Annotated in this window: 93 protein-coding genes and 1 pseudogene (1 of these 94 cut by a window edge); 41 read left to right on the forward strand and 53 right to left on the reverse strand. The window is 65.0% G+C overall.

The genetic code is table 11. From position 1 onward, the window contains the following. The 5 genes from hydA to G9C89_RS18090 all read left to right on the forward strand — a co-directional run. Nucleotides 1-1,142, forward strand: partial view of a dihydropyrimidinase gene (gene hydA / locus G9C89_RS18070; protein WP_172150596.1) — the 3' portion only. 298 nt of this gene lie to the left of the window's left edge; the window shows 1,142 of its 1,440 coding nt (coding positions 299-1,440); the start codon falls outside the window, past its left edge; it ends in the stop codon at nucleotides 1,140-1,142. 159 nt (nucleotides 1,143-1,301) lie between these two features. Then, nucleotides 1,302-2,669: an NAD(P)-dependent oxidoreductase gene (locus G9C89_RS18075; RefSeq protein ID WP_172150795.1), complete on the forward strand. Its 1,368-nt coding sequence runs from the start codon at nucleotides 1,302-1,304 to the stop codon at nucleotides 2,667-2,669. Next, complete coding sequence (gene preA, locus G9C89_RS18080; RefSeq protein ID WP_172150598.1) at nucleotides 2,670-3,944, forward strand: NAD-dependent dihydropyrimidine dehydrogenase subunit PreA; 1,275 nt, start codon at nucleotides 2,670-2,672, stop codon at nucleotides 3,942-3,944. A gap of 80 nt (nucleotides 3,945-4,024) precedes the next feature. Continuing rightward, nucleotides 4,025-4,696 (forward strand): ribose-5-phosphate isomerase RpiA, encoded by a 672-nt coding sequence (rpiA, locus tag G9C89_RS18085; RefSeq protein WP_172150600.1) that lies wholly within the window; start codon nucleotides 4,025-4,027, stop codon nucleotides 4,694-4,696. Between the two features lie 65 nt (nucleotides 4,697-4,761). Then, on the forward strand, nucleotides 4,762-5,094 hold the full coding sequence (locus tag G9C89_RS18090) for a YegP family protein (RefSeq protein WP_172150602.1): 333 nt from the start codon (nucleotides 4,762-4,764) through the stop codon (nucleotides 5,092-5,094). Nucleotides 5,095-5,120: 26 nt separating this feature from the next. Here G9C89_RS18090 and G9C89_RS18095 read toward each other — a convergent pair whose 3' ends face one another. From G9C89_RS18095 to G9C89_RS18115, 5 genes are all read right to left on the reverse strand, one after another. Beyond that, on the reverse strand, nucleotides 5,121-6,041 hold the full coding sequence (locus tag G9C89_RS18095; protein ID WP_172150604.1) for an SdiA-regulated domain-containing protein: 921 nt from the start codon (nucleotides 6,039-6,041) through the stop codon (nucleotides 5,121-5,123). Nucleotides 6,042-6,145: 104 nt separating this feature from the next. Then, nucleotides 6,146-6,493: a NirD/YgiW/YdeI family stress tolerance protein gene (locus tag G9C89_RS18100; RefSeq protein WP_172150606.1), complete on the reverse strand. Its 348-nt coding sequence runs from the start codon at nucleotides 6,491-6,493 to the stop codon at nucleotides 6,146-6,148. 251 nt (nucleotides 6,494-6,744) lie between these two features. Continuing rightward, on the reverse strand, nucleotides 6,745-7,677 hold the full coding sequence (locus G9C89_RS18105; RefSeq protein WP_172150608.1) for an SdiA-regulated domain-containing protein: 933 nt from the start codon (nucleotides 7,675-7,677) through the stop codon (nucleotides 6,745-6,747). Nucleotides 7,678-7,780: 103 nt separating this feature from the next. After that, nucleotides 7,781-8,446, reverse strand: a complete 666-nt coding sequence (locus G9C89_RS18110; RefSeq protein WP_172150610.1) for a fumarylacetoacetate hydrolase family protein — start codon at nucleotides 8,444-8,446, stop codon at nucleotides 7,781-7,783. A 158-nt stretch (nucleotides 8,447-8,604) separates the two neighbouring features. After that, a complete protein-coding gene (locus tag G9C89_RS18115) occupies nucleotides 8,605-9,999 on the reverse strand; it encodes an FAD-binding oxidoreductase (RefSeq protein WP_172150612.1) in 1,395 nt (464 codons plus the stop codon). Nucleotides 10,000-10,188: 189 nt separating this feature from the next. Between G9C89_RS18115 and serA the strand changes: the two genes are divergently transcribed. Then, the gene (gene serA, locus G9C89_RS18120) at nucleotides 10,189-11,418 is read left to right on the forward strand and encodes a phosphoglycerate dehydrogenase (RefSeq protein ID WP_172150614.1); all 1,230 of its coding nucleotides are present in this window, start codon (nucleotides 10,189-10,191) and stop codon (nucleotides 11,416-11,418) included. A 132-nt stretch (nucleotides 11,419-11,550) separates the two neighbouring features. On the opposite strand, the gene G9C89_RS18125 is transcribed toward serA, so the two are convergent. Next, nucleotides 11,551-12,039 (reverse strand): DUF523 domain-containing protein, encoded by a 489-nt coding sequence (locus G9C89_RS18125; RefSeq protein WP_172150616.1) that lies wholly within the window; start codon nucleotides 12,037-12,039, stop codon nucleotides 11,551-11,553. Nucleotides 12,040-12,090: 51 nt separating this feature from the next. After that, nucleotides 12,091-12,714, reverse strand: a complete 624-nt coding sequence (locus G9C89_RS18130; RefSeq protein ID WP_172150618.1) for a 2OG-Fe(II) oxygenase — start codon at nucleotides 12,712-12,714, stop codon at nucleotides 12,091-12,093. Nucleotides 12,715-12,800: 86 nt separating this feature from the next. On the opposite strand from G9C89_RS18130, the gene G9C89_RS18135 reads away from it, so the two are divergent. Further along, the gene (locus tag G9C89_RS18135) at nucleotides 12,801-13,568 is read left to right on the forward strand and encodes a hypothetical protein (RefSeq protein ID WP_172150620.1); all 768 of its coding nucleotides are present in this window, start codon (nucleotides 12,801-12,803) and stop codon (nucleotides 13,566-13,568) included. Between the two features lie 22 nt (nucleotides 13,569-13,590). Here the strand turns inward: G9C89_RS18135 and G9C89_RS18140 are convergent, their stop codons facing one another. Next, nucleotides 13,591-14,523 (reverse strand): alpha/beta hydrolase, encoded by a 933-nt coding sequence (locus G9C89_RS18140; RefSeq protein WP_172150622.1) that lies wholly within the window; start codon nucleotides 14,521-14,523, stop codon nucleotides 13,591-13,593. A gap of 124 nt (nucleotides 14,524-14,647) precedes the next feature. Between G9C89_RS18140 and G9C89_RS18145 the strand changes: the two genes are divergently transcribed. Further along, nucleotides 14,648-15,229, forward strand: coding sequence for a DUF6436 domain-containing protein (locus G9C89_RS18145; protein WP_172150624.1), 582 nt, complete (start codon nucleotides 14,648-14,650; stop codon nucleotides 15,227-15,229). 264 nt (nucleotides 15,230-15,493) lie between these two features. On the opposite strand, the gene G9C89_RS18150 is transcribed toward G9C89_RS18145, so the two are convergent. Then, a complete protein-coding gene (locus G9C89_RS18150) occupies nucleotides 15,494-16,153 on the reverse strand; it encodes a TIGR04211 family SH3 domain-containing protein (RefSeq protein ID WP_172150626.1) in 660 nt (219 codons plus the stop codon). A gap of 555 nt (nucleotides 16,154-16,708) precedes the next feature. Next, on the reverse strand, nucleotides 16,709-17,986 hold the full coding sequence (locus G9C89_RS18155; RefSeq protein ID WP_172150628.1) for a tetratricopeptide repeat protein: 1,278 nt from the start codon (nucleotides 17,984-17,986) through the stop codon (nucleotides 16,709-16,711). Between the two features lie 96 nt (nucleotides 17,987-18,082). Here G9C89_RS18155 and G9C89_RS18160 point away from each other — a divergent pair, with 96 nt between their 5' ends. Both G9C89_RS18160 and G9C89_RS18165 read left to right on the forward strand, forming a co-directional pair. Further along, nucleotides 18,083-19,156 carry a GlxA family transcriptional regulator gene (locus G9C89_RS18160; RefSeq protein WP_172150630.1) on the forward strand — a complete coding sequence of 358 codons (1,074 nt, stop codon included), beginning with the start codon at nucleotides 18,083-18,085 and terminating at the stop codon, nucleotides 19,154-19,156. Between the two features lie 244 nt (nucleotides 19,157-19,400). After that, nucleotides 19,401-19,721, forward strand: a complete 321-nt coding sequence (locus G9C89_RS18165) for a hypothetical protein (protein ID WP_172150632.1) — start codon at nucleotides 19,401-19,403, stop codon at nucleotides 19,719-19,721. 146 nt (nucleotides 19,722-19,867) lie between these two features. Here G9C89_RS18165 and G9C89_RS18170 read toward each other — a convergent pair whose 3' ends face one another. The 7 genes from G9C89_RS18170 to G9C89_RS18200 all read right to left on the reverse strand — a co-directional run bounded on the left by G9C89_RS18170 (nucleotide 19,868) and on the right by G9C89_RS18200 (nucleotide 25,737). Further along, the gene (locus tag G9C89_RS18170; RefSeq protein ID WP_172150634.1) at nucleotides 19,868-20,152 is read right to left on the reverse strand and encodes a hypothetical protein; all 285 of its coding nucleotides are present in this window, start codon (nucleotides 20,150-20,152) and stop codon (nucleotides 19,868-19,870) included. A gap of 516 nt (nucleotides 20,153-20,668) precedes the next feature. Continuing rightward, nucleotides 20,669-21,220: a YdeI/OmpD-associated family protein gene (locus G9C89_RS18175; RefSeq protein WP_172150636.1), complete on the reverse strand. Its 552-nt coding sequence runs from the start codon at nucleotides 21,218-21,220 to the stop codon at nucleotides 20,669-20,671. A gap of 313 nt (nucleotides 21,221-21,533) precedes the next feature. Continuing rightward, a complete protein-coding gene (locus G9C89_RS18180; RefSeq protein WP_172150797.1) occupies nucleotides 21,534-23,474 on the reverse strand; it encodes a DNA topoisomerase III in 1,941 nt (646 codons plus the stop codon). Between the two features lie 238 nt (nucleotides 23,475-23,712). Then, nucleotides 23,713-24,201 carry a hypothetical protein gene (locus tag G9C89_RS18185; protein WP_172150638.1) on the reverse strand — a complete coding sequence of 163 codons (489 nt, stop codon included), beginning with the start codon at nucleotides 24,199-24,201 and terminating at the stop codon, nucleotides 23,713-23,715. A 78-nt stretch (nucleotides 24,202-24,279) separates the two neighbouring features. Next, nucleotides 24,280-24,744 carry a Spy/CpxP family protein refolding chaperone gene (locus tag G9C89_RS18190; RefSeq protein WP_172150640.1) on the reverse strand — a complete coding sequence of 155 codons (465 nt, stop codon included), beginning with the start codon at nucleotides 24,742-24,744 and terminating at the stop codon, nucleotides 24,280-24,282. Further along, nucleotides 24,741-25,184, reverse strand: a complete 444-nt coding sequence (locus G9C89_RS18195; RefSeq protein ID WP_172150642.1) for an anti-sigma factor family protein — start codon at nucleotides 25,182-25,184, stop codon at nucleotides 24,741-24,743. The genes G9C89_RS18190 and G9C89_RS18195 overlap by 4 nt, the downstream gene beginning before the upstream one ends. Next, nucleotides 25,177-25,737: an RNA polymerase sigma factor gene (locus G9C89_RS18200; protein ID WP_172150644.1), complete on the reverse strand. Its 561-nt coding sequence runs from the start codon at nucleotides 25,735-25,737 to the stop codon at nucleotides 25,177-25,179. Before G9C89_RS18200 ends, G9C89_RS18195 begins: the two co-directional genes overlap by 8 nt. Before the next feature lie 380 nt (nucleotides 25,738-26,117). On the opposite strand from G9C89_RS18200, the gene G9C89_RS18205 reads away from it, so the two are divergent. The 4 genes from G9C89_RS18205 to G9C89_RS18220 are packed head-to-tail and all read left to right on the forward strand — an operon-like array spanning nucleotide 26,118 to nucleotide 29,773. Continuing rightward, nucleotides 26,118-26,729 carry a TetR/AcrR family transcriptional regulator gene (locus tag G9C89_RS18205; RefSeq protein WP_172150646.1) on the forward strand — a complete coding sequence of 204 codons (612 nt, stop codon included), beginning with the start codon at nucleotides 26,118-26,120 and terminating at the stop codon, nucleotides 26,727-26,729. Next, nucleotides 26,726-27,862 (forward strand): efflux RND transporter periplasmic adaptor subunit, encoded by a 1,137-nt coding sequence (locus tag G9C89_RS18210; RefSeq protein ID WP_172150648.1) that lies wholly within the window; start codon nucleotides 26,726-26,728, stop codon nucleotides 27,860-27,862. Before G9C89_RS18205 ends, G9C89_RS18210 begins: the two co-directional genes overlap by 4 nt. Continuing rightward, a complete protein-coding gene (locus G9C89_RS18215) occupies nucleotides 27,859-29,061 on the forward strand; it encodes an ABC transporter permease (RefSeq protein WP_172150650.1) in 1,203 nt (400 codons plus the stop codon). The genes G9C89_RS18210 and G9C89_RS18215 overlap by 4 nt, the downstream gene beginning before the upstream one ends. A 1-nt stretch (nucleotide 29,062) precedes the next feature. Then, entirely contained in the window at nucleotides 29,063-29,773 is a 711-nt protein-coding gene (locus G9C89_RS18220) for an ABC transporter ATP-binding protein (RefSeq protein WP_172150652.1), read from the forward strand. Nucleotides 29,774-29,895: 122 nt separating this feature from the next. Here G9C89_RS18220 and G9C89_RS18225 read toward each other — a convergent pair whose 3' ends face one another. The 8 genes and pseudogenes from G9C89_RS18225 to G9C89_RS18255 form a co-directional block, all read right to left on the reverse strand. Then, nucleotides 29,896-30,795 carry an ABC transporter permease subunit gene (locus G9C89_RS18225; protein ID WP_172150654.1) on the reverse strand — a complete coding sequence of 300 codons (900 nt, stop codon included), beginning with the start codon at nucleotides 30,793-30,795 and terminating at the stop codon, nucleotides 29,896-29,898. Further along, nucleotides 30,792-31,673, reverse strand: a complete 882-nt coding sequence (locus G9C89_RS18230; protein WP_172150799.1) for an ABC transporter permease subunit — start codon at nucleotides 31,671-31,673, stop codon at nucleotides 30,792-30,794. Before G9C89_RS18230 ends, G9C89_RS18225 begins: the two co-directional genes overlap by 4 nt. 26 nt (nucleotides 31,674-31,699) lie before the next feature. Further along, nucleotides 31,700-32,842 carry an ABC transporter ATP-binding protein gene (locus G9C89_RS18235; RefSeq protein WP_172150656.1) on the reverse strand — a complete coding sequence of 381 codons (1,143 nt, stop codon included), beginning with the start codon at nucleotides 32,840-32,842 and terminating at the stop codon, nucleotides 31,700-31,702. 53 nt (nucleotides 32,843-32,895) lie between these two features. Continuing rightward, a pseudogene (locus G9C89_RS25575) lies at nucleotides 32,896-33,018 on the reverse strand (spermidine/putrescine ABC transporter substrate-binding protein PotF); the annotation flags it as partial. Between the two features lie 529 nt (nucleotides 33,019-33,547). Then, nucleotides 33,548-34,642 (reverse strand): polyamine ABC transporter substrate-binding protein, encoded by a 1,095-nt coding sequence (locus tag G9C89_RS18240; RefSeq protein ID WP_172150658.1) that lies wholly within the window; start codon nucleotides 34,640-34,642, stop codon nucleotides 33,548-33,550. A 162-nt stretch (nucleotides 34,643-34,804) separates the two neighbouring features. Further along, a complete protein-coding gene (locus G9C89_RS18245; protein WP_172150659.1) occupies nucleotides 34,805-36,178 on the reverse strand; it encodes an aspartate aminotransferase family protein in 1,374 nt (457 codons plus the stop codon). A 64-nt stretch (nucleotides 36,179-36,242) separates the two neighbouring features. Further along, nucleotides 36,243-37,601: a glutamine synthetase family protein gene (locus tag G9C89_RS18250; RefSeq protein WP_172150661.1), complete on the reverse strand. Its 1,359-nt coding sequence runs from the start codon at nucleotides 37,599-37,601 to the stop codon at nucleotides 36,243-36,245. A 43-nt stretch (nucleotides 37,602-37,644) separates the two neighbouring features. Then, on the reverse strand, nucleotides 37,645-38,397 hold the full coding sequence (locus G9C89_RS18255) for a gamma-glutamyl-gamma-aminobutyrate hydrolase family protein (RefSeq protein WP_172150663.1): 753 nt from the start codon (nucleotides 38,395-38,397) through the stop codon (nucleotides 37,645-37,647). Between the two features lie 277 nt (nucleotides 38,398-38,674). Here G9C89_RS18255 and G9C89_RS18260 point away from each other — a divergent pair, with 277 nt between their 5' ends. From G9C89_RS18260 to mgtE, 5 genes are all read left to right on the forward strand, one after another. Beyond that, nucleotides 38,675-40,051 carry a glutamine synthetase family protein gene (locus G9C89_RS18260; protein WP_172150665.1) on the forward strand — a complete coding sequence of 459 codons (1,377 nt, stop codon included), beginning with the start codon at nucleotides 38,675-38,677 and terminating at the stop codon, nucleotides 40,049-40,051. A gap of 251 nt (nucleotides 40,052-40,302) precedes the next feature. Next, nucleotides 40,303-40,941 carry a TetR/AcrR family transcriptional regulator gene (locus G9C89_RS18265; protein ID WP_172150667.1) on the forward strand — a complete coding sequence of 213 codons (639 nt, stop codon included), beginning with the start codon at nucleotides 40,303-40,305 and terminating at the stop codon, nucleotides 40,939-40,941. A 296-nt stretch (nucleotides 40,942-41,237) separates the two neighbouring features. Beyond that, a complete protein-coding gene (gene aguB / locus G9C89_RS18270; RefSeq protein WP_172150669.1) occupies nucleotides 41,238-42,116 on the forward strand; it encodes an N-carbamoylputrescine amidase in 879 nt (292 codons plus the stop codon). 92 nt (nucleotides 42,117-42,208) lie between these two features. Next, on the forward strand, nucleotides 42,209-43,315 hold the full coding sequence (gene aguA / locus G9C89_RS18275; RefSeq protein ID WP_172150671.1) for an agmatine deiminase: 1,107 nt from the start codon (nucleotides 42,209-42,211) through the stop codon (nucleotides 43,313-43,315). Nucleotides 43,316-43,503: 188 nt separating this feature from the next. Next, nucleotides 43,504-45,048: a magnesium transporter gene (mgtE, locus tag G9C89_RS18280; protein WP_218575948.1), complete on the forward strand. Its 1,545-nt coding sequence runs from the start codon at nucleotides 43,504-43,506 to the stop codon at nucleotides 45,046-45,048. A gap of 16 nt (nucleotides 45,049-45,064) precedes the next feature. Here mgtE and G9C89_RS18285 read toward each other — a convergent pair whose 3' ends face one another. From G9C89_RS18285 to desA, 10 genes are all read right to left on the reverse strand, one after another. Continuing rightward, on the reverse strand, nucleotides 45,065-46,801 hold the full coding sequence (locus G9C89_RS18285; protein WP_172150673.1) for a SulP family inorganic anion transporter: 1,737 nt from the start codon (nucleotides 46,799-46,801) through the stop codon (nucleotides 45,065-45,067). Next, complete coding sequence (locus G9C89_RS18290; RefSeq protein ID WP_172150684.1) at nucleotides 46,798-48,543, reverse strand: bifunctional protein tyrosine phosphatase family protein/NAD(P)/FAD-dependent oxidoreductase; 1,746 nt, start codon at nucleotides 48,541-48,543, stop codon at nucleotides 46,798-46,800. Before G9C89_RS18290 ends, G9C89_RS18285 begins: the two co-directional genes overlap by 4 nt. Nucleotides 48,544-48,553: 10 nt before the next feature. Then, nucleotides 48,554-49,417, reverse strand: a complete 864-nt coding sequence (locus tag G9C89_RS18295; RefSeq protein ID WP_172150685.1) for an MBL fold metallo-hydrolase — start codon at nucleotides 49,415-49,417, stop codon at nucleotides 48,554-48,556. Between the two features lie 218 nt (nucleotides 49,418-49,635). Beyond that, nucleotides 49,636-49,824 (reverse strand): YgaP family membrane protein, encoded by a 189-nt coding sequence (locus G9C89_RS18300; RefSeq protein WP_172150687.1) that lies wholly within the window; start codon nucleotides 49,822-49,824, stop codon nucleotides 49,636-49,638. A gap of 14 nt (nucleotides 49,825-49,838) precedes the next feature. Continuing rightward, nucleotides 49,839-50,258, reverse strand: a complete 420-nt coding sequence (locus G9C89_RS18305; protein ID WP_172150689.1) for a YeeE/YedE family protein — start codon at nucleotides 50,256-50,258, stop codon at nucleotides 49,839-49,841. A 2-nt stretch (nucleotides 50,259-50,260) separates the two neighbouring features. Next, entirely contained in the window at nucleotides 50,261-50,707 is a 447-nt protein-coding gene (locus tag G9C89_RS18310) for a YeeE/YedE family protein (RefSeq protein ID WP_172150691.1), read from the reverse strand. Continuing rightward, complete coding sequence (locus G9C89_RS18315) at nucleotides 50,704-51,030, reverse strand: ArsR/SmtB family transcription factor (RefSeq protein WP_172150693.1); 327 nt, start codon at nucleotides 51,028-51,030, stop codon at nucleotides 50,704-50,706. The genes G9C89_RS18310 and G9C89_RS18315 overlap by 4 nt, the downstream gene beginning before the upstream one ends. A 348-nt stretch (nucleotides 51,031-51,378) precedes the next feature. Beyond that, nucleotides 51,379-52,632 carry an OprD family porin gene (locus G9C89_RS18320; RefSeq protein WP_172150695.1) on the reverse strand — a complete coding sequence of 418 codons (1,254 nt, stop codon included), beginning with the start codon at nucleotides 52,630-52,632 and terminating at the stop codon, nucleotides 51,379-51,381. A gap of 473 nt (nucleotides 52,633-53,105) precedes the next feature. Continuing rightward, nucleotides 53,106-54,077: a GGDEF domain-containing protein gene (locus G9C89_RS18325; protein ID WP_172150697.1), complete on the reverse strand. Its 972-nt coding sequence runs from the start codon at nucleotides 54,075-54,077 to the stop codon at nucleotides 53,106-53,108. Between the two features lie 113 nt (nucleotides 54,078-54,190). Continuing rightward, a complete protein-coding gene (gene desA, locus G9C89_RS18330; protein ID WP_172150699.1) occupies nucleotides 54,191-55,378 on the reverse strand; it encodes a delta-9 fatty acid desaturase DesA in 1,188 nt (395 codons plus the stop codon). A 167-nt stretch (nucleotides 55,379-55,545) separates the two neighbouring features. Here desA and G9C89_RS18335 point away from each other — a divergent pair, with 167 nt between their 5' ends. The 9 genes from G9C89_RS18335 (at nucleotide 55,546) to G9C89_RS18375 (ending at nucleotide 69,707) form a co-directional block, all read left to right on the forward strand. After that, the gene (locus G9C89_RS18335; RefSeq protein ID WP_172150701.1) at nucleotides 55,546-57,819 is read left to right on the forward strand and encodes a putative bifunctional diguanylate cyclase/phosphodiesterase; all 2,274 of its coding nucleotides are present in this window, start codon (nucleotides 55,546-55,548) and stop codon (nucleotides 57,817-57,819) included. 46 nt (nucleotides 57,820-57,865) lie between these two features. Then, a complete protein-coding gene (locus G9C89_RS18340) occupies nucleotides 57,866-59,029 on the forward strand; it encodes an HDOD domain-containing protein (RefSeq protein ID WP_172150702.1) in 1,164 nt (387 codons plus the stop codon). A gap of 29 nt (nucleotides 59,030-59,058) precedes the next feature. Further along, on the forward strand, nucleotides 59,059-63,885 hold the full coding sequence (locus G9C89_RS18345; protein ID WP_172150704.1) for a PAS domain S-box protein: 4,827 nt from the start codon (nucleotides 59,059-59,061) through the stop codon (nucleotides 63,883-63,885). Nucleotides 63,886-63,929: 44 nt separating this feature from the next. Beyond that, on the forward strand, nucleotides 63,930-64,142 hold the full coding sequence (locus tag G9C89_RS18350) for a hypothetical protein (RefSeq protein ID WP_172150706.1): 213 nt from the start codon (nucleotides 63,930-63,932) through the stop codon (nucleotides 64,140-64,142). Beyond that, nucleotides 64,135-64,521, forward strand: a complete 387-nt coding sequence (locus G9C89_RS18355; RefSeq protein ID WP_172150708.1) for a response regulator — start codon at nucleotides 64,135-64,137, stop codon at nucleotides 64,519-64,521. Before G9C89_RS18350 ends, G9C89_RS18355 begins: the two co-directional genes overlap by 8 nt. Beyond that, nucleotides 64,514-66,169 carry a diguanylate cyclase gene (locus tag G9C89_RS18360; RefSeq protein WP_172150719.1) on the forward strand — a complete coding sequence of 552 codons (1,656 nt, stop codon included), beginning with the start codon at nucleotides 64,514-64,516 and terminating at the stop codon, nucleotides 66,167-66,169. Before G9C89_RS18355 ends, G9C89_RS18360 begins: the two co-directional genes overlap by 8 nt. 193 nt (nucleotides 66,170-66,362) lie before the next feature. After that, nucleotides 66,363-67,652: an NAD(P)/FAD-dependent oxidoreductase gene (locus G9C89_RS18365; protein ID WP_172150721.1), complete on the forward strand. Its 1,290-nt coding sequence runs from the start codon at nucleotides 66,363-66,365 to the stop codon at nucleotides 67,650-67,652. Between the two features lie 95 nt (nucleotides 67,653-67,747). Continuing rightward, on the forward strand, nucleotides 67,748-68,305 hold the full coding sequence (locus tag G9C89_RS18370; protein ID WP_172150723.1) for a helix-turn-helix domain-containing protein: 558 nt from the start codon (nucleotides 67,748-67,750) through the stop codon (nucleotides 68,303-68,305). A 49-nt stretch (nucleotides 68,306-68,354) separates the two neighbouring features. Then, a complete protein-coding gene (locus G9C89_RS18375) occupies nucleotides 68,355-69,707 on the forward strand; it encodes a glutamine synthetase family protein (RefSeq protein ID WP_172150725.1) in 1,353 nt (450 codons plus the stop codon). A 96-nt stretch (nucleotides 69,708-69,803) separates the two neighbouring features. Here the strand turns inward: G9C89_RS18375 and G9C89_RS18380 are convergent, their stop codons facing one another. The 4 genes from G9C89_RS18380 to G9C89_RS18395 form a co-directional block, all read right to left on the reverse strand. Then, nucleotides 69,804-70,256, reverse strand: a complete 453-nt coding sequence (locus G9C89_RS18380) for a chromate resistance protein ChrB domain-containing protein (protein WP_172150727.1) — start codon at nucleotides 70,254-70,256, stop codon at nucleotides 69,804-69,806. Continuing rightward, the gene (locus G9C89_RS18385) at nucleotides 70,253-70,597 is read right to left on the reverse strand and encodes a rhodanese-like domain-containing protein (RefSeq protein WP_172150729.1); all 345 of its coding nucleotides are present in this window, start codon (nucleotides 70,595-70,597) and stop codon (nucleotides 70,253-70,255) included. The genes G9C89_RS18380 and G9C89_RS18385 overlap by 4 nt, the downstream gene beginning before the upstream one ends. A gap of 192 nt (nucleotides 70,598-70,789) precedes the next feature. After that, complete coding sequence (gene chrA / locus G9C89_RS18390) at nucleotides 70,790-72,154, reverse strand: chromate efflux transporter (RefSeq protein WP_172150731.1); 1,365 nt, start codon at nucleotides 72,152-72,154, stop codon at nucleotides 70,790-70,792. Beyond that, a complete protein-coding gene (locus G9C89_RS18395) occupies nucleotides 72,147-73,091 on the reverse strand; it encodes a chromate resistance protein ChrB domain-containing protein (protein ID WP_172150733.1) in 945 nt (314 codons plus the stop codon). The genes chrA and G9C89_RS18395 overlap by 8 nt, the downstream gene beginning before the upstream one ends. Nucleotides 73,092-73,368: 277 nt before the next feature. Between G9C89_RS18395 and G9C89_RS18400 the strand changes: the two genes are divergently transcribed. The 4 genes from G9C89_RS18400 (at nucleotide 73,369) to modC (ending at nucleotide 76,818) form a co-directional block, all read left to right on the forward strand. Next, nucleotides 73,369-73,995 (forward strand): class I SAM-dependent methyltransferase, encoded by a 627-nt coding sequence (locus G9C89_RS18400; RefSeq protein WP_172150735.1) that lies wholly within the window; start codon nucleotides 73,369-73,371, stop codon nucleotides 73,993-73,995. Nucleotides 73,996-74,224: 229 nt separating this feature from the next. Further along, nucleotides 74,225-74,983 (forward strand): molybdate ABC transporter substrate-binding protein, encoded by a 759-nt coding sequence (gene modA / locus G9C89_RS18405; protein WP_172150737.1) that lies wholly within the window; start codon nucleotides 74,225-74,227, stop codon nucleotides 74,981-74,983. A 6-nt stretch (nucleotides 74,984-74,989) separates the two neighbouring features. Next, on the forward strand, nucleotides 74,990-75,673 hold the full coding sequence (gene modB, locus G9C89_RS18410; protein WP_172150812.1) for a molybdate ABC transporter permease subunit: 684 nt from the start codon (nucleotides 74,990-74,992) through the stop codon (nucleotides 75,671-75,673). Further along, the gene (gene modC / locus G9C89_RS18415; RefSeq protein WP_172150739.1) at nucleotides 75,673-76,818 is read left to right on the forward strand and encodes a molybdenum ABC transporter ATP-binding protein; all 1,146 of its coding nucleotides are present in this window, start codon (nucleotides 75,673-75,675) and stop codon (nucleotides 76,816-76,818) included. The genes modB and modC overlap by 1 nt, the downstream gene beginning before the upstream one ends. Before the next feature lie 60 nt (nucleotides 76,819-76,878). Here the strand turns inward: modC and G9C89_RS18420 are convergent, their stop codons facing one another. Together G9C89_RS18420 and G9C89_RS18425 are read right to left on the reverse strand one after the other, a co-directional pair. Then, nucleotides 76,879-77,829, reverse strand: coding sequence for a sigma 54-interacting transcriptional regulator (locus G9C89_RS18420; RefSeq protein ID WP_172150741.1), 951 nt, complete (start codon nucleotides 77,827-77,829; stop codon nucleotides 76,879-76,881). A 71-nt stretch (nucleotides 77,830-77,900) separates the two neighbouring features. Next, nucleotides 77,901-78,482, reverse strand: coding sequence for an alpha/beta hydrolase (locus G9C89_RS18425; protein ID WP_172150743.1), 582 nt, complete (start codon nucleotides 78,480-78,482; stop codon nucleotides 77,901-77,903). A gap of 259 nt (nucleotides 78,483-78,741) precedes the next feature. Between G9C89_RS18425 and oscA the strand changes: the two genes are divergently transcribed. From oscA to G9C89_RS18455, 6 genes are all read left to right on the forward strand, one after another. Next, entirely contained in the window at nucleotides 78,742-78,924 is a 183-nt protein-coding gene (oscA, locus tag G9C89_RS18430) for a sulfur starvation response protein OscA (protein WP_172150745.1), read from the forward strand. Between the two features lie 183 nt (nucleotides 78,925-79,107). Continuing rightward, nucleotides 79,108-80,106, forward strand: coding sequence for a sulfate ABC transporter substrate-binding protein (locus G9C89_RS18435; RefSeq protein WP_172150747.1), 999 nt, complete (start codon nucleotides 79,108-79,110; stop codon nucleotides 80,104-80,106). Between the two features lie 144 nt (nucleotides 80,107-80,250). Then, nucleotides 80,251-81,069, forward strand: a complete 819-nt coding sequence (gene cysT, locus G9C89_RS18440; RefSeq protein ID WP_172150749.1) for a sulfate ABC transporter permease subunit CysT — start codon at nucleotides 80,251-80,253, stop codon at nucleotides 81,067-81,069. 10 nt (nucleotides 81,070-81,079) lie between these two features. After that, the gene (gene cysW / locus G9C89_RS18445) at nucleotides 81,080-81,952 is read left to right on the forward strand and encodes a sulfate ABC transporter permease subunit CysW (RefSeq protein ID WP_172150751.1); all 873 of its coding nucleotides are present in this window, start codon (nucleotides 81,080-81,082) and stop codon (nucleotides 81,950-81,952) included. A 3-nt stretch (nucleotides 81,953-81,955) separates the two neighbouring features. Beyond that, nucleotides 81,956-82,939 carry a sulfate/molybdate ABC transporter ATP-binding protein gene (locus G9C89_RS18450; protein WP_172150753.1) on the forward strand — a complete coding sequence of 328 codons (984 nt, stop codon included), beginning with the start codon at nucleotides 81,956-81,958 and terminating at the stop codon, nucleotides 82,937-82,939. Between the two features lie 252 nt (nucleotides 82,940-83,191). Then, nucleotides 83,192-83,926, forward strand: coding sequence for a hypothetical protein (locus G9C89_RS18455; protein ID WP_390623844.1), 735 nt, complete (start codon nucleotides 83,192-83,194; stop codon nucleotides 83,924-83,926). A 313-nt stretch (nucleotides 83,927-84,239) separates the two neighbouring features. Here the strand turns inward: G9C89_RS18455 and G9C89_RS18460 are convergent, their stop codons facing one another. Beyond that, nucleotides 84,240-84,764, reverse strand: a complete 525-nt coding sequence (locus G9C89_RS18460) for an Mpo1 family 2-hydroxy fatty acid dioxygenase (RefSeq protein ID WP_172150814.1) — start codon at nucleotides 84,762-84,764, stop codon at nucleotides 84,240-84,242. A 92-nt stretch (nucleotides 84,765-84,856) separates the two neighbouring features. On the opposite strand from G9C89_RS18460, the gene G9C89_RS18465 reads away from it, so the two are divergent. After that, nucleotides 84,857-85,543 carry a Crp/Fnr family transcriptional regulator gene (locus G9C89_RS18465; protein WP_172150757.1) on the forward strand — a complete coding sequence of 229 codons (687 nt, stop codon included), beginning with the start codon at nucleotides 84,857-84,859 and terminating at the stop codon, nucleotides 85,541-85,543. Nucleotides 85,544-85,640: 97 nt separating this feature from the next. Here G9C89_RS18465 and G9C89_RS18470 read toward each other — a convergent pair whose 3' ends face one another. From G9C89_RS18470 to G9C89_RS18485, 4 genes are all read right to left on the reverse strand, one after another. After that, nucleotides 85,641-86,942 (reverse strand): NAD(P)/FAD-dependent oxidoreductase, encoded by a 1,302-nt coding sequence (locus tag G9C89_RS18470; protein ID WP_390623848.1) that lies wholly within the window; start codon nucleotides 86,940-86,942, stop codon nucleotides 85,641-85,643. Nucleotides 86,943-87,087: 145 nt separating this feature from the next. Continuing rightward, nucleotides 87,088-88,452, reverse strand: a complete 1,365-nt coding sequence (locus G9C89_RS18475) for a glutamine synthetase family protein (protein ID WP_172150761.1) — start codon at nucleotides 88,450-88,452, stop codon at nucleotides 87,088-87,090. Between the two features lie 355 nt (nucleotides 88,453-88,807). Continuing rightward, nucleotides 88,808-89,893, reverse strand: coding sequence for a hypothetical protein (locus G9C89_RS18480; protein ID WP_256674320.1), 1,086 nt, complete (start codon nucleotides 89,891-89,893; stop codon nucleotides 88,808-88,810). A gap of 435 nt (nucleotides 89,894-90,328) precedes the next feature. Beyond that, nucleotides 90,329-91,912 (reverse strand): methyl-accepting chemotaxis protein, encoded by a 1,584-nt coding sequence (locus G9C89_RS18485; RefSeq protein ID WP_390623845.1) that lies wholly within the window; start codon nucleotides 91,910-91,912, stop codon nucleotides 90,329-90,331. Here G9C89_RS18485 and G9C89_RS18490 point away from each other — a divergent pair. Beyond that, nucleotides 91,899-92,105 (forward strand): hypothetical protein, encoded by a 207-nt coding sequence (locus G9C89_RS18490; RefSeq protein ID WP_172150765.1) that lies wholly within the window; start codon nucleotides 91,899-91,901, stop codon nucleotides 92,103-92,105. The two genes, G9C89_RS18485 and G9C89_RS18490, sit on opposite strands and share 14 nt — an antisense overlap. A 49-nt stretch (nucleotides 92,106-92,154) precedes the next feature. On the opposite strand, the gene G9C89_RS18495 is transcribed toward G9C89_RS18490, so the two are convergent. The 6 genes from G9C89_RS18495 to arsS all read right to left on the reverse strand — a co-directional run bounded on the left by G9C89_RS18495 (nucleotide 92,155) and on the right by arsS (nucleotide 99,663). Next, on the reverse strand, nucleotides 92,155-93,231 hold the full coding sequence (locus tag G9C89_RS18495) for an FAD-dependent oxidoreductase (protein WP_172150767.1): 1,077 nt from the start codon (nucleotides 93,229-93,231) through the stop codon (nucleotides 92,155-92,157). Between the two features lie 148 nt (nucleotides 93,232-93,379). Next, a complete protein-coding gene (locus G9C89_RS18500; protein ID WP_172150769.1) occupies nucleotides 93,380-94,090 on the reverse strand; it encodes a DUF3047 domain-containing protein in 711 nt (236 codons plus the stop codon). After that, nucleotides 94,090-96,231: an FAD-dependent oxidoreductase gene (locus G9C89_RS18505; RefSeq protein ID WP_172150771.1), complete on the reverse strand. Its 2,142-nt coding sequence runs from the start codon at nucleotides 96,229-96,231 to the stop codon at nucleotides 94,090-94,092. Before G9C89_RS18505 ends, G9C89_RS18500 begins: the two co-directional genes overlap by 1 nt. Beyond that, nucleotides 96,228-97,193, reverse strand: coding sequence for a hypothetical protein (locus G9C89_RS18510; RefSeq protein WP_172150773.1), 966 nt, complete (start codon nucleotides 97,191-97,193; stop codon nucleotides 96,228-96,230). Before G9C89_RS18510 ends, G9C89_RS18505 begins: the two co-directional genes overlap by 4 nt. Beyond that, a complete protein-coding gene (locus G9C89_RS18515; RefSeq protein ID WP_172150775.1) occupies nucleotides 97,193-98,572 on the reverse strand; it encodes a sodium:solute symporter in 1,380 nt (459 codons plus the stop codon). Before G9C89_RS18515 ends, G9C89_RS18510 begins: the two co-directional genes overlap by 1 nt. A 122-nt stretch (nucleotides 98,573-98,694) precedes the next feature. Beyond that, nucleotides 98,695-99,663: an arsenosugar biosynthesis radical SAM (seleno)protein ArsS gene (gene arsS / locus G9C89_RS18520; RefSeq protein ID WP_178115616.1), complete on the reverse strand. Its 969-nt coding sequence runs from the start codon at nucleotides 99,661-99,663 to the stop codon at nucleotides 98,695-98,697. Between the two features lie 230 nt (nucleotides 99,664-99,893). On the opposite strand from arsS, the gene G9C89_RS18525 reads away from it, so the two are divergent. Beyond that, on the forward strand, nucleotides 99,894-100,310 hold the full coding sequence (locus G9C89_RS18525; protein WP_172150779.1) for a hypothetical protein: 417 nt from the start codon (nucleotides 99,894-99,896) through the stop codon (nucleotides 100,308-100,310). A 106-nt stretch (nucleotides 100,311-100,416) separates the two neighbouring features. Here the strand turns inward: G9C89_RS18525 and G9C89_RS18530 are convergent. After that, a partial coding sequence (locus G9C89_RS18530) for an aminotransferase class III-fold pyridoxal phosphate-dependent enzyme (protein WP_172150781.1) occupies nucleotides 100,417-101,010 on the reverse strand: 594 nt, incomplete at its 5' end.

The following is a 101,010-nucleotide window of genomic DNA, read 5'->3' on the forward strand; positions in this document are numbered from 1 at the left end:
AGTCGCTGCTCGAAGCCTTCCACTGCTGGCGCGGCTGGGCGGAGAAGTCCGCGTCCGACTACGGCTTCCATGTCGCCATCACCTGGTGGAGCGAGCAGGTCGCCGCCGAGATGGGCGAGCTGGTGGGCAAGCATGGGGTCAACAGTTTCAAGCACTTCATGGCCTACAAGAACGCCATCATGGCCGCCGACGACACCCTGGTGGCCAGCTTCGAGCGCTGCCTGCAGCTGGGCGCGGTGCCTACCGTGCACGCGGAGAATGGCGAGCTGGTCTACCACCTGCAGAACAAGCTGCTGGCCCAGGGCATGACCGGGCCGGAGGCGCACCCGCTGTCGCGGCCGGCGCAGGTCGAGGGCGAGGCCGCCAGCCGCGCCATACGCATCGCCGAGACCCTGGGCACGCCGCTGTATCTGGTGCACGTCTCGACCCGGGAAGCCCTGGACGAGATCAGCTACGCCCGGGCCAAGGGCCAGCCGGTGTACGGCGAAGTCCTGGCCGGCCACCTGCTGCTCGACGACAGCGTCTACCGCCACCCGGACTGGCAGACCGCCGCCGGCTACGTGATGAGCCCGCCGTTCCGCCCGCGCGGCCATCAGGAGGCACTGTGGCGCGGCCTGCAATCGGGCAACCTGCACACCACCGCCACCGACCACTGCTGCTTCTGCGCCGACCAGAAAGCCGCCGGCCGCGACGACTTCAGCAAGATCCCCAATGGCACCGCCGGCATCGAAGACCGCATGGCCGTGCTCTGGGACGAGGGGGTCAACAGCGGCAAGCTGTCGATCCACGATTTCGTCGCCCTGACCAGCACCAACGCCGCGAAGATCTTCAACCTGTTCCCGCGCAAGGGCGCGCTGCGCGTCGGCGCCGATGCCGACCTGGTGCTCTGGGATCCGCAGGGCAGCCGGACCATCTCGGCCAAGACCCACCACCAGCAGGTCGACTTCAACATCTTCGAGGGCAAGACCGTGCGCGGCGTGCCCAGCCACACCATCAGCCAGGGCAAGCTGGTCTGGGCCGACGGCGAGCTGCGCGCCGAGCGCGGTGCCGGCCGCTACGTCGAGCGCCCGGCCTACCCGGCGGTGTTCGACCTGCTGAGCAAGCGCGCCGAGCTGAATCGGCCGCGGCCGGTCAAGCGCTGAACCTCAGGGCCTGCGGCCCTTATCGCGAGCAAGCTCGCTCCTACAAAGACCTGCGCAGCCACTGTAGGAGCGAGCTTGCTCGCGATCGAGCGCGCAGCGCTCACCATGAAAACAACGCCCGTCAGAGGCCATCCGCCACAAGACCGTGAGGCAATTACCGTGATAGACACCCTCAGCCATTTGCCGCGACCGCCTGCCGGCGCGGCCGAACTGGCCGATCGCTTCGGCGATCTGGCCCCGCCTCTCACTGCCCGCCAGGCCGCCCTGGAAAGCGCGCGCTGCCTGTATTGCTACGACGCGCCCTGCGTCAACGCCTGCCCCAGCGAGATCGACATTCCCGCGTTTATCCGCAGCATCCAGCAGGAGAATGTCCAGGGCGCGGCGCAGACCATCCTCTCGGCGAATATCCTCGGCGGCAGCTGCGCCCGCGTCTGCCCCACCGAAATCCTCTGCCAGCAGGCCTGCGTGCGTAACAACGCGCAGGAATGCGCGCCGGTGCTGATCGGCCTGCTGCAGCGCCATGCCCTCGACCACGCGCAGTTCAGCGAACACCCGTTCCAGCGCGCCCCGGCCAGCGGCAAGCGCATCGCCGTGATCGGTGCCGGCCCGGCGGGTTTGTCCTGCGCCCATCGCCTGGCCCTGCACGGCCATGAGGTGGTGGTGTTCGAGGCCCGCGAGAAGGCCGGCGGCCTCAACGAGTACGGCATCGCCAAGTACAAGCTGGTGGAGGACTTCGCCCAGCGCGAGCTGGACTTCCTCCTGCAGATCGGCGGCATCGAGATCCGCCACGGCCACCGGCTGGGCGACGACCTCAGCCTGAGTGAACTGCACCAGCAGTTCGACGCGCTGTTCCTCGGCATCGGTCTGGCCGCCAGCAAGCGCCTCGGCCTGGCCGGCGAAGACGCGCCGGGCCTGCTCGCCGCCACCGACTACATCCGCGAACTGCGCCAGAGCGACGACCTGAGCCAGCTGCCGCTGGCCGAGCGCTGCACCGTCCTCGGCGCCGGCAATACCGCCATCGACATGGCGGTGCAGATGAGCAAGCTCGGCGCCCGCGACGTCAACCTGGTCTACCGCCGTGGCTTCGCGGAGATGGGCGCTACCGGCCACGAGCAGGATATCGCCAAGGCCAACCAGGTGCGCCTGCTGACCTGGGCCCAGCCGCAAGAGGTACTGCTGAACGATCAGGGTCAGGTGCGCGGCATGCGCTTCGCCCGCACCCGCCTGGACAGCGGCCGCCTGCAGAGCACCGGGGAGAGCTTCGAGCTGGCCGCCGACGCCATCTTCAGCGCCATCGGCCAGGCCTTCGACGGCCAAGCCCTGGTTGATCCGCTGGCCGGCGAACTCAAGCGCGAGGGCGAACGCATCTGGGTCGACCAGAACCTGCAGACCAGCGTGCCCGGCATCTATGCCGGCGGCGACTGCACCGCCCTGGGCCAGGACCTCACCGTGCAGGCCGTGCAGCACGGCAAGCTGGCCGCCGAGGCCATCCACACCCACCTGATGCGCAACGCGGAGGCCGCATAAATGGCTGATCTATCCATCGAATTCGCCGGCATCAAGGCACCCAACCCGTTCTGGCTGGCCAGCGCACCGCCCACCGACAAGGCCTACAACGTGATCCGCGCCTTCGAGGCCGGCTGGGGCGGCGTGGTCTGGAAGACCCTCGGCGAGGACCCGGCGGCGGTCAACGTGTCGTCGCGCTACTCGGCGCACTTCGGCGCCAACCGCGAGGTGCTCGGCTTCAACAATATCGAGCTGATCACCGACCGCTCCCTGGAGATCAACCTGCGCGAGATCACCCAGGTGAAGAAGGCCTGGCCGGACCGCGCGCTGATCGTCTCCTTGATGGTGCCCTGCATCGAGGAATCCTGGAAAGCCATACTGCCACTGGTGGAAGCTACCGGCTGCGACGGCATCGAGCTGAACTTCGGCTGCCCCCACGGCATGCCCGAGCGCGGCATGGGCGCGGCGGTCGGCCAGGTGCCGGAGTACGTCGAGCGGGTCACCCGCTGGTGCAAGAGCTACTGCGCGCTGCCGGTGATCGTCAAGCTCACCCCCAACATCACCGACATCCGCACCGCCGCCCGCGCCGCCTATCGCGGCGGCGCCGATGCGGTGTCGCTGATCAACACCATCAACTCGATCACCAGCGTCGACCTTGAGCGCATGGTCGCCAACCCGATCGTCGGCAGCCAGAGCACCCACGGCGGCTACTGCGGCTCGGCGGTCAAACCGATCGCCCTGAACATGGTCGCCGAGATCGCCCGCGACCCCGAGACCCGCGGCCTGCCGATCTGCGGCATCGGCGGCATCGGCAGCTGGCGCGATGCGGCGGAGTTCGTCGCCCTGGGTTGCGGCGCGGTGCAGGTGTGCACTGCGGCCATGCTGCATGGTTTCCGCATCGTCGAGCAGATGCAGGACGGCCTGTCGCGCTGGATGGACAGCCAGGGCTACGCCAGCCTGGCCGACTTCTCCGGCAAGGCAGTGGGCAACACCACCGACTGGAAGTACCTGGACATCAACTACCAGGTGATCGCCCGGATCGACCAGGACGCCTGCATCGGCTGCGGGCGCTGCCACATCGCCTGCGAAGACACTGCGCACCAGGCCATCGCCAGCCTCGCCCAGGCCGACGGCACGCATAAGTACGAGGTGATCGACGCCGAATGCGTGGGCTGCAACCTGTGCCAGATCACCTGCCCGGTGCAGGATTGCATCGAGATGGTGGCGCAGGACACCGGCAAGCCGTTCCTCGACTGGCAGCACGATCCGCGCAATCCGTACCGCGTGGCCTCGTAGTGGTCGTGCAGGGGGCGAGGATTTCAGCCACATGCGGCTATAATTCACGCCCTCCGATTCCACCAGGCGCAGAGACCGCGATGAACCAGGATCAACTCAAGCAAGCAGTCGCTCAGGCTGCCGTCGACTTCATCCTCCCCAAGCTCGACGCCAAGAGCGTCGTCGGGGTCGGCACCGGCTCCACGGCCAACTGTTTTATCGATGCCCTGGCCCAGCACAAGGCCGAGTTCGACGGCGCCGTGGCCAGCTCCGAAGCCACTGCCGCGCGCCTCAAGGGCCACGGTATTCCGGTTTATGAGCTGAATACCGTCAGCGACCTGGAGTTCTATGTCGATGGCGCCGATGAAAGCGACGAGCACCTCAACCTGATCAAGGGCGGCGGCGCCGCCCTGACCCGCGAGAAGATTGTCGCCGCCGTGGCCAAGACCTTCATCTGCATCGCCGACGCCAGCAAGCTGGTGCCGGTGCTCGGCAGCTACCCGCTGCCGGTGGAAGTGATTCCGATGGCGCGCAGCCATGTCGCCCGCGAACTGGTCAGGCTCGGTGGCGACCCGGTATACCGCGAGGGCGTGACCACCGACAACGGCAACCAGATCCTCGACGTCTACAACCTGTCGATAGTCAACCCGCGCGAACTGGAAGCGCAGATCAACAATATCGTCGGCGTGGTCACCAATGGCCTGTTCGCCGCACGCCCGGCGGACCTGCTGCTGCTCGGCACCGCCGACGGGGTGAAAACCCTTACCCGCTGAGCGCTGGCCGGATACGCAATCGGAGCTAGGCTTGCTGGGGTATCCCCCAGGTTCAGGAGCTCAGCATGGCCAGCAAATTTCACCTGAAGACAGCCAAGGACGGTCAGTTTCACTTCAACCTGCTCGCCGGCAACGGCGAGATCATTCTCACCAGCGAGCTGTACAAGAGCAAACCCTCGGCCCTCAACGGCATCGAGTCGGTGCAGAAAAACGCGCAGCGCGAGGGTGCCTTCGAGGTCAAACCTGCCGCCGGCGGCAAGTTTCACTTCGTGCTCAAGGCCACCAATGGCCAGGTGGTCGGCCAGAGCCAGCTATATGCCAGCGAAGCCAGCTGCCAGAACGGCGTCGAGTCGGTGAAGAAAAATGCGCCGGCGGCGACCCTGCACGACGAAAGCTGACGTCCCGGCAGGCGAAGGCCGGGTAATCACTCGGCCTTTTTCTTGAACAGATAGAACAGATTCGGCTCGCTGATCAGGTACAGGTTGCCATCGTTGTCCATGGCCACCCCTTCCGCCTGCGGCACCGTGGCCTTGAGTCCCTGCTGCCCGGCCAACAGCGACAGGCTGCTGATCGGCTTGCCGGCGACATTCAGTTCCAGCACCAGGCGCGACTCATCGGACAAGGCCAGCAGATGCCCGGTGCGCTGGTCGTACTGCAAACTGGACAGGTCGCGCACGAACAGCCCGGCATCGCGCGCCAGGTCATCCACCACATGCACGGCAAACGGCTGACCCGGATCGCTGTGCGGAAAGCCATGAATCTCGTAGATGCGCAGCGGATCGCGCTCCTTGGCGACGAACAGGCGCTGGCCGACCGAGTCGTAAGCCAAGCCCTCGAAGCCCTTGTTGTCGCTCAGCTCGATGCCCAGCGACAGTTGCTGGGCACTGGTCGCGTCGACCTCGCGGGTGTCCTCGTCCAGGCGCACCTTGATCAGGCGCTGGCGACGCTCGTCGCTGATCACATAGAGGCCGCGACTGATGTATTCGACCGCCTCGGCATCGCCAAAACCGATCAGCTTGACTCGGCGCAGGACGCGACCGTCGAGCGACAGTTCGATCAATTCCGGATTCTGGTTGGTGACGGTAAACAGACTGCGCCGATCCGGGTCGTAGGTCAGCGCCGAGACATCGTCGTCCAGGCCGACGATCGGTTGCGCCTCGATCGCCACCCGGTAATCCGTCAGCCAGATCGAGTCATCCTGCCATTGCGCCACCTGTCGCCATTGCTGCGCGTTGAACCAGGCACGCTCGAACAGACGGTAGTCCTGGGCCAGCCAACCCAGCACCAGCAGCACTGCCAGCAACAGCCCCAGGGCCAGACGTTTGCGGGTAAGCATAGGGTGCATCGCTTTTTCACTCACAGATTGCTCAACGCACAACCACGCCAGTCCGAAGCAGAAGCCTCGGGCTGGCGTGGTGGTGTGGGTCAGCCGCACATCGCGGCTGGTTTTCAGTTACTCAGTTCGACCATATCGACATCGATTTCGCGGCTGGTCAGATCACGATCGACCTCGCCGGTCAGTTTGACCATGGCCTTTTCGGAAACAGCCTGCGCCGGCCAATCCTCATTGTCGATCTCAACCTGGATGGTGCCGGTGGCATCCTTGAACTCGTAGAGTTCGTCTTGCAGACGCTTGACGATCTGGCCCTGCAGGACAACCGGAGTATCGTCGGCGGCGTCCAGTGCAGCAGCCACCGTGCTGACCTGGGTGATGGCGCCGGGGCCGGTATAACCTTCGGCCAAGGCAGCGGCAGTGAACAGTGGGGCAAGCAGCAGAACAAGTGTGCAACGCTTCATGGTGGATCTCGCTAATCGGTAAATGACCCGGTCAGATTAGCGAGCACGGCTGAACCCAGGCTTAATCCGAGCTTAAGCCAAACTTAACCGGCACACCCCACGCTTGCCCTCGCCGCTCGGCCGGCTGGCAATGCGCCGATCCGTTCGCCGCGACAGCCTGCCGGATGTACCCGGCGCCGATGATCCACGGTGTACGGCCTGCGGCGAGTGACAGCCTGCAGATTGTGGGTTGTTCGAGGATGTCGGGACGCTTAATCGACCTGCGTGGGCAGCTCCACCGGCACGTCCTTGCTGAACACATAGAGCAGGTTGGGTTCGCCGACGATGTAGATATTGCCCGCCGCATCCATAGTCACGCCTTCGGCCTGCTTGATGCTCTGGTGCAGACCGTTGAGACCGCCAATCAGGCTGATGAAGCTGACCGGCTGCCCCTGCTCATCCAGCTCCAGGAGCAGACGCGACTCGTCGGAAAGCACCAGGGAGTGACCGGTGCGCGCATCGAAACTCAACGAAGAAATATCGCGCACGAACGCGCGCTTCGAGGGCAACGCCTGCAGCGTCCCGGCGGCGCCGTCCTCGCCGGGAAACGGCAAGCTGAACAGCCCCAGCGGACCGCGCTCCTTGCCGAGCAGCAACCGCTGATTGCGCGAGTCCCAGGCAATCCCCTCGAAGCCCTTGTTGCCGGAATCGGCAAAGCCCAGGTCGAACGATGGATAATCGCCGGCATCCAGGCTCTGCGTGTCGGCGTCGATACTGAACGCCGTCAAGCTGCGCCGGCGCTCGTCGATGATCGCCAGGCGTCCGCCGGAGATGACCTCGACGCCCTCGGGATCGGAAAAGCCGCTGAGCGGGATACGCCGCAGCACCTCACCGGCCAGCGACAACTCGACCAGTTGCGGGTGCTTGCCGGTCACGGTGAACAGGGTGTCGCTAGCGGGGCTGTAGGTCAGCCCTGAGGTTTCGTCCCGCTCCAGGCCGGTCAACGACCGACCCTGCACGACCACCCGATAGCCCGGCAGCCAGATGCTCGCCTGCTGCTCGGCAACACTCCGCCGGCCTTCCTCGAGCCAGAACCAGGCGCGATCGTCCAGGCGCAGAAAGTCGACCAGCAGCACCGTGGCAACGACCAGCAACAGCAGCAGCAACCGGCGCGGGCGCATGAAACGAAGGAACTGGGCAGGCATCGGCACGACTCGAGAAAACCATGGCCATCAGACTAGCGGCCAAAGCTTAAGGTTCGATTACCCACAGAGAGCGTCTCCAGGCGCCCCGTACACGACTGGCCGGTTACAGCACGCGGCTGGCGAAACACGAGTGGCCGACCAGTTCCAGCACCAGCTCATCGCCCTTGTGCAACGGCCCGACCCCGACCGGCGTACCGGTGAGGATCACGTCGCCCGGCTGCAGGCTGAAGTGCCCGGCGATGTGCTGGATCATCGGCAGGATCGGGTTGAGCATGTCGCGGCTGTTGCCGTCCTGACGCACTTCGCCGTTGATCGTCAGGCGAATGCCGATATCACTCAGGTCCTCCACCGCATCGCCCGGCACGAAGGGCGCCAGCACGCAGGCGCCATCGAAGGACTTGGCGATTTCCCAGGGGTAGCCCTTGTCCTTGAGCTTGGCCTGCAGGTCGCGCAGGGTCAGGTCGAGGGCCGGAGCGAAGCCGGAAATCGCGTCCAGCACTTCTTCGGCATTGGGCGTGCGCGACAATGGCTTGCCGATCAGCACGGCGATCTCCGCCTCGTAATGCACCGCACCGCGCTCGTCGGGAATCGCAAACCCCTCGTCCAGCGCCACCACACAGCTGCCGGCCTTGATGAACAGCAGCGGCTCGCTCGGTACCGGGTTGTTCAGTTCCTTGGCGTGTTCGGCGTAGTTGCGGCCGATGCACACCACCTTGCCCATGGGGAAGTGGATATGGGTGCCGTCGACATACTGGTGCTGGTAACTCATCACAGACTCCTTATGGGAATGCGCCGCGCGCTGCTCTTAAAACGCTGCTCTTGGTAGGAGCCAGCTTGCTGGCGATCAGTGGCCCGATCCGGCTTCTCGATACTGCGGATCGCCAGCAAGCTGGCTCCTACAGGCAATACAGATGATTCGCGTACCAATCAGAGCGGGAAGATCTTGCCGGGGTTCATGATGCCGTTAGGATCGAACACCGCCTTGATCGCCTTCATGTAGCCGATCTCCGCCTCGGAGCGGCTGTAATGCAGGTAATCGCGCTTGGTCATGCCGACGCCGTGTTCGGCGCTGATCGAGCCGTTGTACTTCTGCACGGTCTCGAACACCCACTTGTTGACCGTGGCGCACTTGGCAAAGAACTCGTCCTTGGACAGGCTCGAAGGCTTGAGGATATTCAGGTGCAGGTTGCCGTCGCCGATGTGGCCGAACCAGACGATCTCGAAGTCCGGGTAGTGTTCACCGACGATGGCGTCGATGTCGTGGAGGAAGGCCGGCACTTTCGATACCGTGACCGAGATGTCGTTCTTGTACGGGGTCCAGTGACTGATGGTCTCGGAGATGTATTCGCGCAGCTTCCACAGGTTCTGCAGTTGCTGTTCGCTCTGGCTCATCACCCCGTCCAGCACCCAACCCTGTTCGACGCAATGCTCGAAGGTGGCCAGGGCCGCCTCGGCCACCTGCTCGCTGCTGGCCTCGAACTCCAGCAGCGCATAGAACGGGCAGTCGGTTTCGAACGGTGCCGGCACGTCGCCGCGGGCCATGACCTTGGCCAGCGCCTTGTCGGAGAAGAACTCGAAGGCGGTCAGGTCCAGCTTGTTCTGGAAGGCGTGCAGCACCGGCATGATCGAATCGAAATCGGCCGCGCCGAGGACCATGGCGGTGAGGTTCTGCGGCGCGCGGTCGAGGCGCATGGTCGCCTCGACCACGAAGCCCAGGGTGCCTTCGGCGCCGATGAACAGCTGGCGCAGGTCGTAGCCGGTGGCGTTCTTGATCAGGTCCTTGTTCAGCTCCAGCAGCTCGCCGGTGCCGGTGACGACCTTCAGACCGGCCACCCAGTTGCGGGTCATGCCGTAACGAATCACCTTGATCCCGCCGGCATTGGTGCCGATATTGCCGCCCAGCTGGCTCGAACCGCTGGAGGCGAAATCGACCGGGTAGTACAGCCCCTGCTCTTCGGCGAACAGCTGCAACTGCTTGGTCACCACACCCGGCTGACAGACCACGCAGCGGTCGAATTCGTTGAACGCGAGAATCTGGTTCATATAGTCGAAGGCCACCACCACTTCGCCGTTGGCCGCAACGGCAGCGGCCGACAGCCCGGTGCGCCCGCCCGACGGCACCAGGGCGACCTTGTGCTGGTTGGCCCAGCGGACGATGGCCTGGACCTGCTCGATGCTCTTGGGAAAGACGATGGCGCAAGGGGCCGGGGCGAAATGTTTGGTCCAATCCTTGCCGTAGGCGTTGAGGGAATCGGCATCGGTGAGCACCTTGCCGGGCTCAACCAGGGTCTTCAGCTCTTCGATCAGCGCAGGATTGGTCATCTACGGAACTCTCAAACGATTCATGGTCACCCTGAGCACGCTTCATCTGCCAGGGGTGGGTGTTTCGCGGGGCGCTTATGCTAGCATACGCACCCCGTGAATCGTGCTCCCGCGCCGATCTGCGGGGGCCCGGTCAGCAACGTAGCTGGCCTTTCCCTGATCACTATTTGTGGGACAACAGGTACTCCGATGAGCAAGACCTCTCTCGACAAGAGCAAGATCAAGTTCCTTCTTCTCGAAGGCGTCCACCAGAATGCCGTGGACACCCTGAAGGCTGCCGGCTACACCAACATCGAGTACCACAAGGGCGCACTGTCCGACGACGAGCTGAAAACCAGGATCGCCGACGCGCACTTCATTGGCATTCGCTCACGCACCCAGCTGACCGCCGATGTCTTCGATTGCGCGAACAAGCTGGTCGCCGTCGGCTGCTTCTGCATCGGCACCAACCAGGTCGACCTCGACGCCGCCCGCGAGCGCGGTATCGCGGTGTTCAACGCGCCTTACTCGAACACCCGCTCGGTGGCCGAACTGGTGCTGGCCCAGGCCATCCTGCTACTGCGCGGCATCCCGGAAAAGAACGCCTCCTGCCACCGTGGCGGCTGGATCAAATCGGCAGCCAACTCCTTCGAGATCCGCGGCAAGAAGCTCGGCATCGTCGGCTACGGCTCGATCGGCACCCAGCTCTCGGTCCTCGCCGAAGCCCTCGGCATGCAGGTGTTCTTCTACGACACCGTGACCAAGCTGCCGCTGGGCAACGCCACCCAGATCGCCAAGCTGCATGACCTGCTGGGCATGTGCGACATCGTCTCGCTGCACGTGCCGGAACTGCCGTCGACCCAGTGGATGATCGGCGAGAAGGAAATCCGCGCGATGAAGAAGGGCGGCATCCTGATCAACGCCGCCCGCGGCACCGTGGTCGAGCTGGAGCACCTGGCCGCCGCGATCAAGGACGAACACCTGATCGGCGCCGCCATCGACGTGTTCCCGGTCGAACCGAAGTCCAACGACGAAGAGTTCGAAAGCCCGCTGCGCGGCCTGGACCGGGTGATCCTCACCCCGCACATCGGCGGCTCCACCGCCGAAGCCCAGGCCAACATCGGCCTGGAAGTGGCGGAAAAGCTGGTCAAGTACAGCGACAACGGCACCTCGGTATCCTCGGTCAACTTCCCCGAAGTCGCCCTGCCGGCGCACCCGGGCAAGCACCGCCTGCTGCACATTCACCAGAACGTGCCGGGCGTGATGAGCGAGATCAACAAGGTGTTCGCCGAAAACGGCATCAACATCTCCGGCCAGTTCCTGCAGACCAACGACAAGGTCGGCTATGTCGTGATCGACGTCGACGCCGACTACTCCGACCTGGCGCTGGAGAAGCTGCAACACGTCAACGGCACCATCCGCAGCCGCGTGCTGTTCTAAGCACGGCCGCGAGGCAAAAAAGGGAAGCTGCGGCTTCCCTTTTTCATGGCGATGGCGCCCCCCTGTGGGAGGCGCTTTAGCGGCGATTTTTTACAACTGCTGTCGCGGCTAAAGCCCCTCCCACGCCCCCGCTTAGGCTTCCAACGTCCGTAACGCCGCCTCCGCGGCAGGCAACTCCTCTTCACTGAACACCTGCACCCCGGCACGGCGCAGGGCGGCGGCGGTGACGCCTTCGCCGGCTACTTTCACCCCGCTGAAGCTGCCGTCGTAGTTCTCGCGGTTGCCGCACGACGGGCTGCGCGCCTTGAGCAGGGCCAGGCGGATGCCGTGCTGGCGGACCAGGGCCAGGGCCTGTTCGGCGCCGGCGACAAAGGCCGCCGTGACCTCCTCGCCATCGATAGTCAGTACCTGCAGCCGGCCGTCGAGCACCTGCGCGCCCTGGCCCGAGGGGATTTCCGCCGCCGGTCGTGGCGTCGGCAAGCCGCCGGCGACTTCCGGGCAGAGCGCGACCACCCGGCCCTCGGCCTGCCAGCGCTGGAGCAAATCGAAGGGGCCGTGGGCGCCGCCGTCATAGCGCACGCGGTGGCCGAGCAAGCAGCGACTGACCAGAATCTTCTGCATATATCCTCCTGGGGCCGCGGCTTGAAGGGTGCAAGCCAGCCACCACTTGCTCTACAGCGGGCCGTCGCCGCGGCGGCGGAACCAGCCGGTCAGCGACAAGCGCTCGCGGCTGGCCGGCAACACTTCATGGGGCATGTCGGCGGAAAGGAACACCAGCAGGCTGCCGGCCTGCGGCTGCACATCGCGCGTCGTCCCGTCCGCCAGGTACAGGCGCAAGGCGCCACCCTGCTCGGGCTGCCAATCCGGGTTGAGGTAGAACACGGCCGACACCGCACGGCGGTCGTCGTCACGGAAACGATCGAGATGTTTCTGATAGAAGGCGCCGGGCGGATACCAGGCGAAGTGGCACTCGTAGTCGTCCAGGCCCAGATAGAGCTCACGATTGAGCGCCTGACGCAGCCCGTCCATCAGCGCCAGATAATGGTCGCAAGCCGGCGACAAGCCGGCATCCAGCCATTGAATACGGTCGCCACGCACCCCTTCGCGGACTTCCTGACCAGCGCCACGGCCGATGCTGGCGGGGGTTAAATCACCCTGCGCGGCGCGCGTGCGGCACTCATCGGCCAGTTCGAGGGTCAAAGATTGGGGCGCGAACGCAGGTTGCAGCGACCAGCCTTGTTCGGCCAGGTCGTCGACGATGCGCGCTAACAGTGTGGAATCAGTTGAAATAGGCATGCCGGCGATTCTATCAGCCTGCAGGCTATGCCTCGACAAGCGCCGCCAAGCCATCGAAAATAGCTGCCCGCTAGACAGGAGTCTGTATGCGCGTCCTATCCATAGTTTTACTGTTGTTCCTCAGCCTCCCCAGCCTGGCAGATGCTCAAGTGCAGCTCTACCAGGCCGCCGGCTGGCCGCAGCAACGCGCGCATTTCAACGATGCCCTGAGCGCCGCGCAGGCGCGCTATCGCAGCAGCCTGCCGCCAGCGGTGTATGAGGCGCTGGTGAACAACAGCAACCAGCGCTTTGCCCCGCTGGCGATCGATCAACGCGCCCAGCAGAGCCTGCGGCAAAATCTCGTCGACCCGCAGCCCGCCCTGCAGTTTTTCCAGTCGGAGCTGGGGCGCAAGGTGGTCGCCGCCGAACAACTCTCCACCCGCCGCGACCAGTTGGCCCTGTATGCCGACGGCTTGCCGCGCATCGAGGCCAGCGCCACCCGGCGCCTGCTGATCCGCCACCTGGCCCAGGCGCTGCCGGCCAAGGAGGCCGGTGCCGAAGTTAGCCTGGCCCTGGCCGGGGTCGCGGCCGACAGCCTCAGCCAGATGCTCCCCGGCCTGTTCGGCGGCGATAGCACACAGGGTTTGCTCAACTCCCAGCGCCAGCGCCTGATGGAACAGATCGGCGCGGATCTGGACAACACCCTGCTGCACGTCTACCGCGAGCTGTCCGATCCGGAGCTGGAAGAATTCGTCAGCTTCGCCCAATCGGCAGAAGGTCAGGCTTACTACCAGGCCGCCCTGGCGGCAATCCGTGCCGGCCTGGCGGTCGGCCAGAGCAGCGCCAACCTGGCGCCCGCACCGCAGGGGATCTGACGGGATCGCGCGCGGCGGCCGATCAGGCCAGGCGCTCGCGGAGAAAATCGAAATAGCGCTGACGCAGGGCCGGCGATTCGTTGGCCAGGTGATGGCGCGCCTCGGCCAGGCGCAAAATCTCCGGCGCGGCGAACTTGTCCTGCAGGATGCCCAGGTTATGCGGCCAGTCCACGGTCATGTCCGCTTCGCCCTGGATGATCAACGGGCTGCGCATGCTGCGGGGCGCCCCCTCGATCCGAGGCACCCACTGGCTCAAGGCGCCGACCCAGGCGGTCGGCAGGCTGCGCGCCTGCAACGGATCGCGGTTGTGGACGAAGTCGATAAACTCGGGGTCGCTCGAGTTGTCGCTGAAGCGGCGGGGAATTTCGCTAATAAAGGGCTTCAACAGGCGATAGCTCAACTGCGACCAGGCCCAGGCCCGCGGGCGCACCAGCGGCGCCAGCAGAATCGCCTCGCCCACCTCGGGCGCGGGTTCGCCGGTCAACAGGTAGTCGATCAGGATCGCGCCGCCGGTACTTTGCCCACACAGGTGCCAGGGCTGCGGCAAGTCGAGGGCGGCGGCCTGCTCCAGCGCGCCCTGCAGCACCAGCTGATACTCGGCGAAGTCGTCAATGCTGGCCCGCGCGCCGCTGGACAGGCCGTGCCCCGGCAAGTCGACCGCCAGCACGACAAAGCCCATGCCGAGCGCCCACTCGACCACATGGCGATACAGGCCGCTGTGATCGTAATAGCCATGCAGCAACAGCAAGGTGGCGCGCGGCTCCTGCGGCCACCAGACCTGGGCGGCAATCCGGTAAGCGCCGACCTGAAAATAGCCAAGCAGACTGCCCTCGGTCGGCAACTGCGCGAAACCGTAGAAACGTCGGTAGGCCTGCTCATGCGGCAGGACTGTCGTCGCTGCGGCCAAGGGTCGCAGATTGGCGACCAGGTCGGCGGGCTGAAAACGTTCTGGCATAAAGCTTTCCATCAAATCAGGCGGACTTCCCGCGGGGCATAGGCAACCACACGGCCGGTTAAAGATATTCTGCTGCCCGGCAGGTCATGGCAAGCTATGCGTCCTTTCATCGACCGATCGTGCCATGGCCCGCCCCAGCCGCAAGTCCCTGCTCGTCAGCCTCATCGCGCTGCTCTGGATAGCCGCCCTGCTCGCCGCCTTCTGGTGGTTCGAGGCGCGCTATGTGCGCCCATTCGACCAGCAGACCGCGCTGTTCGCCGGCGCCGAACTGCGCCTGCCCGCCGAACTGGCCGGCCCCGGGCCGATTCGCCTGGTGCATTTCTGGGATCCGGCCTGCCCGTGCAACATCGGCAACCAGCAACACCTGGCCGAACTGATCGAACACTTCGGCCCCCTGGGCGTGAGCTTCCATGCCGTGCAGAAGCCTGGCAGCCAGGGTCGACTACCGGCCACCCTGAGCGCCATGCAGACCCTCGCCCCGCTCCCCGGCAGCGCCGGCATACCGGCCAGTCCGGCGGTGGCTATCTGGGACCAGCAGGGCCAACTGGCCTATTTCGGCCCCTACAGCGAAGGCCTCACCTGCAACTCGAGCAACAGTTTCATCGAGCCGATCCTCGAGGCCCTGAGCGCCGGGCGCCCGGTCAGCGCCAGCAACACCATGGCGGTGGGCTGCTTCTGCCAGTGGCCGACTGAGCCTGGCGACTGACCAACCTCGCCGACGCCGACCAGGCCCTGGGCAGCAATCCGCTCGGCCAGAGCGACGTGTCCTTCGACGCCCACTTCAGCGATCAGGCCGCCTATATCGCCGGCCAGTACCAGCCGCAGCATCTGAGCGAAGCGGATGTGGCGGCCCATACCCGCAGAGCCCTGACGCCGTTGCCGCGGCGCTGGCAGGAGAGCCCGCAAGACTTGAGGGAAACTGGAAAGGGCTTATCCGGGCCAGGCCGAGCGCTCGGCAGCAGCGAAAAACTCAGAACCAGCGGTCGTTGCGTTTGCGCCCCCGGGTCAGGGCCGGCAGGATCAGCCCGATCAGCAGGCCGACGCCGGCAATACCGCCACCGTAGACCAGGTAGCGCATAAGCAGCTGATTGTTCTCATCGCCCAGGCGCGCCTGGGCGGTGCGCAGTTCGGACTGGCTGTTGCTCAGTTCGGCGTCGAGGGCCTTGCGGCTGGCCTCCAGCTCTTCGATCAGCGCCTTGCGCGAGTCCAGCGTCTCCTGCATGCCCTGCACCCGGGCCTTCCAGTTGTCGTCGATGGTCTTGAGCTGGGCGCTGAGCTCGGCCACCTGCTGCTCCAGTTGCGGCAAGCGCTCGGCCTGGCCGGGCACCTCCTGCAGATCCTTGCTGGGAATCCAGACGGCGTCAGCGGACTCGCCGCGGATCTGGCTGTACTCGCCCTTGACGCCGAGCAGCTCGACCTTCTGCCCGGACTGGAGGGTGCCGACGATCCGATAGCCGTCTGTCGGGCCACTGCGCACATAGGTATTCAGGCTGTCGCTGACCCAGCGCTCATTCTCGGCGGCCTGCACATCGACGCTGCAGAAAACGGCGAGCAAGCTGACGCCAAGGGCGCGGCGCTGGAGCCAGGAGAGTTGGGGAAGAAGTGCAGACAGATAACGAGATAGGGACATGGTGATCTTCACATGAAAAGGAAGGAATAAAAGCCCGATGGCCGAACCGATGAACCAGGGCGCAACAACCAACTCGGGGCGCCTGCGCAGCCTGAAGGCGGGCATGGGATTGCCGCGGCACGACAGGGCGCGCGCGCAGAGAAAACGTCCAGGTTTCCCAGGGCGGGACGCATAGTCCGTTATGCCATCCTTAGAGCCCTCCAGCTGACAGACACCTCGAGCCGCCGTGGGTTCACTCGCGGCTCAAAGGTTGTGAAGTCATCGAGCTCCGGCGCGAGGCCGCCTCCAGGCAGTGGCGACAAGGCGCACGTGCAGTATTGCGCCCGGAGCGTAGGGCGGCCCGGGCGGCGATCGGCTCGGAGGTAGGGCGGCTTCGGAGCGTAGCGACAACCCGCCAGCTTTGCGCCGCGCCGAATATCCACGGTGCACTGCCTGAGGCGAGTGGCACCCTACGGGTCGCGGGGTTGTAGAGCCCGGAAGAACCATCTGCCGAGCGAGCACCACAGACGCTCGGCGGCAGGCCGCGTGGCCGCGGCCTGCCTTGCGGCGCGCACCTCAGTGCACACTGCGCTGAGCGGCGAGCAGCTGCCGTTCAGTTTCCAGGGCGCTGGCCAGGCTGGCCTGGCCGCTGCGCCGGGCGGCGGCGAGCAGGGTCTGGTCGAGCAGGTCGCGCTGGGCATGACTGCCGCCGAAGCGCTGGGCCTGGTTACGGATGGCACGTAACAGCTCCACGCAGCGGTCGTACTGACCGGCATTGAAGGCCAGTACCGCGGCGATGGCCGGCGCACCGATGGCGCGGGTCATCTGCGCATTGTCATCGTCGCGCTGCTGCGCACGGGCCTGGGCCTGGCGCACCCGCTCGACCAGGTCATCGCGACCGGCGCAGGCGAAGGCGATGGTCGCGTGCAGGTCGTTGAACGCATAGTAGCCATCGTCGGCCTGCGCCGCCCAGCGCTCGGCCAGCCCCAGCCAGCGCTGCTGTACGTCGACGCCGCGCAGTTGCAGACGCCAGAGCATGGCACTGCCGTCGACCAGCTCCAGGGCCAGCTCCGGCCGGTGGCCGTCGATCGCCTCATCGAACAGCGCCAGGGTCGTGGCGATATCGCCCTGCTCCAGGTGGTACAGCGCCAGGTGCCACCAGTTGTGCACGGCGAGCATGTTGTCCTCCTGCCAGCCGCGGTTGCCGCGCATCCAGACGATGCCCTCCTCGCGGCGGCCCTGCATCTCCAGTACATGCGCCACCGCGTGCTGGGCCCAGGCGTCGTGGGGTTCGAGGGCCACGGCTTCGCGGCCGAGACGCTCGGCCAGGCGATAATCGCCGGTTTCCTCCAGGCCGAAGGCGTACATGCCGAGCAGCGCATGGTAGCCCGGCACCTCAGGCGACCAGGCCGGGTATACCCGGGCGATACGGTCACGCAGCATGCGCGCATCGCCGGTGAAGAAGTCGATCTGCTGGCCGGCCTGCAGCGCCAGGACGTCGTGGGGGTATTCGATGCTCAGGTCCTCCAGGCTGCGCCCGGCCAACTGCAGCTGGCCGGCCACCAGCAACTCCAGCGCCTGCAGGTGGCGCGCCTCGCGATCGTTGTGCGGCAGTGCGCGGGCGCTTTCCAGCGCGGCGCGGGCCACGGGCACGGCGGCGGCCTCGCTGCTCAGCAGGTGCAGCCAGGCGCGCAGCACATGACCCATCACCAGTTCGGGGGAGGCTTCGAGCGCCGCATCGGCGCTGGCGAGCGGGTCGTTGCGAAAGCAGCGGAACTGTTGCAGACCGCGCTCGAGCGCCGCCAGGGCTTGGGCATTGCAGCCGGTCAGTTGGTAGCCGTGTAGATCTTTCATTGTTCTATGCTCCAAACGTAGGGTTCGCTGGCCTGTGCCAACGCCTCCATGATTGGCGCGGCGGGCGGACCGCACTAGAGTCATCCAGGTAAGAAAATGGTCATTTCCGCCACCACCCGCCCGGATTCCGCAGGCAGCGCGCCGCCCCTGACCGTCGCCCTGCTCGCCTTGCCGGACAGCACCGCCTCGACCCTGTTCGGCCTCTATGACCTGTTGCTGGGCACCCGCCGCGACTGGCAGATGCTGGTGCACCAGACGGAAGTCGACTCGCCCTTCAGACCCTTGATCGTCAGCCGTGACGGCCTGCCGCTGCAGGGCGCCAATGGCGTGCTGATCCAGCCGCAGACCAGCCTCGAGGACGCGCCCCCGCTCGACGTGGTGGTGATCAGCGACCTGGCGGTCAGTCCCTGGCAGCCGCTGGGCGAGCGCTACGACATCGAGGCACAGTGGATGTGCGAGCGCTATGCCGCCGGCGCGACCCTGGCCTCGGCCTGTTCCGGCGCGGTGCTGCTGGCCCGTACCGGTCTGCTCGCCGGGCACGAGGGCACCTCGCACTGGGGCTACTGCGAAGCCTTGCAGCGCGAACACCCGGACATTCGCTGGCAGCCGAGCAAGGCGCTGGTCACCGCCGGGGTCGGCCAGCGCCTGGTGATGGCCGGCAGTGGCACCAGCTGGCATGCGCTGGCGCTGTTTCTCATCGCCCGTTTCGTCGGTGCCGAGGAAGCGATGCAGATGGCCCGGCTCAATTTGCTCGACTGGGACGCCACCAGCCCGCTGGCCTACGCCGCCATGATGCGCACCGCGCAACTGGCCGACCCGGCAATCGCGCATTGCCAGGAGTGGGCCGCCCTGCACTACGAGAGTGAGGCCCCGGTCGCGGCCATGGTGCAGATGAGCGGACTGCCGGAGCGCACCTTCCAGCGCCGCTTCGTCCAGGCGACCGGCATGTCGCCGCTGGACTACATACACACCCTGCGCCTGGAAGACGCCAAGCAGATGCTCGAAGCGGGCGATCTGCCCATCGAGGCCATCGCCCTGGAGGTGGGCTACCAGGACGCCGGTTTCTTCAGTCGCCTGTTCCGGCGCAAGGTCGGCCTGACTCCGGCGCAATACCGTCGGCGCTTCGGCGTGCTGGCACGGCGCCTGGCCGGGGTGGCCAGCGGCGGCTGAGCGGCGTGCTCGCGCGCTTGCCCTGCCGAGGCGCCGGCTCGCGGAACACCGGGTCATGGTCTACCCCGATTGTGGAAGAACTACGGCCTGGATTTTCCAGCGCAAAGACACTGACCGGGTTGAACCGCTGGCTAGTGAAGGGCTTTATCGAACCGCAGCCGGGGCTCTAGCAGGGGCTATATCGCGGCCTGGCAGCAAATATTCCGTATCCCAAACAGGTCCGCCGTGCCGGTCAGGAGCATCCATGTACGACCTCAAGTGGTCCGCCGCCGAGAAGAAGCTCGCGCGCCGCGTGTTCGAGGCGGCGCTCACGGCCGAGTTGGCCGAGATCATGGCCGATTTCAAAGCAAGAGCCGCCGCCGTAACGGAGCCGCACGAAATGTGGCCGATCCAGGAGTACCTGCAGCGCAAGCAACGCGAGATCGACCGCAAATACGACTATCGCTACTCGCAATTGCATCTGGTGTTCGCTCAGCTGATTCGCCAAGGGCGCGTCCAGCAGGCGCAACTGGCGGGCCTGTCGGAAGAGAAGCGGGCCGACATTTGGCGCATCGCCTCGCGCTGAGGCAACCCGCTGGCTTGAGCCGGCCTCTGCCGGTCATGCTCGGCAGAGGTCGGCTCGAAGTGCACGCTAAACGGTATCCAAAGAGCCGTGGGCAACTCACGCGGCTCGCTGCAGCCCGGGCATCGGCTCAATAGCGTTGCGCATGGCTAGACGTAGGGCTGGCCTCTGAACCCCCTAGGCAGTCGCTGCAGCCCCGGCATGTTGGTGAGTTTCTCCAACCAGGCTGCACGCCAGTCATTCGCGGCGTGAGCGACCTTGGCTTTGCGCGCGGCTCTGCGCGCCGCGTTGCGCGCCTCTCTGCGGGCTTCCTTGAACGCATCGGTGCCACGACAGTTGCGACATTTAACCCGCGCAAGGTCGGTGGTGGAGGGGAGATTGTCGCCATGACTGCCACAGGCGAGATGCCCGGCAACCTTGTAGTGAGTAACCATAGGTGAAGTTCCTTGGCAGTGAGTGCTGTACCGGGCAAGCATCACGCGAAGGCACATGTTGAGGTGGACGAATACAGGCGACCGGTGAGATAGGCTCCATAGCGGAGCTTCAGCTGGGGGTCATGCGACCGTCTTCCGCACATGCAAAACCTGGGTGACCTTACCCTTGTCTGGATTCGCATCTTCACCGAGCGGATGAAGACGTCCGGGGTTAGTCGCATGACCCACTGCAAGGTTGGATATGCCGTTTCCCTAGCCGTACCCGCTGTTCTAGCCTCAACGGCTATTGGCGCCTCCGGGTTCGAACGTCAAACCTGTGCGAGGAGCTTTGATCGGTCGCGATCCCATCGTTTTTTAGACCGCAGCGGGTGGACCGGGTTCGCCAGAAGTAAACTCCGGAGGCAGATGCCGCTCACAACGGACAATAGGAGACAGGCCGCTATCGACTACGCGGGTTCAAGCGTTAATTGCGGTTTGTCCCTGAATACGCCTGTCAAAATACAAGAAAGGATTGACCTAATCTGCCGCTTTGGGCGCGCTGAAGGCTTTACTGTAGTAGCCAGATGGATCGAAACAGCAAACCCGCCGCTTTCCAGAAGCAAGCATGTCACACGCATCACTAATCCGCTTCGCCCGAGTCTTGGACTGCTTGGCTGAAGTAATCCAATGTATCCAGTCCAGGCGTGCGATGGTGGTTGTATCGTCCCAAACGGCTCGAGCCTCGGGAGCAGCCGCCAGGGCATCTTGTAGGTCAGAGGGAATCTCAGCTTCAGGCTCTTGCTCCACTGACATGATTTCGAACGTGACAATGTCGCCAATGTTCACGCCTGCTGTTTCGAGTAGCTCCTTGTTTGCCCGCAGCCAATGACTCAATTGACCATCCGGCTCAAGCGTAGCCCGGAAGTCATGACCGTTGATGCTGCCCTCTACCGTCGTCCTTCCTCGTCTAGGAAGCTTTGCGCTCGCGCGCTCGGGCAAAATTACAAAAGCCCATGGAGTATCGCGGCCCGACTTGGCCGGACGAAGCAGTTTTGCTTTGAACCGAGATCTCGTGTCGCTCTGTTTCATTGCGAATCAGCTCACAGATGTGCCAAACGCTCCGCTAAACCGCGAAGCGGTTTAGTTCAACAGGGATTAAACAGACTTTCGTGTTCTCGCATAGTGCTGAGTTCTAGACAACTTAACTCTCACGGTTTTTTCAGAAAAACATATATAAATAAAAAAGTTACTAGAAGCCATTACACCCCGGTAATCGCTTGCCTCCTCAATCTGGCTCAAGCCCCGGTACGTCGCAAGACGATAGCAAGGCAATAGGGAACAAACCACGGTTTATGCCTTGAGCCGCGACCACGCTTATTTGTAGTCGGCCCCGGCTCCCCGTTCACCCCCGCCCATCCGGCTTGCCAACCCGCTTGCTCCCCGCCGCCTTGCGCTTGCCGGGCTTGCGCTTGCCCTTCCAGGGCGCGGCGGTGGCCGGGCTGGCGGGGCCGCTGATGGTCAGGCGCAGGCCGGCGCAACGTTGCACCTGCTTGCTCATCCAGGCCGACTGCTTGGCGACGAAGTCGTCCAGGCTCATCTCGCCGCTCTGCACCATGTCCAGCGCCTGTTCCCAGATCGCCGTGGTGCCGGGGTCGGCGATGGCGCGGGGGACGGCGTCGATCAGGCTGCAGGCGGCCGGGGTGGCGGCCAGGGCCTTGCCCTGTTTGAGCAGGTAGCCGCGGTCGAGCAGGCCCTGGATGATGCCGGCGCGGGTCGCTTCGGTGCCGATGCCGGTGGTGTCCTTGAGTTTCTGTTTCAGGCGCGGATCGTCGACCAGCTTGGCGACGTTCTTCATCGCCTTGATCAGGTCGCCCTCGGTGAAGGGCTTCGGTGGCTGGGTCCAGAGATCCTTGAGGGTCACGCCGGTCACTCTGCAGTCCTGCCCTTCGCGCAGGGTCGGCAGGGCTTGCGCGGGAGGCGCTTCGCGGCCTTTGGCGGGCGTCAGGGCTTCGGGCAGGGCACGCCGCCAGCCGGGTTCGACGATCACCTTGCCGACCGCGCGCAGGGCCTGGCCGGCGCAGTCGAAGTCGGCCTGGGTGCGGTCGTATTCGTGGTTGGGCAGGAACTGCGCCAGGTAGCGCGCGCGGATCAGGCTGTAGACCGCCCGCGGCTTGCCGGTCAGGCGTTCGAGGTGCTGCGCGGCGGAGGTCGGGATGATGCCGTGGTGGGCGCTGACCTTGGCGTCGTTCCAGGCCCGCGAACGGCGCTGCGGCTGCAGGTGTTCGAGCAGGTCGGCCAACGCGGGATCGGCGCGGCCCAAGGCGGCGAGGATGGCCGGCGCCTCGCCGTGCTGGCTGAGCGGCAGGTAGCCGCAATCGCTGCGCGGGTAGGTGATGAGCTTGTGGGTTTCGTAGAGCGCCTGGGCGATATCCAGGGTTTCCTGGGCGCCAAGGCCGAGCTTCTTCGAGCAGACTTCCTGCAGGGTGCCGAGATCGAACGGCAGGGGCGGCGCCTCACGCATGCGCTCGGTGCGCAGTTGCACCACCCGGGCGCTGGCGGCGTTGCCCATGGCCGTTGCCGCCTCCTGGGCGAGGGCCTGATCGAGGCAGCGGCCCTGCTCGTCGCAGACCTCCGCCGTGGCGCGCCACTGGGCGCTGAACGCGGTGCCGTCGGCCAGCAGCGGCACCTCGATGGCCCAGTACGGCAACGGCACGAAGGCGGCGATGCTGCGGTCGCGGTCGACCACCAGGCGCAGGGTCGGGGTCTGTACCCGACCCACTGGCAGCACGCCCTGATAACCGGACTGCTGGCCGAGCAGGGTGAACAGCCGGCTCATGTTCATGCCGATCAGCCAGTCGGCGCGCGAGCGGCCCAGCGCCGAATGGTAGAGGCTGAAGGTTTCCGCGCCGGGCTTGAGCGCGGCCAGGGCCTTGCGGATCGAGGCATCGTCCAGGGCCGACAGCCACAGGCGCTGGATCGGCCCGCGATAGCGGCAGTGCTCGACCAACTCGCGGGCGATCATCTCGCCCTCGCGGTCGGCGTCGGTGGCGATGACCAGTTCGTCGGCTTCGCCGAGCAGACGCTTGACGGCCTTGAATTGGCCGGCGGTCTTGGGCTTGACCAGCATCTTCCAGCGCTCGGGGATGATCGGCAGGTCGGCCAGCACCCAGCGCTTGTAGCGCGCGTCGTAGGCGTCCGGCGGTGCGGTTTCCAGCAGGTGGCCGATGCACCAGGTCACCGTCAGGTTACTGCCCAGCCAGCAGCCATCGCCGCGCCGGGTGGCCCCGAGCACCTTGGCGATGTCCTTGGCCTGGGAAGGTTTTTCACAGAGGAAGAGCCGCATGGCCGCCATCATTGGTTCCTTGTCGCGATGGCGCACAGCATGCGCAGTGATGCGGGTTCAGGCAAGCTCAATCTGTATGGATGTACAGCTTATTACTGCTGAGCCGCAGCGACGGCCCCGGAAGCGGAAAACCTGCCGAGCGCCGTCAATAACGAAAAAAGGTCACCGCGGCGACCCTTTCTCCACCTGCAAGGCGAACCGCCCGCTCGGCGTTGCTGCTGCCAGCATGAGCATCGGCTCAATGCTGGATGGTTTCGAAGGAGGTATCGGCGAAGTACTCGGCATAGCTTTGCAGTGCGCCAAGGACTTTGACCGCTCCGTTGCGGCGAGCCTGATCGGGCGCCTTGCCGGCCATGCTGTCGGCGCCGGCCAGCAGCTCGGCGATGATCAGGTGCAACTGTGCGTCGGCCTCGGGCTCGAGCTTGCAATGCTTGACCATGTAGGCCACTTCATCATTGATCCGGACCGCCAGCCGGTCGTACTGCGCATCGCCCAGCTGATTGTCATGGATGGCCGGCAATGACGCCTGCATGGCGCCATTCAGCGCGCCCATGGCTTTGCGTAGCGGCGCATCGGTGGCCCATTTTTCGCCGGCGTTCAGTTGCAGTTCATGCTCCGCGGAACCGTGCTGGTGCGCGGTTTCGGCGGCCAGGCTGGCGCCGGCAAAGCTCAAGGAAGTAGCGCCCAGGATCAGGACGAGAATAACGGCACGGGGGTTCGGGTACATGGTGAGACTCCATAAATGCAGCAGCTGGTTTCATTTACTTGAACGTCGCCCGGGGTTTTTTTGTTCCATCCTTCTTGTCTATTCACGGTGCAGGCTTTCAAAACCGGATGGCCCGACCGACTGCTGCGTGAGCAGTTGCGCCAGTCGTTGACGTTGTTCGGCAGTGAGAATGTTGCGTTCGAGCAGAAGCTGCTCGATAACCTGTTGCTGCTGGGCGTCTTGCAGGCGGGCGATCGCGATCCGCTCGCGCTCGATCAATTCAGGGTCTGGAGCCTCAGCGAAGATCGTCTCGATCAACCGGTCGCGGTGCTCCTTGATTGCGCCGCCGGAGGCGTGCAACCGGGTGAAGAACAGCATCTCGGCGTCATGCCAGCGCTGCAGCTGTGCGGCGCTCAGTTGGAGGTGGCGGGACAGGCTGGTCGGCGCCCCTGAAGGCATGGGCAGACCGTCGCGCGGGAGCATTTGCCAGCCCGCGGCGGCGAGTACGCCGACATTGACCAGTAACGAAAAGACCAGTGCGGTACGAAGGGCGGCGGGCGTCATTTCTGGGTCACCTTCAGGTAGCAGGATTCGGGGCGGGCGCAGAGGGCGCCGGGCGGGGCACTCCCCAGCACGGCCAGGGCATTCAGGCTCAGCGCAGCGGATGCCGGCGGGTCCGAGGGCAAGGCGGAGCCGATCAGCACGCCGAACAGTACCGATGCCGCCGCCCCCGCGACGACCGGCAGCCGCTTACGCCATCTGGCCAGTCGCTGGCGAGTCGGGCGCGGGCTGTCGAGCAAGGCGCCGACGCGCGCGGCCAGATCGACCGGAGGTTGCTCCGGCACCAGCGCACGCAAACCTTGACTGATCGCCTGCAAGTCGCGAACAACAGTGGCGCAACTGGGGCAGACGGCCAGGTGCGTGGCGATACAGCGGCTTTCCAGCGGGTCAGACTCGCCATCGAGGTAGGCGGACAGCGCCTCCATATCCGGGTGCTCAGTCATCCAGTTGCCCTCCGTTCGCATGTCGATAACTACTCAGCATGGCCTCGCGGGCCCGGGCCAGCCGCGATTTGACCGTTCCCTGCTGGATGCCCAGGGTGGTCGCCAGCTCTGCATAGGACAGACCCTCGACTTCACGCAGCAGCAGGATTTCCCGATGCTCCAGCGGCAGCCGGGCAAGCAGGTGTTCCAACAGGGTGAGGCGCTGCGCACCGGCCAATTGCTGTTCCGGGGACGCCACGGGACTGACCAGCTGACCGCAGTCCTCGAGGGCTGCGCATGGCTGACGCCGCTGCCGGCGCAGCGCATCCAGGGTGGTGTTGCGGGCGATCTGCAGCAACCAGGTCTGAAAGCGCGCCTCAGGCCGCCATTTGTCCAAGGCCAGATAGGCCTTGAGGAAGGTGTCCTGGGTGATGTCCAGCGCCTCGTCGCCGCCTGCGCACAAACGCCGGACGAACTGGAATACGCGCGCCTGGTTGCGTTGCATCAGCGAGCCGAAAGCATGCCGATTGCCCGCCTGGGCCTGCTGGATCAACCGTTCTTCCGAGTCGTGCATGTCAACTTTCCTGCTCAAGACATCGGCCCCTGCACGCGGCGTTATGGGTTTAACGCCGCCGCCGGGCAAATGTTCCATCCGTATCGGCTCAACGTGGAACTATCATCCGGCCGCCACCGCAGTCGCCGCGCGTGGTGCGTTCGGGCGCTGTTGTGCTTCGGCCGCGAAATCCGCACCTACAGAAAGACACAGCCCCGTGCAACACCTGACCCGGACAGGCTGATCTCCAGCACCGACCGAGGACCAACGGCGCGAGGGCCGTGCTCTGGCTGGAAGCGCCACATTGGTCGACGGCGATAGCGCCTCCCACGGCGGGTTGACAGGGCGATCCACCGGGCTAAGATAGTAATCGATTACTATCTTAGCCGAGGAATACCCCAGTGGATACCCATTCGAGGCACCTGCCCGCCGATGAACGACGGGCCGTGACGGTCGAGGCGGTGATTGAGCTGGCCGGCTCGCAAAACCCCAGCGAGATCACTACTTCGGCAATCGCCAAGCACATGAAGCTGACCCAAGGCGCCTTGTTCCGTCATTTCCCGAACAAGGAGGCCATCTGGCAGGCGGTCATGGAGTGGGTCGCCGAGCGCCTCCTGGCTCGGGTCGACCGGGCCGCGCACGGCATCGAATCGCCCCTGGCCGCGCTGCAGGCCATGTTCATGAGCCATATCGAGTTCGTCGCCGAGCACCCCGGGGTGCCGCGCATGATCTTTGGCGAGCTTCAGCGTGCTGAAACCACGGCCGCCAAGCGCATGGTGCAGACCCTGATTCAACGCTACGGCGAGCGCTTGCACTGCTGCATCGAGAAGGGCAAGGCCTGCGGCGAGCTGTGCGCCAGCCTGGATAGCCAGGCGGCGGCCACGCTGTTCATCGGCACCATCCAGGGCCTGGTCATGCAGTCCATGCTGGCCGGGGACGTGGCGCGCATTCGTGAGGATGCGCCCAGGGTGTTTGCGCTTTATCGGCGCGGCATCGCGAGCGCAGCACAATGACACGCCGCACCCTGGCGCTCCTGGCGGTGCTCGTTCCGCTGCTCGCGCTGTTCGTCTATGTCAGCCTGAGCTCCGGCCCCCTAGCTCCGGTGGCGGTGACGCTGGCGACCGTGCAGGATCGCTCGCTCAGCCCCGCCCTGTTCGGCATTGGTACGGTCGAGGCGCGCTACACCTACAAGATCGGCCCCACCCTGACCGGGCGGGTTAAACGGCTGGATGTGCAGGTAGGCGACCGGGTGAAGGCCGGGCAAGTGCTCGGTGAAATGGAGCCGGTCGATCTCGATGAGCGCGTACGCTCACAGCAAGCGGCAGCCAAGCGCGCCGAAGCCGTATTGCGCGAGGCCGAGGCGCGGCGCCGCTATGCGCAATCCCAGGCACAGCGTTTCGAGAAACTGTTCGCCAAGCGCATGACCAGCGAGGAAATCATCAGCACCAAGCGCCAGGAACTGCAGATCGCCGATGCCGTTCTATCCGCCGCGCGCGAAGACCTCGCGCGCGCCACTTCCGACTACCAGGCACTCGTGGCGCAGCGACGCAATTTGCGCCTGATCGCCCCGACAGACGGGGTGGTCGCCGCGCGTAACGCCGACCCGGGCACGACCATAGTCGCGGGCCAGGCCGTGATTGAACTGATCGACCCGGACAGCCTATGGATCAACACACGCTTCGACCAGATCAGCGCCTCGAAGCTCGAGGCCGGCCTGCCGGCAAGCATTGTGCTGCGTTCGCGCAACGGCCAGGCGCTGGACGGCCGGGTGTTGCGCGTGGAACCCATGGCCGACGCGGTGACCGAGGAAATCCTCGCCAAGGTGGCGTTCGAGGCTCCAGCACAGGCCCTGCCGCCGATTGGCGAGTTGGCCGAAGTCAGCGTTGCCTTGCCCGCCCTTGCGGCGACCCCGGTGCTTCCCAATGCGGCAGTCAGCTATCAGGCCGGCCGTATCGGCGTATGGCAGGTCATCGATCGCGACCTGCATTTCACCCCCATCAGCCTCGGCGCCGCCGACCTGGATGGCTGGGTGCAGGTCGCAGCAGGGCTCGAGAGCGGCGCCCGGGTGGTGGTTTATCGCGAAAAGGCACTGACCGAGCGCAGCCGGCTGCATGTGGTCGAGCAAATGCCCGGAGTGCCGCATTGATCAGCCTGGCCGGTCGCGACATCCTGCATGCCTGGGGCAAGTTCGTGTTCACCGGCATCGGCCTGGGCCTGTTGATCGGCGTGACCCTGGTCATGGCGGGCGTATACAGAGGCATGGTCGATGACGGCAAAGTATTGCTCGACAACAGCGGCGCCGACCTCTGGGTGGTGCAAAAAGGCACCCTCGGCCCCTACGCTGAGCCATCCAGCATCAACGACGACCGCTACCGCGGCCTCCTCGGCATGCCGGGTATTGCCCAGGCCGCCAACGTGACTTACCTGACCATGCAGATCGACAGGGGCGACGATGACGTGCGTGCCATGGTGGTTGGCATCGCACCCGGCGCGGCGGGCACGCCCGGCTGGCCGCCGTACCTGATCGCCGGGCGGCAGATCACCCGCAGTCACTATGAGGCGGTCGCCGATATCGCCAGCGGTTTCCAACTGGGCGACCGCCTCGACATCCGCCGCAATCAGTACCGGGTGGTGGGCTTGACCCGGCGCATGGTGTCGTCCAGCGGCGATCCGATGGTGTTCATTCCGTTGAAGGATGCCCAGCAGGCCCAGTTCCTCAAGGACAACGACACCCTCTGGCAGAACCGCCGGCGCACTGAAGCCAACCCGGCCTTCAACCGCGCCGAAGTGCCCGGCCTGCTTGCCGCCATCAATGCCTCGCAAGAAACCAGTCAATCGGTCAATGCCGTGCTGGTGCGACTGCAACCCGGGCAGGCGGCCGATCAGGCGGCCGAAGCCATCCGCCGCTGGAAACGGCTGACGACCTATACCCGACCGCAGATGGAAGCCATCCTCATCGGCAAGCTGATCGCCACCTCGGCCAAACAGATCGGCATGTTCCTGATCATTCTGGCGCTGGTCAGCGCGGCCATCGTCGCCTTCATCATCTACACCCTGACCATGGACAAGATCCGTGAAATTGCGGTGCTGAAGTTGATCGGCACCAAGAACCGCACAATCGCCGCCATGATCATGCAGCAGTCCCTGGCCCTGGGCCTGATCGGTTTCGTGGTGGGCAAGATCACCGCCACCTTCGCCGCGCCGTTTTTCCCCAAGTATGTGCTGCTGATACCGCAGGACTCCGTCGTCGGTTTCTTCGCCGTGCTGGCGATCTGTGTACTCGCCAGCCTTATCGCCATCCACATGGCGCTCAAGGTCGATCCGGCCGAAGCAATAGGTGGTTGAAATGAGCAGCAAAGGCATCCGCATCGAAGGTTTGAGCAAGCGCTATGGCAAAGGCGATACCGCGGTAGACGCGCTGAAGCATGTGGACATGCAGGTCGCGCCGGGCGAAGTCGTGGGCCTGATCGGCCCTTCCGGCTCGGGCAAGAGCACCCTGCTCAAATGCCTTGGCGCAGTGATAGACCCGAGCGGCGGACGGATGATCCTGGGTGACCAAGTGATCTTTGATAATGGCTGGAAGGTCCGCGACTTGCGCGCCCTGCGCCGAGACAAGATCGGCTTCGTGTTCCAGGCGCCGTACCTGATCCCGTTTCTCGATGTCACCGACAACGTCGCCCTGCTACCGATGCTGACCGGCATGCCCAATGACCAGGCGCGCGCACAAGCTGTGGGACTGCTGACGGCCCTGGATGTACAACACCGCATCAGCGCCATGCCCTCGCAACTTTCCGGCGGCGAACAACAGCGGGTCGCCATTGCCCGCGGGCTGATCAACCGGCCACCGGTGATCCTCGCCGATGAACCCACCGCGCCGCTCGACAGCATGCGCGCCATGGCGGTCATGCGCATCCTCAACGACATGGCGCGCCAGTTCGAGACGGCAATCATCGTCGTCACCCATGATGAGAAAATCATCCCCACCTTCAAGCGCATCTACCACATCCGCGACGGCGTGACCCATGAGGAAGTCGGCGAAGGCAGGAGCCTCGAGTGAGCCGCAATGATGCGGGCGGTACGCCGCATCGCTGCGCACGGACCGCCAGCCGGATCGTGCGGAACCTCCCACAAAAAAGGGCCACCGCAGTGACCCTTTTCCGTTTCTACGCAGATGACTACCTAAGCGGCCGCGTGGATCTGCGACGGGTCGCGGCGGCTGTCCGGGCCGTTTTGCAGGTGGGCGCCGGTGCTTTCGTCCATGGCTTGCTGGATCGCCTTCTTGCGTCGGTCTTCGGCCCGGCGGGCGAAGAACCAGATGATAAAGGTCATCAGCGACACCGACAGCAGGATCAGGCTGGCCACCGCGTTGATCTCCGGCTTCACGCCCAGGCGCACGGCGGAGAAGATCTCCATCGGCAGGGTGGTGGAACCGGGACCGGAGACGAAGCTGGCCAGAACCAGGTCGTCCAGCGACAGGGCGAAGGACATCATGCCGCCGGCCGCCAGGGACGGCGCGATCATCGGCACGGTGATCAGGAAGAACACCTTCCACGGCTTGGCGCCCAGGTCCATGGCCGCCTCCTCGATGGACAGGTCCAGCTCACGCAGGCGCGCCGAGACCACCACCGACACGTAGGCCGCGCAGAAGGTGGTGTGGGCGATCCAGATGGTCAGGATGCCGCGTTCGGCGGGCCAGCCGATCAGTTGCGCCATGGCCACGAACAGCAACAGCAGCGACAGACCGGTGATCACTTCGGGCATTACCAGCGGCGCGGTGACCAGACCACCGAACAGGGTACGGCCCTTGAAGTGGGTGACCCGGGTCAGCACGAAGGCCGCCAGGGTACCCAGAGCCACCGCCGCCACCGCGGTATAGCAGGCGATTTCCAGAGAGCGCATCACTGCGTTCATCAACTGGGTGTTGTCGAGCAGGCCGATGTACCACTTTAGCGACCAGCCGCCCCACACCGTGACCAGGCGCGAGCCGTTGAACGAGTAGATCACCAGGATCAGCATCGGCAGGTAGATGAACAGCAGGCCGACCCACAGCATGATGGTGGAGAAACTGTAACGCTTCATGGACGACCCTCCATCTCTTTAGCCTGGTTACGATTGAACAGGATGATCGGGATCATCAAGATCGCCAGCATCACCACCGCCAGGGCGGAGGCCACCGGCCAGTCGCGGTTATTGAAGAACTCCTGCCAGAGCACCTTGCCGATCATCAAGGTCTCCGGGCCGCCGAGCAGTTCGGGAATCACGAACTCGCCGACCACCGGGATGAACACCAGCATGCAGCCGGCGACGATGCCGTTTTTCGACAGCGGCACGGTGATCTTCCAGAAGCTGTTGTAGGTACTCGATCCCAGGTCGGCCGCGGCCTCCAGCAGGCTCTGGTCGTGCTTGACCAGGTTGGCGTAGAGCGGCAGCACCATGAACGGCAAGTACGAGTACACGACCCCGATATAGACCGCGATGTTGGTGTTGAGGATCTGCAGCGGCGTATCGATCAGGCCGATGCTCTGCAGGAAGCCATTGAGCAGGCCGTTGTTGCTGAGGATGCCCATCCAGGCGTACACGCGGATCAGGATCGCCGTCCAGGTCGGCATCATGATCAGCAGCAGGTACACCAGTTGCATTTCCTTGTCGGCACGGGCGATGGCATAGGCCATCGGATAGCCGAGCAGCAAACACAGGAGGGTGCTGAAGAAGGCCATCTGCAACGAGCCGAGGTAGGCGGCCAGGTACAGATCGTCCTCACTGAGGAAGATGTAGTTGCTCAGGTTGAGCACCAGCGAGATCTTGTCTTCCGCCCAGGTGTACACGTCGGTGTACGGCGGAATAGAGACTTCGGCTTCGGCAAAGCTGATCTTCAAGACGATGATGAAGGGCAGCAGGAAGAACATGAACAACCAGATGAAGGGCACTCCGATGACGAAGTGCCGGCCCCTGGGCAGGCGGCGGCTGATGCTTCGGGAAATGTTCATGAGCGCAATGCCACCCCGCTGTCATCCTCCCACCACACATAGACCTGGTCGTCCCAGGTCGGCCGCGTGCCACGGCGTTCGGCGTTGGCGACGAAGGACTGGACGATCTTGCCGCTGGGCAACTGCACATGGAACACCGAATGGCCGCCCAGGTAGGCGATGTCGTGCACGGTGCCGCGCGACCAGTTGTACTCGCAGGTCGGCTGCTCGGTGGTGACCAGCAGCTTCTCCGGGCGAATGGCGTAGGTGATGCTCTTGTCCTGCACCGAGGTGGTGACGCCGTGGCCGACAAAGATGTTGCGCTCCAGATCCGGGCTGTCGATCAGCGCGTGGCCTTCGGCGTCCTCGACCACCTGGCCGTCGAACAGGTTGACGTTGCCGATGAATTCGCAGACCAGGCGGCTGGTCGGCGTCTCGTAGATGTCCACCGGGCTACCGATCTGGGCGATCCAGCCCAGGTGCATGATGGCGATGCGCTGGGCCATGGTCATGGCCTCTTCCTGGTCGTGGGTGACCATCACGCAGGTCACGCCGACCCGCTCGATGATCTCGACCAGCTCCAGCTGCATCTGCGAGCGCAGTTTCTTGTCCAGCGCGCCCATCGGCTCGTCGAGCAGCAGCAGTTTCGGGCTCTTGGCCAGGGAGCGGGCCAGGGCCACGCGCTGGCGCTGGCCGCCGGACAGTTGGTGCGGCTTGCGCTTGGCGTACTGGCTCATCTGCACCAGCTTGAGCATCTCGGCGACCCGCGCATCGATCTCGAGCCTGGACATCTTGTCCTGCTTGAGACCGAAGGCGATGTTGTCGGCCACGCTCATGTGCGGGAACAGCGCGTAGGACTGGAACATCATGTTGATCGGCCGCTCGTAGGGCGGCAGGTCGGTGATGTCCTCGCCGTCGAGGTAGATGCGCCCCTCGGTCGGCCGCTCGAAGCCGGCGAGCATGCGCAGCAGGGTCGATTTGCCCGAGCCCGAGCCGCCGAGCAGCGCGAAGATTTCGCCTTTGTTGATGGTCAGAGAGACGTCGTCGACGGCGATGGTTTCATCGAACTTCTTCGTCACCCGATCGATTTTGACCAACACCTCTTTCGGTTGTTGATCTCCCTCAAGAACCTTTTTATAGGCACTGGAAGCAACTGCCATTACCAAAACTCCCGCAAAAGTAGCGCCCAACCCCGACGGCCGGGCGTTTGAAATTACTGACCTGAGTCGACCCTGTTCCAGCTTCGGGTCATTGGCCTTTTTAGCTTGTTCGGCAACTCCGCCGAGATAAACAATCTGTCCAAAACTGCTTGCGGCGGGTACACCGCTGCGTCACTGGCTACGTCCGCATCGATCGATACGGTCCACCGCTATGTGGCTTAGCGTAGCCAAGCTAATCACTGCCCCCGGCAATTGACCCGGGGCCTGGATAATTCGTGCAGGCCTCGGCCTGTTGCTCGTGGTCAGCGGCGCTCCGGCGGCACACCTGGACTGTCGCCGCCTGGGCCGTGGCCAGCAGGGCAAACGCCGCAGCGCTGGCGGTCAGGGTGTTGCCGAAGGCTGCTTGCACAATTTGAGTCCTGTTTGAATCGGGCCGCCTGCAAAGAGGCCGACGGTCTATCGACAAAGACCTGCTCGTTCAGCGGATCGACATCAGCCAGGCAGCACATTCGGGCCTGGTCTTGCACCCTGCCGAGCTAACAGCAGGCAACAGCATGGCGAATGGCACGGACACAAGGCCGGCCAGCTGAGTTGAGCGATGCATAGGGTCTTCCTTCTTATTGTCAGGGTTTCTGGCGGGATGCCCCGCCAGAAACGGGGTGGTTCAGCAGATCACCTGCATTCACCACCTTGCCGGGCTCGCTATCAACGGCCCGATTTCACCTTGGTCCAGCTGCGGGTAATGGCACGCTGCACCTTCGGGTCCAGCTCGGCGAAGGTGTACAGCTTCTTCGAGGCTTCTGCGGTCGGGTAGATGCCCGGGTTGTTGCGGATTTCCTCGGCTACCAGCGGCGTGGCGGTGGCGTTGCCGTTCGGATAGGCGACATAGTCGGAGATCGGCGCGATCACTTCCGGGGTCAGGATGTAGTTGAGGAAGATATGCGCCTCTTCGACGTTCTTGGCATCGGCCGGGATGGCCATCATGTCGAAGAACGAGGCCGCACCCTCTTTCGGAATCGCATAGGCGACCGGTACGTTGTTCTTCGCTTCCTCGGCACGCGCCTGGGCCTGGAACACGTCGCCGGACCAACCCAGCGCTACGCAGATGTTGCCGTTGGCCAGGTCGGAGATGTACTTGGACGAGTGGAAGTAGGTGATGTAAGGACGCACCTTCATCAGCAATTCTTCGGCCTTGGCCACGTCCTCGACGCTGGTCGGATTGGGGTTCATGCCCTGGTAATGCAGCGCAGCGGCGTAGACCTCATCCGGGGCGTCGAGCATGGACACGCCACAGGCCTTGAGCTTCTCCATGTTTTCCGGCTTGAACAGCACGTCCCAGGAGTCGATGGTGTCGACGCCCAGCGCGGCCTTGACCTTCTCCGGGTTGTAACCGATGCCGGTCGTGCCCCACAGGTAGGGGAAGGCGTACTGGTTACCCGGATCGGCGTTTTCCAGCGCCTTCATCAGGTCCGGGTTGAGGTGCTTCCAGTTCGGCAGCTTGGATTTGTCGAGTTTCTGGAACACCCCGGCCTTGATCTGCTTGGCGAGGAACTGGTTGGACGGCACCACCACGTCGTAGCCCGAACCGCCGGAAAGCAGCTTGGCTTCCAGGGTTTCGTTGCTGTCGAAGACGTCGTAAACCACTTTGATGCCGGTTTCCTTCTGGAAATTTTCCAGGGTGTCTTCGGCAATGTAATCCGACCAGTTGTAAACGTGCAGCACTTTTTCCTGAGCTTGCGCGGCACCCGCCACCGCCACGGCGAGGGACAACGCGAGAAGGGTTTTGCCGAATGTTTTCATGCGTACAGCTCCTGTTGTTGTAAAAGTTTTCCGGATGATGCGCAGCCTGGCTGCCGCACCTTCCGGTGAGCCTGGCCAACGCACTGGCCCAGTCTGGCAAGGTCGCGCCACTCTTTACAACTCTCAGCGTAGCCCGCTGAACGCAATAAAGAGCGGCATGTTTCAGCCAGCAAGTTCCTCTGCGGTCAAGTCGAGACACTGACGCGCCTTGTCTACCAGTTCGTCGATCTCGGCCTTGCTGATGACCAGTGGTGGCGAAATGATCATGGTGTCCCCCACGGCACGCATGATCAGACCATTGGCAAAACAATGGCCACGGCAAATCATGCCTACTCCCGACTCGCTCGGATAGCGTTCACGCGTGGCCTTGTTCTTCACCAGTTCGATCGCACCGAGCATGCCGACACCGCGCACTTCACCCACCAACGGATGGTCGGCCAGTTCCCGTAGACGCTTCTGCAAATAGGGTGCCGTTTCTGCCTTGACCCGCTCGATGATTTTTTCTTCGCGCAGGATGCGGATGTTTTCCAGCGCCACTGCCGCCGCCACCGGATGCCCGGAATAGGTGAAGCCGTGGTTGAAGTCACCGCCCTGGTTGAGCACTTCGACGATCTCGTCGCGCACGATCAGGCCGCCCATGGGGATGTAACCGGAGGTCAGGCCCTTGGCGATGGTCATCATGTCCGGCTTGTTGCCGTAGAAGTCGCTGCCGAACCATTCGCCGGTGCGGCCGAAACCGCAGATCACCTCGTCGGCGACGAACAAAATGTCGTATTTGCCGAGAATCTCGCGGATGCGCGGCCAGTAGCTGTCCGGCGGAATGATCACGCCGCCGGCGCCCTGGATCGGCTCGGCGATAAAGGCGGCGACGTTGTCCTCGCCGACTTCGAGAATCTTCTTCTCCAGCTGGTCGGCGGCCCAGATACCGAACTCGTCCGGGCTCATGTCGCCGCCTTCGCCGAACCAGTAGGGCTGGGGAATGTGCTCGATGCCCGGAATCGGCAGGTCGCCCTGCTCATGCATGAACTTCATGCCGCCGAGGCTGGCGCCGGCCACGGTGGAGCCGTGATAGCCGTTGATGCGGCTGATGATGACCTTCTTCTGCGGCTGACCCTTGATCGCCCAGTAATGGCGCACCATGCGCAGCATGGTGTCGTTGCCTTCGGAGCCCGAGCCGGTGAAGAACACATGGTTCATGCCCGCGGGGGAAATCTCGGCGAGGGTCTTGGCCAATTCCAGCACCGGTGGATGGGCGGTCTGGAAGAACAGGTTGTAGAAGGGCAGCTGTTTCATCTGCTTGCTGGCGGCATCGGCCAACTCGTCGCGGCCATAACCGATGGCCACGCACCAGAGACCGGCCATGCCGTCGAGGATCTTGTTGCCTTCGCTGTCCCACAGGTAGACGCCATCGGCCTTGGTGATGATGCGCGGGCCATTCTCTGCCAGCTGCTTGAAGTCGCTGAACGGCGCCAGGTGGTGGTCACGGCTCATGGCCTGCCACTCAAGGGTTTGCGGGTTGCTTGCTTGCTTTGTCATATCCACCTCAAAAATGTACGTCATCCGCGGGTGCCGCGGGCCTCTCGCCCTGGCACCCGTTCGCTCAAACCGAGAGCAGCAGGAACTCGCGCTCCCAGGAACTGATCACGCGCTTGAAGTTTTCGTGTTCGGCACGCTTGACCGCCACGTAACCACGCATGAATTTGTCGCCCAGGTATTCTTCCGCCGCCTTGCAGGCCTCCATCCGCTCCAGCGCGTGCTCGATGGTGATCGGCAGACGCAGATTGCGCCGCTCATACCCCCGGCCCTTGACGGGCGCGCCGGGTTCGAGCTGTTCCACCATGCCCATGTAACCGCACAGCAGCGAGGCGGCCAGCACCAGATAGGGGTTGGCATCGGCGCCGGCCAGGCGGTTTTCCACCCGCCGGTTCTCCGGCGTGGCTTCCGGTACGCGCAGGCCGACCGTGCGGTTCTCTTCGCCCCACTCGACGTTCACCGGCGCCGAGGTATCCGGCAGGAAACGGCGGAAGGAATTGACGTTGGGGGCGAACAGCGGCAGCAGCTCGGGGATGTATTTCTGCAGGCCGCCAATGTGCTGCATAAACAGTTCGCTCATGCTGCCGTCGGCATTGGAAAACAGGTTTTGCCCGGTCTTGATATCCACCACACTCTGGTGAATGTGCATGGCGCTGCCCGGCTGGTCGGTGATCGGCTTGGCCATGAAGGTCGCCGCCACGTCATGCTTGAGCGCCGCCTCGCGCATGGTGCGCTTGAACACGGTGATCTGGTCGGCCAGGTGCAAGGCCTCGCCATGCCGGAAGTTGATTTCCATCTGGGCCGGGCCGTCTTCGTGGATCAGGGTATCGAGATCCAGCCCCTGGATTTCACACCAGTCGTAGACATCTTCGAACAGCGGGTCGAATTCGTTGGCGGCATCGATGGAGAAGGACTGGCGGCCCACTTCCGGGCGCCCGGAGCGGCCCATCGGCGCGACCAGGGGGAAATCCGGGTCGCTGTTGCGCTTGGTCAGGTAGAACTCCATCTCCGGCGCGACGATGGGCTTCCAGCCCTTGTCGGCATACAGCTTGAGCACATTCTTGAGAATGTTGCGCGGCGACAACTCGATCGGGTTGCCCTGCTTGTCGAAGGTATCGTGGATGACCATGGCGGTCGGCTCGATGGCCCACGGCACCAGGAACACCGCGTTCTCGTCGGGGCGACAGAACATGTCGATGTCCGCTTCGTCGAGCAGGGCGTAATAGATGTCGTCCTCGACGTAGTCGCCGGTCACGGTCTGCAGCAGCACACTCTCGGGGAGGCGCATGCCCCTCTCGTCGAGGAACTTGTTGGTCGGCGAAATCTTGCCGCGGGCAATGCCGGTAAGATCGCTTATCAAGCATTCAACTTCGGTGATTTTGCGTTCTTTCAGCCAGCTCGAAAGCTGGTCCAATTTGGTGCTCATAGAGACCTCAGGGTTGATGAGAGCCGACTTATATATAGTCGGTTCAACGTTGCCCCGCCCTCTTCCTGCAAGCCTCACCAAAGGCCTGGAAGATGGCGAGATAATTCGGGTTGGATCCTACCTGCCATTCGGGGTGCCATTGCACCCCCAGCGCGAAACTCGGCGCAGCTTCGACGGAGAAGGCTTCAATCAACCCGTCAGGCGCCAGTGCTTCGACGCGAAGGCCCGGCGCCAGACGCTCAACGCCCTGACCATGAATAGAGTTGACGGCAATCTCGCTGGGCAAGCCGAGGCCGGCGAGAATGCCACCCGGCTGCACCCGCAGCAGGTGGCGCGGGGCATATTGCACATCGAGCGGTTCATCGGCCTGCTCACGGTGATCGAGCATGCCGGCGACCTCGTGCACCTTCTGGTGCAGGGTGCCGCCGAAGGCCACATTGATCTCCTGAAAGCCGCGACAGATGCCGAGCACCGGGACGCCTGCCGCGATGGCCTGGCGGATCAGCGGCAAGGTGGTGCGATCGCGTTCGGGATCGTGCGCAGTACCGGCCGCGCTGGGCGAGCCGCTATAATGATGAGGCTCGACATTCGATGGTGAGCCGGTGAACAGCAAACCGTGCAGATTATCGAGCAGGGTCGGCCGATCGATCAGTTCGCCCAGCGCCGGAATGATCAGCGGCAAGCCGCCGGCTCCAATGGCTACGGCACGAACGTATTTGTCACCTGTTATATGGTGAAGATGCAGACCAACCTGTTTAGTACAGGCGGTAACGCCGATCAACGGCAGGCGCGACATGTGACACCCGTTTTATTGCTGTTAGTGGGTTGAAACCGAGCTTAGCCTTGTTCATTTTTTTACACAATAGGGATGTAAAAAATTGAACACACCCCGATGAGCACCGCGCCAGGTATGGCTCCGAGCAGGGCAGCACTGCCCTGAAACGCCCTGAAAATGGCCACGACGCGCTTTTTTAGGGCAAAATAAGCCACCCTTGACAGGTCTCAAGGTTTAAGATTGACTCAACTCACCGCAGTTTAATGATTGATATTTTTAACAAGAAAGGTGTTGCATCATGTCGGTACCCCCGCGTGCCGTTCAGCTTAACGAAGCGAACGCGTTCCTTAAGAAACATCCTGAGGTCCTGTTCGTCGACCTTCTCATTGCTGATATGAATGGAGTGGTGCGCGGCAAGCGCATCGAGCGTGCGAGCCTGCACAAGGTTTACGAACGCGGCATCAACCTCCCGGCGTCTTTGTTCGCTCTGGATATCAACGGCTCGACAGTGGAAAGCACTGGCCTGGGCCTGGATATCGGCGATGCCGACCGTATCTGCTACCCCATCCCCAACACCCTGTGCAATGAACCCTGGCAGAAGCGCCCGACCGCGCAACTGTTGATGACCATGCACGAAATGGAAGGCGAGCCGTTCTTTGCCGACCCACGGGAAGTGTTGCGCCAGGTGGTTGCGAAGTTCGACGAACTGGGCCTTACCATCTGTGCCGCTTTCGAACTCGAGTTCTACCTGATCGACCAGGCCAACGTGAACGGTCGCCCGCAGCCACCGCTGTCGCCGCTGTCGGGCAAGCGCCCGCATTCGACCCAGGTCTACCTGATCGACGACCTCGACGAATACGCCGAATGCCTGCAGGACATCCTCGAGGGCGCCAAGGAGCAAGGCATCCCGGCCGACGCCATCGTCAAGGAAAGCGCCCCGGCGCAGTTCGAGGTCAACCTGCACCACGTCGCCGACCCGATCAAGGCCTGCGACTATGCGCTGCTGCTCAAGCGCCTGGTGAAGAACATCGCCTACGACCATGAGATGGACACCACCTTCATGGCCAAGCCGTACCCGAATCAGGCGGGCAACGGGCTGCACGTGCACATCTCGATCCTCGACAAGGACGGCAAGAATATTTTTGCCTGCGAAGATCCCGAACAGAACGACGCCCTGCGCCATGCCATTGGCGGCGTGCTGGAAACCATGCCGGCTTCGATGGCCTTCCTCTGCCCGAACGTCAACTCGTATCGCCGCTTCGGCGCGCAGTACTACGTGCCGAACTCGCCGTGCTGGGGTATCGACAACCGTACCGTGGCCCTGCGCGTGCCGAACGATACCGCCGATGCCGTGCGTATCGAACACCGGGTCGCGGGCGCGGATGCCAACCCCTACCTGTTGCTGTCGGCCGTGCTGGCGGGCGTGCACCACGGCCTGACCAACAAGGTCGAGCCAAGCGCGCCGGTGGAAGGCAACTCCTACGAGCAGAACGAGCAGAGCCTGCCGAACAACCTGCGCGATGCCCTGCGCGAGCTGGACGACAGCGAGATCCTGGCGCGTTATATCGACCCGAAATACATCGATATCTTCGTCGCCTGCAAGGAAAGCGAGCTGGCCGAGTTCGAGAACTCGATCTCCGACCTCGAATACAACTGGTATCTGCACACCGTGTAAGCACTACCCGACGCCGGCTTAATGCCGGCGTCGTTGTATTCAGCCAAATCGACCCACGATCTTTTTAGCCGCACGCGCCAGCCTGCGGCGGGGTAGTGCTGCATGCGATTTGGCCCAGCGAGCCAAGTATGGACGTGCTTTCGCCACGATGCCCCGCCGTCGTTGGGAGGCCGGGCGTATGAGGGTCAGCCGACTTGCCTGCACACCACCGGCTGGCGTCCAATAGCGCGTCCCTTGCCGAGATGATCGCCATGCAGCGCACCGCCACCGCCCGCAAAACCCGCGCCAGCAGCCAGGCACGGATTACCGTGATCCTCGCCGCCGCCCGCGCACTGCTCGCCGAGCAGGGCGTGGCCAATCTGTCGATCTACAGTGTGGCCGAGCGCGCGGCCACTCCCGCGTCCTCGGTCTACCACTTCTTCGCCAGCGTGCCGGCGCTGCTCGAAGGCCTGACCGCCGACATCCACGCCGCCTTTCGCGCCAGCCTGCAGGCGCCCATCGCCCATGCCGAACTGCGCGACTGGCGCGATCTGTCGCGTATCGTCGAGCAGCGCATGCTGGCGATCTACGCCAGCGATGCCGCTGCACGCCAGCTGATCCTCGCCCAGCACGGCCTGAGCGAGGTGACCCAGGCCGACCGTCAGCACGACCTGGAACTGGGCCGGCTGATGCAGGCGCTGTTCGAACGGCATTTCGAACTGCCGCCACTGCCGGACGATGTCGATGTGTTCGCCCTGGCCATGGAACTGGGCGACCGCGTCTATGCCCGCTCGGTGCAACTGCACGGCAGCATCACCCCGCGCCTGGCCGAAGAAGGCATGCGCGTGTTCGACGCCTACCTGGGCCTGTACCTGCCGCCCTATCTGCCGAAACGCGCCACCGCGTTGTAGCCAGCGCCACCCACCCGGAGCCGGATGCAATCCGGGCTACGAAGCAGGCCTAGCGCCTAAGCCCATGCGTGAGCACCCCCGCGGCTCCTACGGAGCGCTGAGAGTCATAGCCACAGCTACAAATACAGATATTTATCTGTCTTTTAATCGACAATAACTAATTGATAGAAAAATTAAGCTTCAAAAACAGATTTTTATCGATTATAAAGCCACATAACCGCTCGCCGACACGGCGTCGTCATCGGTCGTCTGCTAGCGTGTAACGACCACCGTTCATTGCTCCTACGAGGTGCTCCATGTCCCGCATCGTCACCGTCGCCGCCACCCAGATGGCCTGTTCCTGGGATCGTGCCGGCAACATCGCCAACGCCGAGAAGCTGGTACGCCAAGCCGCGGCCAAGGGCGCACAGATCATCCTGATCCAGGAACTGTTCGAGACCCCGTACTTCTGCCAGAAGCCCAACCCGGACTACCTGCAGCTGGCCACCACGGTGGAAGCCAACGAGGCCATCGCCCACTTCCAGAAGGTTGCCAGGGAACTGCAGGTAGTGCTGCCGATCAGCTTCTTCGAGCTGGCCGGGCGCGCGCGCTTCAACAGCATCGCGATCATCGATGCCGACGGCAGCAACCTGGGGATCTATCGCAAGAGCCACATCCCGGACGGCCCCGGCTACCACGAGAAGTACTACTTCAACCCGGGCGACACCGGCTTCAAGGTGTGGAACACCCGCTACGCCAAGATCGGCGTGGGTATCTGCTGGGACCAGTGGTTCCCCGAGTGCGCGCGCAGCATGGCCCTGCTCGGCGCGGAGATCCTGTTCTACCCGACCGCCATCGGCACCGAGCCGCATGACCCGACCATCAGCTCGCGCGACCACTGGCAGCGCGTACAACAGGGCCACGCCGGCGCCAACCTGATGCCGCTGGTGGCGAGCAACCGCATCGGTCGCGAAGACCAGGGCGATTACCACATCAACTTCTATGGCTCGTCGTTCATCGCCGACCAGTTCGGCGCCAAGGTCGAAGAACTGGGTGAGACCGAGGAAGGCGTGCTGCTGCACCGCTTCGACCTCGACCAGCTCGAGCATATCCGCAGCGCCTGGGGCAGCTTCCGCGACCGCCGGCCGAACCTCTACGGACCGATCAAGACCCTGGACGGTTACCTGGAATCCTGAGCCGAGTAGGGTGCGCGGGGTCGCCCTGGCCTGCGCACCGCCCCCACGCAATCGGTGCGCACGGCGCACCCTACGCCATGCAGGTAGATGCAATGACCACCCTCAACAGCACACCCCGCACCGACGGTTTCCGCATGCCGGCCGAGTGGGAACCCCATAGCCAGACCTGGATGGTCTGGCCCGAGCGCCCGGACAACTGGCGCAACGGCGGCAAGCCGGCGCAGGCCGCCTTCGCCGCCGTGGCCAAGGCCATCGCCGAATTCGAGCCGGTGACCGTCTGCGTCTCTGCCTGCCAATACGAGAACGCCCGCGCCCGTCTCGACCACGACAATATCCGCGTGCTCGAAATGAGCAGCGACGATGCCTGGGTGCGCGACACCGGGCCGACCTTCGTCACCAACCAGCACGGCGAAGTTCGCGGCGTCGACTGGACCTTCAATGCCTGGGGCGGTCTCGACGGTGGCCTGTACTTCCCGTGGCAGCGCGACGACCAGGTAGCCGGCAAGATCCTCGAGATCGAGCGTTGCGCGCGCTACCGCACCGAAGGTTTCATCCTCGAAGGCGGCTCGATCCATGTCGACGGCGAGGGCACCCTGATCACCACCGAGGAATGCCTGCTCAATCGCAATCGCAACCCGCACCTCAGTCGTGAGGAAACCGAGCAGGTGCTGCGCGAGCACCTGGCGATCGATAAGGTGATCTGGCTGCCGGACGGCCTGTTCAACGACGAAACCGACGGCCACGTCGACAACTTCTGCTGCTACGTGCGCCCGGGCGAAGTGCTGCTGGCCTGGACCGAAGATCCGCACAACCCCAACTACCCGCGCTGCCAGGCGGCCCTGCGCGTGCTGCAACAGGCGCGCGACGCCGAGGGCCGGCAACTGATCGTGCACAAGCTGCCGATCCCCGGCCCGCTGTATGCCAGCGAAGAAGAATGCGCCGGGGTCGACCTGGTCGCCGGCAGCCAGCAACGCAGCCCGGGCGTGCGCCTGGCCGGCTCCTACGTCAACTTCCTGATCGTCAACGGCGGCATCATCGCGCCGAGCTTCGACGACCCGCTGGATGAGCAAGCCCTTGCCATCCTCCAGCGCGTGTTCCCCGAGCACCGGGTGGTGATGGTGCCCGGCCGCGAGATTCTGCTCGGCGGCGGTAACATCCACTGCATCACCCAACAGCAGCCGGCACCACAACGCGCCTGACCGGCGCCTACATGCCCCTCGTCTGGCCGCGTGCAGGCGAGGGTTAGCCACCCGGCAAGGGCTGTGCCGGTGTTACTCTGGCGGCTATGAATTCGAGCAAACCAGACCCCAGCTTCAGTGACGAGCCCCACGCTCGAACTGATAGCGAACATATCGTTCAGGCGCTCAGCGCCGGGAAGAACAAGCGTGTGCGCAAGCTGCTGAGCCGCATGCACCCGGCCAAGATCGCCGCCATGCTCGAGATGCTCGACGCCGAGCAGCGCATGGCGCTGTGGCAACAGATCGATCCCGCGCTCGAAGGGCGCATCCTGCCCCACCTCAGCCTCGAGCTGGTCAGCCAGCTGGCCGGCGACTCGGCGGATACGACCTACGCCAGGCCGGAACAGCAACACGCACAAAGCACGGTCAACCACCTGGAAGCCGTGCGCGATGCGTTGAACCTGAAGAAGCTCAAGCGCGTCGGCAAGATTCTGCACCGCATGCACCCAGCCAAGATCGCCGGGCTGCTCGAAGCGCTGCCGCCCCAGGAACGGCGCAGCGTGTGGAGCATGGTCGACACCGAGCGGGCCGGCAAAGTGCTGACCTACCTGCACGATGAAATACGCGGCGCCCTGGCCCTCGACCTGGATCTCGAGGAGCTGATTGCCTCGGTCGAACACCTCGAACTCGATGACCGGGTCGACCTGATCCAGACCTTGCCCGGCGAACTGGGCAACAAACTGCTGTTCGCCAGCAGCGCCAGCCAGCGCAAACAGCTCGAGTCGATGCTGTCCTATCCCGAGGACTCGGCCGGCGGCTTGATGAATGCCGACTCGATCCAGATCCGTGCCGATGTCAAGGTAAGCACGGTACTGCGCTATCTGCGCCTGCTGGAAAAACTGCCGCCGCAGACCGACATGCTGATGGTGGTCGACCGCAAAGGCCATTATCAGGGCGGCCTGCGCCTGAGCAACCTGGTCACTGCGGATCTGGAACGCCCGGTGGCCGAGCTGATGGACCGCGACATCGCCGGTATCGCGGTGACCAGCAAGGGCAGCGACGTCGCCCGGCTGTTCCAGGACCTCGACCTGCTCTCGGCCCCGGTGGTGGATGAGCACAACCGGGTGATCGGCCGGATCACCGTCGACGACGTGGTCGACCTGATCCGCGAAGACTCGGACCGCGCACTGATGCAGATGGCCGGCCTCGACGACGAAGCCGACATGTTCGCCCCGGTGCTGGTCAGTTCACGCCGCCGCGCGGTCTGGCTGGGCATCAACCTGATCACCGCCTTCAGCGCCGCCTGGGTGATTGGTCTGTTTCAGGCGACCCTCGAGCAGCTGGTGGCCCTCGCCGTGCTGATGCCCATCGTGGCGAGCATGGGTGGTATCGCCGGCAGCCAGACCCTGACCCTGGTGATCCGCGGGCTGGCCCTGGGTCAGGTGCAGAAAGGCAACATCCGCATCCTGCTCAACCGCGAGCTGGGCATCTCCATCCTCAACGGCCTACTCTGGTCGGTGGTGATCGCCTTGCTCGCCGTGCTCTGGTTCGGCGACTGGGGCATAGGCGCAGTGCTCGGCGCCGCCATCCTGGTCAACCTGCTGTGCGCGGCACTGGCCGGCTGGGGCATCCCGCTGCTGCTCGAGCGCATGGGCATCGACCCGGCGCTGGCCGGCAGCGTGATCCTGACCACGGTGACCGATGTCGTCGGCTTTTTCGCCTTCCTCGGCCTGGCCACGCTGTTGTTGCTGTAACTGACTGAGCGCCGCGCTACCCTCGCGCCAGGGCGCGCCGCGTGCTCAGCGGGTCGAGCGTGCGCAGTGCCTGGTACTGGCTGACGAATACCTGGCCGCCGAAGTGCTCGAGGAAATCCGAACGGCGCAGCTGATCCATCACCGGCCCCTTCACTTCCGACAGGTGCAGTTGCACGCCGGCCGCATGCAGGCGCTCGACGATGGCTTCCAGGCTTTCCAGGGCGCTGGCATCGATCAGGTTGACCCCCGGGCACATCAGTACCAGATGGCGGACCAGCGGACGCGCCGCGATCAGCTCGCCGATGCGCTCCTCGAGAAAGCGTGCGTTGGGAAAATACAGGCTCTCGTCGACCCGCAGCGACAGCACGCTGGGGCTCTCCACCACGGCGAAGCGTTCGATGTTGCGAAAGTGCTCGCTGCCCGGCACCTGGCCGACCACCGCCACATGCGGGCGGCTGGTGCGCCAGAGAAACAGCAGCAGCGACAGGCCGACACCCATCAGGATGCCCGCCTCGACACCGAGCAGCAGCACCCCACCCAGGGTCGCCGCCTGGGCCGCGCCATCCTGGCGCGAATAGCGCCAGGTGCGGCCCAGGGCCCCGAGGTCGACCAGGCTGAGCACCGCGACGATGATGGTTGCGGCCAGCACCGCCTGCGGCAGGTTGTGCAGCAGCGGGGTCAACAGCAGCACGCTGAGGGCGATACCGCCGGCGGTCAGCACCCCGGCCATGGGCGTCTGCGCCCCGGCATCGAAGTTGACCACCGAGCGGGCGAAACCGCCGGTGACCGGGAAGCCACCGCTGAAAGCCGCCGCCAGGTTGGCGCCGCCCAGACCGAGCAGCTCGTTGTCCGGCTCGATGCGCTGACGCCGCTTGGCCGCCAGGGTCTGCGCCACCGACACCGACTCGACGAAGCCGACCAGGCTGATCAACAGCGCCGCCGGCAACAATTGCAGGGCCAAACCGTAGTCCAGGGTGGGCAGGCTCAGCCCCGGCAAGCCCTGGGGCACCGCGCCGACGACCCTGACCCCGGTCTGCTCCAGGCCCAGCAGGCTGACCACCCCGATAGACACGATGATCGCCAGCACCGGCCCGGCCTTGGCCAGGTTGCCGGCCATGCCGGCGCCCAGCCCCAGGCGCATGAGCAAGGGCTTGAGCTGGCCACGCACCCACCAGAGAAACAGCAGGCTGCAGGCGCCGATCAGCAGGGTCGGCCCGTGCACCGCCGGCAGGTTGTGCAGCAACGCCGGCAGCATCTGCTGGAGGTTCTCGCCGGAGGCGGAAATACCGAGGATATGCTTGAGCTGGCCGACCGCGATGAGAATCCCGGAGGCGCTGATAAAGCCGGAGATCACCGGATGGCTGAGGAAGTTGGCGACGAAGCCCAGGCGCAGCAGGGCCATGCCGGCGAGCAGCAGCCCGGACAGCAGCGCCAGCAGCATGGCGGCGCCGACGTACTCGGCGCTGCCGGCGGGAAACAACGGCCCCAGGGCGGCGGCGGTCATCAGCGACACCACCGCCACCGGGCCGACCGCCAGGGTGCGGCTGGAGCCGAACAGGGCATAGGCCAGCAGCGGCAGGATGCTGGCATACAGCCCGGCCACCGGCGGCAGGCCGGCGAGCAGGGCGTAGGCCAGGCTCTGCGGAATCAGCATCAGGGTAACGATCAGCGCCGCCAGGCCATCCTGCGCGGCAGTGGCGCGGTTGTAGCGCCGCCCCCAGTCGAGGCAGGGCAGCCAGCGGCGCAGGCTCATTTACCTTTCTCCTGTTCGAAGTTGCAGGCGGCCGGCGCGTCCACCGGCACGGGATCATGCGGCAGGCGCTTGGGCGCGGCCAGCCACTCGTGGCCGCGCAGCATCAGGTCGAAATAGATGCGCGGCATCAGCTTGACCTTCAGCTCCCAGGCCAGTCGGCGCGGCACGGTGGGATCGAGGGGAAAGGTCGGCAGCAGCTTGCCGCCATAACCGAACTCGGCCAGCACCACCTTGCCCCGCTCCACCGTCAGCGGGCAGGAACCATAGCCATCGTAGAGCGCACGCGGGCCACGCCCGGCGAGCACCGCGAGGACGTTTTCGGCCACCACCGGTGCCTGTTTGCGCACCGCCGCGGCGGTCTTGGCATTGGGCGCGGCGCACACATCGCCGAGGCTGAAGATATTGCCGAAGCGCGGATGGCGCAGGGTTTCATGGTCGGCCTCGAGCCAGCCGTCGGCATTCGCCAGCGGGCTCTGGCGAATGAATTCGGGCGCCCGCTGCGGCGGCACCACATGCAGGAAATCGAAGTCTTTTTCCACCACACTGGCCTTGCCCTCGGCATCCACCTGCCTGAACCAGGCCTTGTGCCCCGGGCCATCGACCGCAGTCAGGGTGTGGTTGAAGTTGAGCCGTGCGCCATAGCGTTCGACGTACTGCATCAGCGGCGGGACGAAGTCGGCGACACCGAACAGCACGCCACCGGCCGAGCAGAACTCCACCTCGATATCCTTCAACACGCCTTGCTTCTGCCACCAGTCGCAGGACAGGTACATGGCCTTCTGCGGCGCGCCGGCGCACTTGATCGGCATCGGCGGCTGGGTGAACAGCGCGCGACCGCGGCGCAGGTTCTGCACCAGCTGCCAGGTATAGGGCGCCAGCTCGAACTGGTAGTTGGAGGTCACCCCATGCTTGCCCAGGGTTTGCCTCAGCCCGTCGATGCCATCCCAGTCCAGCGTCAGGCCCGGACAGACGATCAGGGCGCGGTAGCCGACGCGGTTGCCGTCTTCCAGCACCACGCGCTGCTGCTCCGGCTCGAAGCCGGCCACCGCGGCGTGCAGCCACTGCGCACCATGGGGAATGCAGCGGGCCATCGGCCGTTCGGTCTGCGCGCGGTCGAACACGCCGGCCCCGACCAGGGTCCAGCCCGGCTGGTAGTAGTGCTGCTCGCGCGGCTCGATCAGCGCGATGCGCAGCTGCGGATTGCGCCGCAGCAGGCTGGCGGTCACCGCGCAGCCGGCCGCGCCACCGCCCACCACCAGCACGTCGTAGCGCTGGGTTGGCGCCAGCGGGGCGGTGTCGGCGGCGGCCTGCGGCGCCTGCTGCCAGCGCTGCTGCAGGCGGGGCAACAGGCCGGACAGGTCATAGCCGGCGTCCTTGGCGGTGGCCAGCAAGACCTCGGGGTCGAGGTGACGGGCCTCGCTCAGCGCCCACAGGCTGCTCGAGCGGGTGCCGGTTCGGCAGAAGGCCAGGACCGGGCCGCGCACCTGCTCGAGCAACTCGGCAAAGGCCGCCACATCGTCCTCGCCGATCTGCCCGGAGATCACCGGCTGGTAGTGATAGTCCAGACCGCTGGCACGGGCCGCGGCCTCGATCTCGGCCGAGCTGGGCTGACCTTCGCCTTCACCGTCCGGCCGGTTGTTGATCACACTGCGAAAGCCGGCCGCCGCCAGGGTGCCCATGTCGCCAGGTTGCAACTGGGCCGCCACGGCAATGAACGGCGTCAAGCGCTTGAGCGAATCCATGAGCGTCTCCTCAAAGCACGTCGAGGGGGATTTTCAGGTAGCTGGTGCCGTTGTCCTCGGGCGGCGGCAGCTGGCCGGCGCGCATGTTCACCTGCACCGAGGGCAGGATCAGGGTCGGCATGCCCAGGGTGGCGTCACGCGCGCTGCGCATGGCGACGAAATCGTCCTCGCTGACCCCTTCGTGCACATGCACGTTGTGCGCGCGCTCCTCGGCCACCGTGGTTTCGTAGAGGAACTCCTCGCGCCCCGGCGCCTTGTAGTCATGGCACATGAACAGGCGGGTCTGCTCCGGCAAGTCGAACAGTTTGCGGATCGAGCGGAACAGCACCCGGGCGTCGCCACCGGGGAAATCGCAGCGGGCGGTGCCGTAGTCGGGCATGAACAGGGTGTCGCCAACGAAGGCGGCATCGCCGATCACATAGGTCAGGCAGGCGGGAGTATGCCCGGGCGTATGGATGACGCGGGCTTCGATGTTGCCGACCTGGAAGCGCTCACCGTCGGCGAACAGGCGGTCGAACTGGCGGCCATCGGTGGCGAACTCGGGCCCGGCATTGAACAGCTTGCCGAAGGTGTTCTGCACCACGGTGATCTGCTCGCCGATAGCCAACTGGCCGCCCAGTTCGCGCTTGAGGTAGAGCGCCGCGGACAGGTGGTCGGCGTGCACGTGGGTTTCCAGCAACCAGTCGACCTTCAGGTCCTGCTCGCGCACATAGGCAATCAGGCGATCGGCGTTCTGGTGCGAGGTGCGGCCGGCAGCCGGATCGTAGTCGAGCACCGAGTCGACGATGGCGCAGCGCTGGGTCGCCGGGTCGCTGACCACGTAGCTGTAGGTGAAGGTGGCAGGATCAAAGAAAGCTTCTACGTGCGCTTGCATGGTGACGGTCCTCTTTTGACATACCCCTAGGGGTATTTAATTAAGGATTATCGTAACTGTTTTTTGGTTCTATGCTTAGAATTAATAGTCATATGAAGTTGGCTCCTTCTTCCGCCCCGCCCTATGCCGCAGCAACGCCTCTCACTGCAGGCCACCTTCTGCGCAGAACGAAAACGGGCGCCATGCAAGCGCCCGTCATCTGCGCATCGGCCAGCCTCTCAGGAGCGTTTGCAGGTATTGATGCCCAGTAGCGAGTACGCCGGACACATGCGGAACAGGCCGGTGGCCAGCGGCACGACGCCGATCCAGCCCCACAGGCCGATGGTGCCGCTCAGGCTCAAGCCAATCAGAATCAAGCCGGCGGCGATGCGCAGGCTACGGTCGATGCTGCCAACGTTGGTTTTCATGATGATCTCCAGATTTAATGGCTGCGCCGGCGTTCCAGCGCGGTGAACAACAGCATCCCGGCCAGCATGGCCAGAACGAAAACGCTGACCTGCCAATGGCCGCTGAGCAGAATGGCCAGCGCCGGTCCCGGGCAGATCCCGGCAATGCCCCAACCGATGCCGAAGACCAGGCTGCCACCGATCAGCCGCGGATCCAGCTCGCGCTTGGCCGGCAACTGCATCGGCGCGCCGAGCAACGACTGCGCGCGGCGCTTGGCCCAGGCCAGCGGCCCCGCGGCGACCGCGATGGCGCCAATCATCACCAGCGCCAACGACGGATCCCAGGCCCCCGCCAGATCGAGGAAGCCCAATACCTTGGTCGGGTTGGCCATGCCGGCCAGCAACAGACCGATGCCGAACAGCACGCCGGCCAGCAATGCAGTCAGTTTGCGCATGTTCAGCCCCCCAGCAGATGACGTAGGACAAAGACCGTGACGAAACCGGCGGCCATGAAGGTGAAGGTCGCCACCAGCGAACGCGGCGATAGCCGGGAAACGCCACAGACACCATGGCCACTGGTACAGCCGGAGCCGTAGCGGGTGCCCACACCGACCAGCAGGCCGGCCACCAGCAAGCCCAGCCAGCCACTCTGGAATTCGATCGTCGGCAGCACGCTGAACAGCCCCCAGAGCAGCGGCGCCAGCAACAGACCGAGGAGGAACAGGCCCTTCTCCGCCCGGCCCTCGCCACCCTCCAGGACCGAGCCGAGCAAGCCGCTGATGCCGGCGATGCGGCCGTTGAACAACACGAACAGGCTGGCGGCCAGGCCGATCAGCGCCCCGCCCGCAAGAGAACTCCAGGGCGTGAAATTCAACCAGTCGATGGCGACCCCGTCGATACTCATGAGGTTTCTCCTGCGCAGAACAACTGGTACAGCGTATTGATCACCGCCAAGGCGGCCGGACTGCAGATCCGGTAGTGGATCTGCTTGCCTTCACGGCGGGTTTCCACCAGCCCTTCACGACGCAGTACCGCCAACTGCTGCGACAGCGTCGGCTGCTGGATGCCGAGCAGGCTTTCCAGCTCACTGACGTTGCGCTCGCCTTGCGAGAGCTGACAGAGCAGCAGCAGGCGGTCGGGATTGGCCAGAGCCTTGAGCAACTGCCCGGCCGCATCGGCGTTGGCGCGCAACTGCTGGATATCGAGTGTCTGTTCGGGAGCGTTCATGTGGCGAACCTTCAATTAACCTAAAAACAATATATTTTTTTATATATTATTATGCAAGCAGAATTCCGCTCCCCTCTCCTGGCAAGAACTGGCTTCTGATGCCGACAGCCGGAGGCGCTGCGCATTGCACGCCAGCTCTCGTAGATACCGTCTTGCCGCTCGGTGGCCCGGTACGCCCAGGCGCAATCCGCAACACACTCCCCGGATTGCGCTCGCGCTTATCCAGGCTTCGCCCGGCGACAGTCGCAAAAAAGCCCGAAGCAGAGTCCGGGCTTTTGATGTTTCACGGCTGAACAGGATGCAACTGCTCAGCCCTGCTCGACAGCCCCGCTAACCACGGGGCGCCGGTCAGAACAGCGGCAGGGTGTAGCTGACGATCAGGCGGTTTTCGTCGATGTCGCGACCGAAGTTGTTGCGCATGGTCGCATTGCGCCATTTCACCCCAAGGTTCTTCAATGCCCCTTCCTGGACGACATAAGCGATGTCCATGTTGCGCTCCCACTCTTTACCGTCGGACGCGGCACCACGATCGATGTTGTCACCGGTCAGGTAGCGGGTCATGAAGGTCAGCCCCGGAATGCCGATGGAGGCGAAGTTGAAGTCGTAACGCGCCTGCCAGGAAGTCTCGTCCTTGGCGGCGAAGTTGCCGATCTGCACGTAGTTGACCAGGAACGGATCGGTACCGCCGACATAGGCGAAGCCGGTATCACCGCTCATCTTCTGGTAGCCCAAACCGAGGCTGTGGCCGCTCAGGGCATAGGTGAACATGGCGCCGAAGGCTTTGTTGTCGATATTGCTCGAACCATCATCGGTGGAACGGGCATAACGCAGATCGGTCTTCAGCGACTGCTTGTCGGCGATCGGCAGCACATGCACCAGATTGAAGGAGTGCTGCTTATACATGTCCTCCAGATTGCTGTAGTAGTAACCGCCGGTCAGGCTGTCGCTCAGCTTGTAGTTACCACCGGCGAAGACGAACTCGTTGGACTGGTTGACGCCGCTAACCGTGATCCCGCTCAAGGCGAAGGTGTTCAGGGTCATGTCTTCGTAATCGCTGGAATTACGATTGTTGACCTCGTCCAGATAGCCGGCATCGAGGGTCAGCCCGGCGATGTCCTTGGAAACGATGTTGCCACCGCGGAACACCTGCGGCAGCAGGCGGCTATCGCTGGAGCCGATGGCCTGGTTCTTCAACTGCAGCGAACCCACTTTGAGCACGCTCTCGCCAGCCTTGGCCTTGGCCGTCAAGCCGAGGCCGCCGGAGTTGTCCTGGGAACCGCCGGAAGAGCGATCCGGTACCAGCAGGCCGCTGCCAGCGGTGCCGTCGCCCGAATCCAGCTTGAAACCGAAAGTAGCCAGCGCGTCGACGCCAAAACCCACGCTGCCTTCGGTGTAGCCTGACTCCATGCGCAGCAGGAAGCCCTGTGCCCACTCTTCCTGCTTGGCCTGACCGGTGCCTTCACGGAAATCGCGATTGAAATAGAAGTTGCGTGCTTCGAGGCTGGCCTTGCTGTCCTTGATGAACTCGGCGTTGGCGACTTGGCTCAGGGTCAAGCCCAGGGTGCCGGCGGCTACGGCCAGCGCCAGGGAGGTCTTTCTCATTATGGTTTTCTCCAGTGTTTTTATGGGTGGCACATCGGCACGGGCGCAGACTTCGACCACGAAGAGGCAGACACGCACCGAATTCGTTGATTCACCCCAGCGGGCCGCGTCAGACGGGCAGCCGAACAGGCGCCAGAGCGAGCGGGTAAACACTGGGGCGAACAGAAATCAGGGGTGCGCGGTGCCGCGCCGAGCAAACGTCAAAGGAACAGGCGGATCGTCAGCCAAACGGAAGAAGTTCATCGGCGGTCTCTTCATTTTTATTGTGTGCCGGCCCTGCAGGCCGGTCTGTGCGTCGAAGAGCCTTGAGCAGATACCGTGCCAGTCGCCCACCGTCGAGCAGCAACACCTCTAGTCCGCTACTTTGGCGGTAACTCACAAATTCCATTGCGGAGTTGTGTGAAGGATGAACAGGCGGATTATCGCCGACCGCAAGAGCGCTAACGGCGGATTTTCGCCAAGCGCCCCGCGCGTCAGTCGCGCACGATCTGGTTCTTGCCCTGCCGTTTGGCCTGGTACATCGCCGTATCGGCGCGGGCGAACAGCATACCCAGGCTGGCGTCGTCACCACGCAAGCTGGTCAGGCCCTGGCTCACCGTGACACCGAACGACGCCCGTTCGTGGCTGAAACGCAAGCGCTGCACCTCCCGCTGCAAGCGCTCGGCGATCTGCTCGGCCAGGGCTGGCTCGCAGCCCGGAAACAGCGCGGCGAACTCTTCACCGCCGATGCGCCCGAACAGATCACCACGGCGCAACACCGACGCGCCACAGCTGGCCAGGCGCTGCAGCACCTGATCGCCCATCTGGTGACCATAGCTGTCGTTGATCTGCTTGAAGTCGTCGATGTCGAGCAGGAGAAAGGCCAAGGGACTGCCGAACTGGCGGGCATGCTCGAACTCGCGCTGGGCACACTCGAAGAAATGCCGGCGGTTGCTGCTCTGGGTCAGCACGTCGGTGGTTGCCAGGCGATGCAACTCGCCTTCCAGCTGCTTCTTGTCGGTAATGTCTTCGGCGATGCCGACGATGATCTGCGCTTGCCCAGCCTCACTCGAGCGACTGATAAAGCATTTGTCGCTGAGCCAGCGCAACTGCCCGTCGGCGCGAATGATGCGGTACTCGCGGGCTTCCACCGCGCCGGTTTCCAGCACCTTGGCCAGGCTCTCGGCGGCATAGTCGAGGTCGTCCGGGTAGATGCTGTTGCGCCATTCGCCGTAGTCGGCCAACAGCAACGCGGCAGAGCGACCGAAAACCCGCTCATAGGCCGGGCTGACGTAGATCACCCGCTGCGCCTGCCAGTCGAATGCCCAGAGCACCGCATTGACGCTGCCGAGCAGGCTGCTGAAGAGTTGCTCGCGCTCACGCAGGCGCTCGACTTCGGCACGGCTGTGCAGCAGTGCCAGGGTCAGGTCTTCCAATTGCTCCGATGAGTTGCTGCACTCGTCCATAAACAGTCGCCATCCTGGTGAAGGTTTGAACCATGGGGGCAGCATAGAAGGTTGTCGGCGCAGAAAACAAAAAGCCCGCCGAACGGCGGGCTTGGGCAGCCGATCAGCCGTTATCAGGCGACAGCGGCCGGGCGCAGCGAATAGGTTTTCAGCTGCTCGGCAAAATCGCGCAGCGACTGGATACCACTGGCCTCGGCTTCGTGGACCCACTGCTTGATCGCGTCGAGCATTTCGTGGCCATTGGCGCTGGTCTTGAGCCAGATCTGCTGCAGCGCCAGGCGCTTCTCGTAGATCACCTTGAGCGCCTGACTCTGCGCCAGCATGGCGTCGATCCGCAGCTGCTGCTGGTCGCGCAGCAGGCTCGGCTCGCGGCCCAGCAGGCGCTTGGCGCGGTGAAACTGGTGGCGTACCGAGGCGTCGGCCTTGGCCAGTTCCTGCTTGACCAGCGGACCGATCACCAGCTTGCGGTACTGCGCCATGATCTGGAAACGGTTGTTGAGGATCGCCATGGCGGTGTCCATATCCAGGTGGCGCTTGCCCTCGATGCGATGGGCGATCGGCGCCACGCGCTGCACCTTGGCCAGCCCGAGCAGGCTGAACAGCTGGATCCAGGCCCAGCCCATGTCGAATTCCCACTTGCGCACCGACAGCTTCGCCGAGTTGGGATAGGTGTGGTGATTGTTGTGCAGTTCTTCACCGCCGATCAGGATGCCCCACGGCAGCAGGTTGGTCGCGGCGTCGCGGCATTCGAAATTGCGATAACCGACGGCATGCCCGAGACCGTTGATCACCCCGGCCGCCCAGAGCGGAATCCACATCATCTGGATCGCCCAGACGCTGATGCCGATGACCCCGAACAGGGCCAGGTCGATGAGCGCCATCAGGGTCACGCCGCCAAAGGTATAGCGCGAGTAGAGGTTGCGCTCGATCCAGTCGTCCGGGCAGTTCTTGCCGTAGATGCGCAGGGTTTCCGGGTTCTTCGCCTCTTGCTGATACAGCTCGGCGCCGGTGCGCAATACCGTGCCCAGGCCCTTGATCACCGGGCTGTGCGGGTCGTCGACGGTTTCGCACTTGGCGTGGTGCTTGCGGTGGATAGCGGTCCATTCACGGGTGTTCTGCCCGGTGGTCAACCACAGCCAGAAACGGAAGAAGTGCTTCAGCGCTGGATGCAGCTCCAGGGCGCGGTGGGCAGAATAACGGTGCAGGTACACCGTGACGCCGACTATGGTGATGTGCGTCATCACCAGGACGGCAGCGATCAACTGCCAGACCGACAGGTCAAGAAAACCGTTGTACCACATGAGCCGAGAGCCTCTTGAAAGGAAAACATGGCGTGACTGAGAGACTCAGGCCACAGTGCATTATCCCCGACATGGATCATAAAACCAGTTGGTCTTTTAGATAACAATGTCGAGCCGCTGCCTAGACTATTATCACAGTGCCCACTTAGAGAGCCGATAGACGCCTTATGAGCCTACACCAAGGAGCGGTGCGCCTGAGCCTGATCTACCTGCTGGCGGCCGGGCTGTGGGTCTTCTTCAGCGACTCCCTGCTGGCCGGGTTGCACCTGCCTGCCGAGCGTGCCGAACAGGTGCAGCTGCTCAAGGGGTTGTGCTTCGTCCTGCTCAGCAGCGTCCTGCTGTACCTGATCCTGTGCTCCCACCTGCGCCAGCAGGCCCGCATGCGCAGAACCCTGCGCGCCAGCGAAGAGCGCCTGAACCTGGCCTTGGAGTCGGCCAAGGAAGGCTTGTGGGACTGGGACCTGCGCAGCGACAAGGTGTTTTTCTCGGCGGGCTACGCCGCCCTGCTCGGCCTGCAACCCCCCGCACTGGGCAACAGCCGGGCGCGCTGGTTGCAACAGCTGCACCCCGACGACCGCACCCATTACGAGCACACCATCGCCACTATCCAGGACAACGCCAGCCAGGAGGCGTTCGAGGTGACCTTGCGCATGCGCCATCAGGATGGCGACTACCGCTGGATCCAGTCACGCGGGCAGCTGCAGCTCGACGCCCAGGGCCGACCGGAGCGCTTTATCGGCACCGCCAGCGACATCAGCCTGCAGCGGGCCAATGAATACAGCCTGCGCCAGGCCGCCGCCGTGTTCGACGCGACCCAGGACGGGGTGCTGGTCACCGACAGCGACCAGCACATCGTCCACGTCAACCCGGCCTTTACCCGCATCACCGGCTACAGCCCCGAGGAAATCATCGGACGTCGGCCCAACCACCTGAGTTCGGGTCGCCACGACCAGGCGTTCTACCAAAGCCTGTGGCACGCGCTGGCAGCCCGGGGCAATTGGAGCGGAGAAATCTGGAACCGGCGCAAGAACGGCGAAATCTACCCGCAGTGGCAGCGCATCCGCGCCATCCACGACGAGAAAGGCGAGCTTAGCCACTACGTCGCGGTGTTCTCCGACATCAGCGCGCTGAAGCGCTCGCAGAGCGAACTGGACCACCTGGCCCACCATGATCCGCTGAGCGGGCTGCCCAACCGCCTGCTGTTCACCGAGCGGGTCGAGAACGCCATCAAGCGCGCCAAATCCGCACAGCAGGGCGCGGTGCTGCTGATCGACCTCGATCACTTCAAACACATCAATGAAAGCCTGGGCCACAACATCGGCGACCTGCTGCTCAAGGCGGTCGGCGAGCGGCTGGCCGCACAACTGGGTGAAGGCATGACCCTGGCGCGCCTGGGCGGTGACGAGTTCGGCCTGCTCTGCGAAAACTGCCTGGATGCCCCCCAGGCCGCCAGCCTGGCCCAGCTACTGCTGAACAGCCTGGGCGCACCGTTCAACCTCGAGAAACATGAGTTCTACATGAGCGCCAGCATCGGCATCAGCCTGTTTCCCAGCGATGCCGAAAACCTGGAGCAGGTCCTGCGCAATGCCGACTCGGCGCTGTCCAAGGCCAAGAGCAGCGGCCGCGAAGGCTACGCCTTCTATACCCAGGAGCTGACCGAGTTCGCCCGCCACCGCGTCGACCTGGTCAGCGCCTTGCACCATGCCTTGGATAACCAGGAACTGCGTGTCTACTACCAGCCGCTGCACGACATGGCCAGCGGCGAACTGATCGGGGCCGAGGCGCTGGTGCGCTGGCAGCACCCGCAACGCGGCCTGGTAGCGCCCGGGGAGTTCATCCCGATCGCCGAAGACAGCGGCCTGATCGGCGCCATCGACGCCTGGGTACTGCAGCAGGCCTGCCGGCAGATGGTGCTCTGGCAACATCAGGCGCACGCGCCGCGTTTCGTCGCCGTCAACGTTTCCAGCCGCCTGTTCAGCCGCGGCGGGCTGGATCTGCAGGTGGCCCAGGTGCTGGCCGATACCGGCCTGGATCCCGCCTGCCTGGAACTGGAAGTCACCGAAAGCGCGGTGATGGACAACCCGGATGCTGCCTTGGCGCTGCTCGAGCGCCTGCGGGCCCTGGGTGTTCGCCTGGCGATCGACGACTTCGGCACCGGCTACAGCTCCCTGGCCCGGCTCAAGCGCCTGCCCGTGCACAAACTCAAGCTCGACATGAGTTTCGTCCGCGGCCTGCCTCACGACAGCGACGATGTCGCCATTACCCGCGCGGTGGTGGCCCTGGGGCACAGCCTGGACCTCAAGGTACTGGCCGAAGGCATCGAACGGCCGGAACAGATGGAGTTCCTCCGCCAGATCGGCTGCGACTATGGCCAAGGCTATCTGTTCGGCCGGCCACAACCGGTCGGGCCCGAGCCGACACCCGCCGTAGCGGCGTCCTGACCAATCAAGCATCATGGCCAGCAGAACCAAGGAATAGCCGACACCTATGCGGGTAATGATTCTCGAAGACGATCACTGGATCGCCGATCTGCTCAAGCAGATCGTTCTGAGCCTGCGTCCGCATGCCGAAATCGTCTGCCTGGGCAGCGTGGCCGAAGCCCTGACGGACTGGCAACAACAGCCCAGCGATCTGCTGATCAGCGACTGGAACCTGCCGGACGGCGAAGGCACTCGGCTGCTCAAGCAGGTGCGCCAGCAGAACCGCGACGTGCCACTGGTGATGATCAGCGGTCGCACCGACCGCAACAGCGTGGTGGAAGTGCGCGCGCTGGGCATCAACGCCTTCATCAGCAAACCCTTCCAGGCCTCGCGCGTAGCCGCCAGCCTGGACCAGTTGCTGCCTGCGGCTGAGACAGAGACAGAGACAGAGACAGAGACAGAGACAGGGAATCACTCGGCCCGCGCCGTCAGCGACGCAGACTTCGTGGCTTACCTGAAAAAACTGCCCGCCAGCGAACTGGACCTGCCGCTGAGCAAGGGCATCCGCGATCGCCTCCTGCAAAGTTTCAAGGGCGAGCAACTGAGCCTGCGCGAGCTGGCCGAGGACTGGCGCCACGACCCGGCCCTGAATGCCCGGCTGCTGACCGTGGCCAACAGCAGTGCCTACAACGCTGCAGGCCGCCCCTGCATCGGCCTGCTTGAAGCGCTGCAGAAACTCGGTGCGGCAACCAGCCTCAACCTGGCCATGGGCCTGGCCCTGCGCCAGTCCAGCACCCTGGATAACCCGCTCTTGCGCAGCCTCGCCGATGCACACCTGGATGCCAGCGAACAGCTGGCCGAAACCAGCATGGCCCTGGCCCGCCAATGCAGCCTGGATCCGGCGCCCTTTCATAGCGCGGCGCTGCTGCACCGCATGGGCGAGCTCTGCGTGCTCTATCTGGCCCAGGCCTGGGAGAAACGCGGTCACAGCCTCGGCGAGGAGCAGGTGGTACAAGCGCTTGGCCAATTCAGTTCGCCCTTCGCGATTGCGATCAAGGCGCGCTGGCAGTTGCCCATGGTCCTGCGCGATCTGATTGGCGCCTGCTATGCCCTGCCCAACAACAGCGTCAAGCGCGCGGCCGTACTCATGCGCCTGGCCGCCTGTGAGCAGGATCCGCTTGCCGACAGCAAGGACCAGGCGCGCCTGCGTCGCCTCGCCGGGCTGGCCTGAATGCAGCCGGCTCGCTCAGCAGGTCGCGCATGAACCGCGAGGGAAACTCCTCGGCGATCCGCTGGATAGTCGGCCTCGGCAGCCTCGGCCTGGCACTGTTCTTTGCCGGGCTGGGCTGGCTCGCCCTGAGCGAACGGGAAACCTTCTGGCAACTGCAGATGACCAAGCAGGCCGATTTGCAGCGCCTGGCCCTGCATGGCAGCCAGCGCCGCCAACTGGATCAGGCGCAGCTGCTGGCAGAGAGCATTGCCGCCGACTCCTGGGTCATCGAGTTGGTGCGCCAGGCCTATGCCCTGCACAACAGCGGCAAGCCGGATCAGGCCGCCGCCAACGCCATCCGCAACCAGCTCTATACCCGCCTGGCCCCGCGCTGGCGCAACCTGCAGGCCAGCCACCCGTTCAAGCTCTACCTCCACCTCGCGCCCACGGCGCAAGTCTTGCTGCGCGTGCACCAGCCGGAACGCTTTGGCGACCAGCCCGGCGCCCAGCGCGCAATGCTCGCGGATGCCCTGCATGACCGGCAATTCAAGGCCGGTCTGGGGCTTGGCGCCGACAGCCTGGTGATGCGTGCCATTACCCCGCTGCAGGTGGCTGGCACACTCGAGCCCGTGACCATCGGCGCCCTGGAAGTCACCCTGAGCCTGCACAACGACCTGCAACAGCTGGATCAGGAGCTGGATGCCGGCGTCGCCCTGCTGTTCAAACACTCCGCGCGTGCGCCGCCGTTCAGTGGCGAGGTGCTGCGCGGCCTGAGTAACGACAGCGACGACTGGTACCTGGAAGGCTCCTCGCGCGCGCAGATCCAGCGCTGGCAAGCCCAGCGGCTGCTGCCCGCACCCGCCAGCGGCAACACCCTCAAACTGCTCGACGATCAGGGCCATACCTTTTTGCTCAACCAGACCATGCTGCCAGGCTATCGACCCGGAGCGGCGGCCGAGCCAAGCATCCTGGTCACGGCCCTGACCTGGCGCGATATCAGCGAACAGGTCGCGCGCCACCAGAGCGACCAGCGCTGGCTGATCGGTAAGTGGCTGCTGGCCTGGCTCGGCGCCGAAGCCCTGCTCCTGTTGCTGCTGCTGAGCACCCGCCATGCCAGCCAAACCCTGATCCGCCGCCACCGCGACGAGCTGCAGCACAGGCACCAGCAGAGCGAGCAGTCGCGTCAATTGCTGGCCGTCATCGCCCAGGCCCAGGCGGCCTATATCACCGCACAGAACCAGCGCGAAGCCTTCGATGCGCTGCTTGAGCGGATCCTCGACCTGACCGCCAGCCAGTTCGGTTTCATCGGCGAAGTGCTCGAGGATCAACAGGGCGCGCCCTACCTGCACACCTACAGCATCAGCAATATTGCCTGGGACAGCGCCAGTGCCGCGTTCTATGCCGAGCGTTCGGCCCAGGGCATGGAGTTCCGCAAGCTCGACACGCTGTTCGGCCAGGTCATGCGCAGCGGCGAGGCGCTGATCAGCAATGCGCCTGCGCAGCATCCGCACAGTGGTGGTTTACCCGAAGGGCATCCGCCGCTACTGGCGTTTGCCGGCCTGCCCATTCATGCCCATGGCCGCCTGGTGGGCATGCTCGGCCTGGCCAACCGCGCAGATGGCTATCCGCAGAGCCTGGCCGAGCAGCTGCAGCCCCTGCTCGCCACCCTCGGCCAGTTGATCGAGGCGCTGCGCCGCGACGTGCAGCGCGAGCAGGCCCAGCAACACCTGCAGCGCCAGCAGGCGGCCCTGCGCGTGCTCAACGAGATTGCCGCCCTGCCCACCCTGAGCAGTCAGGAGCAGCTGCGCCAGGCTCTGCAACTGGGCGCCAGTTTCTACCAGGTGCCGCTGGCGATCATCAGCCAGATCGAGGCCGAGGATTACCAGGTACGGGTGCAGGTTTCCCCGGCGGGCGCCCTCAGTGACGGCCAGCACTTCCCCCTGGGCGACACCTACTGCAGCCTCACCCTGCACAGCGATGAGGTCCTGGCCATCGAGCACATGGGCCAGTCGGTTCATGCCGCCCACCCCTGCTACCCGCTGTTTACCCTGGAAACCTACATCGGCATCGCCATCTGGGTCGCCGGCCAGCGTTTCGGCACCCTGTGCTTCGCCTCGCCCGAGGCGCGCAGCCAGCCATTCGATGAGGCCGACCGCGAATTTCTCCGCCTGTTCGCCCGTTGGGTCGGCGCGACCCTGGAGCGCCAGCAGCAGGAGCAGACCCGCCAGACCCTGATGGAGCGCCTGGATCAGGCCCAGCGGATCGCCCGCCTGGGCCACTGGCAAGCCAATCTGCAGACCGGCGAGCTGGACTGGTCGAGCACCATCTTCGACATTTTCGGTTATGACGCCGAGGGGTTTGCCCCGAGCGTCGAGGCGTTCCAGGATTGCGTGCACCCCGCCGACCGGGCCCTGGTCGCGGCCAGCGAACAACGAGTGCTGGCGGGCGGCCTGCACGACGTGGTGCATCGCATCGTGCGCCCCGATGGCGAGATCCGCTGGGTGCATGAACTGGCTCGCCTGCAGGCCGACGAACAGGGGCGCATGACCCGCCTGGCCGGCACCGTGCAGGATGTCAGCGAGCTCAAGCAGCGCGAGGCTCAGGTGCAAGAAGCCCGTGCCTTCCTCCAGGCCGTGCTCGATTCGGCTACCGGGGTTGCCATCATCGCCACCGATACCTGCGGGCTGATCAGCCTGTTCAATCCGGGTGCCGAACTGCTCACCGGGTATAGCGCCGCGGAAGTCATCGGCCAGCACTCGCCGATGCTGTTTCACCAGCCCGAAGAGCTGCGTGCCCGCGGCAGCGAACTGAGCCGCGAGCTGGGCCGTGAAATCCATGGTTTCGAGGTGTTCGTCGCCACTGCCCAGGGTAGCGAGGCGAACACCCGGCAATGGACCTATCTGCGCAAGGACGGCGAGCCGCGCCTCGTCAACCTGACGCTCAGCGCCATCCGCAACGAACAGGACAGCGTCCACGGCTACCTGGGCATCGCCACCGATGTCAGCGCCTTGCAGCAGGCCACCCGCGCCCTGCAAAAGAGCGAAAGTCGCTTCCGCGGCATGGTCGCCAACCTGCCCGGCGTGGTCTACCGCTGCCGGCACGACGCCGACTGGACCATGCGCTTCATGGGCGATGAAATAGAGCACCTGAGCGGCTACCCGGTCAGCGACTTCATCGACAACCGGGTGCGCAGCTATGCCAGCGTGATCCACCCGGACGACCGCGCCAGCACCTACGCCATCCAGGAACACATCTTGCGCCAGGACGTGTTCGAGCTGACCTATCGCCTGCAGCATGCCGACGGCCACAGCGTCTGGGTGCGGGAAAAAGGTCGCGGCGAATACGACAGGCAGGGCAACCTGCTGTGGCTGGACGGTTTCATCTGGGACATCAGCGAACGCAAGCAGATCGAAGACGAACTCAAACTCAGCCAGCAACTGTTCAGCAGTGCCTTCAACACGGCCCCCCAGGGCATGGCCCTGGTCAGTCCCGAGGGACGCTTGCTGGCGGTCAACGACGAACTCTGCCGCATGCTCGGCTACAGCCGCGTGCAACTGCTGGCCAGCGACTTTCAGCAGATCACCCACCCCGACGACCTGGCCGCCGACCTGGCGAATGTCGAGGCGCTGCTGGCCGGGCGGAACAACGGCTACCAGATGGAGAAGCGCTACCTGGACAGCCAGGGCCGGACCATCTGGGTGCTGCTCAGCGTGTCGCTGGTGCGCGATGGCGAAGGCCGGCCGGTGCACTTCGTCGCCCAGATTCAGGACTTCAGCGAGCGGGTCGCGGCCGAGCGGGCCATCCGCGAACGCGAACACTACCTGCACACCCTGCTGGACAACGTCCTGGACGCCATCATCACCATCGATGCACAGGGCTGTATCGAGACGTTCAACCATGCGGCGGAAAAACTGTTCGGCTACAGCCTGGCCCAAGTGGCGGGCCACAACGTCAAACTGCTGATGCCCGAGCCGTATCGCTCGGCCCACGATGGATACCTGGCGCGTTACCGGCAAACCGGCGAAACCCGGCTGATCGGCACGGTGCGCGAGCTCACCGGCCTGCGCCGCAATGGTGAATCCTTCGCCATGGAACTGGCCGTGTCGCAAATCAGCCACCAGGGCCAGCGGCGCTTCATTGCGGTGATCCGCGACATCAGCGAACGCAAGCGCGTCGAGCAGATGAAAAACGAGTTCGTCTCCACCGTCAGCCACGAACTGCGCACCCCGCTGACCGCCATTGCCGGCTCCCTCGGCCTGATCAATGGCGGCGTGCTCGGCGCCGTGCCGGCAAGCATGCAGCAGATGCTGACGATCGCCCAGGACAACAGCCAGCACCTCAGCCAGCTGATCAACGACCTGCTGGACATGGACAAACTGGTGGCCGGCAAGATGCCGATCGAGCTGAGCGAACACCCCCTGCAACCGTTGCTCGCCCAGGCCATCGCGCAGAACCAGCCCTATGCCAGCCAGTATCGGGTGAACCTGCAGCTGCTCAATGCCATACCGGCCGCCCAGGTTCGGGTCGACCGCCAGCGCCTGGCCCAGGTCATGGCCAACCTGCTGTCCAATGCGGCCAAGTTCTCCCCCGCCGGACAGTCTGTCGAGGTGGCCGTGCAACAGCGCGGCGAGCAGGTGCGGGTCAGCGTGCGCGACCACGGCCCAGGGATTCCCGAGGCGTTCAAGGCCAGCATCTTCAACAAGTTCTCCCAGGCAGACGCCAGCGACACCCGGCAGAAAGGCGGCACCGGCCTGGGCCTGGCGATCAGCAAGGAACTGATCGAACGCATGGGCGGGCAGATCGGCTTCGACTCGGAGACAGATCAGGGCGCGACCTTCTGGTTCGAACTGCCCCTGGCGAACGGCGCCGAGCTATGACCCGCGCGCCCCGACAAGCGAGGCAGCGGCGCCTCAGATAACGGTTGCAGCGCCCCGACGGCCATGGCCTGGAGCTGCTCGAGGAACTGCGGCGGCTGCATCCGCGCTCGCCGGTGGTGGTACTCTCTGGCTCGGGGCTGTCCGGCGAACAGCTCAGCCAGGTGGACACCGCACTGGGCAAAACTCGCCTGGACACGCAACACCTCCTCACTATTCTCGCGCGCCTGCTGCCCGCCAAGGAGCCCTTCAATGCCTGAACTGTCGCGCATCCTGCACGTGGAAGACGACCCGTCGATCCAGGCGGTGGCCAAGGTTGCCCTGGAGGCCGTCGGCGGTTTCAGGGTGCTGAGTTGCTCGTGCGGCCAGGATGCGCTGGATCAGGTGCAGGGCTTCGCCCCCGATTTCATCCTGCTGGATGTGATGATGCCGGGCATGGACGGCCCGCAAACCCTGGCGAAAATCGCCCAGCTGGTGGATATCGGCCAGATTCCGGTGGTGTTCATGACCGCCAAGGTACAGCCTGCCGAGATCGAGCATTACCGCGGCCTGGGCGCCCGCGACGTGATCATCAAACCCTTCGATCCGATGCAGCTGGCCGCCCAGGTTCGACAAATATGGAACCGTGTTCATGGCTGAACCACACACCCCGACCCGCGAACTGGAGCGCCAGCTGCAACTGCTCGGCGAAAAATTTGCCGAGCGCCTGGCGCAGGAACTGCCCGAACTGGCCAGCAAGGCGCAACTGCTGCAAGCCGGCGACCACCAGGCGCAACTGCAGCAGCTGCGCAGCCTGCGCGATCAATTGCACAAACTGGCGGGCGCGGCCGGCACTTTCGGCTTCGCCAGTATCGGCCAGCGCGCCCACGAACTGGAGCAGCAGGCCATGCACTGGCTGGAAAGCCTGCGCCTGCAGGACCAGGGCCTGCAGGAGTTCATCCAGCAGGTGCAGCAGTTCGCCGCGCAAGGCGTACAGAGCGAGCCGGCGCCGAACAGCCGCGCACGTCCGCAAGCGACGCCGAAAGCCGAGACGGACGTGCACTGCATCTACATTCTCGAGGACGAGACCAGCATCGGCGAGAGCATGCGCCTGACCCTGGGCAACTTCGGCTATCACGCCGAGCACTTCAGCCGTATCGCCGACCTCGACGCGGCGCTGCAACGGCGCCTGCCGGATGCGCTGATCATCGACGTCAACCTCGGCGATAGCGAGCAAACCGGCCTGGCCTACGCCGCCGCTCTGCAACAGCGCCTGGAGCAACCACTGCCGCTGCTGGTGATTACCACCGAGGACGATTTCGCCACCCACCTGGAGGCGGTACGGGTCGGCGCCATGGGTTACTTCACCAAACCGGTGGACATTCCCCAACTGGAGAACCGTCTGGAACGCTGCTTTGCCCAGCAGCAGGGCGAACCCTACCGGGTGCTCATCGTCGATGACGACCACCATCTGGCCAGCCGCTACAGCCTGATCCTGCGCGGCGCCAACATGCTGGTCGAAGTGCTGGAAAGCCCGGCGGGGATCTTCGAGGCCATGAGCCGTTTCAACCCGGAGGTGGTGCTGCTCGACGTCAACATGCCGGACTGCACCGGCCCCGAACTGGCGCAGATCATCCGCTTCAACGACGACTGGCTGCGGGTGCCGATCATCTACCTGTCGGCCGAGACCGATATCACCCGGCAGATGGATGCCCTGATCAAGGCCGGCGACGACTTCGTCAGCAAACCCATCGCCGACAACGCCCTGGTCACCACCGTATTCTCCCGCGCCCAGCGCGCCCGCCTGCTGAGCATCGCCCTGTCCCGCGACAGCCTGACCGGCCTGCTCAAGCATGCCGACATCAAGGAGCAGGTCGGCATCGAACTGGAACGCGCACAACGCAGCGGCAAACCGGCCAGCGTGGCGATGCTGGATATCGACCTGTTCAAGCAGGTCAACGACAGCTACGGCCACGTCGCCGGCGACAACGTGATCCGTGCCCTGGCCAACCTGCTGCGCCAGCGCCTGCGCCGGGTCGACAGCCTGGGCCGCTATGGCGGCGAAGAGTTTCTCGTGGTGCTGCCCGATTGCCCGGCTGCTCAGGCCCGGCGGATTCTCGATGAAATTCGTCAACGCTTTGCCGAGCTGCACTTCATCGCCGGCGGCAGCGAATTCTCGGTCACCCTGAGTGCCGGTATCGCCTCGACCGAACAAGGCGCACACGATGCCGGCGAACTGCTGGAGCGCGCCGACCGCGCCCTCTATGGGGCCAAGCACGGCGGTCGCAACCAGGTCGGCCAATCCTGACCGAACAGCCCGCCGAGACGACGCAGGCGGCGTTATGCCCGCGGCCAATCCCCCCAGGGCCTGCCCGGTAGCACTCATGAACCCCCGCTGTCGGCACAGAACTGACCGGTGCGGCGAGTTGCGGCTTGGCTTTATGAATTAAACAGTGTATTTTTTCATGAAATTAAATATTGTTAATTTCATGAGTCGTGCCGTGTTCAAACAATCCGCCCAGCATGTCGCCAGTTACTACGCGCGCACCTTTCCCGGTCCGATTGCCTTGCGGCCAACCCTGGACGACCGGCTGAACTGCGACGTACTGATCGTCGGCGCCGGCTTCAGCGGCCTGCACACGGCGCTGCGCCTGGCCCTGGCCGGCAAGCGGGTGATCCTGCTGGAAGCCAGCCGGGTGGCCTGGGCCGCCTCCGGGCGCAATGGTGGCCAGGCATTGCTCGGCTGGTCCTGCGATATGCCGCCGCTGGAGCAGGCGCTGGGCCAGGAACGCACCCGCCGCCTGTGGGACAGCATGCGCTGGGCCGCCGCGGAGCTGCGCGAACTGCCGGGGCGGCATGGCTTCGACGTCGACTACCGGGTCGGCAGCCTGTGGACCGCCGTGCAACAGCGGTGCATTGCGCAACTGCGGGAGGCGCAGCACGACGCAGTGGCGAAGTGGGGCTACCCACACATGCGCTTTATCGAGGGCGAGGAACTGCCCGAGTGGATCGCCAGCCCGCGCTACCTGGCCGCGCTCTACGACCCCGAGGCCGCCCACCTCAACCCGCTGAAACTGGCCCAGGGCCTGGCCAGCGCCATCGAGCAGGCCGGCGGACAGATCTTCGAACAGAGCCAGGTGCTGGAGTATCACGAAACCAGCGCCGGCTTTGTCGCCCGCACCGCCCAGGGCGAAGTAGCCAGCGATGTGCTGGTACTGGCCTGCAACGCCTACATCGATGGGCTCGATCGCCAGCTGGCCAGCCGCCTGCTGCCGGTCGGTTCCTACCAGGTCGCCACGGCGGCGCTCGCCCCCGAGCTGGCGCGCTCGCTGCTGCCGCGCAACAGTTGCGTGATCGACAACCAGTTCGTCCCCGATTATTTCCGCCTGACCCCGGACCAGCGCCTGCTGTTCGGTGGCGGCTGCACTTACCTGGGCGGCATTCCCAAAGACGTGGCCAGTGCCACCCGGCCCTATCTGGAGCGGGTATTCCCGCAACTGCGCGGGGTCGAGCTGGAGTTCGCCTGGGGCGGGCATATCGACGTCAGCATGAAGCGCACCCCGGATATCGGCCGCCGGGGCCAGCGCTACTGGCTGCAGGGTTTCTCCGGCCACGGCGTGCTGCCAACCCTGGCCGGCGCCCGCGCGGTAAGCGAGGCGATTCTCGGCGACGAGGAACTGCTGGCGCTGTACCAGGCCATCGGCAACCCGCGCTTCCCCGGTGGCGCGCTGCTCGCCGCGCCGCTGGAGGCCGCCGGCAAGGCCTGGTACCGGCTGCGCGATATCGTCTGAATCCTCAGGCTGGAATACCGCGAAGCGTTTTCCGGCAACGGTCGGTGGATGGAAAAAGCGCCATCCACCCTACAACAGCCTCACAGGAACTCAACATGGACATGCAAGATGAAGTCGAAGGTCTGGCGATCCTGATTCGCGACCTGCGCAAGCACAAGAACCTCACCCTCGGCGAGCTGGCCGAGCGCATCGGCCGCTCGGTGGGCTTTCTCTCCCAGGTCGAGCGTGGCCTGTCGCGCCCCACCGTGGCCGACCTGACTGCGATCAGCGAAACCCTGGGCGTGCCGACCACCTATTTCTACAGCCTGAGCAAGCCGCGCGCACTGCGCTGGGTGACCCGCCCCGGCGAGCGGCGCACGCTCTACTATGCCGGCGGGATCACCGACGTGCTGGTATCGCCGAGCATGTCGGCCGGCTTCTCCATGCTCGAAAGCCATCTGGCGCCCGGCGCCAGCAGCGGCGAAGGGCACCTGGACGACAGTTCCGAACAAGGCGGCTTCGTCCTCGAGGGCGAGCTGAGCATCTGGCTGGGCGACGACCCGCAAGCCGTGACCCTGGGCCCCAACGACAGTTTTCAATTGCCGCCACACAGTCAATTCCGTTACGCCAACCTCACCGACCAACCGACACGGGTGCTCTGGGTGTTCCGCTAAACAGCCGTCCCGTAGCGAAATAGTGCCATTGCCCGCAGGATCATTACGCATGACCACAACAACAAGCTTTCCCGATCTGCTCAGCGAAGTACGCGCCTTCCGCGCCCAGCATCCGGCGGTGCGCTACGTCGACCTGATCAGCCTGGACATTCCCGGGCATTTCTACGGCAAGCGCTACCCGGTCGACATGCTGGAAAAAGTCGCCGCCGGCAGCCCGCTGAAGATTCCGCAGAACTGCGTGCTGCTAGGCGCCCAGGGCGGTCTGCACCCGATTGGCGACTACTGCTTCAACGACGGCGACCCGGATGCGCCGCGCCGCCTGATCCCCGGCACGCTCAAGCCGGTACGCTGGGAAAGCCAACCGCTGGGGCAGATGCTGATCAGCTCCGACGGCACCGCAGCGCCGATCGAATTCGAGCCGCGCGAGGTGCTCGCACGGGTATTGCAGCGCCTGGAAGCACGCGGCATCCGCCCGGTGGTGGCCTTCGAGCTGGAGTTCTACCTGTTCGACCGCGCACTCAAGGATGGCCTGCCGCAATTCCCCCGCGACCCGCTGTGTGGCGATGCCGACGACCAGCCGAACATGCACATCGAACGCCTGTCGCGCTTCTCCGACGTGCTCCACGAGATCGTCGAGGCGGCCAATGAACAGGGGGTCGACGCCAACGTGATCACCGCCGAACTCGGCCCCGGCCAGTTCGAGATCAACTTCGGCCACTGCGACGACGGCCTGCGCGCCGCCGACTGGGCCGCCCTGTTCTGCCGCAGCACCCGCGGCGTGGCGCTCAAGCACGGCCAGCGCGCCAGCTTCATGAGCAAGCCCTATCTGCAGGCGCCGGGCAGCGGCATGCACGTGCATGTCAGCCTGTACGACGCGGCGGACAACAACCTGCTGGCGGCGGACCAGCAGCGCCCGCTACGGCATGCCGTGGCCGGCTGCCTGGAGCTGCTGCCGCACTGCATGCCGATCTTCGCCGCCAACCACAACGCCTACCGCCGCTACGGCGCCATGGTCAACGCCGCCAGCCGCGCCAGCTGGGGTTATGAAGACCGCGATGCGTGCATCCGCATTCCCGAATCGGACGGCCGCAACCTGCGCATCGAACACCGCCTGGCCGGCGCCGACGCCAACCCCTATCTGGTGCTGGCCGCCATCCTCACCGGCATGGAGCACGGCCTGGATGCCCAGCGCGAACCCATCGCCCCGCTCAACGACAATCGCCAGAGCGGCATCGACTTCCCCCAGGACATGCTCGGCGCCGTGGCGGCGATGCGTGACCACCCGGTGGTCAACCAGGGCCTGGGCAGCGAGTTCGTCATGGTCTACTGCGAGAACAAGCGCCAGGATCATCTGGCCTTCATGCATGACCTGAGCGCGCGCGAGTACCGCTGGTTTCTCTGAGGAGCAGCGCCTTGGTGCCTCTCAAGCGGCCGGTTGGCGGCCGCTTAAGGGGTGGTGTAAACGTATCGAGGGGGGGCATAAGGCCGTCGCTGCCAGTCACATCTGCGGCGGCCAGTTATGCGACTCGCCCTGGCAATCCTTGCACCAGGCATACAACGCGTCGTACAGGACCAGGCCGTGACGCAGCATGTCCTGGTCGTCGGCGAAGGCATGCGACAGCCCCAGCGAGATGGCATACAGGCCCGCCGATTGCGGGCTGAGGTCGAGTCGCGAGGTATCGGCGCCGCGGACGATCTGCGCCAGTTGCGGCAAGGCCGGGTCGGTCAGCCGGTACTTTTTCAGGAATGCGTCGAAGCTGCATAACTCGCCTTCGTGGGACAGTTCGACGCCCGGTATGTCATAGGGCGTGGCGTTCTGCTCGCGCGCCAGACGCAGCACGTCGCCACTGGGCACATAGAGGAACTCCGCCTCGGCATCGATGAACCGGCTAATCAGCCAGGGGCAAGCAATCCGGTCGATCTTCGGCCGTTCACGGGTTATCCACTTCATGGAGCACCTCCTGCCTGGTTGGCCAGGCTCTGGATGGGCCGGCCGGCGCCGCGCCAGCCGGCGAAACCGTCGATCAGGTAACGCGCATCGAGCCCCATCGCCTGCAGCGTGGCGGCGCAGCCCTGGCTGATCTCGTGGCCCTGGGCGCAATACAGGACCACCGGCCGATCCCGCGGGATCTGCTCCTTCCAGGTGAACAGCGCGTCTGGATCGCGCCACTGCGCTGCGGCAATTTCCGTGGCGTCGACCAGGCGCACGGGCGCCCGGCGGACATCCAGCAGGGTGAAGCGCCTGCCCGCCGCTTGCCATTCCGCCAGTTCGCACATCGAGATACGGCTCATCGCACACCTCCTCAGAGCTTGTGAAAATATCGAGCGCCGTAGCGAGAGCGTCTCCAGGTGTTCGCGGCCAGGCGCGCTACGCGAAAAATGGGGGAGTTTAGTGAGCTAAATGACCCCGTTTTTTGCGTAGCGCAACGCCAGCAGCGGGCGCCTGGGGGCGGTCGCAGTAGGCGAGAGTTTTTTCACAAGCTCTCAGTTCAGCAACATATGCACCAGCAAACCCACCAGCGCACAGGCGCCGATCACCTCGATCACCCCGCGCTTGAACCTGAACAACGCCACTGCCGCCGCCAGCGCGATCAGCGCCGAGGGCCAGTCGAAGGTGCCGCTGAAGCCTTGCGGCCAGAGCACGTGATAACCGAAGAACAGCGCCAGGTTGAGGATCACCCCGACCACCGCGGCGGTGATGCCGGTCAGCGGCGCGGTGAACTTCAGCTCGCCATGGGTCGACTCCACCAGCGGCCCGCCGGCGAGAATGAACAGGAACGACGGCAGGAAGGTGAACCAGGTGACCAGGGTCGCCGCCAGGGCGCCGGCGATAAACACCTGCTCGGGGCCGAACACCTGCTGCACATAGGCGCCGACGAACGCGACGAAGGCGACCACCATGATCAGCGGTCCCGGCGTGGTTTCGCCCAGCGCCAGGCCATCGATCATCTGGGTTGGCGTCAGCCAGGCGTAATGGCCGATGGCGCCCTGGTAGACGTAGGGCAGCACCGCGTAAGCGCCGCCGAAAGTCAGCAGCGCCGCCTTGGTGAAGAACCAGCCCATCTGGGTCAGGGTGCCCTCCCAGCCGTACAGCCAGGTCAGCAGCCCCATCGGCACCAGCCAGAGCACAGCGCCGGCCGCCGCGATCAGGGCCAGGCGCGAGGCGCGAAACCGTGCATGGGCGGGTGTCGGCGTGTGGTCATCGATCAGCGCCGGGCCGAAGGATTTATCCGCAGCCGCATGGCCACCGCCGATGCTGAACTGCTCCGGCAACAGCCGCCCGCCGAGATAGCCCAGCAGCGCCGCGCCGAGCACGATCAGCGGGAACGGCACGTTGAGGGCGAAAATGGCGACGAAGGACGCCGCGGCGATGCCCCACAGCCAGTTGTTCTTCAGCGCCCGCGAACCGATGCGCCAGGCGGCCTGCAGGACGATGGCGGTGACCGCCGGCTTGATCCCATAGAAGATCCCCGCCACCAGCGGCACGTCGCCGAAGGCGATATACACCCAGGACAGGGCGATCAGGATGAACAGCGACGGCAGCACGAACAGCGCCCCGGCGATCACCCCGCCCCAGGTGCGGTGCATCAGCCAGCCGATGTAGGTGGCCAGTTGCTGGGCCTCGGGACCGGGCAGCAACATGCAGTAGTTCAGCGCATGCAGAAAACGCCGTTCGGACAGCCAGCGGCGCTTTTCGACCAACTCGTGATGCATGATGGAAATCTGCCCGGCCGGGCCGCCAAAGCTGATCAGGCCGAGCTTGAGCCAGAACAGAAAGGCCTCGACCAGGCTGACGGGCTCGACACGCGCACGCTCGGGCGCGGGGTGTGGCGTGGCATCGTTACTCATCGCTACTGGCTTCCTCGGCGAAGGCGACCAGCAGCCCGTCGAACACGACGTGCGCGCTGGCCAGCAGTTGATCGTCGTCGGCAATCGATTGGCGCAGCCCCGCCAGGACCTGCTCGACACCACTGGCCTCGGCTGGCTGCTGGCCACCGACATCGAGGTAGTGGACCACGCCGGCAATGCGTCTCAGCCCGGGCTCGTGCAGGGCGAAACTGTCTTGCAGGGTTTCGAAGGTCACCCGGTTGCCGACATGGCTGAACGTCGCGCCATCGAAGTCGAACCCCAGCGCATCGGCCGGGCAATCCGCGGGCGAGTCCAGCCAGAGGATGCGCCCGGCGGGATCGATGAAGCGCTTGATCAGCCAGGCGCTGGCCAGACGATCGACCCAGGGCCGCTTGCGCGTCGCCCAGATCCGCCCCTGGTAATCGCCACGGCTGAGCAAGGCAATCGGCAGCTCCTGGCCTGTCGGCTCGTCCGCCGAAAGCGCACGGCTGAGGGCACTTTCCAGCTCCTGCAGCGCCGTGTTCACTTGTGGCCCGGCTTCACCGGGGAAGAAATCGATGGCGGTCAGATTGGCCAGGGTTTTGCGCAGCTTGCGTACCCGCCGGGTGGCCTCGAGTGCGTTGTCCGCACCGAGCTGGGCGCGACAGTCCTCGATATCCGCCCACAACCTGGCGTATTCCTCGCGACGCTCGAACAGCTCGACGAAGCGCTCACCCTCGGGATCTCGCACCGGCAGCAGATAGGCCGTGCCGTTGATCGCGCGGATATCGCGCTCGACCGCCTGCAACGCCTCGCGGCACAGCGGCCGGTCGGGCAGCAGGTACACCCCGTCGCGCAGCACCGCGGCACCATTGGCCTTCAGCGCGCGCCAGGCGCGCATACGGGCCGTGGCATTGGCGGTCGGCAAGGCGATCACCAGAGAGAGCCAATCTTTCATGTAGAGCTTAAAACTCTTTAAGTATTTATCTCTACACTAAACCCTTCGCCAGCGAAAAAGAAGCCCCTCTGCGAATCATCTGCGGGGTCAGGCCGAAACCCTTTGCCGGCAACCCAGCTCGCAGGTTGGGCCGAGCGCGCAAGGCGTACTCGCAGCATGGCCGAGCCCATTGCACCTGGGGCGCTCGTCCGGCGGAGCGGCGGCAACTATCGAATCAACCCGCGGCGTGACGGATAGGTTCTAATATCACCTCTGGTTCCGCCCAAGGCCCGCCCGCATGATGCTCAGCCCCGACGACCTCGCCCAGATCAGCGCCCTCACCCTGCAGCATTATCAGCAGTGCGCCGAGGAGTTCCGCGAGGGCACCCGCGATCACGATGTCAGCCAGAACATCGCCGCCCTGCTCGGGCATATCCTGGCCGAGCCGCCCTACCGGATTCTCGATTTCGGCTGTGGCCCGGGCCGCGACCTGCGTACCTTCAGCGCCCTCGGCCACACGGCCATCGGCCTGGACGGCTGCCCGCGCTTCGTCGAGATGGCCCGCACAGACAGTGGCTGCGAGGTCTGGCAGCAGGACTTCCTCGCCCTCGATCTGCCCGCCGCGCAGTTCGACGGCATCTTCGCCAACGCCGTGCTGTTCCATATCCCCAGCCAGGCACTGCCGCGGGTACTGGATCAGTTGTACGCCGCGCTCAAGCCGGGCGGCGTGCTGTTCAGCTCCAACCCGCGCGGGGAGAACCAGGAAGGCTGGAACGGCGAGCGCTACGGCGCCTACTACGACCTGAGCAACTGGCAGGCGCTGCTGAGCGCTGCCGGTTTCGTCGAACTGCAACACTACTACCGTCCGCCCGGTTTGCCGCGCGCGCAACAGCCCTGGCTGGCCAGCGTCTGGCGCCGCCCGTGAGCCGCGCTTATGTACGCCAGCTAACGGGCGGGCGGGCGAACTCGCGCCCCCTGCGCTAAAGCCCGAGCCAGCCGCTGCCGGACAGTCACTTCGCAGGCAACGGCCACGCCATTGCTGCCGACTCCTTTGGCCAGCTTCCGCCTAGCGTTGTATTTCTCTGTATATAACGAAAGGTGCAGGCTAAAGTGCACAGGCGCTGCCGGTAAACCAAGGTTCAAGGAGCCATGTGATGACTGAACGTACCCCTCGCACATGCCTGGCGCTGTTCGCCGGCCTGGCCTTCTGCGCCAGCGCGCTGGCCGAGGAAGTGCAGGTGGCGGTGGCTGCCAACTTCACCGCGCCGCTGCAAGCGATTGCCCGCAAATTCGAGAAAGAGACGGGGCATAACGTGGTCGCCTCTTTCGGCGCCACCGGCCAGCTGTATGCGCAGATTCAGCATGGCGCGCCTTTTGAGGTGTACCTCGCCGCCGACGACAGCACCCCAGCCAAGCTGGAAAGCGCAGGACTTGGGGTTGCCGGTTCGCGCTTTACCTATGCGATGGGCAGCCTGGTGCTGTGGTCGGCCAAGGCTGACTACCTCGACGGCAGCGATGCGGTGCTCAAGCAAGGCCAGTTCCAGCACCTGGCCATCGCCAACCCGAAAGCCGCGCCTTACGGCCTGGCCGCGACCCAGGTGCTGGATAAACTCGGTTTGCGCGCCGCGCTGCAAAGCAAGCTGGTCGAGGGCCAGAGCATTACCCAGGCGCTGCAGTTTGTGTCGACCGGCAACGCCGAACTGGGCTTCGTCGCGCTGTCGCAGGTATTCAAGGACGGTCAGCTCGGCAGTGGCTCGGCCTGGATAGTGCCGCAAACCCTGTACGCGCCGATCAATCAGGACGCGCTGCTGCTCAAGCAGGGCCAGCACAATCCCGCGGCCCGCGCCCTGCTCGAGTACCTGCAAGGTCCGCAAGCGGCGGCCATCATCACGTCCTACGGCTACAACCGCTGAGGTAGCATCGCGATGCCCCTGACCCAAGCCGACTTCGACGCCGTCCTGCTGACCCTCAAGCTGGCCTCGCTGACCACCGTATTGCTGCTGTTGATCGGCACGCCGATCGCCTGGTGGCTGGCACGCACCGGCTCCTGGCTGAAGCAGCCGATCGGCGCCATCGTCGCCCTGCCGCTGGTGCTGCCACCGACGGTGATCGGTTTCTACCTGCTGGTGAGCATGGGCCCGCACGGCTTTATCGGTCAGCTGACCCAGAGCCTCGGCCTCGGCACCCTGACCTTCACCTTCAGCGGGTTGGTGATCGGCTCGCTGTTCTATTCGCTGCCCTTCGTCGTGCAACCGCTGCAGAACGCCTTCGAGGCCATCGGCCGTGCGCCGCTGGAGGCGGCGGCGACCCTGCGCGCCAATCCCTGGGACGCCTTCTTCACGGTGGTGCTGCCGTTGGCCAAACCCGGTTTCATCACCGCGGCCATCCTCGGTTTTGCCCACACCGTCGGCGAGTTCGGCGTAGTGCTGATGATCGGCGGCAATATCCCCGGCAAGACCCAGGTGGCCTCGGTGCAGATCTACAACCATGTGGAAACCCTGGAATACGCCCAGGCCCACTGGCTGGCGGGCGGCATGCTGGCGTTCTCCTTCATCGTATTGCTGGCGCTCTACTCGGGCCGCCGCGTCAGGCAGGGCTGGTAATGCTCAAGCAACTGTTCGGCGGCCAGCCGCTGGTGGGGCCGGCCCAGGCCGCGGAGAAGCTGATCCGCGCGCGCTTCAAGATCGAGCGCCCGGGCTTTGCCCTGGATGTCGACCTGTGCCTGCCCGGCCGCGGCATCAGCGCGCTGTTCGGTCATTCGGGTTCGGGCAAGACCAGCTGCCTGCGCTGCTTCGCCGGCCTGGACCAGGCGCCCGACGGTTATCTCGAGGTCAATGGCGAGCTGTGGCAGGACAGCGCAAACGGCCAGTTCGTCGCGCCGCACCAGCGCGCGCTGGGTTACGTGTTCCAGGACGCCAACCTGTTCGCCCACCTGTCGGTGCGGCGCAACCTGGAGTACGGCCGCAAACGCATCCCCGCCCACAGTCGCCGGGTGCCGCTGGAGCAGGCGGTCGAGCTGCTCGGCATCGGCCATCTGCTGCAGCGCATGCCGGACAATCTCTCCGGCGGCGAACGCCAGCGCGTGGCCATCGCCCGCGCCCTGCTGACCAGCCCACGCCTGCTGCTGATGGACGAACCGCTGGCCTCGCTCGACCTCAAGCGCAAGCTGGAGGTGCTGCCCTACCTGGAACGCCTGCACGAGGAGCTGGACATCCCGATCCTCTATGTCAGCCATTCGCCCGACGAGGTGGCGCGCCTGGCCGATCACCTGGTGGTGCTGGATGAAGGCAAGGTGCAGGCCAGCGGGCCGCTCAAGGAAACCCTGCTGAGGAGCGATCTGCCCTTTATGTTCGAGGAGGATGCCGAGGCCGTGGTCGATGGCATCGTCAGCCACTACGAGCCGGACTATCGACTGCTGAGCATCCGCCTGAGCGGCACTGACGCCGTGCTGCAGCTGACCCATGCGCCCCTGGCCGCGGGCAAGCCGGTGCGGGTGAAAATCAAGGCGCGGGACGTCAGCCTGAGTCTGCAGCAGGCCCAGGACACCAGCCTGCTCAACCTGCTACCGGCGCGGGTCGAACACTGGCTGGCGCTGGATAACCAGGCGCAGATGCTGGTCGGCCTGCGGGTCGGCGATGAGCGGATGATCGCCCGCATCACCCGCTACTCCTTCGACAGGCTGGGCATCCATGCACAGCAGGCGCTGTGGGTGCAGGTCAAATCCGTCTCGCTGCTGGCGTCCGATTGAACGCAGCGGCGCAGCGCTGGTGAACATAGCGAGCGCCGTTGCGTGTTTTTTCACAACCTCTCAACCCAGCAGCTCGTCCAGACGCTGGCCGGCGCGCTGCAAGACCTGCTGCAAGGCAACCAGTTGCGATGCATCGGCGGCGTCCAGCAGCTGCTGCAGATCGGCTGCGAGCTGCGTCAGCGGTTCCTTCCGGCCCGGCAGATTGAGGTGCTGCGGCAGGATTTCCGCACCGCTGCTGACCAGCAGGGCGAAGTGGATGACGTTTTCCAGCTCGCGGGTGTTGCCCGGCCATGGATGGCGCTCCAGCAGTGTCTGCGTCGCCAGGCCGATGGCCGGCAACGGCAGCCCCAGGCGCTGGGCATAGATGCCGAGGAAGTATTCCGCCAAGGGCAGGATGTCGCCGGGGCGCTCGCGCAGGGCTGGCAGGTTCAGGCGGCCATCGCCCAGGTAATGCAGCAACCGCGGGTTGAACTTGCCGGCCGCCACGGCCTGCGCCAGATCGATGCTGGTGGCCGCCAGCAGGCGCACATCCACCGGGCTGGCCTGCGCCGCGCCGACGCGCAGCACCTCGCCGGTTTCCACGGCGCTGAGCAACTGCGCCTGCAGCGCGAGTGGCAGGTCACCGATTTCATCCAGGTACAGGGTGCCGCCATTGGCCGAACCGAACCAGCCGGCGCGGCTGCTCATCGAGCCCTGATAGGCACCGGCGGCATAGCCGAACAGCTCGGCTTGCGCATGCTTGACGCTCAGGCCGCTGCAACTGAGCGCGACAAACAGCCCCGGGCGCTCGCTGGCACGGTGGATATAGCGGGCGAGCAGCTCCTTGCCGGTGCCGGTTTCGCCCTCGATCAACAGCGGCAAGGGCTGGCTGGCCAGCTGCTCGACCCGATCGCGCACCTGGCGCGAACGCGGATCGATAAACACCAGCGCCTTGGCACGGATGCTCAGCGGGCTTTTCTCGGCGTCGGGGAAGGTCAGCAACGGCTGATTAGTGTCCGGTGGCTGGCGCATGGATAGCTCTCTTCAGGCAGGCCGCAATGCAACCCGTTACGGTCGATGAAAGGGCAAACGGTGCTCGCTGCTCAGGCGCGACGGCGGGCGTGTTGCTCGATGCGGCAGTGCAACCGATAGAGATAGGCGAAGCCCTGCTCCCAATGGCGATGCCCGGACTTCACGTTGATATGCCCGGCGCCACTCAGAATCGCCGCCTCGCTGCCCCAGGCAGCGGCCAGTTCGAGCGCGCGCGCGGCGCTGGCGGCGGAGTCGTTGTCGGAGCCGACCAACTGGCTGGGAAACGGCAACAACTGCCGGGGGATCGACGCGAAATTCTGCAACGCCTGCGGGCAGTTGCTGCGCTGGACATCCGCCGGCGCCACCAACAGGGCACCACGCACCCGCCGCAACAACTCGACCGGCGCACGCGCTGCCCAGTGCGCCACGGTGATGCAGCCCAGGCTGTGGGCCACCAGGATCGCCGGGCGCGGATCACTGGCGATGCTGCGGGCCAATTCGGCTACCCAGTCGTCAAGACGCGGCGCCATCCAGTCGGCCTGCTCCACCCGCGCGCTGTTCGGCAGGCTGCGCTGCCAGTGACTTTGCCAATGCTCATCGGCTGAGCCTTGCCAGCCCGGCACTATCAGGTAACGGATCGCTTCGTTGCGCATCGTACGCGCCCCCACAGGTTGCAATGGTGTGCAGTGTAGGCAGGCCGGACCAAGCATAAAAAGAATAAGAAATTATTTACTTATTCCATAATCGCTATATTGCTTACACCGAGACTGCACCATACATATACCAAAAAAGAATATAAATGTTATTAAACAGTATTTTTAAGAATACAGAAGCCTGCCTAGTATCCGCTCCACACCCGCTGGCAGAGGGTCTGCCACAGACAGTCACGGGGACCTGCCAAGGAGCACAGACATGACCGCACCCCTTCGTAACCTTGAAGGCCAGGACGAAGCGAGCATCTTGCGCGAGATCCACAACGCCCTGCACGGCCTGAAATTCGGCGCGGTGGAAATCACCGTGCACAACGGCCAGGTGGTGCAGATCGAACGCAAGGAAAAGTTTCGCCTGCAGCCGCCGGCCGGCAAGCACGCCTGAGCCGAATCCCGCGTAACCCCATAACCCCGCAAGCCCGACTGGACCACCGGAGGGCGTGACCATGAGAAGAGCCGAGACCATGAACACGCACCGGTACTGCAGCTGTCACCCGCGAATGTGCAGCTGATTGCAAGCCCCCTGAATAAAAGCCAACACCCATTTTGATTCGTTAGGAGCTGCACCATGTCCATTCGCCGTTTTGCCCTCGCTGCCCTTGCCAGCGCCCTGATTGCAGGCCCGCTGGCCGCCGCAGAAACCCTGCTCAACGTGTCCTACGACCCGACCCGTGAGCTGTACAGTGAATTCAACGCGGCCTTCAACAAACACTGGCAGGCCCAGGGCCATGACCCCGTTACCATCCAGCAGTCCCACGGCGGTTCGGGCAAGCAGGCCCGTGCGGTGATCGACGGCCTGCGTGCCGACGTGGTGACCCTGGCCCTGGCTGGCGATATCGACGAGCTGCACAGGCTCGGCAAGCTGATCCCGGAAAACTGGCAGGAGCGTCTGCCGCAATCGAGCACGCCCTACACCTCGACCATTGTGTTCCTGGTACGCAAGGGCAACCCGCAAGGCATCAAGGACTGGGATGACCTGGTCAAGCCGGGCGTGAACGTGATCACCCCCAACCCGAAAACCTCTGGCGGCGCGCGCTGGAACTTCCTCGCCGCCTGGGCCTATGCCCAACAGAAATACGGCAGCGAAGCCAAGGCTCAGGAATTCGTCGCCAAGCTCTACAAGAACGTGCCGGTACTCGACACCGGCGCCCGCGGCTCGACCATCACCTTCGTCAACAACCAGATCGGCGACGTGCTACTGGCCTGGGAAAACGAAGCCTTCCTGGCCCTGAAGGAACAGGGTGGCGACAACTTCGAGATAGTCGCGCCGTCGCTGTCGATCCTCGCCGAGCCGCCGGTGGCGGTGGTCGACAAGAACGTCGACAAGAAAGGCACCCGCAAGGTCGCCGAGGCCTACCTCGACTACCTGTACAGCGACGAAGGCCAGCGCCTGGCGGCCAAGCATTTCTACCGCCCGCGTAATGAGGCCATCGCCGGTGAGTTCGCCAAGCAGTTTCCGGCGCTGAAACTGGTGACCATAGACCGGGACTTCGACGGCTGGAAAACCGCGCAGCCGAAGTTCTTCGATGACGGCGGGGTGTTCGACCAGATCTACCAGGCCCAGTGAGTTCGAAGAGCGAACGTAGGATGGGTTGAGGCGCGCAGCGCCGATACCCATCGCCGCGCGGCATGGGTATCGCTGCGCTCAACCCATCCTACGTCCTACATGCCGATTTGAGCGTTCCAACGCAGAAGCCAATAAGGACAGACAATGTCTAGCTGTACCTCCCCCGTTATACCCGGCTTCGGGCTGACGCTGGGTTACACCCTGGTGTACCTCAGCCTGTTGGTGCTGATTCCCCTGGGTGCCATGTTCGTCCACGCCGCCCAGCTCACCTGGGCTGATTTCTGGGCCATCATTTCCGCGCCGCGGGTGCTGGCGGCGCTCAAGCTGAGCTTCGCCAGCGCCTTCGCCGCTGCGATCATCAACGGCATCATCGGCACATTGCTGGCCTGGGCGCTGGTGCGCTACCGCTTCCCGGGGCGCAAGCTGATCGAGGCGATGATCGACCTGCCGTTCGCCTTGCCCACTGCGGTGGCCGGTATTGCCCTGACCGCCCTGTATGCCCCAAGCGGGCTGGTCGGCCAGTTCGCCACCGACCTGGGCCTGAAGATTGCCTACACGCCGATCGGCATCACCCTGGCGCTGACCTTCGTTACCCTGCCGTTCGTGGTGCGCACCATCCAGCCGGTACTCGCCGATATCCCCCGTGAAGTCGAGGAAGCGGCGGCCTGCCTGGGCGCCAAGCCCCTGCAGGTGTTCCGTCACGTACTGCTGCCGTCGCTGTTGCCGGCCTGGCTGACCGGCTTCTCCCTGGCCTTTGCCCGGGGGGTGGGTGAGTACGGCTCGGTGATCTTCATCGCCGGCAACATGCCGATGAAGACCGAGATCCTGCCGCTGCTGATCATGGTCAAGCTCGACCAGTACGACTACACCGGCGCCACCGCCATCGGCGTGCTGATGCTGGTGGTGTCCTTCATTTTGCTGCTGCTGATCAACCTGCTGCAGCGCCAGGTCGGCAAAGCCTGAGGAGGTCGCCATGTCTTCTATCACCCTGACCGCTTCAGCCTCGGCCAATGCCGCGCGGCGCGGCAACCTGCTGGGTCGGCGCCTGCTGATCTTCGGCGCCTGGCTGGCGTTCGTGCTGTTCCTGCTGCTGCCCTTGCTGGTGGTGCTCGGCGAGGCGCTGAAGCAGGGCCTGGGCACCTTCTTCGGCGCGATCTTCGAGGCCGACGCCATCTCCGCGCTGAAGCTGACCCTGCTGGCGGTGGGTATTTCGCTGCCGCTCAACCTGCTGTTTGGCGTCTGCGCCGCCTGGTGCGTGAGCAAGTACCAGTTCCGTGGCAAGAGCATCCTGGTGACCCTGATCGACCTGCCGTTCTCGGTGTCGCCGGTGATCGCCGGGCTGGTCTACGTGCTGCTGTTCGGTGCCCAGGGCTTCTTCGGCGAGTGGCTGCAGGAACATGACATCCAGATCGTCTTCGCCCTGCCGGCCATCGTCCTCGCCACGCTGTTCGTCACCGTGCCCTTCGTCGCCCGCGAGCTGATCCCGCTGATGCAGGAGCAGGGCACCCAGGAAGAGGAGGCCGCGCGCCTGCTCGGCGCGAGCGGCTGGCAGATGTTCTGGCACGTGACCCTGCCGAATATCCAATGGGCCCTGATCTACGGCGTGGTGCTGTGCAGCGCGCGGGCCATGGGCGAGTTCGGTGCGGTGTCGGTGGTCTCCGGGCATATCCGTGGCTACACCAATACGCTGCCGCTGCACGTCGAGATCCTCTACAACGAATACAACCACGTCGCTGCCTTCAGCGTCGCCAGCCTGTTGCTGCTGCTGGCGCTGCTGATCCTGCTGCTCAAGCAGTGGAGCGAGTCACGCATCAACCGCCTGAAAGCCAGTGCCGGCGAGGAATAATTTATGTCGATTGCAATCAGCCATGTCAGCAAGCAGTTCAACGCGTTCAAGGCGCTGAACGACATCAACCTGAATATCCACAGCGGCGAGCTGGTAGCCCTGCTCGGCCCGTCCGGCTGCGGCAAGACCACCCTGCTGCGGATCATCGCCGGCCTGGAAACCCCGGACAGCGGCAGCATCCAGTTCCACGGCGAAGACGTGTCGCGGTATGACGTGCGCGAGCGCAACGTCGGCTTCGTCTTCCAGCATTACGCGCTGTTCCGCCATATGACGGTGTTCGACAACGTCGCCTTCGGCCTGCGCATGAAACCCAGGAAGCAACGCCTGCCCGAGGCGCAGATCCGCAGGAAGGTCCACGATCTGCTCGACCTGGTGCAGCTCGACTGGCTCGCCGAGCGCTACCCGGAGCAACTCTCCGGCGGCCAGCGCCAGCGCATCGCCCTGGCCCGCGCCCTGGCGGTGGAGCCCAAGGTGCTGCTGCTCGACGAACCCTTCGGCGCGCTGGACGCCAAGGTGCGCAAGGAGCTGCGCCGCTGGCTGGCGCGCCTGCATGAGGAAGTGCACCTGACCAGCGTGTTCGTCACCCACGACCAGGAAGAAGCCATGGAAGTGGCCGATCGCATCGTGGTGATGAACAAGGGCGTGATCGAGCAGGTCGGCGGGCCGGGCGAGGTGTACGAACAACCGGCCAGCGACTTCGTCTACCACTTCCTCGGCGACGCCAACCGCCTGTATGTCGGCGACGACAGCCACGTACTGTTCCGCCCCCACGAGATTCACCTCTCACGCCAGGCCGAGGCCGGTCACCAGGCCGGCGAAGTGCGCGACATCCGCCCGCTCGGCGCGATCACCCGGGTGACCCTCAAGGTCGCCGGACAGAGCGAGCCGATCGAGGCCGAAGTGGCTAAGGACCACCTCAGCCTGGCCAACCTGAGCCGCGGTGCAACCCTGTACTTCAAGCCCAAGGCGGGACAACCGACCTATTAAGAGGGCTGCCGCCTGGCAGTCGGCGATACCCATGAACATCCGCATGGGTATCGCTTCGCTCAGCACATCCTACGAACCACGCCAACGCGAAACAGCGCCCGCGCCAGGCAACCAAACCTTGACGGCAAATTTTCGACGAAATCACTCTTTCGAGGCATGCTTGCAAACCGTAGGCGCAGTACCCTCTTGCGCTTGATGGATATGCCCCCTGTCTCCGCATTGCTCAAAAAAATAACAAGGAGCACCCCCGGAATGCGCACCATGCCGTTCTTTCGTCACATTTCCCTCTGCCTGTTCGGCGCCCTCGCCTGCCTCGCACCGCTGACTTTCGCCGAGGCGGTCAGCCCGCAGGAACAGGTCCAGGTTCAGGCCAGCCGGGCGACCAGCAGCCTGATGCTGTTACGCGGCGAAGGTTTCCAAAAGAAACATCAGGACACCCTCGACACCGACCTGCAGGCACTGGCGGGTGCGGTGCAAAGCCTGCCGCAAGGGAGCGATGCCCTGGGCAACGCGCACCAGCAACTGGTGGTGCAGATCCGCCGCGGTGTGGCCTTTGGCCCGAACGAAGCAGACATGCCCTGGCGCTATCCGGAAGAACTGAGCAAGGCGCTGCTGGGCGTACTGCACGAAGCCCGTCAGCTGGCGCCAGAGGGCGACAGCGAGCTGGCCGCCAAGCTCGAATACCTCTGCGTGCAGTACCTGAGCCGCGCCTATCTCGGCAACTTCGAAATCGCCCGCGAGCAGACCGACACCTACCTCGGTCAGGACGAGCGCAAGCTGGTGCCCGCCATCGATGGCGAACTGGCCACGCTGGCGGCCAGCGACTTGAGCAAGCTGAAGGTCCGCTGGGACTACCTGAAAGCCGCGCTGAACGACCTGAACAGCCAGAGCAGCGCCCTGCAAAGCGCCTCCGGCCGGGCCTTTGCGCCCATGACCGTGTATCGCCATACCCGCTCGCTGACCCAGCAGTGGATGGCGATGCAGTAGATCGACGGGACCGCGGCCGCAGACTGGGAGCCTGTCGGACTTGACCGTTCGTAGCGAGGGAAAGTCCGGTTCGAGTCAGTTTTGTTGATCTTTCGAGGCGAATAGCTAGCTATTTAACGAGAAAGAGCGGCAAAAATGACCGAATCCGGCTTTTCCGCAGTAGAACAGCGTTAAGTCCGACAGGCTCCTAGGTTTCAGCCCACTGCGGAACAACCTTGAACCTGGCTGGGCTGAAGCGGATTGCCGCCCGGCCCATGCATCACGGCCCGAACGGAACCGGCTGGCGCAGTTGGCGAGCGTTTTTTACAACCGCTCAGGCCCTCGCCTTCTTCGCCCGGATGCAGGTCGGCCCGGCACGCTGCACCACCGCCTGCTCGACCTCCTTGCGCAGGCCCAGCAGGAACGCCGCTTCGGCGGCCACGAACAGCGGGCCGATCAGCAGCCCCATGAGGTCATCGACGAACGCCGGTTTGCGCCCCTCGTAGTAATGACCGACGAACTGGATGATCCAGCCGATGATGAACAGCGCCAGGCCGCTGCCCAGCCACAGCGCCGTCGACTGCAACGCCAGCAGCGCGCCCGCCCACAGGCAGAGCCACAGCAGCGCGGCCATCAACAGGCCGAAACGCAGATCGAGACGCAGGTAGAACACACCGGCGGCCAACGCGGTCAAGGTCGCCGGCGACAGCCACAACCCGGCCAGTGGCACACCGGGACGCGACAGCAGCACGGCGACGGCCAGCACGATCAGCGGAATGCCGATGAAATGACTGCAGATATTGCGGCGGTCACGGTGATAGGCGGCGTACTGGGCGAGGTGATCGACAAGGGTTTTCATTATGATGGTGCTCATGCAAGACAGGCCTGTGCATGGTGGAACAGCCGCACCGGCGCACTCTGTCGGCTAGCCGACAAACTCTGGAGAAGCGCATGAAAGACCCGCGCGCCTACCGTGCCTGCCTGCAGGGCGGACACTGGTTCAGCGCCCTGCCCGCAGCCCTGCAGGATGCGCTGCTCGAGATGGCCCAGGTGCAACGACTGGACGCCGGCCAACGGCTGTTCCGCCGCGGCGATCCGCCCAGCGGGCTGTATGCGGTGGTCGAGGGCGCCATGCGCATCGGCGCGGTCAGTGCCAGTGGCAAGGAGGCGTTGCTGACCCTGATCGAGGCGCCCTACTGGTTCGGCGAAGTCTCCCTGTTCGACGGCCAGCCGCGCACCCACGATGCCTTCGCCGAAGGGGCCAGCACCCTGCTGCTGGTGCCACAGGCCGCCCTGCTCGCGCTGCTCGAGCGCCAGCCGCAGTACTGGCGCGACTTCGCCCTGCTGATGAGCCAGAAACTGCGCCTGGCGTTTATCGCCCTGGAGCAGATGAGCCTGCTGCCCGCCGCCCCGCGCCTGGCCCGCCGACTGCTGATGATCGCCGAGAACTACGGCGAGGGCGAACCGCGCCGGGTGATCCACCTGGCCCAGGAACAGCTGGCGCTGATGCTGGCGATCTCGCGGCAGACCACCAACCAGATCCTCCAGGAACTGCAGGCCCAGGGCATCGTGCGCCTGACCTACGGCGAGATCGAGATCCTCGATCTCGCCCGTCTGCGCCAAGCCGCCTCCCCGTAGGGTGCGCTGCGCGCACCACTCACACGGACGATCAGGCACCCCAGCGCCTTGGTGCGCACGGCGCACCCTACCTGGCGAAGTCCAACAACAATCCCTCTTAACGCAACTTCTCCAGCATCTGGTAGTACCACATGCCCGCCGCCAGCATCGGGTTGCCGAACAGGTCGCCGAGCGGCACCTTGATCTGCTTGCAGGCAGCAAAGGTGTCGAACTGCTCCAGCGTGCCGGTCAGGGCGTTGGCCATGATCTCGCCCATGATGTGGCTGGTGGCGATGCCGTGGCCGGAGTAGCCCTGGCAATACCAGACGTTGTCCGAGAGCTTGCCCAGCTGCGGGATGCGGTTGATCACGATGCCCATGGCGCAGCTCCACTGGAAGTCGATCGCCACCCCCTTGAGCTGCGGAAAGGTGCGCTCGATGCCGGGGCGCAGCTCGGCGGCGATGTCCCGCGAGTCGCGCCCCGAGTAGTTGCAGCCGCCGCCGAACAGCAGGCGCTTGTCGGCGGTCAGGCGGTAGTAGTCGAGAACGAAGCGGCAGTCGTAGACGGCCAGGTCCTGCGGGTTGAGCTGCTCGGCCAGCTCGCCCAGCGGGGCGGTGGTGACGATGCCGCCCATGGCCGGGAAGATCAGGCCCTTGAGCTTGTTCGCCTCCAGCTTGTGGTAGACATCGCCGGCCAGCAGCACCTGCTTGGCATTGATCCGCCCGGCGGCGGTGACCACCGCCGGGTTGGCACCATGCACGATCTCCAGCACCGGCGAGTGTTCGAAGATCAGCGCGCCCAGGCTCGCCGCGGCCCTGGCCTCACCGATGCACAGATTGAGCGGGTGCAGGTGCATGTTGCGGCTGTTCTTCAGCGCGCCGCAGTAGAGGTCGCTGGCCAGATGGCGCTGTACGCCGGCGCGATCGAGCAGGGTCACCTCGCTGGCCATGCCATGGCGCACGGCTTCGGCGTGAGCGGCCTCCAACTCGGCCATATGCACCGGCTTCATCGCCGCGTGCAGGTGGCCGTGCTTGAGGTCGCACTGGATGGCGTACTTGTCTACCCGGCTCTTGATGATGGCGTGGCCGCGCCAGCGCAGCTGCCAGATGAAGTCATCCACCTCCTCGCCCAGGCTGCTGCGCATCTGCTTGCGCATGGCCGCGTCGCCCGACAGGCTGCCGGTGACCTGGCCGCCGTTGCGCCCGGTGGCGCCCCAGCCGATCTTGTGGGCCTCGACGATGGCCACCTTGAGGCCACGCTCGGCCAGTTCGACGGCGCTGGCGACCCCGGTGAAGCCACCGCCGATGATCACCACATCGACGCTGACCTCACCCTTGAGCGTCGGGTAGTCGGTTTCCTGGTTGAGGCTGGCGCTGTAGTACGACGGGCAGCGCTCGGCTGCGGGGATGACGGCATTGATGGCGGCGGTCATGGGGAAATCCGTTGTGATGAGCCGCGGCCTTGGCGGCGGCTGTTGATCGGCTTGTTCGCGGCTGAAGCCCCTCCCACGGATCCCAGCGTTCCTGTGGGAGGGGCTTTAGCCGCGAAGCTTGGCGGAGGGTGGCTCAGGCCTGGGTCAGGTACCAGCGCCAATCCTGCTCGCCGACCTCGGCCATGAACTGGCGGTACTCGGCGCGCTTGATTGCCAGGTAGACCTTGAGAAACTCCTGACCCAGGGCTTCACGCGCCCAGGTGGAGCACTCCAGCGCCTGGATCGAGGTCAGCCAGTCGGTGGGCAGCAACTCCTTGGCCTGGGCATAGCCGTTGCCCTCGATCGGTGCGCCCGGATCGAGCTGCTCGCGGATGCCGCGGTGGATACCGGCGAGGATCGCCGCAGCGGCCAGATAAGGGTTGGCATCGGCGCCGCAGATGCGGTGCTCGATATGCCGGGTATTGGCCGGCCCACCGGGCACGCGCAGGCTCACGGTGCGGTTATCGACGCCCCAGGTCGGCGCCAGCGGCGCGTAGCTGTTGGCCTGGAAGCGCCGGTAGGAGTTGGCGTTGGGGCAGAACAGCAACAGCGAGTCGAGCAGGCTCGCCAGCATGCCCGCGACCGCCTGGCCCAGCAGCGGCGTGCCGGCCGGTTGCTCGCTGGCGAACAGGTTGCGACCCTGCGCGTCGGCCAGGCTGACATGCATGTGCATGCCGGTGCCGGCCAGGTGGTCGAACGGCTTGGCCATGAAACAGGCCTGCATCCCGTGCTGGTGCGCCACGCCCTTGACCAGGCGCTTGTAGCGCACCGCCTGATCCATGGCCAGCAACGCGTCGCCATGCTCCAGGGTGATTTCCACCTGGCCCGGGGCGTATTCGGAAATCGCCGTGCGCGCCGGAATGCCCTGCAGCGTGCAGGCGGCGTAGAGGTCGGCGAGGAAGGGTTCGATCTGCTCCAGCTCGCGCAGGCCATAGACCTGGGTGCTGCGCGGACGGCCGCCATCCCGGTCGAGCGCCGGCTGCGGCCGGCCCTGGTGGTCGCGCTGCTGGTCGAGCAGGTAGAACTCCAGCTCGCAGGCCATCACCGGGTGGTAACCCTCGGCCTTGAGCGCATCGATCACCCGCGTCAGCAGGTGCCGCGGGTCGGCGACGGTGGCCGGCATGCCTTCGCTGGGGTGCATGCAGACCTGCACCGCGGCGGTGGGGATCTGCCGCCAGGGCATGCGGGTCAGGCTGCCGGCCAGCGGGTAGGCGCGGCAGTCGATATCGCCAACCTCCCAGACCAGCCCGGTGTCCTCGACGTCGTCGCCGTTGATGCTCAGGCCGAGGATGGTGCTCGGCAGCGGCCGGCCGCTGGCATAGACGGCGAGCAGCTCGTCGCGATGGAGCAATTTGCCGCGCGGCACGCCATTGGCGTCGAGGATGAACAGCTCGAACAGGTCGATATCGGGGTTTTGCGCCAGGAATTCCTGGGCATCTTGCACGGAGGCGAATGGCATGGGGCTCTCGTTAGCGCCAAGGGCGCACGTCCGGCCGGTGGCGGCAGGACACAATCATCGGAAGGGCCGCACGCGGGTGCGGCCGACTTATTCAGACTAGAACGAAAGCGCTATCCGGTGGGCGGGCATGACGGCAATGCCATAGCGCCCAGAACGCAAGGATTTCAGGCAGCAGCGGGTTGAGCCGATCGACGCCGAAGAACAACCGTTCCCGTCGCGACGGAAAGAACAGGGGCCGAAACAGGCAACTCAGGGGCGAACTCATGGGCTGAGACTCGCATGCTGGCAAGCAGGGGTTAAATCTGAATTTTCACACAGTCAGTTATGACTGGACTAAACAGTCCTCGGCTTGGCCCTAGTCGACGCTGGCGCCCCAGCGCGGCTGCTCTGGCCGCGCTGGTTCGAGTTTGATCGGCGCAGAGCGGAGCAGACCGTCCTCGATCTGCCCGGACAGGTGATGGACCCCGGCGAGCACGCCGCGGTCGGGACTGCGCATCAGCTCGAGCCACTCCTCGTCGAAGGCGGCATTGAGATTCTTGCGCAGCAGCGCTTCCGTTTCCGGTCGCTCGTTCGCCCGGGCGATGGCCGTGAAAACCGCCACGCCGATGGAAATCACCGCACCGCCGCCGCCCCCGACTATCGCCGAGACTCCGCTGGCGGCGCCGCGGGTGGCGAGATCGTCCACCAGCCGCTCGCTGGTTCGTTGCGCCACCGACGAAATGCCCGGGTCCGTCGACCAGTCGCCCAGGCCTCCGGGGGTGGTGCGGATGCGTTTGATCAGGGCCCGATAGGCCGGCAGCCTGTCGAGCGGGTCGGCGTGCACGACCTGGTAGAGCGAGGCGCCGGGGGCAAGCGCAATCGCCGGAATCTCCTTGAGGCGCTGGTCGAACTGTTCCCGTGGTACGCCATGGCGCGGCCCGATACCCTGCAGCCGATGGTCGAGTTGACGGACGTAGAGCCCGGTCGTGCGCTGCATGATCTGCTCCGGGCTGGTCTCCTCGGCGACCGGCTCCAGCACGCGATCCTGGTACTTCTCCTGCAGATAGAGAGCCAGCCGGTTGACGGTCGGATCCTTCTCGCCTCCGGCACTCAGCTTGTACCAGGACACTTTCATGCTCAGCCATTGCTGGGTCCAGTAGCTGGAAAACCACGGAATGAACGCGTCGTCGGTTTGCCGGTAAACCAGATCCATCCAGCGCTGCATGTCCTTCAGGGCATGCGCTCTGGCCTGCTCCGAGGCGGCCCGCGATGCCGCGGCGATGTCGCGGTCGACCTGCCGCCAGGTGCTCGCGGCAACCTGCACCGGCGGGTCGCTGGCACAACCCGCCAGCGCCAGCAGCCAGACAATGCTCAAGACACGCAGATTCGGCATCCGCAGCCTGCGCGGCAACACTTCACGCGCCAACGCACAGGTCGCCGTCGAGCCTCTTGCGCTGCTCATGGATCTGCTGCCCCGCAGCCCTCGGCGAGCTGCCGTCTTTCCCCTGACTAGCTGCCATGACGCCTGCGCAGCGTTGCCAGCCCCCGCTCCAACGGAACGTCCAGCACGTCCGACTCTGGTGTTTTGAGTATAGGTGCCGGAAAGGAGATTTTCGTCGGGCTGCCCGGCGGCAGCCGGCCAACTGCGCGCAGGTTCAAGGCTCAGCGGTTGGGAAATATCGAGCGCCCTAGCGCGACCATCATTCCCGGCGCGCAACGCGCAGATCCTGTGTTGCTGCGCAAGCCTCGCAGGACGTAGAAATCGTAGGAGCGGCGGCGCCTAGCCCATGCCCGCGATGCTTTGTGCAGGCCCGTAGCCGGATGCAATCCGGGCTACACAAGAATGCTGCCCACTCGGCTTAAGTGAACAGCGTCGCCGCAGCAGGCGAGCGTTGTTTCACAAGCTCTCAGGCTTGTAACCCAGGCGCAGGCCGCCCCAGTGACGGCCCTGCACTCGAATGGGCACGGACAGGTCGTGCATCAGTTCGCCGGTATCGCGCATGTAGGTTTGCAGCAGCAAGCGCTGCTGATGGCTGCCGCAGCGGATGCCGGTGCGGTCGTTGAACAGGCGCTTGCTGCGGCTCTTCGCCGTGTCGCGCACGCGGTCGCCGCTGGGCGGGTGGTTGAAGGCGTTGTTGTGGGTCGGCACATAGCCTTCCGGGGTGCTGACGATGGCGAACACCAACCCTTCGTGACGCGCCAGCAACGGCTCCTGCAGCGTCGGCAAGACCTGATCGGCATAACTGTCGAAGCGGGTCTTGTACTTGGCCGGGAAGCTGCCGGGAATCGGCTGATAGTGACGGTCGAAGAGGTCGTCGAGGCCGACCCGGCCGGCCTGGATGTCGGCCTCGAACTGGGCGGCAATGCTCGCGGCGCCCTCGCGGGCGAGGTCATAGATGCGCTGGTGGTAATCGTCCAGGCCCACTTCGGCGAGCTGTTCGCTGACGGTTTCCGCCTGGCCGACCAGTTGCCCGGCAGCCTCGCCCAGCTGGCGGGTCTGGGTCTCGCTGGCACGCACGTCGCCGCGCAATTGCTCGACGGCAACGAACAGGCTGGCCAGGCGCTCGTGATTGCTCGCCGAGCCGGCGCTGATCTGCGCCACCTGATCTTCCACATCCACGGCCAGGTCGGCGATGCCGTGCAACTGTCCGCCGGTCTCCTCGATCTGCCGGGCGGCCTGATCCAGTTCGCTGGCCTGTTCCTGGATATGCGCCACCACCGCCGAACTCTGCTGGCGGATGTCGCTGACCATCTGGCCGACTTCTTCGGTGGCCGTGGCGGTGCGTGCGGCGAGGTTGCGCACCTCGTCGGCGACCACCGCGAAACCGCGACCCTGCTCACCGGCGCGCGCCGCTTCGATGGCGGCATTGAGCGCCAGCAGGTTGGTCTGGCTAGCGATCGACTGGATCACCTGGGTAACCTGCTCGATCTGTTCGGTACGGCTGCTCAGGCCGTCGATCAATTCGCGACTGGCCGCCGTCTGTGCGCTCAGGCGCTGCATGCGGGCAATCGCCTGGAGCAACGCCTGCTGGCCGTCGGCACTGCTCTGGCGCACGGTCTGCGCAGACTTCAGGGTCTGTTCGGCACGCCGGGCGCTGTCCTGCTCGGTGTGGGTGATGGCATTGGCACCCTGGCTGATCTGCTCGACCGCGAGCAGCTGCGACTTCAGCTTTTCGGCCAATTGCTGCACTGCATGTGCCACCTGGGCGGCGGACAAGGCGTTATGGCAGGTGTGCTGGGACAGGCTTTGGCTCAGCTCACTGAAGTCCACGGTCGCCGCACGGTTGGCCGCCGCAGCGTCGTCCCCGCGCCGCCAGGGACCGAACCAGGGCCACAGGGCCAGCAGCAGCAACAGGGCAATGCTCAGGTAGCCGGACAGCTGGAATTGCTCAACGGCGACGATCAAGGCGACCAACCCGAGCACGTGCATTACGCAGGCGGTGGGGGAGCGGGTAACGGCAGAGCGCATGACGGACCTCATAGTTTTTATTCTGGCGAAACCAGAGCCAACTGCATCCTTACTCACGCAGCTCGCGCACCTGCTGCTCAAGCGTCTGAGCCGTGCGCGCAATGCAGGCGAATCACTCGCCTGTTCACTGAGTCGGCAGGTGCGCGATTATCTGAAGGGCAAGCATCGGCCCGCCTCGGCAACCGCCCTGCGCAGCGGAGGTTGATTCGATCATTCAACGCCGGGTTAGACCATGGCACTTTGGTCGCACACGGCTAACCGGAAAGGCGATGGCGCTGGATAAACCCGCGGTCGAGGTAATCCTTCCAGCGGCCGAACAACTGCCCGCCAGCGCTGCAGTCGCGCCAACTGAGCAAGGCGCCGCCATCGCCGGTGGCGAGCAGCGCCAGACTTTGCCGTTGCGCGCGATAGTCACGCAGCGGCAAGCCACGCAACGCCGCGTTGAGATTGGCCGCCAGTACCGGTGCCTGGCGCACCGAATAGACCCCGCTCTTGCGCGCACCGGGCAGGCTGGCGCAATCGCCGACGGCGAAGATGTGCGGGTGGGAAAGGCTTTGCAGGGTCGCCGCGATCTGCACGAAGCCGTCTGCATCGCTGTCCAGACCGCTCTGCGCCAGCCAGGGCAAGGCCTGCGCGCCACTGGCCAGAAGCAGGCGCTGGCCGCGCCAGACCGGCGCCTCACCGCTGACCAGGCAGTCGTCGTCGATGCGGCTGATCGGGCAGTCTTCGCGCACCCGCACGCCGCGCTGGCGCAAAAGACCGAGGGCACGCATGCGCAGGCCGGCCGAGTGCCCGGCCAGCAGGGGCCCGCGGCAGAACAGCGCCAACTGCGGCACCTGGTCGGCCAGGGCCAGGGCCAATTCGACCCCGGCCGCACCACCGCCGAGAATCGCCATGGGCTGCGGATCCGCCTGCCAGCGTTGCCAACCGGCGAGAAAGTCGGCGAAGGGCTTCACCGCCAGCACCTGCATGCCAGCCCCCGCTTGCGGCGGGCGGAAAACTTGCGCGCCGACATTCAGCGCCAGCCAATCGGCATTCAGGCCACGGCCATCGCTCAGTTGCACCTGTTGCTGCGCGGCCGACAGCGCCTCGACCTGGCCGACAATCAGCTCGACCTTGGCCGCCCGGCACAGCGGCGCCAGCTCGATCTGGCAATCCGCCGCAGCGTAGCGGCCGGCCAGCAAGCCCGGCAACATCCCGGAATACCACGCCTCGTGCCCGGCACTGAGCAGGGCGATGCGCCCAGGCGGTCGCTCGAGCCGCGCCCAGCGGCGCAATACGCCGAGGTGGGCATGGCCGGCACCGATCAATAGCAGGTCATAGTGGTTCATCGAGCCGAGGTTTCCATTGATTTACGGCTGAAACAGTAGCGCATGGTAAAGACTAAGCGCCTGGTCTGTCGCCGGCAGATACAGGCGCTAACGGATTTAGGGATTGTGCAAATATCGAACGCCGTAGCGAGCGTTTCTTCACCAGCTCTCAGGGTTCGACCTGCAATTGCGCCGTGGCGAAATAGCTCTCGACACGCTCGCCGGTGTTGTCGCTGTCCGCGGCGAACACCACGCCGAGAATGCGCCGCGGTGCGCTGCCGAAGGCGGCGATGGCATCGGCGCGCAGGTCGCGACGCTCCTCCAGCCATTGCCCGAGCGGCGCCTGCGGCCCGCGCAGCACCAGCATCTCCACGGTTTCGCTGTAGGCGCTGCGGGCATGGCTGCCGGGCGGCTTGCGGTTGTCCCAGACGTAGCTGAGGGTCGCGGCCGGCAGCTGCGGGTCGTAGAAGGTGCGCGCCAGGCGCAGCTTCTGCCGGGTCAGGAACGGCAGACTGGCCAGTGGGTAATCCAGCAGCACATAGACCCGCGCGGCATAGTCGTCGCCCTCGCGGGTGGCGAAGCGCGCCTGCTCCAACTTCCGTTCGGTGCGCCATTGCCAGCTCAGCTGCCAGGGCTGTTCGCCCGGCAGATCGAGCGGATGCAGCAGGCCACCGGCGGCGGCGTCAGCCTCGATGCGCAGGACCATCCGCCCGTCTTGCTCGACCAGGCTGCGCGCGGAGGGTTTGAGCTTGGGGATATCCGCCAGCCGCCAGGGCGCCGACCATTCGCCCGTTGGCGGACCATCAGCCCAGGGCGTCAGTTGATTGTCGGCATGCACCAGCGGAGCCAGCGCCAACATGGCGATCAGTAATCCTCGCATCAGCGGCGCCGCCAGCTGTGCAAGCGCTCGACCCAGCGCAGCAGCGTCTGCGGCACATGGGCGCGCTTCCATTCGCCGGCCGCGTATTTGTTGGCCTCGGCCATGGTCGGGTAGCTGTGGATGGTGCCGAGGATCTGGTTCAGACCGAGGTTGTGCTTCATCGCCAGCACGTATTCGGCGAGCAGTTCGCCGGCATGTTCGCCAGCGATGCACACGCCGAGAATCTTGTCCTTGCCCGGCACGGTCAGCACCTTGACATAGCCGTGGGCGGCCTCGTCGGCAATCGCCCGGTCGAGGTCGTCGATGCCATAGCGGGTCACTTCATAGGCGATGTTCTGCGCTTGCGCCTCAGCCTCAGAGAGGCCGACCCGCGCCACTTCGGGGTCGGTGAAGGTGCAGTAGGGAATCACCCGGTAGTCCGCCTTGAAGCGCTTGAAACCGGCGAACAGCGCGTTGACCGCGGCGTACCAGGCCTGGTGCGCGGCGACATGGGTGAATTGATAGGGGCCGGTGACATCGCCCACCGCATAGATGTTGGGCAGGCGCGTGGCCAGGTATTCGTCGGTTTCCAGGGTGCCGTTGGGGCGCACCACCAGGCCCAGCTCCTCGACCCCGTAGCCCGAGACATTGGCCACCCGGCCGAGGGCCAGCAGCAGGCAGTCGAAGGCGATGATCACCTCCTCGCCGGTGTCGAGGCGGCGGGCAAGCATGCGCTGCTCGCCATCGACCAGTTCGAAGCGCTCGGCGCGGTGCTGCAGGCGCACATCGACGCCGTCGGCCTGCAGGCTGGCTAGTACCAGGGCGCTGGCATCGGCATCCTCGCGCGGCAGCAGGCGCTCGGCCAGTTCGACCTGGATCACCTGGCTGCCGAGGCGCTGGAAGGCCTGGGCCAGCTCGCAGCCGATCGGTCCGCCGCCCAGCACCAACAGCCAGCGCGGCTGCTCGCGCAGGCTCCAGATGGTGTCCGAGGTGTAGCCCTGCACCTGCTCGATACCGGGGATCTTCGGCACCAGCGGGCGCGCCCCGGCGGCGATGATGATGCTGCGGCTGCTCAGGGTCTGGCCGTTCACCTCCACCGTCCAGGGCGAGGTGAGCTTGGCTTCGCCCTGGATCACCTCGACGCCCAAAGCGCTGTAGCGCTCGACCGAGTCGTGCGGCGCGATGTCGGCGATCACCCGCTGGATGCGCTGCATCACCGCGGGAAAATCCACCGTGCCGCGCATCCCGGCGAAGCCCAGCGCCGCGCCCTTCTTCAATTCATGGGCCAGCCTGGCCGAGCGCAGCAGCGCCTTGGACGGCACGCAGCCGGTGTTCAGGCAGTCGCCGCCCATTTGCTGTTTTTCGATCAGGCTGACCTTGGCCTTCACCGCCGCGGCGATGTAGGCGCTGACCAGGCCGCCGGCACCGGCGCCGATCACCAGCAGGTTGCGGTCGAAGGAATCGGGCTTGAGCCAGCCGGCATACACCCGCCGCGCCTGCACCAGGCCGAGCAGCTTGCGCGCCAGCAGGGGGAACAGGCCGAGCAGGACGAAGGCGCCGATCAGCCCCGGCGAGAGGATCCCGGCCAGGGATTCCAGCTGGCCCAGCTCGCGGCCGGCGTTCACATAGACCAGGGTGCCCGGCAGCATGCCGAGCTGGCTGACCCACCAGTAGGTACGCAGCGGCAGGCGGGTCAGGCCCATGGCCAGGTTGATCAGGAAGAACGGGAACACCGGCACCAGGCGTAGGGCGAACAGGTAGAAGGCGCCTTCGCGCTCGACCCCGGCATCGATGCCGGCCAGGCGTTGACCGAAACGCAGCCGCACCCAGTCGCGCAGCAGGAAGCGGCTGCTGAGCATGGCCAGGCTCGCGCCCAGGGTCGAGGCGAAGGACACCAGCAGCAAACCCTCGAGCAAACCGAACAGCGCGCCGCCCAGCAGGGTCATCAATGCTGCCCCGGGCAGCGACAAGGCGGTGACGGCGACATAGGCGAGGAAGAACAGCCCGGCCGCCTGCCAGGGATTGCTCGCGACCTGGGCGTTCAGCGCCGTCTGTTGCGCCTTGAGCGCCTCCAGGTTGAGGTACTGACCCAGGTCGAAGATGAAGAAGCTGCCGAGCAAGGCCAGGATCAGGCCCAGCAAGGCGAGTTTGCGACTATTCATGGATCAAGCGCCTCCAGTGCGCAGAGGCTTTGGCACAGGCTGAAGCCGGCCAGAACAGCCTGCCGCGGTTGATCCGTGCAGGCGCCGAGAATGCGTGAGCGATAAGACTGCGCCGCCGGACTGCCGGTTGGCCACTGGCGGTCGAAATCGGCGAGAAAGGCATCGTGAGCGTAGTTCAACGGCAGTGCCTCGATAAACAGACCCTCGCGCTGGCAGCGATACAACGCTGCCGGATGGGCCGTGGTGGCGATACGGCTGAGCAGCCCGTAGCGGCCGCCGGCAAAATTCGGCAAGCCGGCCGCGCCGTTATTGATCAACGCAGCGTGGGGCAAGTTCAACGCCACGGCCGTGCAGGTGTGACTGGTGGCCAGTACGCTGACCCGGTTGGTTGCCAGCCAGCGATCCAGTTGCTGCTGCCGCCCGGACTCGGCCAGCGCTTCGCGGGCGCAGTTCCAGCCGGCCAGGGACTGCTCGTCGCCGTGACTGATCGCCACCCGCCGACCGCCGACGCCAACCAGCGCCGTGGCTGGCCGTGCGGCCAGGCGCACGGCCATGCCCGGCAAGGCTTGTACGGTTCTGTTCAGCTCGGCCTGGATCGCATTGGAGCGCTCCACCAGGGCGTCATCCACCGTGAGCGGGTAGGCGCAGCCGCAGCCGGCGCCGCTGTCACCGAGACGCCCGAGTTCGCTTTCGACATTGCCGCGCAGCGCCAGGTGCGCACTCAGGCCCTGCTCGATTTCTTGAAAAATGGCCGGATCGCGGTCAAACCAGTGGGCATCGCCATTGAACACCACACGCGCCTGCGGCTCTGCAGCCAGGCGCTGTGCCAGCGCCGCCAGGGCCTGGCGATTGCCGTAGAGGCCGCCGACCACATACAGGCTCTGGCAGTCGAACAGCGGCTCGCCGGCGAAGGCATCGGCGGGCAGGCGGTAATCCAGCGGACAATCGCGACCGGCGCGCATCAGGCTCTGCCCCGCAGCCAGCCGGGAATCAGGTAACCGAGCACGCACAGGCCCAGGCCATAGAGGTTGGTGCCGAGCAGCAGGGCGTACTTACCGTCGCCGATGGCCCAGCTCTGCGGAATCCAGCCCAGGGTCAGGGCCACACCCAGGCCCAGGCCGGTCCAGAAGCTCAGGTGGAAGCCCAGCCGGGTCAGCACGGTCAGGCCATGCAGGATAAACACCGGGGCCAGGCCGATGACCATGGTGCCGCTGATGGTGGTGGCCTTGAGGATGTCGGTACCGGCGATCATCGGCAGATTGCCGAGCAGGGCGAAGACCACCATCACCGCCATGCCCACGCCTATCGCCTTCTGCCCCAGGTCGCGCCCGGCCAGCTTCGGCAGCTCACGGCCGGCCAGCTTGGCCAGGCTGGAGAAGGTCGAGTCCAGGGTCGAACCGGCGGCCGAGACCATCACCACCGTCATCACCAGCAGCGCACCGATGCCCAGGGTCTTGGCCAGGGCCGCCGGCACGTTGTCCGAGGCGGCCAGTCCGGTTAGTTGCGCATGCACGCCGATCAGGCTGAAGGCGAGGATGGCGATAAAGCCCAGCACCCCGGCGATGACGAAGGAGCGGCGCATGGTCTTTTCGTCGCTGATAAAGCCGCGGTCGGTCAGCACCGGATCATGGAAGCCATAGCTGAAGGCTTGCAGGCCGGCGACCAGGAGCAGATCGACGCCGGCATTCAACGCCCAGCTGCTGGTGCTGACCAGCTCGGCAGGCGAATGCTCAGGCAGCACCAGGCCGAGCACCCAGACCAGGGCGACGACGAAAATCGCCGCCTGGGCGGCGTCGGTGAGGATCGAGCTGCGCAACCCGCCGCGCAGGCTGTAAGCCAGGGTCACGGCGGTGAACAGCAGCGCCGAGGCGATGAATTCGATACTGCCGGAGTCGCCGTAATAGCCGCCGACCACCGCGGTGTTGCTCCACACCTCGTTGAACAGGCGAATCAGAATGGCCGCGGAAAAGGCCAGGGCGGCGCCGCGGCCGTAATGGCTGCTGAGGAAATTCACCAGGCCGGTGGCGGCGAAGCGCCGGCGCAGGCGGTAGATGACGAAGCCGGTGAGCGGGATCGACAGCCAGTACATGGCGTAGGCCAGGCCGCCGACCAGGCCGTAACTGGCGCCCAGGTTGGCGGCATTGGTCACCGACTTGGCGAAGATCCAGCTGATGAAGATGCTCGAGGTCAGCAGCCAGGGCGCGGCACTGCGGCCCTGGCTGTCCTCGCCATTGAAGAAGCCGCCGAGGGTCACGGCACGCGGCGCCAGCGCCAGCATCAAGACGCCGTAGACCAGCAGGAAACCCCAGAAAAACAGCCCGGTGATGCTGGTGGGTTGCATGGACCGATCCTTAGTTAATGTTCAGGGGCACGTGGGTGTGATTCAGCCTGACACCGTAGGGTGCACCGTGCGCACCAGGGCAGACCGCGGATTCTTGGTGCGCACGGCGTACCCTACCCGCGCTAGTCATTAAGCGCACCGCCACAGCTGGAGCCCTGCCCGGCGGTGCAGGCGAAACAGTGATCGCGGGTGACGATGGGGTTGCCGTCCAGCTGGGTATTGAGCAGATCACGCAGATGGGCCCGCTCGCGGCCGATCAACTGGCCCTGCAGTTCAAGCGGCAAATCGAGCATCTGGTTGAAGTCGCAGTCGTACAGGTAGCCCTGCCAGTCGACGCTGACCAGGCTGCGGCACATCAGCGGCTCGAGGTTTTCCGGGCGGTAGCTGTCACGCAGCAACTGCATGTAGGCATTGAACTGGCCCTTGCTGACCAGGGTGCTGCCGAAACGCGCGATCGGCTGGTTGGTGATGCACAGCAGGTGGTTGAACCGGATGCCGAAGTCTTCGGCCAGATGGCGCTTGTAGTCGGCTTCCAGCGCCGGCTGCGGCGGCGGCAGGCTCGGGCCTTGCGGGTTGTACACCAGATTGAGCAGCAAGCCGCTGTCCGCCTGGCCATAGCCCAGGGCATTGAGCTGTTGCAGGCCCCGGATGCTGGCATCGAACACGCCGTCACCGCGCTGTTTGTCGACGTTATCGCGTGAATAACAGGGCAAGGAGGCGCTGACCTCGACGCCCTGCTTGGCGAGAAAGGCGGCCAGGTCTTCCTGACCCGGCTCGCCGAGGATGGTCAGGTTGCAGCGGTCGATCACCCGCAGCCCCTCGCGCCGCGCATGCCGGACGATCTCGCGGAACCGCGGGTGCATCTCCGGCGCGCCGCCGGTCAGGTCCAGGGTATGCACCGGGTGGGCATCGATCACCTGGTGCAGCAGCGCCAGGCTCTCGTCGGTCATCGCCTCGGTGCGGGTCGGCCCGGCGTTGACGTGGCAATGCAGGCAACGCTGGTTGCAGCGATAGGTCAGGTTGATCTGCAAGGCTTCCAGGTGGCCGCGGCGAATCGCCGGAAAGGCCAGTTGGTCGAGCAGAGGCAGCATGGCATGCACAGCGGGTCTCCTTGGGCGAATGCCGGTGGCGTGGTCCTGCTTGATTAGAGTACCGACCGAAGCCGGCGTTACAAGGCGCCGCGCGGGATGACGCACTATAGTACCCGGCGCGGCCCGGCCAGCCGTGCTCATGCACGGCCATTCGCCAAGCTGTCGGGATTGACCGCTAGCGCAGCGTGACGCCTATAGTCGCGCGCCACCACTCACAGGAGAAGACGTCCATGCAACGCTGGGTATTCGCCTTTATCGCCGGTTTTCTCGCGGTGATCTTTTTTCATCAACCGCTGCTCGGCCTGCTGCACGCCTACGGCGTGGTGCCCTTCGCGCCCTTCTCCATCGCGGCCACCGCGCCGCTGCAGGTGCCGGCCTGGCTGTCGGCGTGCTTCTGGGGTGGCATCTGGGGCGTGCTGATGGTCGCCGCTCTGCGCTGGCAGGGCGGTAGTCCGGTGCCCTGGCTCAAGGGCCTGCTGTTCGGCGGCATCGCCCTGACCACGGTGGCGCTGCTGGTGGTGTTCCCGCTCAAGGGGATGGGCTTTGACCCGGCGCAATTGCCCGGGCGCTTTCTGATCGGCTTCCTGCTCAATGGCGCCTGGGGCGTCGGCAGCCTGATCTTCATCCGCACCCTGCAGGGCCGTTAACGGCGCTGCGCCGCTGACGACGGCCATGCACGCCAGCCTGATGAGCCGACGACAATATCCGAAAAAAAAAAGACCCGCCGAAGCGGGTCCTGTGTTCCAGCGTCGGTTACGCCAGCTCGTCGAAGCACTCGGCGATGATCGCCAGGCCCTTGTCGAGCAGGGCGTCTTCGGCGGTCAGCGGCACCAGCACCCGCAGCACGTTGCCGTAGGTCCCGCAGGACAGCAGGATCAGGCCCTTGTCGCGGGCCCTGGCGACGATCTGACCGGTGAGGGCGGCATTCGGTTTGTGCAGATCGCCGCCCTCGCACAGCTCCATGGCGATCATCGCACCGAGGGCGCGCACCTCGCCGATCGCCTTGTGCCTCGCCTGGATGGCCTTGAGGCCGGTGACCAGGCGCTCGCCGACCGCCTTGCAGCGTTCCAGCAGATTTTCCTCCTCGAACACCTGGATCACCGCCAGGGCCGCGGCGCAGGCGATCGGGCTGCCGGCGTAGGTACCGCCCAGGCCGCCCGGGGCGATGGCGTCCATGTACTCGGCCTTTCCGCACACGCCCGCCACCGGGAAACCGCCGGCGATGGATTTGGCGAAGGTGGTCAGGTCGGCGGCTACGCCCATCTGCTCCATGGCGAAGAAGGTGCCGGTACGCCCGGCGCCGGTCTGCACTTCGTCGGCGATCAGGAGAATGCCGTGCTGATCACA

The sequence above is a fragment of the Pseudomonas tumuqii genome (genome assembly GCF_013184545.1).
Classification (GTDB): domain Bacteria; phylum Pseudomonadota; class Gammaproteobacteria; order Pseudomonadales; family Pseudomonadaceae; genus Aquipseudomonas; species Aquipseudomonas tumuqii.

Bases quoted from the DNA above. Each gene is read 5' to 3' on its own strand.
- preA (WP_172150598.1), top strand. From the start codon at position 2,670: ATGGCTGATCTATCCATCGAATTCGCCGGCATCAAGGCACCCAACCCG.
- rpiA (WP_172150600.1), top strand. From the start codon at position 4,025: ATGAACCAGGATCAACTCAAGCAAGCAGTCGCTCAGGCTGCCGTCGAC.
- G9C89_RS18090 (WP_172150602.1), top strand. From the start codon at position 4,762: ATGGCCAGCAAATTTCACCTGAAGACAGCCAAGGACGGTCAGTTTCAC.
- G9C89_RS18095 (WP_172150604.1), bottom strand. From the start codon at position 6,041: ATGCACCCTATGCTTACCCGCAAACGTCTGGCCCTGGGGCTGTTGCTG.
- G9C89_RS18100 (WP_172150606.1), bottom strand. From the start codon at position 6,493: ATGAAGCGTTGCACACTTGTTCTGCTGCTTGCCCCACTGTTCACTGCC.
- G9C89_RS18105 (WP_172150608.1), bottom strand. From the start codon at position 7,677: ATGCCTGCCCAGTTCCTTCGTTTCATGCGCCCGCGCCGGTTGCTGCTG.
- G9C89_RS18110 (WP_172150610.1), bottom strand. From the start codon at position 8,446: ATGAGTTACCAGCACCAGTATGTCGACGGCACCCATATCCACTTCCCC.
- G9C89_RS18115 (WP_172150612.1), bottom strand. From the start codon at position 9,999: ATGACCAATCCTGCGCTGATCGAAGAGCTGAAGACCCTGGTTGAGCCC.
- serA (WP_172150614.1), top strand. From the start codon at position 10,189: ATGAGCAAGACCTCTCTCGACAAGAGCAAGATCAAGTTCCTTCTTCTC.
- G9C89_RS18125 (WP_172150616.1), bottom strand. From the start codon at position 12,039: ATGCAGAAGATTCTGGTCAGTCGCTGCTTGCTCGGCCACCGCGTGCGC.
- G9C89_RS18130 (WP_172150618.1), bottom strand. From the start codon at position 12,714: ATGCCTATTTCAACTGATTCCACACTGTTAGCGCGCATCGTCGACGAC.
- G9C89_RS18135 (WP_172150620.1), top strand. From the start codon at position 12,801: ATGCGCGTCCTATCCATAGTTTTACTGTTGTTCCTCAGCCTCCCCAGC.
- G9C89_RS18140 (WP_172150622.1), bottom strand. From the start codon at position 14,523: ATGCCAGAACGTTTTCAGCCCGCCGACCTGGTCGCCAATCTGCGACCC.
- G9C89_RS18145 (WP_172150624.1), top strand. From the start codon at position 14,648: ATGGCCCGCCCCAGCCGCAAGTCCCTGCTCGTCAGCCTCATCGCGCTG.
- G9C89_RS18150 (WP_172150626.1), bottom strand. From the start codon at position 16,153: ATGTCCCTATCTCGTTATCTGTCTGCACTTCTTCCCCAACTCTCCTGG.
- G9C89_RS18155 (WP_172150628.1), bottom strand. From the start codon at position 17,986: ATGAAAGATCTACACGGCTACCAACTGACCGGCTGCAATGCCCAAGCC.
- G9C89_RS18160 (WP_172150630.1), top strand. From the start codon at position 18,083: ATGGTCATTTCCGCCACCACCCGCCCGGATTCCGCAGGCAGCGCGCCG.
- G9C89_RS18165 (WP_172150632.1), top strand. From the start codon at position 19,401: ATGTACGACCTCAAGTGGTCCGCCGCCGAGAAGAAGCTCGCGCGCCGC.
- G9C89_RS18170 (WP_172150634.1), bottom strand. From the start codon at position 20,152: ATGGTTACTCACTACAAGGTTGCCGGGCATCTCGCCTGTGGCAGTCAT.
- G9C89_RS18175 (WP_172150636.1), bottom strand. From the start codon at position 21,220: ATGAAACAGAGCGACACGAGATCTCGGTTCAAAGCAAAACTGCTTCGT.
- G9C89_RS18180 (WP_172150797.1), bottom strand. From the start codon at position 23,474: ATGCGGCTCTTCCTCTGTGAAAAACCTTCCCAGGCCAAGGACATCGCC.
- G9C89_RS18185 (WP_172150638.1), bottom strand. From the start codon at position 24,201: ATGTACCCGAACCCCCGTGCCGTTATTCTCGTCCTGATCCTGGGCGCT.
- G9C89_RS18190 (WP_172150640.1), bottom strand. From the start codon at position 24,744: ATGACGCCCGCCGCCCTTCGTACCGCACTGGTCTTTTCGTTACTGGTC.
- G9C89_RS18195 (WP_172150642.1), bottom strand. From the start codon at position 25,184: ATGACTGAGCACCCGGATATGGAGGCGCTGTCCGCCTACCTCGATGGC.
- G9C89_RS18200 (WP_172150644.1), bottom strand. From the start codon at position 25,737: ATGCACGACTCGGAAGAACGGTTGATCCAGCAGGCCCAGGCGGGCAAT.
- G9C89_RS18210 (WP_172150648.1), top strand. From the start codon at position 26,726: ATGACACGCCGCACCCTGGCGCTCCTGGCGGTGCTCGTTCCGCTGCTC.
- G9C89_RS18220 (WP_172150652.1), top strand. From the start codon at position 29,063: ATGAGCAGCAAAGGCATCCGCATCGAAGGTTTGAGCAAGCGCTATGGC.
- G9C89_RS18225 (WP_172150654.1), bottom strand. From the start codon at position 30,795: ATGAAGCGTTACAGTTTCTCCACCATCATGCTGTGGGTCGGCCTGCTG.
- G9C89_RS18235 (WP_172150656.1), bottom strand. From the start codon at position 32,842: ATGGCAGTTGCTTCCAGTGCCTATAAAAAGGTTCTTGAGGGAGATCAA.
- G9C89_RS18240 (WP_172150658.1), bottom strand. From the start codon at position 34,642: ATGAAAACATTCGGCAAAACCCTTCTCGCGTTGTCCCTCGCCGTGGCG.
- G9C89_RS18245 (WP_172150659.1), bottom strand. From the start codon at position 36,178: ATGACAAAGCAAGCAAGCAACCCGCAAACCCTTGAGTGGCAGGCCATG.
- G9C89_RS18250 (WP_172150661.1), bottom strand. From the start codon at position 37,601: ATGAGCACCAAATTGGACCAGCTTTCGAGCTGGCTGAAAGAACGCAAA.
- G9C89_RS18255 (WP_172150663.1), bottom strand. From the start codon at position 38,397: ATGTCGCGCCTGCCGTTGATCGGCGTTACCGCCTGTACTAAACAGGTT.
- G9C89_RS18260 (WP_172150665.1), top strand. From the start codon at position 38,675: ATGTCGGTACCCCCGCGTGCCGTTCAGCTTAACGAAGCGAACGCGTTC.
- G9C89_RS18265 (WP_172150667.1), top strand. From the start codon at position 40,303: ATGCAGCGCACCGCCACCGCCCGCAAAACCCGCGCCAGCAGCCAGGCA.
- aguB (WP_172150669.1), top strand. From the start codon at position 41,238: ATGTCCCGCATCGTCACCGTCGCCGCCACCCAGATGGCCTGTTCCTGG.
- aguA (WP_172150671.1), top strand. From the start codon at position 42,209: ATGACCACCCTCAACAGCACACCCCGCACCGACGGTTTCCGCATGCCG.
- G9C89_RS18285 (WP_172150673.1), bottom strand. From the start codon at position 46,801: ATGAGCCTGCGCCGCTGGCTGCCCTGCCTCGACTGGGGGCGGCGCTAC.
- G9C89_RS18290 (WP_172150684.1), bottom strand. From the start codon at position 48,543: ATGGATTCGCTCAAGCGCTTGACGCCGTTCATTGCCGTGGCGGCCCAG.
- G9C89_RS18295 (WP_172150685.1), bottom strand. From the start codon at position 49,417: ATGCAAGCGCACGTAGAAGCTTTCTTTGATCCTGCCACCTTCACCTAC.
- G9C89_RS18300 (WP_172150687.1), bottom strand. From the start codon at position 49,824: ATGAAAACCAACGTTGGCAGCATCGACCGTAGCCTGCGCATCGCCGCC.
- G9C89_RS18305 (WP_172150689.1), bottom strand. From the start codon at position 50,258: ATGCGCAAACTGACTGCATTGCTGGCCGGCGTGCTGTTCGGCATCGGT.
- G9C89_RS18310 (WP_172150691.1), bottom strand. From the start codon at position 50,707: ATGAGTATCGACGGGGTCGCCATCGACTGGTTGAATTTCACGCCCTGG.
- G9C89_RS18315 (WP_172150693.1), bottom strand. From the start codon at position 51,030: ATGAACGCTCCCGAACAGACACTCGATATCCAGCAGTTGCGCGCCAAC.
- G9C89_RS18320 (WP_172150695.1), bottom strand. From the start codon at position 52,632: ATGAGAAAGACCTCCCTGGCGCTGGCCGTAGCCGCCGGCACCCTGGGC.
- G9C89_RS18325 (WP_172150697.1), bottom strand. From the start codon at position 54,077: ATGGACGAGTGCAGCAACTCATCGGAGCAATTGGAAGACCTGACCCTG.
- desA (WP_172150699.1), bottom strand. From the start codon at position 55,378: ATGTGGTACAACGGTTTTCTTGACCTGTCGGTCTGGCAGTTGATCGCT.
- G9C89_RS18335 (WP_172150701.1), top strand. From the start codon at position 55,546: ATGAGCCTACACCAAGGAGCGGTGCGCCTGAGCCTGATCTACCTGCTG.
- G9C89_RS18340 (WP_172150702.1), top strand. From the start codon at position 57,866: ATGCGGGTAATGATTCTCGAAGACGATCACTGGATCGCCGATCTGCTC.
- G9C89_RS18345 (WP_172150704.1), top strand. From the start codon at position 59,059: ATGAACCGCGAGGGAAACTCCTCGGCGATCCGCTGGATAGTCGGCCTC.
- G9C89_RS18355 (WP_172150708.1), top strand. From the start codon at position 64,135: ATGCCTGAACTGTCGCGCATCCTGCACGTGGAAGACGACCCGTCGATC.
- G9C89_RS18360 (WP_172150719.1), top strand. From the start codon at position 64,514: ATGGCTGAACCACACACCCCGACCCGCGAACTGGAGCGCCAGCTGCAA.
- G9C89_RS18370 (WP_172150723.1), top strand. From the start codon at position 67,748: ATGGACATGCAAGATGAAGTCGAAGGTCTGGCGATCCTGATTCGCGAC.
- G9C89_RS18375 (WP_172150725.1), top strand. From the start codon at position 68,355: ATGACCACAACAACAAGCTTTCCCGATCTGCTCAGCGAAGTACGCGCC.
- G9C89_RS18380 (WP_172150727.1), bottom strand. From the start codon at position 70,256: ATGAAGTGGATAACCCGTGAACGGCCGAAGATCGACCGGATTGCTTGC.
- G9C89_RS18385 (WP_172150729.1), bottom strand. From the start codon at position 70,597: ATGAGCCGTATCTCGATGTGCGAACTGGCGGAATGGCAAGCGGCGGGC.
- chrA (WP_172150731.1), bottom strand. From the start codon at position 72,154: ATGAGTAACGATGCCACGCCACACCCCGCGCCCGAGCGTGCGCGTGTC.
- G9C89_RS18395 (WP_172150733.1), bottom strand. From the start codon at position 73,091: ATGAAAGATTGGCTCTCTCTGGTGATCGCCTTGCCGACCGCCAATGCC.
- G9C89_RS18400 (WP_172150735.1), top strand. From the start codon at position 73,369: ATGATGCTCAGCCCCGACGACCTCGCCCAGATCAGCGCCCTCACCCTG.
- modA (WP_172150737.1), top strand. From the start codon at position 74,225: ATGACTGAACGTACCCCTCGCACATGCCTGGCGCTGTTCGCCGGCCTG.
- modC (WP_172150739.1), top strand. From the start codon at position 75,673: ATGCTCAAGCAACTGTTCGGCGGCCAGCCGCTGGTGGGGCCGGCCCAG.
- G9C89_RS18420 (WP_172150741.1), bottom strand. From the start codon at position 77,829: ATGCGCCAGCCACCGGACACTAATCAGCCGTTGCTGACCTTCCCCGAC.
- G9C89_RS18425 (WP_172150743.1), bottom strand. From the start codon at position 78,482: ATGCGCAACGAAGCGATCCGTTACCTGATAGTGCCGGGCTGGCAAGGC.
- oscA (WP_172150745.1), top strand. From the start codon at position 78,742: ATGACCGCACCCCTTCGTAACCTTGAAGGCCAGGACGAAGCGAGCATC.
- G9C89_RS18435 (WP_172150747.1), top strand. From the start codon at position 79,108: ATGTCCATTCGCCGTTTTGCCCTCGCTGCCCTTGCCAGCGCCCTGATT.
- cysT (WP_172150749.1), top strand. From the start codon at position 80,251: ATGTCTAGCTGTACCTCCCCCGTTATACCCGGCTTCGGGCTGACGCTG.
- cysW (WP_172150751.1), top strand. From the start codon at position 81,080: ATGTCTTCTATCACCCTGACCGCTTCAGCCTCGGCCAATGCCGCGCGG.
- G9C89_RS18450 (WP_172150753.1), top strand. From the start codon at position 81,956: ATGTCGATTGCAATCAGCCATGTCAGCAAGCAGTTCAACGCGTTCAAG.
- G9C89_RS18455 (WP_390623844.1), top strand. From the start codon at position 83,192: ATGCGCACCATGCCGTTCTTTCGTCACATTTCCCTCTGCCTGTTCGGC.
- G9C89_RS18460 (WP_172150814.1), bottom strand. From the start codon at position 84,764: ATGAAAACCCTTGTCGATCACCTCGCCCAGTACGCCGCCTATCACCGT.
- G9C89_RS18465 (WP_172150757.1), top strand. From the start codon at position 84,857: ATGAAAGACCCGCGCGCCTACCGTGCCTGCCTGCAGGGCGGACACTGG.
- G9C89_RS18475 (WP_172150761.1), bottom strand. From the start codon at position 88,452: ATGCCATTCGCCTCCGTGCAAGATGCCCAGGAATTCCTGGCGCAAAAC.
- G9C89_RS18480 (WP_256674320.1), bottom strand. From the start codon at position 89,893: ATGAGCAGCGCAAGAGGCTCGACGGCGACCTGTGCGTTGGCGCGTGAA.
- G9C89_RS18490 (WP_172150765.1), top strand. From the start codon at position 91,899: ATGACGGACCTCATAGTTTTTATTCTGGCGAAACCAGAGCCAACTGCA.
- G9C89_RS18485 (WP_390623845.1), bottom strand. From the start codon at position 91,912: ATGAGGTCCGTCATGCGCTCTGCCGTTACCCGCTCCCCCACCGCCTGC.
- G9C89_RS18495 (WP_172150767.1), bottom strand. From the start codon at position 93,231: ATGAACCACTATGACCTGCTATTGATCGGTGCCGGCCATGCCCACCTC.
- G9C89_RS18500 (WP_172150769.1), bottom strand. From the start codon at position 94,090: ATGCGAGGATTACTGATCGCCATGTTGGCGCTGGCTCCGCTGGTGCAT.
- G9C89_RS18505 (WP_172150771.1), bottom strand. From the start codon at position 96,231: ATGAATAGTCGCAAACTCGCCTTGCTGGGCCTGATCCTGGCCTTGCTC.
- G9C89_RS18510 (WP_172150773.1), bottom strand. From the start codon at position 97,193: ATGCGCGCCGGTCGCGATTGTCCGCTGGATTACCGCCTGCCCGCCGAT.
- G9C89_RS18515 (WP_172150775.1), bottom strand. From the start codon at position 98,572: ATGCAACCCACCAGCATCACCGGGCTGTTTTTCTGGGGTTTCCTGCTG.
- arsS (WP_178115616.1), bottom strand. From the start codon at position 99,663: ATGCTGCCTCTGCTCGACCAACTGGCCTTTCCGGCGATTCGCCGCGGC.
- G9C89_RS18525 (WP_172150779.1), top strand. From the start codon at position 99,894: ATGCAACGCTGGGTATTCGCCTTTATCGCCGGTTTTCTCGCGGTGATC.